We start from the raw sequence: 93,793 nt of genomic DNA on the forward strand, positions 1-93,793 counted from the left end.
TTGTTTCCATTGCATTTATTTGGGCTTACCTCGCTGGTATAGACAAACATGAAAAAATTGTACACAATTAAAAGTCAAAAAACACGGAAGAAGAGCCTTCAGTTTCTTCAAGTATGGGTTAATTCGGATTGCTCATGCATTGTCGAACACACTGGATATAAACGAATTTAACAAATGTGTCAAAGTTTTGTCATGTACTTAGAAAAAGTTGTTAAATTTTTTCCGATTTAAATCCAATACATTAATACCTCGATTTAACACACTAACCCATAAACACCCACTTCGATCAATAAAAATAAAACTTAACTCTCCAGGTGATATACTATTTATATCAAAAGGAATGTTTCGATATTCAATAAATCTATCTTCGCTAAAATTGTACTGCATTAGTCCTAGTGAATTGGAACCAAGTGCACCTGAAAACCAAATATCTCCATCAGGGGACTTCAAGAGTTCACTCAATGTATTTATCGAAGCTTTATTATAATATTTTAAATCAGCAAAGTAATTTTTGATAGCATCTACAGCACCTTCATTCTGCCTCAATCGAGCCAACCCATATGGCGTTGAAACCCAAATACTGTTATCGGCCGTTTCTTCAATACTTCTTATGAACCGGGGCAAATTCCTCAATACAGGGATGTTTTGAATATCAATTGTTTTAAATGAATAGGAGGAAGGATCGCTGTTGATTGATTGCTCTGTTCTGAACAAATAATGGGATGATGCAAACCACAGCTTATCATCTGAATCACAAAAAAATATAGGCTTAATCTCATGATTTGAAAAATACTGAGCCGTTAATGAATCAAAGACCACAGCGTTTAAGTGTCCAAACTCTTTAGTGGCAGGATTGTAATAATCATAACCTGAATGACTCACAATCCAGATGATACCTGTTTTATCCTTATATAAGCCAAACAATCGGTTATCAGAAATAGATTTGCCTTTACCGCATTTCAAATATCGCTTAAAACTCCCATCCTCATTATAAAGATTAAGGCCATATTGCGTAGCAATCCAAATGTTTTGATCGTTATCCTCGATTATATCAAGTACATTCCCATTCGTAAGTCTTTCAGGATTTGATATATCCGGGTAAAAATGAGTGAAAGATTCTCGGGATGGATCGAACACCGTTAATACAGCCAACGACCTGTAAACTATCCAAATTCTATTCTTACTATCGTTATAAATCCGATAGACATTCGGATTTAAAAGAGAATTTTCTATCTGAGGGTTTGCTCTGTATGTCTTAAAAGTTAAACCATCAAATCGGTTAAGCCCATCTTCTGTTCCAAACCAAATAAACCCTTTTTGATCCTGAAGAATTGATGAAACAACGTTATCTGTTAAGCCATTATTGGTGGAATATTTGCTAAACCTTACATTTTGTCCAGACAATTCGGTAATGGAAGTTATTAGGCAAACAAATAAAACAAATCGGATAGATAGATTGAGTGATTGAACCATACATATTAAATTTGTTCTGAACTTGCTACCATTCAACTGTCCGTTTAAGAAAAAGGTTCTATTTTTAAATCTAAAACCGCATAACTGCATCATTATTATGCTTTGAAATTTTCGATATAAACGGCTAGCAAATTTATAATTTTTTAACGATTACACATTGTGCTCTAACAATAAAAGCAGATGATTTGTAATAATTAATATTGAATCAGAATCATCATCCATTTCATTAACTCAAACAGCATGAAAATTAAAACAGTAATTGCGGTTCAGGCTATATGCCTGGTTTGCTTATCTTGTCAACACAAACAAACAACCAGCGAAATGCAAATGAAAGTAGACAATTTTGTGAAGGTGGATCTCACCACCGACATCTCTCACCTATCAGAAAACGAAAGAAAAATGTTGCCTTATCTTGTTGAGGTGGCAAAAATAATGGATGAGATATTCTGGACGCAATCCTACGGGGATAAAATGCCACTTCTGGAGTCAATCAGCGATGAAGCTACGCGCGAATTTGTGCGTATCAATTATGGCCCATGGGAGCGCCTCAATAACAACAAACCTTTTATCGAAGGCTATGGCGAAAAACCTATGGGTGCAGGATTTTACCCATCAGATATGACCACCGAGGAGTTCGACTCTTTTGATGCACCGGATAAAAGAAGTTTATACACCCTCATTCAACGTGATAATAACGGTCAACTGGTTTCGGTGCCATACAGCAAAGCCTACCGCGTACAGCATGAAAAGGCAGCTGAGCTAATGCGCAAAGCGGCTGAACTCGCCGAGTACGAAACACTGAAAAACTATCTGAACCTCCGGGCCGAAGCCTTACTAACAGACGATTATTTGCCCAGTGACCTTGTTTGGATGGATATGCGCGACAATAACATTGATTTTGTTGTAGGCCCTATCGAAAATTATGAAGACAGGTTGTTTAATTATAAAGCAGCCCACGAAGCATATATTCTGATTAAGGATTTGGAATGGAGCAGGCGCCTCGACCGTTTTACGGCATTGCTCCCTGCTCTGCAAGAGAGTCTGCCGGTGGCACTGCAATATAAATCAGAAACACCAGGCAGCGATAGCGATATGGGTGTGTATGATGCCATATTTTATGCAGGCGACTGTAACGCAGGCAGCAAAACCATTGCCATCAATCTGCCCAACGATCCGGAGGTGCACATACAGAAGGGCAGTCGCAAATTGCAACTAAAAAACTCCATGCGATACAAATTCGACCACATACTGGTGCCCATTAGCCAACTACTCATTGACGAGACGCAACGAAACCATATCACATTTGATGCATTTTTTGAGAATACCATGTTTCATGAGGTGGCACACGGGCTTGGCATTAAAAATACCATCAATGGCAAAGGCGATGTACGTGAGGCAATGCGTGAAACATCCACTGCCATTGAAGAGAACAAAGCAGATATTTTAGGTCTTTATATGGTGGCACAACTTGTAAAAATGGGAGAACTGAGTGAGAAAGACCTGATGGATAATTATGTGACTTTTATGGCAGGTATTTTCCGTTCGGTGCGCTTTGGAGCTGCATCGGCACATGGAAAATCCAACATGATTAGCTTTTACTTTTTTCAGGAAAAGGGCGCGTTTACCCGCAATGAACACAACGGCACCTACATGGTAAACTTTGACGCAATGACCAATGCGATAAATGAGCTGTCGGCAAAAATCTTGATGATGCAAGGTGATGGAGACTATCAGGCCGCTCTGAACATATTGGCAAGTCATGGCGTAATACGCGCCGAACTCCAATCTGACCTCTACCGAATAAATGATTCCGGAATACCTGTTGACATCCGATTTGAACAAGGATTACACATGATCGGCCTTAAGTAAAAGAAAAACTCTGTGAATCGAATAATAATCCGGTTCACAGAGTTTCTTTATGTATATTATATCTGCAAGAATCTATGGAAGGCTATTCTTAAAATCCTGATAACGGCTCTCAAACCTGTCACCCTCTTTGCCTCCGTACTTCACGTGATTTTGCATAATCTTTTCGATTCTGTCAAGAGGTGACGGGTGAGTACTCAGATATGTCATTGCTTTGGGAGTCTCATCCGGGTCCATCTTTATAAAGAAATAAGCTACGCCACGAGGATCGTAATCGGTGTCGCTCAAATACCGTACAGCATATTCGTCAGCCTCATACTCATCTTCACGGCTAAATGCCAGGGTACCTAGTCCCATAGCCAACTGACCTGCCACTTGGGCTGCAATGGATGGATTGTTGCCCAGAATAAATGAAAGCAAAACGGAATAGCCATACTGCTTTGTAAGGCGATTGGTCGAATGTCGTCGGTCGGAGTGGGCTATTTCATGGGCCATTACACCAGCCAATGAAGCTTCATCGTCCAAAAACTTAATCAAACCCGTGTAATAAAAAGTTGTACCGCCGGGTAATGCAAAGGCATTAAGAACATCGTCGTTAATTATATACACATCCCAATCAAAGCGGTCGGCATATCTCAATTGCGACGATTTAAGAATATTATCGCGCACCCTTTCGATATGGGCATAAGCTTCAGGAAACTCATTCCTGTCGAGAATTGGATACTGTTCAGGGTTGGCTTTTATCTCTTCCACCACATCACGCCCAAACTGTATGTCCTGGTCAACAGTGAAGAAGTTTACTTTGCCATCGTTACAGGACGAAAGCAAGATGACAAGTAAAAATGCTGAAAGTTTTAATATCGTCTGCATAGAAATAAGTTTTGAAGTTAATGTCAAAAATAATGCCGATTAAATCTGTTCATTGTTTACGTAATAAACAGACTCCTCGGCATTTGGTTTATTTGAACGCTACTGAACTTACTAGGAGTTGAAATGGTATAGGAAAACAATCTCGCCTTCGTAAGCAGGTTTCTTATTCCCTTCAATCTCAAGTTTAACGCCTATATTGGCTTTTGTTACACCGCGCAGATTCACTGCAGCAATTACTTTTGCAGAAAGTCGAACCCTACTGTTTACAAGCACCGGCTGGTTGAATTTAAACTTTTCGATGCCATAGTTTACTTGTAACTTCAGGTTTTTCACCTCCACTATCTGATTCCACAAATGCGGCAGCATTGAAAGCGTGAGATAACCGTGAGCAATGGTATCACCAAAAGGCGACTCGCTTTTAGCGCGTTGGGCATCGGTATGAATCCATTGATGGTCAAGTGTTGCATCGGCAAACAAGTTGATTTGATCCTGTGTAAACTGATGATAATCAGAAATACCCAACTCGTGACCTACTAATTTTTCAAGTTCTTCAAAGCTGCTGATAATTACTTTACTCATGATTGTCAGTTTAATTGAAAATTTCAAAATGAAAAGGTAGTGACATTGCGGTTAAAATTACCGTATGATACCTGTCAATAAAAAGGCAAATTATAGAAATTTATCGGTACCAACCAAACAATGCTCCTGATCTGAACGCAATTCATCCAGATTATTACATACACACCAACTTAAATAATCACCTACTAATGTGCAGACAAAGCGCTACACATCTTTTGGCATATTTCTTCGAGGGCCGTTGGAGCGGTTTATTTTTTTTGAGCCTTCATACATCGAGAATTTCTGGAACCGACACTCGAGGGCGCCGTTATATAATGTATGTTTTTCAGCAGGCTTCAATCCTACCAGCTTTAATGCCTCAGAGTTGGAACTGATAACCCATGCATCCCAGCCGGTAAATTTGTGTTTAAACTGAGAGCCAATCTCCATATAGAGCTTTGCGATTTCGCTGTTTTTTAACCGCTCATCGTAAGGCGGATTCATTATCAACACTCCGTTTTTCCCAATGGGAATTGCCTCAACAAATGGCATTTTTGAGAAATTAATGAACTGCTTTAGCCCAAAATCCAATGCGCTTTGTCTGGCCACATCAATGGAACGTAAGTCAATGTCGCTTCCTGTAATTCGTGCTTCAGGTTGAACAATCTGTTCTTTGGCCTCTTTCACAATTTGAGCCCACAATTCGGGATCATAATTGTTCCATCTTTGAAATCCAAACTCCTCGCGTTTGAGGTTAGGAGCCATTTTAGCAGCAATCATAGCCGCCTCCATTACAATTGTGCCTGAACCACACATGGGATCCATAAATGGCGACTTGCCATCCCAACCAGAGAGCATCACCATACCGGCAGCAAGTGCCTCATTGATTGGTGCGGGATGGTCTTTCGTACGGTAACCCCGCCTGTTAAGCGGTTCACCTGAACTATCCAGCGAAAGCGTGAATTTATCCTCGGCCACATGCACATTAATCATGAGTGTAGGCCGATGTAAGTTAACAGATGGGCGAATGCCAGTGCTATCTCTGAACTGATCACAAATACCATCCTTAACCCTTAGCGCCACATATTTTGAGTGGGTGAAAAAGCGGGAAAACACCACTGCATCGATGGCCAGCGTTTGGTCATTCCGCATGTATGGCGCCCAATTGTAGGCCTTTACCTTATCGTAAAGCTCCGTTTCGGTTCGCGCCGTGAATGTGGTAAGCGGCTGCAGAATACGAAGTGCCGTTCTCAAATAAAGATTACTCTTGTAGAGCGTCTCCTTATTGGAGTCGAAAGAGACTGCCCGTTTTAAAATCTTAATATTTCTGGCGCCGATGGCCTCCAGTTCTTTGGCCAGAACTTCTTCCAGCCCGTGAAAAGTTTTTGCTACTAAATTCAAGGTACTTCCTGTTTATGAACAAAAATTAAGTAACTGTTGGTTGTTCGATTAAAAATCAGATTTTAAATAAACCCGGTTTTAGAAAAACCAAACAACACACCGTTACTAAAACATCTAATTCTCTATATCCAAACTGTTGAATAAAGGCTTCGGGCTATACTCAATATCAGGCGCGTTTCCTGAAGAACGGCTTTTTCTCTTCTCTGGGTCGACGTGCAGGTTGATTGCCTTCGGCCATGGACTTTTTGCGTGGCGGCCTCTGTTGTTTAGGTGCTTTCACCGGGTTGTGATCTATCAACGGATAGTCATGATTCTCAACCACATTAATTTTCAGATTAATGAGTTTCTCTATATCCTTCAAAAAAGCCTTTTCTTCGGCATCACAAAATGATAAAGCAGTACCATCAGCTCCTGCCCTTCCCGTTCGGCCAATACGGTGTACGTAAGACTCTGGCACATTTGGCAGGTCAAAGTTAATAACGTATTGCAAGTTATCCACATCGATACCCCTTGCGGCAATGTCGGTAGCAACCAAAACACGGGTTGTCTGTTCCTTGAAATTTGTCAACGCACGCTGACGGGCATTTTGCGCCTTATTGCCATGAATTGCTTCCGCTTTGATTTTATTTTTATCGAGGAATCGCACCACCTTATCGGCACCATGTTTGGTGCGGGTGAAAACCAAAACCGTTTTAATGTCCTTATTCTTCAGTATATCGAGCAACAGCAAAGGCTTATTCGGTTTATCTACAAAATAGATGGATTGATTAATGGTTTCAGCAGTTGACGATACAGGTGTAACCTCCACTTTGGCTGGATTTTTTAGTATACCAGATGCCAGCTTCACAATTTCGGGCGGCATGGTTGCAGAAAAAAACAGCGACTGCTTTTTAGCGGGCAGAAACGTGAGAAGCTTGCGAATATCATGAATAAAGCCCATGTCGAGCATCCGATCTGCCTCATCCAAGACAAAAATCTCTATTTCTCGAAGGGAAATCACCTTCTGATTGATAAGGTCGAGCAATCTGCCGGGAGTTGCAACCAATATATCTACACCGGCGCGCAAAGCACGAACCTGTGGGTTTTGATTTACACCACCAAAAATCACAGTACTGGTGAGTCCTGTATATTTTCCATAAGTTTTGATGCTCTCATCAATTTGAATGGCAAGCTCTCTGGTTGGTGTAACAATCAAGCTCCGAATATTTCGGCTGCGATGTCTGTTTGTATGGTTTTGAGATAGTAATTGAAGAATTGGAATTGAGAAAGCTGCTGTTTTTCCGGTGCCTGTTTGGGCGCAACCTAACAGGTCTTTGCCTGATAAAACCTCCGGAATGGCCTCGGCCTGAATTGGTGTTGGGGTGGTATATCCCTCTTCCTCAACGGCTTTCAGGATAGAATCAATAAGATTTAAAGAACTAAATAACATAAATAACTATTAAATAACGCCTTTCGATAGGCTCTAAACGAAGCCGCAAAGATACAAATTATAAATGGATAATTTTATCCTGCGGCAAATAGTCGCAAGTAATAATAGACCATTTAAAAGAACGATTCCAAGGGAAACCACTAAGCGCAGTTTTAGTTTTTAAAAATGAAGAAGACCGGAGTCCTGAAATGGACACCGGTCTTGAAGATATATATGGTTTGTATAAAGCTTAAATAAGTTCTATACTGCGCTTCACAAACTTACTAAGCGCCTCACCTTTAAGCATGTTATTGGAAAGCAGGGCAAGATCGATGAGCTGGGATACCAGTTTGTTTCCTGTGGCATAGTCCTTCAGTATGCTATCGCGCTTACTCTTTTGCTCATCAATTTTCTTCTCCACATCATCCAGCTCTTCTTTCTCAGCAACCGGAATCTCCTCCTCTTTTTTCTCTTTTTTGGCTGCTTCGAGTTCGGCTTTACGGGTATCAAGAGAAGATATTCGGCTCGAGATGGTTTTGAGCTTCTCGCCAAGTTGCTCATCTACATCTTCCACAATTCGGGTAACCAACCCATGGTTTCCATTCACCACAAGGTTATAACTATCGGGCATTTCGCCATAGAACATCATACCTCCGCCCTGAAGTGCGCTCATCTCTTTCATCCGGCGCATAAACTCCTGCTGTGTAATCATCACCGGTGTATCGTTTTCACCCATCGCCTCAAAAGTAACCATGAAATGCGATTTGGCTAGTTGAGGTACCTGCGACGAGAATATGGTGGTTAAGTTTTCACGCTGCTCAGATGTAAGCTTTAACTCGTGGGTGTCATTTTTAGGTATAAGTTTATCCGCCACCTCGCTGTCGACGCGCACAAAGCGGCCTTTTTCAAATTTTTGTTCCAGATGATTCACAAAATGACTATCAAAATAGCCATCCATCTGCAACACGTCATAACCTTTGTTTTTGGCAGCCTCAATAAAGCTATACTGATCATCCTTATTTGTGCTGTAGAGATATACAACCTGATCGTCCTTATCAGTCTGGTTGGCCTTGATGATATCTCGGTACTCTTCAAAGGTAAAATATTTACCTTCGGTATTCTTGAGCAGGGCAAACTTGGCAGCACGCTCATAGAACTTCTCCTCGCTAAGCATACCATATTGTATAAACAGCTTCAGGTCGTCCCACTTATCTTCAAAGTTCTTACGGTCACTTTTGAATATCTCCTCTAAACGGTCGGCCACTTTTTTGGTGATGTGGCTGGATATTTTCTTCACGTTAGAGTCACTCTGCAGGTATGAACGGGACACGTTAAGCGGAATATCCGGTGAGTCAAGCACACCATGCAGTAAAGTCAGAAATTCAGGTACAATACCTTCAACAAAATCAGTTACATACACCTGATTACAGTAGAGTTGGATTTTATTCTTCTGAATTTCGATATTACTCTTGATTTTGGGGAAGTAGAGCACCCCGGTAAGGTTGAACGGATAATCCACATTCAAATGAATGTTGAACAATGGCTCATCGGAGAACGGATAGAGATCACGATAGAATTTCTGATAATCCTCCTCTTTTAAATCTGCAGGTTTGCGCGTCCAGAGGGGGCTCGTCTCATTGATGATATTATCCTGATCTGTTTCAACGTCTTTGCCATCTTTCCACTCCGTAACCTTGCCAAAAGCAATCTCCACAGGCAGAAAACGGCAATACTTTTTCAAAAGGCGGCTTATCTCGCCCTTGTCAACAAAGTTTTGATTCTCGTCGTCGATGTATAGGATGATATCGGTACCACGATCATCCTTTTTGGTTTCTTCCAGGGTAAACTCAGTGCTTCCATCGCAGCTCCAGATAACCGCTTGTGTATCATCGCGGAAGGAACGCGTAATGATTTCAACTTTTTTGGCAACCATGAACGAGCTGTAAAAGCCCAATCCAAAGTGACCAATGATGGCATTGGCATCCTTCTTATACTTTTCAAGAAACTCGTTTGCCCCAGAAAATGCAACCTGGTTAATATACTTCTGAATTTCATCGGCCGTCATCCCCACACCGCGGTCGCTGATGGTAATGGTTTTCTTCTTCTCATCCAGTTTAACACGCACGGTGAGTTCACCCAGTTCGCCTTTGAACTCGCCTACGCTGGCCAGAGTTTTAAGTTTCTGAGTAGCATCCACTGCGTTGGAGACCAACTCACGAAGAAATATCTCATGGTCGGAATAAAGGTATTTTTTAATAATCGGAAAAATATTCTCCGTACTTACACCAATTGTTCCTTTTTGCATAACTCGATATTTAAAAATTTTAGATTAACAATAAATTTAGGATAAGGTATAGGCAAACGTCAACAGACAAGATGCCTTACTTTTGCGATGTCTCTAATTCAAAGGGTGTGCCAAAGGAAAGAATATGACAAATGGTCAGGCAAGCAGCTATTCTGTCAGAGACTGCCGTTTTTCTGCCATCTTGAGTTGCTCGAGTAAATCTTCGATGGTTCTGAGTCTGATAGGTACGCCGTCAGGACCTGATAGGATGTATTCTCTCTGGCTGTCACTTCTGATTTCGACCTGTAGTCGGCTAAAAGGATCATCAGATGTAGTAAATCCCTGACGCGAGAGGGCACGGCTCACCCATTTGTATTCAAGCCCTTTACCTATAAGACGGATGGATTTAACATGTGCACCGGCCATGGTAAAATGCCCTGTGGCATTGTCAAATAAAATTCCCTCCCTCTCAAAGAATTTACGGAACTCATTGGTGAGTACCAAATCCTCGGGAACACCAGTTTCCATAGGCAAACCGGCTGCCAAAAGCCAGACTTTATCTGCTGTTTGTAGTGCCAAATCGAGGTCGTGTGTTGATAGCAGCACGCCTATTTGCTTTTTATGGGCGAGATTTTTCAGCAGGTGCATTATCTCAACCCGTGAAGGTAAATCCAGAAAAGCTGTGGGTTCATCGAGAAGAATAAGCGGCGTTTCTTGCACGAGTGCTTTGGCAATGAGCGCCTTCTGCCTTTCGCCATCACTAAGTTCCATGAGGTTACGATTGGCAAAACCCTCGAGACCGGCATCACCGATGGCTTTAATAACCAGTTGCCGGTCCTTACCCGTAAGCCGTCCAAAAAAACCAGTAAACGGACTACGCCCAAGCGCCACCAAATCATAAACAGTCATATTTGGAACCATTAACCGCTCTGTTAAAACCACGCTTATGAGCCTTGCTTTGGTTGCTGCATTGAGTTTATCCGGATTTTTTCCGTTGATGTAAACATCACCAGATATTTTTGGAAGAAAGCCCGCAAAAGTTTTTAGCAAAGTTGATTTTCCTGCACCATTTGGCCCCAATAAACAGGCAAACTCACCCTGCATCAACTTAACGTTGATATTGGAATGAAGCGGAGAGCTGTTGCGCCCCTGTTTATATCCAACCGACAATGCTTTTGTTAAAATCAATTCGCTCATCCGTTTATGCTATCTGTAATCCATATTAAGTTCCAGTAAAACGTACATCCATAATAAGTTATAATGCTCACCCTCCGGCCATTAGCTTTCTGTTGTTTAAAATGACTGAAATCACCACCGGAGCACCAATCATACTGGTAACTGCATTTATGGGTAAAGCGCCATCAAAACCGGGCAGGCGTGCAATTAAGTTGCTGAACAATGCAAGAATAGCTCCAGCTACCATCACCGCCGGCACAAGAACTTGTTGGTTAGATGTTTTAAACAAACCCCGGGTAAGATGAGGCACAGCCAGTCCTAAAAAGGCAATAGGTCCGCAAAAGGCAGTGATAACCGCGGTAAGCAATCCGGTGCATGCCAAAATCAGAAATCGCGACATGCGGATGTTAACACCCAGATTGCTTGCATAATTATCACCTAAGACCATCAGATTGAGAGGTTTTATCAATAAAAGAGAGCCTATAAGCCCGACCATCACCACAGGAAAAAACACCTCCATCCGAGTCCACGATACAGACGAAAAACTACCCAACCCCCAGATTACGAAGGCATGCACATCCTCCTTCATACTATAAAACTTTAGCACACCTACGAGAGCAGATGCCGCATAACCAACCATAATGCCCGCAATGAGCAACATGGCATTGTCGCGCAAACGGTTGGCCAGGAGCAACACCAGAAACAATATAGCCATTGCGCCTGCAAATGCAGCTGTAGTTACCGTCAGGTGACCTATCCATCCCAAGGCACTCAGTGCAAAACCACCAAAACTTCCCATCATAAGCACCATGGCCACACCTAAGCCGGCACCGGAACTCACACCCAAAATGGCAGGGTCGGCCAACGGGTTGCGAAACAGTGCCTGCATCTGTAAGCCCCCAACTGCCAGACCGGCTCCGGCCAGAATTGCTGTTATGGCTTGTGGCAAACGTGACCTTTGGATTATATAACTCCAGCTCTCAAGTTCCGTTTCATAGCCCAGCAGCCCCTTAACAACTTCTTTAAGCGGAATATTAACCGACCCCAGCGCAATGTTCAGCATAAACAATATCAACCCAATAATTAGAAGAATTGTGAGCCGCAAAAGATGCTTTCTTTTTTTAATTATTGCAGTCATTTCAGTAGGTTAAAATACACTGGCTGGTGGTTGTCGAACAAACCGGGATGAAGATAGGCTGAGAGATCCTTCAAAATGATGTGTGGCTCTATCCACGCCTTCTCAAAAAACATGGAGTAAGCTGTGTTTGAATAGATTACTTTTCGATTTTTGTAAGCGCTGAACCCGGCGTAACGCTCGTCCATACGGTGAAGCTGATCATACGTAAAAGTATCAGGATGATTTATCGTCAGAACCCAATAATCACATTCGTGACAATCAAAAAAAACCTTTTCGAAATCATAAGCAAGAGAGCCTCGTCCCGACACATTGGCATAAGGATAAGCGGCACCGGCATCTCTGAATAATTCTGCCAGGAAACTCTCGCCGGCAGGCAAGAACCATACATCCTGAAACAAATAACCTGTGGTTACTGAGGGACGAACCGAAACTGACGACGTCACATTAACTGCCTCGAAATATTGTTGCTCAACAGAAGCAAAATAGCGCAATGCATCAGCTTCACGATTGAAGAACGCACCGAAAAAAACAAGCCACTCCACGCGCCCCAATGGCACATTTTCAAGATAACCGGCATCTGGAATAACAACCAATCCTGCCTCTTTAAGCTGCTCATACTGATTATCCTTGAAAGGAGAAACAAATACAAATTGAGGATTTGATAGCAACAGCACCTCCATGTCTGGCGAAGAGGCCATTCCTACGTTTCGAATAAGCCGTTCGCTCAACCCTTGCTTAACAAATTCGTTGGAGATATACTCAGGTTCGGCAACGCTTTTCAGTGTTTGTAGCACGTCCAAAACATCGGCCATAATTACCTGAGTGGACGAGAATGCTGACCAATTAAGAACCGGGGCTTTGATAGATGGAATACTCTCCAACTTAACTGTACCTGAATTATCGATAAAAAAATAGTCCGAAGCCTGAGTTGAGTCCCATGGATTGGCCACCTCCACAATTTTATCATCACCGAGATAATGTATTACAAAACCACGCGCATATTTGGGTCTATAAACAGAATCGGAAGTGGAAATAAGTTCAGTTACCGAAGTGTGTACCGAACGTGCAGGACCTGAACAGGACCATGAAAGAATTAATGACAGAATTGCAAGGCACAGTATCTTTGCCATAACTTTTTCTCCCGAAAGTTAACTGGTTCATAAGAAGATGGTGCGGTATTGGTCACCTTACCATCCGGTATTGATAAACGAACAAAGCAGGTTTTCTGGCTCTCCCTAATTTGCGACGCCTTCCCATCCTAATACTATCCGGACAGTGGCAATAAGTCGTAAAATTTGCAGGATTACAGCTGCGGGTACAGCTCCGGTTTTACACCGGATTCCCTCTTATGCACAAAGGCACCTTATTCATAATGGCAAAACTACGTTTTTTTTAGGCAATCACATAATATATACAACGCATTAAACTTAATTAGGTCCATCCATGTTTATTCTCGTCATAAATCCTAAACAATTCATGACTTAATAGTCCATATTTCAAACAAAGAATTAATGTATATCGTATAATAAAAAATGACTTTAACGGAAAAACATTAACTAACGAATACAATGATGCTTTCAGAAAATCACATAACCAATCCAATAAGAAGTCATCTATTAATACAATCAAAATTCAAGATTATGACACATTCACTCATTATTGACTTTCTTTTTCGCATTAGAATCCTGTGTTATTGACATTATTACAATATTTAATTAAAGCATACCTATGGAATTTGAATTTTGTGATGCCCCCTTGATTGATGAGCTAAAACAACGTCTTCTCCTGATTAATCAAGATTCTGAAGTATCATCCATATTAATACTCGCTGCCGATGGAAACAATTACGATCCGGTATTAATTGACCCAATTCTGAGAGCAATAGAAAAACCTTTGTTTGGAGGCATATTCCCAGGGTTAATTTTTCAACAGAAGAAATTTGAAAAGGGCTTTATTATAATTAAGTTCAAATTACACACTGACGTTGAGTTGATTGAAAACATAAGTCTTCCGGCAACTGACTTTAACGACCAATTGCTAAATCTGTCGGATAGACTTACAACTAATACAAAAAGTCTTTTTGTATTCATAGATGGTTTCTCTAAAAGGACGAACCATTTCATTGATTCCATATTTATGACTATGGGTCTTGAATATAATTATATCGGTGGCGGTTGCGGGTCTCTTAGCTTGGAACAAAAGCCCTGTATTTTCTCAAATAAAGGATTGCTTCAGGACTCGGCCATTATTGCAGCTTTTGATCTGGAATCAGGAATAGGTGTAAGTCACGGCTGGTCCTCACTTGCCGGACCATTTAAAGTTACTGCCTCCGAAGGAACCTGCGTAAAAGAGCTCGACTATAAGCCGGCTTTTGAGGTGTATAAAAGCGTTCTTAATCGAGAGAAATCAACCGGAATTACCCCCGACAACTTTTTTTCGATAGCGAAATCCTTTCCTTTCGGAATACACAAACTCGATGCCGAAAAAGTGATTCGTGATCCCATAGCGGTTGGATTAAACAACTCCTTATTATGTGTAGGTGAAGTTGAAGTTGGATCATTTCTTCATATTATGAATGGCAACAAAGAAGACCTTATTAAAGCTGCTCGTAACGCAACCATTATGGCAATTGCTAATAAAGGTGAGCCGCCCAAAAACCTCTTGTTTCTTGTCGATTGTGTTTCGCGGGTTCTGTTTCTAGAGGATGATTTTTATCTTGAGTTAGAAGAAGTGAGTTCTGAATGTAATCACCTTCCCCTTTTAGGTGTTTTATCAATTGGTGAAATTGCCGATAATAAAAAGGACTATTTGGAATTTCATAACAAAACATCTGTGGTTGGATGTTTTTAATCGCGAAACTATGAATAATTCAGCACAACAAATTCAGGTGTTCTACGAGCTTGCCATGTCAATTGGTAAAAGCATGGATATTAAAGAGATGCTTCAACATGCCATGCTCACCTATCTTAGAAAGCTCAATTGTGCTGCCGGCGTGGTGTATCAGTTAAAAAAGGAAGAATCGGGCAGATTTAGATCCAACCGTTTTTTTACAATACCGATTAACTTGAGAATAGCCGAAAGATATAGTTCGGAAATAAATATCCCACATATATTTGATTCAGAAGTTGAAATCCAATCATTTAATGACTCACTTCCAGCAACGGGTAAAACATCATTTGGGATTTATTACCATATCATGTCCCTTAATGGTTTTGGATTTCTGGTTTTGTTCAAAAAAACAAACAGGTTGAATAACGAGATTATTCTTAACCTCCAGGAAATAAACGCAAGATTGTCACTAGCTTGTTTGGCCTGTATGAATGTCGAATCAATTAAAGCCAATGAATTTATTCTGAAACAAAACTCGGAGCGTCTGGAAATGGCCCTATTAGGTAGTGAAGCAGGACTATGGGATTGGGAGATCTCTACTGGCAAGGTTTTTTATAGTAAACGCTGGTGTTCGATGTTAGGCTATTCGCCTGATGAAATTGAACCGCATATTTCAACTTGGGAAAAACTTGTACATCCCTATGATAAAGTCTCCGCAGAGGAAAATTTGGAAAAACACCTTAATGGAGAATCAGAAATTTATAAAACTGAACATCGGATAAAAAGCAAAAACGGAAACTGGATATGGGTATTAGACACAGGTAAAGTAATTCAGCGTGATTCAAACGGATTGCCACTTAGGGCTGTTGGAACCCACTTGGACATAACAGACAGAAAACTCGCTGACATTCATAAACATATTGAATATGAACTAAGAAGAAGTTTAGGTCTTACAAAAAGCTTAAGCGAAACATTAAAGATATGTCTGAATACTGCCATTGCACATACTGAAATGGACTGTGGCGGGATCTATCTGGTTAATGAAACCAATGGAAGTTTGAATCTGGTATTTCATACAGGATTATCGGAGCAATTCGTCAACACCATTTCATACTATCCAAAAGAATCAGCCAACACTTCAATTATTAATAACAAAGCCCCACTATATACCAACTATAAATTACTACCAGATCAGCAAGAGACACTGAATGAAAATCTGGAAGCTCTGGCGATTATTCCAATTATATATGGTAATAATGTCGTAGCTGCCTTTAACATGGCCTCCCATCAACATACTAAAGTGCCTGCATGCAGTCGCCAAATACTCGAACTTATTGCAAATATGGCAGGATCGTTTATCATTCAGGCTAAGCACGAGACCAAAATCCGGCAGGACAAACAGGATATGGAAACCCTCTTTCACTCCATTGAGGATTTGCTATTCATTTTAAATACGAAGGGAGACATTATACATACCAATGCCATAGTAAATGCGAGGTTAGGGTACAATCATGATGAACTAAAAAATAAAAGCATACTGCATGTGCATCCTAAAAGCATGTGGGATTCTGCAAAATTGGTATTCGATGAGATTCTGTCAGGCAATGAAAATATATGTACAATTCCGCTGGTTACCAAACGAGGAAATTTGATACCTGTAGAAACCAAAGTCACCAGAGGAATCTGGCAAAACCAGGATGCTATAATAGGGATTAGTCGAGACATTACAGAAAGGGTGAAAGTTGAGTCGAAGCTTCGCGAGCAAAGTGATGCGCTAGAAATGGGATTAAAGCAACAAGCCCTGTTATCTGATATCGCATTAGAATTAAACCAACTCGACACTTTTGGCAGTAAAATTAACAAGGTAATAAAAGCTGTGGGTAAACACATAGATGCCAGCCGGGTATATATCTTCGAAGATTTGCCTGATGGCTCTGCAACTTCTAATGCTTATGAATGGTGTAATACTGGCATTACCCCCCAAATTAATGATTTGCAAAATGTCCCATATGAGAACCTTCCATCATTTAAAGAGCTAATAGACAAAGAAGGTTGTCTTTATTCGGAGAATATACTTGAGTTACCTCATGACATCCAAATGGTTCTTGAGCCTCAGGGAATCAAATCTATAATTATTTACCCTTTGTACGTTCAGACAAGATTTTTCGGGTTTATCGGATACGATGAATGCATGCGTTATAAAAAATGGGTAAAATCGGAGCTGGAACTTCTGCGAACCATTTCCGGGATTATTGCAAATGCTTATGAACGTAAGATATATGAACAATCCTTATCGGAGAGTGAAGCAAAGAACAGTGCGATTCTCCAATCCATACCTGATATCCTGTTTCACTTTAATCAAGATGGCAAAATTTTAAGCTTCAGGTCATCATCGTCTGAGGAACTCATATTGCCTCCGGAAAAATTTATCAATAAAACGATTTCGGAACTATTTCCAGAAGAGTTTGCCAACAAAGCTCAGGATGCAATCAACAACTGTCTGATTACGGGAAATTTCAAGTTTAATTACAGTTATCCCATTGGTGGTAAAACTGATTATTTCGAAGCCAGAATGTCGCGGATGAATGCAACAGAGGTAATTGCCATTGTCCGCAATGTTTCGGAAAGCATCAGGTATGAGCAAAAACTTGAAGAAGAACGCGACCGGGCCAATCAGGCCAATAAAGCCAAAAGTGAATTTCTGGCCAATATGAGCCATGAAATTCGTACTCCCATGAACGCAATTCTAGGTTTCAGCGAAGCTTTATTTCATAAGCTGGAGAAACCACAACATAAAAAAATGGTGAGTTCCATTTTAGGTAGCGGGGGACTTCTGCTATCGTTGCTTAACGACATTTTAGATTTATCGAAAATTGAAGCCGGCATCATTGAAATATCGCCGCAACCTGTAAATCTAATTCATATTTTGGAGGAGATTAAATTGCTCTTCACAGAGAAGGCTGATAAAAAAGGGGTTTCATTATCGGTAAATATTGACAAATCGGTACCGGAAGGATTGTTAATGGATGAAATAAGGACCAAACAGATCATTTTCAATCTTATCGGTAACGCAGTGAAATTCACTCATAATGGATTTATCAGGATCAACCTGACCTTTAAGCCAAAACTGAAAAGCTCCGGAACCGTGATTTTTGAGGTTGTTGACACAGGAATAGGCATACCGGAGAATCAGCAGGAGATTATTTTTGAGGCATTTCGTCAACAGTCCGGACAATCAAATCGCAAATACGAAGGAGTTGGTTTAGGCCTGGCAATTTCACGCCGCTTGGCCGGGAAAATGGGTGGGAGTATTACCTTAAAAAGCAAGGTGAATTTTGGTTCAACTTTTCGATTGGAAATCCCTAATGTCGAGATATGTAATACACTACATATTAAAGAGAACAAATACGAATTCGTCGATCCGGTTATCTTTAAAAACGCATCAATTCTTATTGTTGATGATGTGGTTTCAAATATTGAAACAATAGAAAGTCTGCTCTCAGAATCCGGGTTAGAAATGATTTCAGCTGAAAGTGGCGAAATGGCACTGGATATGCTCAAATTTACCCAACCCTCATTGATACTTCTGGATATCCGAATGCCGGGAATAGACGGATATGAAGTTGCTCGATTCATAAAATCTGAACCACGCCTGAAAAACATTCCGGTTATTGCCCTTACGGCCTCAGTATCAAACAGAGTTCAGTCCGAGGCATTTTCAAATTTTAATGGACTACTGTTTAAACCTGTTAGTAAATCGGATTTAATCCAAGAACTAATGCGATATTTGGATTACGTAATAATTAATACAGAAAAATCAACTGAATCAACTGATCACCTCTCCATAATTAATCTTTCACAAGAATTAATGGCAGAAGTACCTCAAATATACTCCGAGTTAATCTTGAAATTCATGCCTTTATGGGAAGAAATTAACGACACGTTGGTTCTATACAGAATAGAGACATTTGCTCGAGAGCTTAAAACACTTGCTTTGAACTACAACTTCCAGTATATTAACAGTTATACGGACAAATTAATCGAGGATATTGACACGTTCGATATAGAATCCTTACGCGCTAACATCGGGACCTTTCCTGATCTGGTGAAAGAAATCGAAATGCTGACTTATGGAAATAAGCTCAATGAACAATAGAATAAATCGCAGAGAACAATTAATGTAAACCAACAATTTAAACTAAAACAGAATGATAATCCTCATTATTCCATACCTTTAAAAACGGCATGAATACATATCGATTCAGCATTTAAGGATGAATGCAAGATGCTTTGGACAAATTGATGTTTCGTGCAGAAAACTTCTTCTCTCGAAACTAACAACCCATCTAAATCCATTTAACTTATTAAGCAAATGAAAAATGAAATTCAGATTCTGGTTGTTGATGACAATCAAGAAAACCTAAAATTAGTAGGTAACTTTCTAAAAGAAAAAGGCTATAAAATAGCATTGTCAACTGATGGCGAAAACGCTCTTAAAATCCTTAATAACAACCGCATCGATCTGATACTTTTGGATATTATGATGCCTGGCATGGATGGTTTTGAGTTATGTGCAAAAATTAAAGCTGAGAATGACTTGAAAAATATACCGGTTATTTTTCTCACTGCCAGAACCGATACCGATGACATCGTAAAAGGATTTGAATTGGGTGGTGTTGACTATCTTACAAAACCTTTCCGCAAAGAAGAATTATATGTAAGGGTTAATAATCACATTCAATTAAAGCTCCTTCGTGACCTTCATGAGAAATATCTAAAAGAGTACAAAGAATCCAGAAATACAGCATTGTCGATGCTTTTGGAATTCAGCAAAATTATTGATCCAGACTAATAGCTTTGAAATTTTATGGAGTTTAACACTAGGCATATACTCGTGGTTGATGATGTAATCAACAACCTTAAAATCACTGCACATTTTCTCAAAGAGGCTGGCTACAGAATAAGTCTGGCCCAAAATGGAACTGAAGCAATGAGGATTCTGGAAATAGAAATTCCTGATTTAATTCTTTTGGATATTATGATGCCTGGAGAGGATGGTATTGAGTTGTGTAAGAGAATAAAAAAGGTAGATTACCTGCACGAAATTCCAATAATTTTTTTAACCGCAAAAAACCAAACCGAGGATCTGGTGGAGGGATTTAATGCTGGAGGGGTTGATTATATAAGTAAACCATATAAGCATGAAGAATTTCTAATTCGTGTAAAGAATCATTGTGAGTTGGCATTTGCCAAGAAAAAGATTGTTGAGATGAGCAAAACAAGAGATAAACTATACTCAATTATTGCACACGATATCCGCTCCCCTTTTGCCAGCATCATTCAAAGTTTAGATCTTATATCAGCCGATCTTATTGACAAAAACAGTCAAACCTTCATTGACCTTCTCGATGATTTAAAAGGGAGATCAAATGCAACTTACTCGCTACTCAGCAATTTGTTAGAGTGGACTAAGTTTCAGAGTGACAAAATAAACATTAAAGCCCAACAAACAAACATTCACCAAGTTGTTACTGAATGCATTACACTTTTAAAAGGTAATGCAAAAATGAAAAACATAGAAATAAGTCAGTATACTTCAAACATTGATGTTGCATTTTGTGACGAAGTGATGATTCATGCTGTGATAAGAAATCTATTATCAAATGCTATCAAATTCACACCTGAAAACGGAAAAATATCAATTAGGTCAGCTCATCAGAATAGCACTATTGCAATATCAGTTAAAGACACTGGAATCGGTATTGCACAAGAAATAATTGATAAAATCTTCAATAAAGATGAGCACTTCTACTCTTTAGGTACTAATAATGAACAAGGCACCGGTTTAGGTCTCCTTATGGTGAAGGATTTCGTAACTAGAAACCTTGGCAGTCTGAGCGTTAGTAGTACATTAGGAGTTGGCACAGAAATTATTTTAACGCTCCCGGTTAAACACTAGTCTGTTCCATTCAGTATATACATTCAGATTCAACGATACTCAAAGACATTCGAAGTCGTATTAAAATCATCAACATCATGATTGAGTTAAAAAGATAACTTACAAAACGGACTCTATCGTTAATCAATTGGATACGAAATAAATTGAAGTTCTGGATAGATCTTATGAATCCGGAAAAAGATTAGAGATAATTCGAACCTAACTAAAAAAGATGCGCAAACACCCGCTCTACTTCACAACATCTTACCATCTGCCGGTTTCAAGAAATGGCTCTTAGCTGCAAAATAGACTTTAACAAGGGTTAGCAAATTCCGGCGCTATTATCACCGCCCCCCCCCATCGATGGAAAATTCGGAGACCACGATGGAATGGGCTAACATTATTAAAACAATTAATTTCCGGGCTTAACAATTATGACTCTTTTTCCTCATCTATAAAGTCGAGATGATAGGCCAACTTATAAAAATAAGGATAAACATAACAAGCCATGCAAAAGCCAAAAACGGCCTCGAGAAAAGCGAAAAACGTAAAGATTGCAGCTACCACAGTGGCTGTAAGCGGCATCTTTAAAACAATAAACAGCAGTACCAGAACTGAAAAAAACCATCCTATTCGTGCTGCAAAGAATTTTGGGCCGGCATTAATCAGCTTGGGCTTCAATGGAAGCACAACCAGAACCTTACGCGCTACCCATGCAAGCGGACTGTATTCAGAGCGGTCGAATCCACGCAGGGAGAAATCAACAGCTAAGAACAGCATAATAAGGGGGTTATGCGTATAAAAAAACAGCAGCAGTATTAAAAAAGTTAAGCCAGCATTTACGCGCGCTACCCATTTGTTCACGCGTTTATCAGACATGGGGCACAATGTTTCCAGTTTCATCTGTAAAAAATTTATCTAATTTGCCGGAGACAACTCGCATAATGAGTATTCATCCGTATTATATGACAAACGAATCATGCTCGTTTCAAAAAATCATCAATCCTTTATATCCACTCAAATAACAAAAAAATCGCACTAAATGTTTTGATTCTACTAATGCACAAAAAAGCTGTAAAAATTGGGCCGATTGCGCTTTGCGACACATTCTAAATAACATAACAATCTATACACTCAAAACACCAGCACTACTTTAAGCAAACATATACAAAAATATTGAGATATTAAAAATGGTTCATATAACTAATAGAAACACGTCCCCAAGTCTTAATGCATTGACTTATATATACATAATTCAATAATGCACATTTAACATGTATTCACAATAAACGAAACACGAAATGGCATAAAAATTGATATTTTTGCGTCGATTAAAATTATAGTAAATATCCTAACCTTAATCTTAATGAAACACACGCTTCTTGTATTCGTGTTTGTGTGCCTGAATATTCTCTCAGCGTTGGCACAAACAGTTACCATCAATGGTTCTATCACAGATGCCAGAACAGGCGAGGCTCTTATCTCGGCCAACATCTACGAGCCGGTATCGTTTATTGGCACTGCAACCAACCTCTACGGTTTCTATAGTTTGAAGCTCCCCTCGGGTAAGCAAAAACTAACAGCCTCCTACACCGGCTATCAATCAATCAATCTGGAATTAAGCTTAAATCGTGACACCACAATTCACTTCCGTCTCGAACCAATTATTGAACTACAAGAGATTACAGTAAGTGGTCGTAGTCCGCAACAGTCTATTGAAAGTACGCAAATGGGTGTATTACAGCTATCACCTGCCAATGTAGAAAAAATCCCTGTATTATTAGGTGAGAGCGACATCATTAAAACCATGCAGATGATGCCCGGAGTACAAGGAGGGACCGAGGGAATGAGCGGGTTTTATGTACGTGGTGGTGGTCCCGATCAGAATCTGATTCTATTGGATGGTGTGCCAGTGTACAATGTAAGCCACCTATTTGGTTTTATGTCTGTTTTTAATACCGATGCCCTTAGAAATGTATCACTCACCAAAGGCGGTTTTCCAGCCCGGTATGGCGGTCGGCTCTCATCAGTGTTGGATATACGCATGAAAGAAGGCAATGATAAAGAGTTTAAAGGTTCAGCATCCATCGGCCTTTTGTCGTCGCAAGCTACCATTGAAGGCCCCATCGTAAAAGAGCGTACATCATTTATGGTATCCGGCCGCCGTTCATACTTTGATCTCCTCACCTATCCTTTGCAGGCATATTATAATAAAGTGGAAGATGACGATTACTGGATAGGTTACTATTTACAGGATTTCAATGCAAAAGTAAACCACCGCATCAACGATCGCCACAGACTTTATTTGAGCATGTACACCGGAAAAGATAAGTTCTATGCCAAAGACAACTGGGGAAACAGCACAGATAAGGCTGGTTTGCAATGGGGTAATCTCACTGGGGCTCTGCGGTGGAACTACATCATGACCAACAACTTGTTTCTCAATGTGACCGCTACATTAAGTGACTTCACTTTTAAATTCTTCGAGGATTATAATTCTGGTGATGCCAACAGCCGACACTATTACAGTTTTTACGAGAAGTACTATTCACGAATAAGAGATTACGCTGTAAGAGCCGATTTTGACTATACCCCAAATCATAAAAACAATGTGAAATTCGGAATTAGTCAGACTTTCCATCAGTTCTCCCCCGGGGTAACCGTGTCGCGAGACAGGAGTGGTAACAGCTCTGCCCCTATCGATACAACTTATGGCAACATAAATATTCCTGCCAGACAACTGCAAGCCTATCTGGAAAACGAGTTCACCCTAAACCGGCGAATCATGGTCAATGCAGGCCTTCACGTATCCCGCTTCGACATACAGAATAAAGCATGGCACAGCGTGGAGCCGCGCCTTTCGGCACGATACTTAATTCTGCCTCACATGGCATTCAAAACCTCTTATGCCTACACCACGCAATATTTACATCTGATTACCAACACCACAATGGGGCTTCCGACTGACTTGTGGGTGCCTGCAACACCTAAAACCAGACCCCAGGAAGCATGGCAGGTGGCAGCAGGTTTTTCATACGCACTCAACAACGCTTATGAAATCTCGTTGGAAGGCTACTACAAAGAGATGAAACATCTTGTGGAATATGCCGAAGGCGCTAGTTTTTACGAATTAAACAGAGGCGATTGGGAAGATTTGATAACCAGTGGCAGCGGAGAGAGCTACGGCGTTGAGCTTCTGGTACAAAAACCCTCCGGCCGACTGTCAGGTTGGGCGGGATACACGCTTTCATGGGCCAACAGAACATTTCCGGAAATCAGCTTTGGACGTACCTTTCCATATAACTACGATGCACGGCACGATTTTACAGTTGTGGCAACATACAAATTGAGCAACCGAACAGATTTTGGCGCCAACTGGACCTATCGTACCGGATATCCTTTTACACTGGCTGATGAGCAATATGCGGGACTCGAATCATCATTCAGCGAACCGGGACCGTTGAGACCAAATGGCAACAATGACATTATAGAACACTATGATACCCGAAACAACTATCGGATGCCTAATTATCACAGACTCGATGTCGGATTTAACATGCATAAGCAAAGGCAGAAGACTTTTCGCACCTGGAGCTTCGGTGTTTATAACGTGTATGCAAACTCTAACCCATTTATGCTCTACAACCGAACCCGCTACGATGAGCAAACCAACGAGGTTAGCAGAGAAATAAAGCAGGTAAGCGTATTCAATTTTATCCCCTACATTAAATGGGGTATCAAATTTTAACAACAACAACTGCAAACCACTTCCATCAAACAGGAACAAACAACATCATCATCATGAAAAATATGATAAAATACACAATAGGAATTCTCATTACCACATTACTACTTACGGGTTGCGAAAAAACCTTAACCGACTTCGAATTCCAGAAAAAGCCTTTAAAACTTGTGATGAACAGCTTGTTGAATCCGGACAGTATTGTGAAGGTTCACCTAACAAGCAGCATGCCAATATATGAAAAGGGAAGTCAGATAAGAGCCATAGAAAACGCTCAAATTCAAATATTTGAAAACGACAACTACTTAGCAGATGCCCTATATATTGGCAATGGATACTACGCGGCTGTTGGCATCTATCCAAAGCATGGCCACACATACAGGCTGGAAGCAAAAGCCGAAGGGTTTCCTACGGCATGGGGCAGTACCGTTATACCACTTCAACCAACAATAAACGAAGTAAAGGTAGATATACAAGAGATAAACATTGAGGGCTTCGAAGGATATGTTTGGACATCAAAGATTTACAACTACACTTTAAATATTAAAGTTACCGATGCTCAACAGGATCAGTTTCATTCGCTGGCCTTGTACAAGCACTATATCAGGAGGTACACCGATTGTACCTATACTTTTCATGAAACCACACAAGAATGGGAGGTAGATTGTACCGATTATATAGATACAATTCCAAGCATGAGTAACTACATCAACTTCAAGTCCTACGACAGGAAAATTAAATTTCATTACAATGGCTACGATTTAAGGTTGTTTAATAGTACCGATGACATTACATCAATAAGAGCATACTTCAGCAATGAAAAACTCAACATTGACGAAATTGTCATCCCTTTCAACCTCTATTATATTGAATATGATTCCCCTTTTGACATTCATTTGAATACAATTGATCTTAACTATTATAAATACCAATATTCACTGGCACGACACAATGAAGTTGACGAAGGCTTTTTATCTCAAAAGGTATCGATTTACTCAAATATCGAAAATGGCTTGGGTTTACTAGGTTCAGTAACTTCTACAGTTTTGAGCATTAATCCCAATGAATCTTCAACTGATAATTAGTCAAACAAGCAGATAACCAAACATCCGGTTTGGCATACCAATATACCACAGCATCAAGGCTGTCGGACATCGAAACTATGCACAAAAGAAATTCTGGTTACAGGTAAAATCTTTATCTTTGTTAGGTAAAACATGTAAAACATTCGAATATGAGATTATTCTTAGGCCTAATTATTATCGTTATGATGTTCTCAAATTGTGACACACCTCATAAACAGAGCGCTATACAAAAGTCGGTAATCAGTGAATCTGTTATTAACCAAACCATTGGCACCATTAGAAACAATCATCCCAATGCTGATGCCATCCGCATAGAAAAAGGGGTAAAACACGTTGCATCGCTTTGGTGGCCCGAAGATGGTGACGAGGAAACGTTCAAAAACTTCTGCATCGAAAGATTCATTGCTGACGACGCGCAACTGAAAGAGTTTTTTGAAAGAGTAAGTATGCACCTCGAAACGCTTTTCGGGCATCTCAACCTGATGGCACTTCATCTCCAAAAACCCATTCATCTTAAATTTGGAGAAGTGCTCCCCATTGATGTCGCTTTTGGTGGCTACAATGCAGGTGCCCACCTCATGGAGGACTTATACAGCAACAAAATTGCCTTTTACATTGCGCTGAATTTCCCCTATTATTCATTGAACGAGAAGGAACTATCAGGACAAAACTGGAGTAGAGAGCAATGGGCTTACGCACGATTGGGAGATGTATTCACCTCGCGCGTACCGGCAGCTATTTTGCAAAACTACTCACAGATAAGCACAGCTTCGGAACTATACATTAGTCAGTATAACATTAAAGCCGGCAAATTGCTTACCGACGATGGACGCACCATCTTTCCCGATGACATGTCACTTCTGGCACATTGGAACCTGCGCGACGAGCTAAAAGCCAACTATCCGGAAGGTGAGCAAGGCTTGGAGAAACAAAAGATGATTTATGAGGTGATGAAACACATCATTCGTCAAACCATTCCGGCCGATGTCATCAACAATCCCAACTATCAATGGGCGCCATTCACAAACAGCGTATATAAAAATGGTGAAACTGTTAATCTTCAAAGTGAGCCCGACACCCGGTACCAGAAAATTATAGATAACTTCAATGCGCTGCGTCAGATGGATGCTTACACCCCACTTGACACATACATCAGACGAAATTTTGAAGGCAGCATGGAGATTGCTCAGCCAGAGGTTGAAGCCCTTTTTATTGAATACCTGAGTTCATCTCTGCTCAAAGAAGTGGGGAGCCTAATTTCAGAACGTTTGGGCCGTCCGCTTCAACCTTTTGACATTTGGTACGATGGGTTTAAAGCCCGAAGCTCCATCAATGAAGAAGTGCTAAGTGAACAAACTCGACGGTTATACCCCGACGCTGAAGCATACGAAAAGGATATTGCCAATTTACTTGTAAAACTGGGCTACGAGAAAGAGCGTGCCAACTATCTGGCAGAGAGAATAACAGTTGAGCCGGCTCGTGGATCAGGTCATGCCTGGGGTGCCGCCATGCGCGGAATGCAGTCGTACCTGAGAACCCGTGTGCCCGATAATGGCATGGACTACAAAGGATACAACATTGCCATGCACGAATTGGGACACAATGTGGAACAAACCATCTCGTTATATGATTTAGATTATTATATGATGAGCGGTGTTCCAAATACTGCTTTTACCGAGGCACTGGCTTTCATATTCCAAAAAAGAGATTTAAACTTACTGGGCATTGGGGGAACCAATCCACAAGAGGAGGCGCTACGCTCACTTGATTTAATTTGGGCAACCTACGAAGTCATGGGTGTATCGCTTCTGGATATGCGTGTGTGGAAATGGCTGTATGAAAACCCAAAAGCAACAGCCAATCAACTCAAATATAAAACCATCGAGCTTGCAAATGAGATCTGGAACGATTTCTACGCACCGGTTTACGGCATCAATGACGAACCAATTCTTGCCATTTACAGCCACATGATAAGCTACCCACTCTATCTCTCGGCGTATGCCTATGGCAATGTCATTGAGTTTCAGCTCGAGGAATTTCTGCGAAACAGAGCCTTTGCCAATGAAGTGGATAGAGTATTTAGTCTGGGACGCCTCACCCCCAACCACTGGATGCAGCAGGCGGTAGGTTCCAACATCGACATCCAACCGCTGTTAAATGCCGGTGCAAAAGCGCTGCCAGAAGTAAAAAGCAATTAAAGATACATAGCCTTCATTCCAAAACCGGCATCATGCAAGTGATGTCGGTTTTTTTGTATAAAAACAGTCCATTGGCATTAACGCCAAATAACAATTACCCCCATTTATATTGTAATTCACGATAAAATTCCTTTTTTTTGTTTTGAAACACTTAAATCACACAAATATCACATCTAACTAACAATCAAAATGAAAACACAAAACCGTCGAGATTTCTTAAGAGTAGCAGCAATGGGTGTGTTTGGAACAGCCATTCTGAGCCAATATGGGCTTTCAGCCTGTGCAGCGCCAAAATCTGCACCGCTAAAGTCAGGTATTGGAATTCAATTATATACCATCCGTGACAATATGGCGCAGGATGTGGTAGGCACACTTAAAAGAGTAGCAGACATTGGCTACCAATATCTTGAGTTGGCCGGATACAGTGATGGCAAATTCTACGGATATAAGCCTGCAGAATTTAAAAAGATTGTCTCTGACCTGGGAATGGAAATCATCAGTAGTCACACAGGTGTTGAAGTAAGAGGCGTGGACACCAGCAACGTGGACATCATGGCCGAAGCACATGCCGATTTGGGAGTGAAGTACTGCGTGCAGCCTTGGCTGGTTGAGGAACGCCGCGTTTCGGCCGACAGCTACCGTGCGTTTGTAAATGAGCTGAACCTAATAGGAGAAGTGATGAAGCGGTATGGTATCCGGTTTGCTTATCACAACCATGATTTTGAGTTCTTCGAAGTGGATGGACTTATTCCTTTCACCGACATATTTATGCCCGAGAGCGATCCCGATTTACTCACCTTTGAGCTAGATAATTACTGGGTTACCCGTGCCGGATTTGATCCTGTTGATGTTATGAAAGCATTCCCTGGCCGTTTTGAGCTTTGGCATATTAAAGATATGGAAGACAGCGAGGACCAGTTTTTCGCCCCAGTAGGTGAAGGAGTTATCGACTACCAGCGAATCTTCAATGTAAAGGAAACAGCAGGTATGAAGTATTTCTTTGTTGAGCAGGATCGCACACGTGATGGCAACGCCATGCAAGCCATTGAGACAAGTTTCAACAATCTGAAAAATTTGTTGGCATAACAACAACTCATTTCTCATCAAAAAGGGGCTGTCCATTCCTGAGACAGCCCCTTTTTACATCTTGCAAACAGCTATTTAACCACATGATTTACTGCGCAATAACGCTATCATAAAGAGCATTCACATATATTGCAACACATGCCAATTAATGACAGAGGTAAAAAATTTGACCACAGTGGACTCAGATAGCTGCTTATTGCCTATTTGCTCTTTAAGATATCACGAATCTCTGTTAAAAGCACTTCCTCTTTACTTGGTGCAGGCGGTGCAGCAGGTGCAGCCTCTTCTTTCTTCTTGGCGGCATTCATCGCTTTAATCACCATGAAAATGGCAAATGCAATGATGATAAAATCAAAAACCACCTGTAAAAAATTGCCGTAATTGATGGTTACAGCCGGATTTTCGCCTACAGCATCCTTTAAAACGATGCTTAAGTCGGAAAAATTAACGCCACCTACCAATAATCCAATGGGCGGCATGATGATGTCATTCACCACCGATGTCACAATTTTTCCAAAAGCGGCACCAATAACAATACCAACTGCCATGTCAACAACGTTGCCACGCATGGCAAATGCCTTAAACTCATTTATAAGTTTCATAGATTAAGATTACTACAACAGTTTAAATATTGGGGTACATTACTCATAATGAGCATGAAATTTACGCCAATTATCTAAAAGGTCAAATATAAACATCAATCTTATTGAATCGATTATCAGATCTTAATCTATCAAACAATATGTTAACGGCGTGCCCTCTGTTCCATTAATAACAACGAATGGTATATGAACTTGTTTACCGGCACATCAAGGCCTGCTTGATGTGCGAGTTTTACCACCGTTCCATTTTGATATTCCAGCTCCGAAGGCTTCCCTTCCCACACATCTCGGGTCAACGATGACGTGGAACTATGTGGGAACGTATCAATAAAAGCCATGGTTTTATCCACGAAGCCATCTTCGATATACACATTTAAGCGGGATGCAAGTGTGGCAATTTCAGTAAATAGTTGAAACATCATCTCGCGTGTTTCGGGTAATTCCCTTACTTCACCATAGGTTGAACGTGTCACAGCCAACAAAGCACTTACGCAAATAGCAATGAATTTTTTCCAGAGTTCAGATTGTATGTCGTCGGCCACTTTAGATTTGAAACCAGCATCGTTAAAAGTACGGCACAACTCAGCCACCCGGGTAGTTTTTGAATTATCTGTTTCGCCAAAAACAATGGTAGGCTCCACGCCAAAATGGCTAATTACACCTTGAGATTCAATTTTGCTGATGATACGGCAGAGACCTGCCAAAACATTCTTCGCAGGTAGATACTCCTTTAGTTCATCACTTGCCAAAACGCCGTTTTGCAAAGGCAGCACCATTGTATTTTCATCCACAACGGCTTTTAGCTGGGATGCTATGTCTCTAACCTGCCACGCTTTAACTGCAACCAGAACCAAATCGGCTTTCACATCCACTCCAATAGAAGAAATCACATTTACCGGGTTAAGGTTAAAGTCGCCATTGATACTTTTTACCATCAGTCCGTTTGTACGCATGGCTTCTCCGTGCGCCCCACGTGCCACAAAAGTTACATCGTGGCCTGCCAATGCCAATCGACCACCAAAATAGGCGCCAACGCCTCCTGCTCCAATTACCAATATTTTCACAATCAGTTATATTAAAATTAAACCATCAGGATAAATCGCACCATTTCGTTCTAAACTCACCATTCAAATCAAACTTTTCGGCTTGTTTTTTTAGGTTAAAGCGGCGGTTCACTCTGCTATCGGTACCTCTGCCCGACTGATAAGCCCAGTTTCCGTAATTACTGTACACATCATAATCAATTAACAGATGCTCAAACCAGGCAGCTCCCCATTGCCAATTCACTTTTAATTCCTTTGCAAGATAGTAAGAAACCAGCATACGGCCCCGGTTACTCATAAAACCGGTGGCACGTAATTCATTCATAAGCGCATCTACAATGTCCACACCGGTTTTACCCTGACGCCATCTGTCGAAGGAATCCAAATCGTTATACATTGCCGGAGTTGAACTACGCAGCCCACTCAACCAAAAAAGTCGTGCACCATACCGCATTATCAAATATCGGAAATAATCCCGCCAAATAAGTTGCTCCTTTATTGTTTGCACCGATTGAACAGCCAGTTCGTCATTCAGCAGAAGACCATTCAGGCTTTGCATCACCATCCTGGCCGAAAGCGCGCCATTGGCAAGCCATGGCGCCAGATGAGAAGAGAAATGGTCTCCTGAAAGCTGATTGCGTGTTTCAGCATACCTTAAAACTGCGCCACTTTCAATGTAATCCTTCAGATGTTTTAATCCGGCCAGCTCTCCCCCTTTAAACTTTATATCATCAGAAGTTAGCGGAATCTCCGACGACATCTGTAACAATTCATCAGGAATAGGTTGAAAAGGTTTAATACTAAAAATATCAGAACTTGGTCCGGAGAGATTAGCCAACTCCCACACCTTATTCTTAAAAGCAGTGTAGTAAAATGGGGATTTATCAATGGAAAAAGGTGCATATTGTGGTGTTACCAGCATACTTCCATCAATCAATTGCAACTTTGCAAATGATGCCACACGGTTTTGCAGCAGCAACTCTTCATGCGCATACTCATTTTGGGCAAAGATGGATTGGGCGTCTAAAAGTCTGTATAATCGCTGAAGAATGGATGTTGTGTCACCTCTAAAAAAGAGAAGTTGCGAACCGTGCGCCGTTAATCGCCCGGACAGCTCATGCAGTGATTGTAATAAAAACTCATACCGGAACTTACCCATCTTAGAAAATCCCAGTTGATAATTAGTCATCTGGCTATCATCCAAAATGTAAACGGCTACAATTGGGCTCCCACTCGCAATGGCTGCTAAAAGCGCAGGGTTGTCGTGAAGGCGGAGATCGTTTCGGAACCAGTAAACTATCGGTTTATTCATTTGAATAGTATGTTTAAATTTATGTGTGCACAACTTAAACAAATAAAAGTCCAACCGGTTTTCAAAAAAAAAGGGAAGAACCGAAGTCTCCCCTGTACAAAAATAGTTTTACTACAATTACTCCGTTGCAGTGGCTTCGCCCCGCATGGACATAATATCCCGGTCGAAAAGGTAAAGACTTCCCGAACCAGCAAGTTTCAACTTATCAAGCAACGTCTGAGCAGAAGCCTCCTCTTCAATTTGCTCCTGAACAAACCACTGTATCCAGTTGTGGGTGGTAAAATCCTTCTCTTCGAGACACACACCAACAATGTCGTTGATACATTTGCTCACGTACTGTTCATGTTCATACACCTTCTCAAACACAGACTGTACGCTTTCAAAGTCTGTTGGCGGCTTATCAAAACCAGGAATTATAGCGCGTCCTCCGCGCTCATTCACATAGTCCACAAACTTAAGCATGTGCATACGCTCTTCTTCGGCCTGAGCAAACAACCACTGGGCTATCCCTGCCAATCCTTTTGTTTCGGCCCAACTGGCCATAGCAAGATATAGGTTAGAAGAGTAACCTTCCTTTTCGATTTGCTCAACCAAAACTTTTTCAACTTTCTTATTCAACATGGTAATTAGTTTTAGATTAGACATCAAATATAAGGTGAAACCTTGCGAAAGGTTCAATCCAATTAATACCAACTGCGTAATTTGGAATTATTCTATTTAAGAAACCTTTTTACAAACAAATTGTTAATAAAAATGCAATTGCGTTAACAAAAACAACCTCCCAAAAATGCTTTACTCCTGAAAGATGATAAACAGGATAAGATGAGAGTTAAACTGGCCAAAACCAAGTGTAATGATAAAGAAAATTCTGATAGCAAACCGTGGCGAAATAGCCGTACGCATCATCCGTTCCTGCCGGGAAATGGGCATACTGAGCGTAGCCGTTTATTCCGATGCAGACCGTTCAGCAATGCATGTAAGATATGCAGATGAAGCCTACCGCCTCGGCGCGGCACCATCGAGTGAGAGCTACCTGAACATATCTGCAATTTTAAATGCCGCTAAAAAAGCAAAAGCCGATGCCATACACCCGGGGTACGGATTTTTATCAGAAAACGCTGAATTTGCCACCAAAGTAAAAGCGGCCGGGCTCATTTTCATTGGGCCATCGCCATACTCCATTACAGCCATGGGCGATAAAATGCGCGCCCGCGAGCTCATGAAAAAGGCCAATGTACCAATTGTGCCGGGGTCGGGTGCGTTGTCAGATTCAGAGGCGGAAATATACTCGATGGCAGAAGAGATTGGTTACCCTGTAATGATAAAAGCCTCAGCAGGAGGAGGCGGTAAAGGGATGCGACTTGTGCATTCGGCTAAAGAGCTGATAGCCTCGGTGAAGCTGGCAAAATCAGAAGCAATAACAGCATTTGGCAACGATGCCGTATACCTCGAAAAATATCTCCTTGAACCACATCATATTGAATTTCAGATATTGGCAGACAACCACGGAAACGTGGTACATCTATATGAACGGGAATGCAGCGTTCAGCGACGCCACCAAAAGGTAGTGGAAGAAACTCCTTCGCCATTCATAACAGATACTATACGCCAGGAGATGGCTCTACATGCCATTTCAGCAGCCAAATCAGTCAACTACTCGGGCGCAGGAACCATTGAGTTTCTGATGGATAAGAACCACAACTTCTATTTTCTGGAGATGAACACACGCCTACAGGTTGAGCACCCTATTACCGAAAGAGTCACAGGTGTTGACCTTGTAAAAGCACAGATTAAAGTTGCCATGAATGAGCCGCTTGATCTTATCCAGGAAGATATTCAGCAACGGGGCCATTCCATTGAGTGCCGCATCTATGCCGAAGACCCTGGCAACGGATTCAGACCCAGTCCGGGACTGATAAAACAAATCACCGAACCATTGGGATTGGGAGTAAGAACGGATGGCTATGTGTACGAAGGTTACGAAATACCGGTATATTATGATCCCCTTATATCCAAACTCATTATATGGGCACCAACCAGAAAAGAAGCCATCGACCGCATGAAAAGAGCTTTGTTTGAATATAAAATTACCGGAATTAAAACCAACATTTCGTTTGTGCAGCGCATTATGGAGGCTCCTGCATTTGTTGAAGGAAACTATAACACCCATTTTATTGATGAGCACATTGACGAACTGCTTCAGGGCGACCAAAAATGCGAACAACGTGAAGATATTGCCATGATTATAGCTTATCTGGACTATCAAAACAAACAACACAAAAGAATGGACTTTCACAAAGATGCCTCCTCAAAATCATCAAACTGGAAAAACTTTGGAAGACTATTCAGACATAATCCCTATTGAGTTGGCAACAAAATCATCCACACGTGAAATTAAAAGAGTTAAACCATGAAGATGATAGTTAAAAGCGGTGATAAAACAAAAACCGTTAAAGTACTTAAAAAAGAAGGCGATTTATTTACCATTGCGCTGGATGACAAAACATATACACTCGATATTGTAAAAGTTGAACATGCCGTTTACTCCATTCTTCATAACGGACTGAGCATCAATATGGAGATGATTGAGGGTGATACACGAGGAGCATACAAAGTAAACACGCTACACAACTATTTTGAAGTCTCCGTTGAACCAGCAATAACAATTCAGGGTAACGGAAGCAGAAAGAAACAAACCCACCAATTGGTAAAAGCCCCAATGCCTGGCAAAATTGTTAAAGTAAAGGTGGCTCCGGGCGACATAGTAGAAGCCGGAACGCCTTTGGTAGTGCTATCAGCTATGAAGATGGAGAATGAAATTTACAGCACAGCTTCGGGTACAGTGCTTAAAGTGGCAGTGAAAGAAGATGACCTGGTGCGTGATGGTCAAATGCTTGTGGATATCGGATAACACTAATTCGATATCAGTTTGATGAGAAATAAATTAACTGTTTAAGACTAACTTAATAAACAGGACATAGACACGAAGACCATAAGATTTTAGACAGATAAAGTATTTCAGAAAGATGATTAGATTGATCTTATTTTTGTTCTATCTCGTCTATTGGTCTAAATGTCTTATCCCGCATTACGGGACTTCGCTTTGCTCTGCATCTAATAGTCTAGAAATATTCAAAGCAGCCTCAAAATATCTGATAAGCAAAACCTATTTGCTTATTACACCATTCTCATCAAACAGTTTGGGACAAAATTCGCCGCCGTCCCAATGCCAGAGATGACGATAGCCGGCATTCAGTAGCATGCCAGCCACTTCGGAGAATCCACTTAAAAGTGCATCAGGATGATGTGCATCACTATTAATGGTAACTCTTACATTGTTGTCAAACATCCATTTGAAATGTGACACCGATGGAAAAGTCATTTCGGTTTTGGAAAAATATTTGGTATTGATCTCCACCACCACCTCTCTTTGAGCCGCGATCTTAAGGGTTTCATAAACCAAATCGCGATACCACTTCGCATTTTCATCAAAATGTGGTGAGACCACGTTATGCATCCTTATTTTATCCATGTGTCCGAGTATCTCGGGCGGCTGCGTGGTTAACATTTCATTTTGCAAATAAAAATAGCGTGTAACAGCTGCCTGCACATCACCGTTAAAAATCTCATTTACCCCTTTCACAAATTCACTGTTGTTATTGTCGATAGACCAACGTGTGCCATCATCAAATGCATCCACAAAATGCACAGAACCTACCACATAATCTAGCTTTGAATCAAAAATGAGCTGACTCCCGGGACCAATTACACCCGGAATAAAATCAACCTCAAGGGATTTTAGAACAATGAGCCCATTGCCATTGTTTTGCTTTAGTCCTTCAATATCATCGAGATAGACAGGCAACTTACTGGCAGGCATGTTCCATGATGTTGGAAAGGGAACCGGCGCATGACAAGAAAATCCTATCACTCGCATTCTTTTATCCATTGCAGAACGAATGTAGTCTTCCGGTGTTTCTTTTCCATCACAATAATGGCAATGCCCATGATAGTTACTCCAACTCATAGCTATTTTCTTGTCAATTATTCAAACACATTTACAAAAGAGCCCAACAAACCCTACGCTCAAAAATAACCCAATTAATCCAATCCATGAAACCGCTCCTAAATAATATTACCTCTAAAGCGAACCGAATTTTGGATTACGTATTCAACCTTTGACATATAACAATCAAACGAAGAAAAAGATAAAAATGATTGAATGGAATATTAAGTGGTGCACACGCAACAGATAACTAGATGAAAGATTCAATAAGATTGCCTATTTTTGCAAACTCAAAAAAAAGACCATGACATTTAAAGAAGAGATAAAAAGGAGACGTACGTTTGGAATTATAAGTCACCCCGATGCCGGAAAAACCACACTTACAGAAAAGTTGCTTCTGTTTGGTGGTGCAATTCACGTGGCGGGGGCTGTTAAGTCTAACAAAATAAAGAAAACGGCGACCTCCGACTTCATGGAAATTGAGAAGCAGAGAGGAATATCGGTGGCTACCTCGGTCATGGGTTTTGATTATAACGGCTATAAGGTAAATATTCTGGATACCCCGGGTCACCAGGATTTTGCGGAAGATACTTACCGAACACTCACAGCAGTAGACAGTGTGATTATTGTGGTTGATGCGGCCAAAGGCGTAGAAACACAAACGCGCAAACTCATGGAAGTTTGCCGTATGCGTCACACGCCGGTAATTGTATTCATCAATAAGTTAGACCGCCCCGGCAAGGACCCTTTTGAGCTGCTCGATGAAGTGGAGGAGGAGCTAAAAATAAAGGTGCGTCCGCTGGCCTGGCCAATGGGCAGTGGTGACCAGTTCCAAGGGGTGTACAATATATTTGAAGAGAGCCTATACCTGTTTACGCCAAACAAACAAACACTCGAAGATGGTATCGAGATAAAGGACATACATGATCCCCAACTTGAAGAGTTTGTGACACCACGTGCCGCCTCAACCCTTCGAGAAGAGCTGGAGCTCATCGATGGTGTTTATCCCGAATTTGAGCATGAGGCGTACTTAAAAGGCACGCTGGCTCCGGTGTTTTTTGGAAGTGCATTAAACAACTTCGGAGTTCGTGAGTTGCTTCATGCATTCCTGAAACTTGCCCCTTCACCCCGCCCCTCAATCACCGATAAGCGCGTGGTTGAGCCAGAAGAAGAAGCCTTTACGGGATTTGTGTTTAAAATTCACGCCAACATGGATCCCAACCACCGCAACCGTTTGGCGTTTGTAAAAATATGCTCCGGACATTTTCAAAGAAATACAAACTATATGCATGTGGGACTAAAAAAACAGATGAAGTTCAGCAGTCCAACAGCATTTATGGCCGAAAAGAAATCCATTATCGATGAAGCATTTCCAGGAGACATCGTTGGCATACCCGATTCTGGCAACTTTAAAATTGGCGATACACTCACCGAAGGCGAGATATTAAACTTTAAAGGTTTGCCAAGCTTTTCGCCGGAACTGTTCCGCTACATTGAAAATGCAGACCCAATGAAATCCAAACAGTTGGCAAAAGGCATTGATCAGTTGATGGACGAAGGTGTGGCTCAGCTTTTTGTGAGTCAGTTTAACGGACGTAAGATCATTGGTACAGTTGGCGCATTGCAGTTTGAGGTTATTCAGTACCGTTTGCTACATGAATATAGTGCCTCATGCCGTTACGAACCCATCAATCTGTACAAAGCATGTTGGATAAAGTCAAATGACAAAGCCGAGTTGGAGGATTTCAAAAAACGCAAGAATCAATATATGGCTAAAGATAAATATGGCCGTGACGTATTTCTGGCAGATTCATCCTACATGCTGCAAATGGCACAGGAGAGTTTTAAAAAACTTGAGTTTCATTTTACGTCTGAATTCTAAAGCAAGCGCTTATAACTTTTGATTTTCTCCGCTATTAACGGTAAATTTGATTTTCATTAGCAGGCGATTCCGTAAACCACCAATATCTTAGCTTTTAAGGGTTTTCATGAAGAAAATCCGGGGGAATTGCATTTTTAAAAATCAACAGAGAGACACCATGAGCACCAATACAATTGAAGAAGGATTGCGCCTCACCCTTGAAAAGCGGGTGGAAAATGAAGAATTGGCAAAAAACATAGGCACCTCCAGGGTTTCAGTTTTGGCCACCTCATCGTTAATCCTGTTTATGGAGAAGGCTGTATCGATGCTTATAGAGCCGTATCTGGAAGAGGGAACAGAAACTGTCAGTTCCGAAATCAACATCAAACACTTTAAGCCGGTTGGCGAGGGCGTATTGATAAGATGCCTTGTACATCTGAAATTTATCGAGAAGAATAAGTTGTTTTTTGATGTGGTGATTTTGGATGAGAACCATGAAGAGGTTGCCATTGGTGCGCACAGCCGATACATTGTTCAATTGGAGAAATTTAACAAGCTTATTGAGCGTTAACATACGTTTGGGTTATGGATTTTTTGGATACATTCTGGATTACCTGGATATTTATTCCCCTGATGATTTTTTTCGCCAGGGTTTCGGATGTTACAATCGGAACTCTTAGAATCGTTTTTGTATCAAAAGGTTTTAAGTTTCTCGCACCCATACTGGGCTTTTTCGAAGTGTTTATATGGCTTTTAGCCATGAGCAAGATATTCCAGAACCTCGACAACTGGCTCTATTATGTAGCCTACTCGGCAGGCTTTGCAGTTGGAAATTATATTGGATTGCTTATTGAAGAGCGATTGGCACTTGGTTTTGTGAATCTTCGAATCATAACGCTTGCCTCTGGCGATGCACTCATAAAACGGTTGTCGACCGAAGGTTTTGGTGTGACCACTACAGAGGCAATGGGCACACGTGGACGTGTGAATGTGATTTACTGCGTCATCAAGCGCAGTGACTATAAACATGTAGCAAAGATAATTCTTGAATACAACCCAAAAGCATTTTATACCATTGAAGACATCCGGTTTGCCAATCAGGGTGTATTCCCTATCAGATCGATGATGCGTGGCTATGGAAACTTTCCGTGGCGCAAAGGAAAATAGCAATGCACAGGTGGTGATTGCATCCGTTTTTCCCTTGCAGAAACCCTTATAAACGGCTATATTTGTAGTAAGATCATTGACATAAAAGAAACCGCATCAGCTGCTAGTTATTGTTAAACTCAACACTATCAACATACCGAGTAAGCTATTTGTTTCAAGGACAGGCCTCACCTTCGGGTTATCTTCGTGATACGGAGGATCTTCGCGAAGCAGGTGCACTCAAATTCCTGTTCTATAGGAGTTTAATTAGACTCAGTTGATGCGGCTCCCATCATAAAAGCAGCCTTTCTCACGGAGGGCTGCTTTTTATTTGCAGTAAAATTCATCCATCCCAAATTTCACCACCAAACCTGTTTGCCATTTTTGTCTAAAGTAAAGATGCGTTCTTCCCAGCCTTTAGAGTGATTCTTCAACCAATATATTCCACCCATTGGCACATTCTGATAATTCAGGAAGTCGGAATCTGCAATTATTCTGCCCATGCTAACCCAATCCTGTATATCCCAATAAAACAACTCATATTCATCGCCCACCTCCACCATATTGCCATCATTGCGGGATGCAAAACGAATTTTTGAGATACGGGTGGCTTTTGGTAACGCTAAGCCTACCCATGCCCCCGATGGCTCCGGTGCATCAAAATAGGTCAACACATCACCATCAAAAACCATCTCCTTTGTTCTACCTGAATTATTCCTGCTCCCATTGGTTCCAATAATGCTTCCTTTTATTGAATCTCCATTTGTATCGTAAAAAACAATTTCATTTATATTGCATCGTCCCTCATCCGGTCCAAAGTATCTTAAGTACTTGAATTTATCAATCACGTCCACATCGATAATGTGAAATAATGGGTCGGTCATATCCTGAGTGATTATACCAATAGTAACAGCATCAGAAAAATCAGACTTATTGGCACCATGAAATTCGCCGCCTACAATAAGTTTGTGATAGTTTTCATCAACAAGTCTGTTGGGAAATTTTCGATTCAAAGTAATGTCACTAAAATTTGTGTCCGAAACTTTTATATGCTGCACCATACCCAGAGAATCAAAGTAGAAAGCATCATTAAATGCCTTAAACTGCCCATTTACAAAGAATGCAGGCAAATACATTCCTCTTGGTTCAAGATCCTGAAATTTAACACTATTCTTTCTCGTTTTTTCACCCCATGCCGTCACCACCCAACGCTTATTGTTGAAAACCAGCAGGTAACCAAATCTATTTCCGTCCGACACATCATATTGTATGTCCACATCTATGCTCTTTACATCGCAATATTCTGATGTAACATCTTTAAAATATGGATTTCTAAACTGATTTGGAATGCTCTCTTTCCCTTTATTAATTGCAAAAAGGCTGTTCCTGTTGATTGAATATGTTTCCCGATATACTTTCCCTTTGGCAAAGATATCCACCCAGGTTCCAGCTCCAACAGGATTGTGACAGTTATTTTGAATTGTGTTTCCCTTCAGATCAAATATTACACTCCAGCTATGACCGGCATCACGTTCGGGGTAGTTAAAAACAAAATCAGTGGCACATGCTACTCCCATTGACCTCAACACCATTGTTTGAAAAGCGGTCTGTTCCACACACGAACCATATGTATAATCCAATAATTTTATGGGACTAATAGCTCCAAAAGAGGCATAGGATCCGGACCAGTGAAAGCGATTGGTTATCTCACTTATTTTCTGTGCGGCTCTTATGGTATTGTCAATAAAGTCATCATTCATATTTTCAGCTTTTTCTATGTGCCAGATAAAATTGTCGCACATCTGCTGATCCGGCAATTGAACCAATATGCCATCGGCCTCAGAAAATGCCAGTATTCTACCTGTCTCTCTGTTCCTTACCTGATATCCCCCGTTTTTCATTGGAATAAAAGCCCAAAGCTGATTCTGAAAGCCGTGGTCGTTATAGGTTATGAGCCATTCGCTCTCTCCGAAAGGGAATGCATCAATGGCCTTTGTCAGGCCGGAATCATCAAATAGAAGTTGATATAAGTTATCATCTTTTGCAACAATTCGTATGGGCCATTCCTTTTGCGGGTTTGGCTCAATGTTGATATTATTCTCGTTGATAAGGGAATCCGCCGCGATGGTTATTCTGCCATAGGAGTTGCTAAAATAATACTTTCCTTCGGAGATAACCGACTCAGGAAACTTCATAAATATATAATCCGGAATAAAAACGTAATCAAGCAGAATACTTTTATCCAGAGAAACTATTTTTAATATATGCTCGCCTGCATTTAAATTGGCTGTAAATTCGACAGGAGGGTCTTCGTTATTCACTGTATGCCAATTGCCCGTTGAGGGAAATATGAAATCACCAACGACCAGGCTGTCGATCATGATGCGGATATTTGCTGCTGTGGGGTGTCCATTCACATAATGCAAATTAAAAAGCTGGAGTCCATCTTCCCGGGCATTAAATTCCATCTCAAACATGAGCGAACTGTCATTACAGATTCGGCGTGTATAACCTCCTGACGCACCATTTACACTAACCTTAAGAGATTCAATATCGCAATGCAATTCGGACTCAATGTGAGATTCAGCTCCTTTAAAAACAGAGTAATCCAAAAAATCGCCATATTTATTATATGCATAACTTCTCCAATAAACTGTATCAGAGAACCCAATTTTATAAGGAAGAATGTATTCACAAAAAATCTCAAAAGGATATTGGCGACACCATTCGTATTTATAATAAATTAAAAATGCAGACTCAATTTGTTCAATCAAAAATTCAGCGGTAACTCGTTTAATATCATATTCAACGCTAATCAAACCATCAAGATTAAGAGCTGAGTATTGCCTAATATACTCATGATTTCTCTTTTCCAAGTGAGTACCATAAACACTACGATAAATATCATTTATGCTGTCGATTCCGCTACCAAACATTGAATAATGATATGCCATATTAGATATCAGATATTCAGCAGCTTTAAGTTTGAGAGAATCAGGATTCGTTTTATTATAATATACTAAGACTTTCTCCAATTCCACTCTGTTATCTCCGGCCATTTTCAAAGCCTTATTTGTTTCGGAAGAAAAGGGACTACATGCGGATAGAAACAATAGACTCAAGAAGAAGACTAGTCTTCCTCCAGCATTTAAGATTGAAACAGGAATTTTCATTTAGGTTGGTTTTGGGGATTATTAATATATAATTTCAATGATATTAGAATCGGGTTTCGGGCATTCACTTACTTTATTAATATATGTTGAGGCCTTTAATTGAATATAGCTCACCGTTGTAGATTCAACTTTTACGCTTTTTTCGCATATTTCCAAAGCCAATCTTAACGCGTCTCTTGTCTGATATTTTTCTTCGTATATTTCGAACCACTTATAAAGAGGTATAAATCGACATGGTATCATATATGAGGCTTGTTCATAAATTTGGATGGCTTTTTGAAAATCTCCTATTTGGTAATAATTTTCAGCTAATACTAATTGTAAATCATAATCATTAAACTTTCTCTTACATTCTTTCATAATCTCAATACTTCTATCAAATTGTCTGGCGACATAGAGTTCAGCTCCGTAATTGTATAAAAACAAAGGATTCCTTCTTAACATAGTACCATACAACTTCTCATATTCGGGCAACATTTTCTGAGTATTGCCGCGCAAAGAATTAACTGCAATTGTTTTCCACTTCATTTCAATTCGTAACTGCTGATAGAAAAACAGCAGGGTAAAGAGAGACACAATAACTATAGCACCTCTTGAAATAATTGAAATAATGGTATTTCTAATTTTGTACTCTTTATTTGGCATCAAAATAGATACATAAAACGCTAGAAAAACCCAAACTGAAACATATTGCAATGGATAAGAAAAAAAAGCTAATACAACTAATGCTATTAAACCACTCAATACAAGTCTTTTATTTACACTCTCTAATTTTACGGTATTCCAAAAGAGTAACAATAGAAACGAAAAAACAATAATTAAACCAACCAATCCATACTCAACTGCAACTTTAATAAACTCATTGAATGGATGCTTGACATTATCGGCTAGCAGCTCGTATTTAGAATTTGGGTTATTTCTAAAATACTCAGCTTGATAATCCATGTATATTGCCTGAAAAGCTCCATAACCATGGCCAAAAACAGGCTTGTCTCTTATAATTTCAGACGAAACTGTCCAAATTAAAAGGCGACCATTTGCTGAATCCTTTTTTTGATAATAAAGAGTAAAGAATCCAATCGCAAGGCAAATCATAATCAAGCCTAATAATAGCTTGTGATAATGGAGTTGTCTGAATTTAATCAACACATTATGGTTAAATGCGAAGAAAATCCCAGAAGAGATTACTATAGCTATGATACCCGTACGTGAACCGGATAAGATTACGGCAACTGAGATTATCGCCAAAATAGCACCCGCTAAATATTTTTCAATCCCTTTGGCCTTTGAGAATAAATATAAACCAATTGGAAAACCGAGAGACAAAACAGCTGCGAATCCGGCTGGATTATCAAAACTGCCTGTTATTGGAAAACTTAAATTATTAGAAGGTAGCCAGCCTACAAATTGAACTAACCCATAACATGCTTGAAAAAAACAGATGACGTTTATTCCCCAAAACACCAATAGGCTTCTAATTCCTTCAATTCGTATTGTATTTTTAGTTAAAGCAGCGGCTCCAGTAAAAATTATCACAGAAATGACCAAAAAATAAAACTTTGGAGTATTTGTTTCATTTACAAATTTCTCGGAAGTGAGAAATACACTTCCGAGAAAAATGACATTAAAGATAATCAAACCTTTTAGTTGCATTCTTTGCTATAAAAAATGTAATTAATACTTTTATCAATTGAAGTGGAAAAGAAGCCACCTTTCCTTCATACAAATCGAGGGGACAATAAGGATTTTTATTACAGTAAAATTAAAAATCCACCCCTGCATTTAAGCAAAGAAGTTTCCAGAAAATAACAGACAAAATTTTTCTAACTTCGGGTCTTTGTAATTCTTCTTTTGCATTATTTATAATAAAGGCTGATAAAGGATAAAAATATACACCACCTGCATGATCGATATATTCAACCATATATACTGTTGTTTTTGAATCAATCCGCTTTATATCTTGAACAAAACTTATACCTTCGAACAGTTGCATACCTGACAATATAGGCTGTACACCATCATTGTTAATTATAATAATGTGTGGGAATGGGGTATTACCGATATAAGCTTCACTATAATTATCAGGAAAAAAGCTTGCTATTAGATCTGTATTAATAGCCAGTGAATCTTGCGAAACGAGTGGAGCCCTCTGCTTTATTATCACTTCGGGGTAGAAATAATAATAATGCTGCATATCTCTAATTTTCAGCAGCATATTAATCTCTTCTAACCTTTCAATATCTTGTTTCAGATCTACCACATTATGAGCTAACAAAAGGATATCTTCCTTCTGAGATGCAGTAAATAAATCATTTAGAAACAAGTTGAATAATTGCTGTTCATTTTCAATCATATAAGTATTTTCTAATACATCAACAAAATACTTATACTGCTTTTTTGATATTTCGCATGCAGTTTTATCTCTGATTACTAGGCATTTCTTCTGAGCAAAGCAAGAAGACAATAACAAAAGAATGAATATGCAAGAAAGTATTGATTTCATAGGGCATTTCTAAAAATAAAATTATGGATTACTAAGCATAATAAACACTTAATAGATAGCGGTTCTTTAGTAAGATTAGTAAGATTAGTAAAATCGAGTTATAACAAAAATGGTTATTGAATAAAGCTGCAAACAGGATCTTGTTTGTGCTCAATCGTTCCTAAGCCTATTTAAAGAACCGCTATCTAACTAGCTACCTATATTCAGTGATTGTAATTACTGGTTCACCTCGACTATTCCTCATAATTGTCACTTTTTCTACATTTCCATTTGAATAAGAATAACTATCATATCTAGTTAAAGTGTTATTACCACACGAATCATCTCCAGAATTAGTGCAATTATTCAATATCCTATATTTGCATAACTTACCATTTACATAAGCCGTACCCTCCTTATATTGAAACCATCCTCTTGGATCCCAACCGTCAGTCGTATCAAAGGCTTCAGTAAGCTTTACCTCCTTTTTTTCCCTGAATAACTGCAAAATCTTATTTAAAATAGTTTGATCACTACTATTCTTTAAACTAACCTTTTCTCCAGAAGATTCCGTAGTGCCTGATTTCAATCGAACGAGATTTCGTAATAAATCATTTCTCTCAGTAACCTCAAATATTAACATTCCTTTGTCATCCAATGAGATTCTTAGTCTTCCCGACTTTACGTCTTTATTAGTGTTTTTTATATTGTAAGTTATGTAATCGAACAGATTATCATTGATGCTTAACTGATTAGCATTCAAGTTTAAAAAAAGATATCCATCCACGAGTTTTACATGTTCATAGACTCTATCGGTAGCTTTTTTCAAAATAGCAACCTTTTCGATATCGACAAGAACTCTTAAATCATGCAGATCATCATCAATGGACAAAAATTCATTGTTGCTGATATTGTCAAAATAGTCGTCGGAAAATTTGTCTTCGCTACACGAAGCTATAAAAATAATACAGCTCACAAATACTATTAAAAATAAATAATTTTTCATGGTTTTTTTTCTTAAATAAAAGAACATAAATAACTTTTTGCGAATAATAAAATGGAGTTGACGATGGAATAGATATACTCCTCATCGTTTACATATGCGCTTTTTGTATACAAAAAGCGACAATATTATTTTTTAAAAATCGGTATATTTGCCTCAGTACCTCCTTTCTTTTTTAAGTTTGGAGGGAGTCGGAAGAGGAAGCTTGAGCGGCGAAGCTTAGGGGCTTCCTCTTCTTTTTCCCATATATCATACAGTTAGCTCGCACCAACTATATGTTGAAACATTACAGTCATCTTTATACCATTTTCATTCTTCTGCAATTTGAAAATTACCATGGTTAATAAATTGGGTAACAATTTTTGCGTTTATCCATCGTACTAGCCAGACCAACACCATTGTATAAACATTGATTATTCTTAGAAATACTATTAAGGACAGCACCAATTTACTGACGGCTACTATTGCACAAGCACAGCATATAAATCCGTAGGAGCAAATAAAGCTAATTGGCTGTTTGGCTAAAAACCAACCAACACATGCATTAATTAAAAAGAAGATAGATACAGTTTGAGCGAGACTGGTAGTTCGTGCTATTGAGAGAATCGAATTTTGGAGAATTTGGCTATTCGCATTTATCAAATGCAGGATGCTTTCACGGGTGTGAAGTCTGCAATGACTTGCTTTGAAAATGGCATGCAATAAGAACGCAGTATTTATCATCACCAACCGGTAATTGCACCAGTCGGAATTGTTGCGCCATTTTTGGTTAGGGTTTAAGGCAATATACATAATCTACTTGGGTTAAAGTAACTAACGTAAAATTAAACTTTTTACGGCAAATTCCATTTGTGATTTTAGATATTTAAGTTTTAATTTTAGATAATTTCACAAGACTTGAGCCAACTGGGTTTACAACGGCTCGAGTTGCAATTTGAGCCAAGGAAGCAGGCCTCATTTTTTAAAGAATTAGTCGAACTCTACTGATTTATTTCCTTCTACAATATCAAAAAAATAATACATTGGTGTAAATATGCTCATAAACGTGTGATTAAATTGAAGATCACTTGTATTGCCATGACTAATTCCAACTATTTGAAAATCTTTAGCATTACATTGTAAAGAAATCAAAGGCCCCCCACTTGATCCTTGGTATGAACAAGGGCTTACGCTTATTTGGTCACTAATAATATTGGGACTATCAATACGAGGTCGCTCCATTATATAATTAATCGAATAAGCCATAAAAACATATGGTGTGAATACAGAAGCATTTCTGAAAGATAAGTAATCTGCCAATGGATAACTCACATGCAAAAAAGGATCTCCAATATTGACACCGTATTTATTTACAATAAACTTTTCTGAAGAAACAGCGTGTTTAGAATGCATTTCAAAGTCTGCCTCTATTTTTGGTATTTCTAATATTGCCATATCTGCTGTTTCATGCACCAGCCAATTAATTGTTTTATCTTTTACAATATCAATAAGGTTTATTGTTTTTTGACTCAAATCCGAATTGCAAATTTGAATAACCGATTCATCTTTCATTGCCAGAGCCACATGAGCGGCAGTTATCAGAAATAAAGAACCATTGTGTTTCGCAATAAACGCGGTGCCGTAATTCGAATTGTTAATGCAATTTTTAGTGAAAATTGATACAACGAATGGATAAGGATTTTCTCTTGATTCGTCATGTAAATCAGTATAAGAAACAGATATATAGCTGATAATAAAAAGGAAAACACACAATTTCATTGAAGCTTTCATCATATAGATTATTTTTTGATTATATCAAGAGAACCTTTCTCTTCAGCAAAAATTAAGCAAGGGTTAGATTCGCTGTTTATGTTAATATTGTAAGCCAAATTTGTGATAGGAAAATATTGATCCCTCATAAGTCCTGGATGCATAGTACCTCTTCTTTTTCCCATATATCGTACAGTTAGCTGACACCAATTTTATGTTGAAACATTACAGTCATCTTTATATCATTTTCATTTTTCTGCAATTTGAAAATATCATTGGTGAATAAATTGGGTAATTTTGCGTTTATCTATTGAATTAGCCATATCTGCCTACAACGAGAGAGCCATATTGTAAAACACTTAATGCCAGGATTTTAGCCCAACCACTCAGTACGTTATTTTGTTGATATTCAACAATTTAACTGTTTAGTGGCGTACTAAGAACGAAATCAATACCCGATAAAATTTAAATTCATACTCGAAGAACATATTCCTTTTAAGTAATTTTCGGTAATCAGTGGAATCTCTTTTATAAATGTTTGAAATCCATAACACTTAAAACTTTCATCTACTATGAAGAAATAAGAAGTACTCATATCATCAAGGGGAATATTGAATCTTTCTGGGGTATTGAAAATCGGAAAATCTATACTATAGGAATTACAAATTGCGCGTACTTTACGGACAGATTCGTATCGACATAAAATCATTACAGGAAGTTTAGTATTATTACATTCTTCTTTTAACAATCTTATACCATGTTCGATACATGAATTGCAATGCATTTCAGTCAACCTATATACTAAGGTTGGCTCTGTAAATACATCCATTAGAGCTGAAATATTACCACTGACATCTTCAACAACAAGATCAGGTGATAGTCTGAAACCTTCAGATCGAGCCTCCAACTTCATGCAATTAATAACATTCTGTACTGAATTATGCATTAACGCTAACTTCTTGTCATACATAAGAATGCATGCATCAGCACCACTAAGCTGTTTTCGCAGATGAAAACTATAAATTGCACTTGATAATAATACAAGAACAAACAAAATATACCAAACAAGACGTTTCATACTAATTTTTCAAGTTAAAAATAAATACAACCGGGTTGTCTTCAAGTTTACCATTATCCACTATGCTTTTGGTTTTATCATAAAATCCCTCTAATTTGCAGTCATCCTTAATAACAGTTACCAAATGTTGCATATTAAACATAGATTCGGTTAAAACAACTTGATTACCACTAAGGCGACGAGGATGAAACGGAAAGTACCTTGAGATATTTAGGTTATTAAATAATTCGTAAAAGTTACCTCGCTTTCTGTTTTTGTCGTAGATGAAAAAATAAACGTCACGAACCGCTCCTATCTCGGCAAACAAGAATCTATCAGTCTCGCTAATCCATTCAATATTAGTTATTCTATCATCTTCATTTTCTTCAAAAATAAGTTCAATTCGTCCTGAAGGGTACATTGCTCTTCTGCCTTTAAAATCGAAAACATATCTTGGAATCACATTTCCATCGCTTAAAATTGAAAAGACTGTATCGCAACCAGAGTATATTAATGATGAATTTTCATTGCAAACTGAATAAGAAGGTCCTTTATTGCCAATTGCAAGTGGTATTTTGTCAAATGGCAAATAATATCTATAGTTCTGGTTTACTATATCGTCAAGTAAATACAAGCGGCTATTGCCCCACTCTTCCTCACCCCAATGAACATGCAAATACAAGTTATCATTAAAGAAAAAAATATCATTTGCCCAAATATCAGAGCTTAAAGCAGCCTCTCGGATAAGTATGCCATTATAATCAAACTCCATGAGTTTTCGTAACATATTATCAAAGATTATAATAACAGAATCGCTAGCTCCCATAGAACTAATTTCCATATACTCACCAGGCCCGCGACCGGGATTAAATATTCTATTATGTCTAGTACCGTCCATATTGAATAAATAAACTGCACGCGACATACTATCAAAAATTATTATTTTATTGTTCTTTAGTTCAATTTTGTCAACTTCTCCAATTAGAAAATCCTCAGAAGTTTCCAGAGCAATAATCAGATAATTTGTGTCAGTAATTTCAGAAAAATCAAAAGATTTCCCGACGTGGCTCGCATCAAAAACAAAAGTCTGAATTGATTCATTATTGATATTGCAATTGTTACAAGCGGATAAAACCGTCAACATAAGACAATAAAATGGCAAGAATACAAGGTAGATTTTCACGAAGTTAAAATTTAGGTTAGATACAGGGTTTATTTCGAAATATTTCACAAAAGGAATAAATAAATATAGCTGATTAAGCCTTATTATAAGGGTTAAATCCTTTGAGTGTTTAAGATTACCTTAGGAACATGACATCACCTCATGATAACAAAGAACTATGCAGCAAAATAAAGTCAAACAATCTTAAACCATAATTAAGATTATCACTATTCCTAAGGCAAATAACCATTAGTTAGTTTGACGACAGCTATATACAGTACAACCATTTCCCTTTTTAGGGCATTTTTCTTTAACCCCCGTAACGAGGGAAATGGTAAACCCGCCTTGTGCCTCTAATTTAGTTTCACTTGTTTGAACTATTCTCCCACTAGCATCATACTTAGCATATAATGTACAAAACTGTGGACTACCTGCTAAATCAGGGTAATTAAATAATCCACCATAATTTGAGTTGTTAAGTTCGTCGTATCTAATAGCACGAAGTGGATTTCCATCATTCTCATTCTGCGCCTGCGCCATAACCGCAATCGCATCCAATGAAATATCACCACCACCGCCTTGTAAAGCATTCATATTAAACACAGTTGCCACTGCAAAAAAGCCTGTTGCTATTGCAAAGAATATCTTCTTTTTCATAATAATAAAGATTAGTGAATTAAAATTTGGCTGTTAACATAAACAGCCGTTGTTCAGTAAATTGTAACACAAAATGCATCACTGCCTGGCAGGTACATTTTTCGAAACCACGAGTAACTAAGTTACTGTGTGCTCCTAATTGATTATCTTTACGTCATCGTTTGCCGAAGTACTTCGACAGAATACAAACGTATTTTTTCATAAGCGTATAACCTCCTTTCTTTTTTGAGTTTGGAGGGAGTCGGAAGAGGAAGCTTGAGCGGCGAAGCTTAGGGGCTTCCTCTTCTTTTTCCCGGAATACGATTCAGTTAGCTCGCACCAACTATATGTTGAAACATTACAGTCATCTTTACAACATCTTCTTTCTTCTGCATATTGATAATCTCAATGGTTAATAAATCGAGCAACTTTTTTGCGTTTATCCATCGTACTCGCCAGACAAACACCATTGTATAAACATTGATTATTCTTATGAAACGAGCATGATTCGTTAAAAACAAACACGGATTAAAATTCTTCATGCGAGTTCCATCCGACCATTATCAAATAAATTATTTACGGATGAAATATTATTAAGGACAGCACCAATTTGCTGATGGCTGCTGTTGCACAAGCACAGCATATAAATCCGTAGGAGCATATAAAACCGATTGGCTGTTTGGCTAAACACCAACCAACACATGCATTAATTAAAAAGAAGGTAGATACAATTTGAACGAAACTGTTAGTTCGTGTTATTGGGGGAACCAAATATTGGAGGATTTGGCTATTCGCATTTATCAAGTGCAGAATGCCTTCCCGGGTGTATAATCTTCCAGGGCTTGCTGTGAACATGGAGTGCAATGAAAGCGCAGAATAGATATTCAAAAACCGGAAATTGCTCCGATCTGAATTATTGCGCCATTTTTGGTCAGGGTTTAAGGCAATATACATAATCTACTCGGGTTAAAGTATCTAACGTAAAACTAAACTTTCTACGGTAAAATCTATTTGTGATTTTAGATATTTGTGTTTTAATTTTAGATAATCTTACACATCAACAATCACAATCACGCTATATAGCATTGAATATCTGCACCATACACAAACATTACAGAAATTGAATAAAGTAAGATTTGAGGCAATTGACGATTCAATTTAACTCAGCCATCTCTCCCATGTATTGATGCTAATCCACAAATTTGGGGTAGCAGGGTTTATATTAATATGTTTAAGGATTAATAAGGGCACGAGTTGCAAACTCTCGCCAACAGGTGATTTTCATCAAAGTTTTGGACCTATTGAAAAATATTAAAGTGTATAATGACAAATAAATGCATGCGATATAAACTTACGCTAAACAGGATTATATAATCACTACAAAATGGAATGTGCTTTGACAATCTTAAACAAAACAATCACATGATGTGGGTGATTTTTGATTTGATTAACTATTTTAAAAAAGTCCTTTTTAATGCTTTCATGTTCTGGACTCCATGTCATATCAGGTATAGACCGCAACAAATCAAAAGAATTGAAATCCAAATAGCTAACGAATTTGTCCTGATGGATTCCACAATCAAACCCATTAAACAGAAATAACGAAAGGTCATCACTTCGAAAATTTTCAAATCTAACATTTTCAGCAGTGCCATTTTTTACATAACATGTCCATAGAGGGACACCAAGTATCTTATTCCCACTGGAGACCCTAAAGGAATGAAACCCATTTACATGAGCGTAATTATAAATCATTTTTGCATTCTCTATTCTCATAAATTTAGATACTACATTATTTCTGACATTAAATATTTCATTGTTTTGATATACAGAAAACAACACCTCTTCATCCATCCCCTGGAAAAACCTCGGCATAAACAATGAATCATTTGTTCTACTTGTGAGAAAATATTGCTTCAATAGATTTAAGGAATGGTCAAACACATTAATTCTTAAGGTATTATTTCTGCTGCCTGTTTCATGTTTGCTGATAAAATGCAAACCGGCCGTATTGACCATAAAATCTTCAAAATTAAATGTCAATATTTCTTTGGCCAGAAAATCTCCTTGTGCTGAAAATTTGAATAAAAACAATGATCTATTATCAACAATGTAAATAGTATCCTTATACACTGTAAAATCAGTTATCCATGCTCTTTCATCATACCGGGTAATATCTATTTTATTTTGGGCTTTACCCAGTAAGTCATAAATAAATAAGTTCGTATTACTAATATCTGTGACATAGATAAGGGCATCACTCAATCTTACTTTTCTAATCTTGTTTATACGGTAGCCTCTTTTTGATTGTGAAAGCGTAAATGATTGTATTTCAAAAGTTAAATCAGCATCATGAATAACTTTTGTATCATAGAGATTGATTTTATAATAGGCATCTTCTATTTCAGATATGTCAAAATAGTATTGCTTTTGACCAAAAGCTTTAATCAAGACAAAGGATAGAACAAGGGATAGGCAAAGTGCTTTCATAATAATATTAAATAAAAAATTACCTAAAGGAATACCTTAGTAATATAGGGTTATCTGACTCTGAAACTAAATCGCGTAGTTGATATAAAACTGAATCGGAAATTTCAATATTATTCTTCTCTAATAATTCTGCCCTAAAAATAATACGCATAGGTTCCATAATTGAGACGATACCGTTAAATGAACCATCATGAGGGAAAATATCATAAATAGTAACCCCTATATTTGAGTCTTCTATTTGACTAAAAACTTTCGTGTCTTTAGTCTCTTTATTGTATAAAACAAATGAAATTGGCTCGAAACGAAAACTTATATATGTGTCATTTTCCCTAAAGCCATTGATTAATGTTTTATAATTATTTTCAAAACAATATCCTATAATATCGAAATCAATCAATTCATTATTAATACATTGAGGCAAATTACCTTTACCAAAATCAATTAAATACTTGCTCTTGTTTACTACCTCATCAAAGGAAATAATTGTCCGGTCTAATGGTTGATTATAGTAACTCTGGTTACTTTTAACCAGAGTTGGTTTCATTCCTCTAATCATTGGGTAATTGTAACTGTTTCTGCATTTTTCAAAAGTACTTTTTAAGAATAATCCTGTGGATTTATCATATTCGTGGATTACATATTTAAGCTTTTCATTTACCCCAGCTAAAACAATTTTGTGCCCAATAACTGCAATATGCGCCCCATAACAATCATTTACTTTAAAGCTGTTTTTAAAATTACCAGATAAATCATATCTATATACTTCTTTGGGGATCTCCATACTTACAATAATTTCATGATTCTCTTCATCTATTGAGAAATCTCCAATTTGCATATGTTCTCCCGGTCCTCTACCAATATTTCCAATTTTTCTAATAAATCTTCCATCCCAAGCAAACACAAAAATTGTTATTTGTTTTTTCTTAGTACATGACAAAACAGTTAAATAATTGAAAATCAATTAAATAATAATCTAAAGCATTTGGATAAAACCTTGATATTCAGTATATTACAGCTGATTACCACATCTTTTGTACTATACGTGAACACCAAGGTTGATAACAAATATAGCGAATTAATCCAACTGTTTAAAGAAACGACCGGATGGCATAAAGCACGGGTAAAGTGCACGATTTCAATTGTTTGTGCAATGTGCAAGTTACAAACGGTTTCGTTCGTAAAGCTTGCGCAAGGATTTGAGGGACAGGCAACCTACGAATCGAGCCATCGACGGGTGCAACGATTTTTCGCCGAGTTTCTTATAGAGAGGCGTTTACTCGCCCGGCTGATATTTGCTCTTTTGCCCTCTAAACCGCCCTACCGCTTGAGCATGGTGCAAAAAACGGTTCATACCCACCCAGGGAAAACGGCCATATCCGTTCACTTTTTTATAAGTTAGCCATGAAAATACAAAATTAAATTAGTTTTTAGGTTTTCTCATTGTATCCCCTTTTAATTCAAACCTATAAGCCGTATGCACCATTCTGTCGAGTATGGCATCAGCAGCGGTTGTGTTTGAGAGCATCACATCATACCAATCAGCAACAGCTAACTGACTCATAATTATAGAGGCTTTTCTTCCATGCCGGTCCTCTAAAAGCTCCATAAAATCTAATAACTGTTGGCCATCCATCACTTTTACACCAAAGTCGTCAATAATAAGTAAATCCATATTGGCCATTTTATCAAAGAACTTTGATAATGTGGCCTCTACCCGGTGTAAGGTTATTGTTTCAAAGAGTTTTTGGATATTGAAGTAGGCCACTTTATAACCCATTAAGCAGGCATGATAACCCAGTGCGGTACCCAGCCAACTCTTACCCGTTCCGGTGGCTCCGGTAATAAGGATAGGAGCTCCCTGCTTAAGATACTCGCCCGAGGCCATTTGCATTATTTTGCCGCGTTCAAGTCCGCGTGCTGCGTCAAAGTTTAATTCTTCAATGGTAACCTGGTAACGAAAACGGGCAGCTGAGATTAAGCGCGTATTGCGATTCTCTTTGCGTTGGTTTTTCTCTGCCTGTAAAAGCATTTGCAAGCCTTCATAGAAGGACAGTCCATCGATTTTGCGTGTTTCAAGAAGCGACGTCCAACACTGGGCCATCCCAGGCATTCTTAGACTCTTAAATTCATTTGCAATTTCATTCATTACACTTGTTTTTAAATGATTATTACTTGTTTATTTAAAATGGCTTTTACCCCTGACATTCTCATGGGAAGGAAACGCTTGTTGTGATTGGCTCATAGTAATCTCATAAATACCCCTGCATTTAGACTTTATCAAGCGATCAATGAAGGCGTAACGGTATCTTTGGTATAAAAGCGCAGTTTCACATGCCTTTTTAAACAAGTTTGGGTCTGTGGTGCGCTGTAGTTTAAGCAATCCGTCACAACCTCTGTAAAATGTTTCAACCGGAACATTGGCTGTTGCGAACATACATTCGAAGACCTGGCCAAGTTCGGCAAGAACACTGTGCCCCCTGTTAATGTAATACTGAGGCGATCGTTCTCGGAAGGCCAGCGTGTTCGATGCCAGATGGCTCTTCTCAAGGGTGTATCCTCCCTGTTTGTAATCTCGGGGATGCACCGCAATACATTCGCCTTTGATATAAATTTTAACCAGATTCCGGGTGTAGATGACATGTGATTTTTCTCCGATATGAATATGCGGTACCGAGTAGTGGTGCTTGTCGCGCCCCAGATAGATGCAGCCGTTAAGTCCCACCTGCAAATCAGCATAATGACGCACTTCAAACTTATCTTGGGGAAGTGGCTGCAACTGGCTTTTTTCGGTGGCTAAAAAATGCTCTTCGCGCGTGTATGGATGTTGTTGCATACGCTTGCGATTATGGGCCAGCATTTTCTCTGCAATGGCGCAATTGAGCTCCTCCAGAGAAAAGAACGTCCTGTTGCGCAGTTGAGCATATACCCGGTTATAAACAATTTTTACATGATTCTCTACTAATCCTTTATCCTTTGGGCGCCTGGGACGGGCAGGGACTACAACACAACCATAGTGATTAGCCATGTCCTCCATGATGCGATTGATTTGTGGCTCATAGGGATCGGTTTTAGATACAGCTGCTTTTAGGTTATCGCTTACGATAATTTTGGGAACGCCGCCCAGCGCATGAAAGCAAGAGGTAAGTGCATGGATAAAATCCTCACTCTTTTGCGAAGGGACAGCCATGGCAAAACCATAGTCTGTAGCAGGCATACAAGCTACAAACACCTGTACTTTTATCACCTCTGCGGTCTTCCGGTCAATGTATTCCATTGAGTCTCCGGCAAAGTCAATAAAAAGTTTTTCGCCGGGCACATATAAATCCTTTAAGATCGAAGAAGGGTTCTTCCGCTTGGCTTTGGTATGTTGCCGAAAATGGTACCGAAACTGTGTCAGACTATATCCATTGGGATTTTCAACAAGATACTCTTCCCATAGGGTTTTAAGTGTTACGTGCTTCCTTCCTAACTCCCTTTCGTAGTAGGAAAGTTTTTCTTTTAACTCTTCGAAGCGATTATCAACATAGGCTGGATTGCCTCCTGTCATCCGATGCTGTAATACCGGGTCTTCGAGATTTAACAATTCACTAATGGGCAAATGGTCTCCTTTAGCACGTTTAATGTAACGATTGACCGTTTCCTTGTTTATTGAAAGTTCTGTGGCTATTTGGCGGTTAGAAACGCCATTTTGATGTAGCCGGAGCATTTGTTTTACTTTACTCATGTCTTTTATCTTTCCTGCCATGGCTTTAATATTTCTCTATACAATTTGTGCATAGAAAAATAGTGGCAAAAAAGTGAACGGGTATGCTCCGTTTCGGATTTTAAACCAAGTCGTTACAAACTTAAAATGGGTGGCAATGCTCCGTTTTTCTTCCAATTTTCTTTAGCCAGAGAAAGGCTGGGTGGCAATGCTCCGTTTTTTAAACCATTTTTGGCCGTTTTCAGCGTTTTTGAACGGCAATGCTCCGTTTTTTGACGCCTTTTAGACCATTTTTCAGACTTCGACTAAGCCGTTTTTTGGGTGGCTATGCTCCGTTTTATCCAGTCCTTCAACAAAGTATTGACCTGCCATTGAGTAGTTATGTATATTGTTAATATACTTATCAAAACTGCAAAGCACATCAACAGGAATGGTTCTATTGGTAAAATCAAAGAGAAATTCTTCCTTAAACTGATCCTGTTCCATTGTTAGTAAAACCCCTTCAAAAAGATCAAACATTTTCAGATTTCCATTGATTACATATATTGGAGAAGCAATCGATATAGAATGATTAGGATAATTTTCAAACTTCAAATATCCAATATTTTGATTCCCTTCGGAGTCCAGTTGTACCAACGAATACACAGAAGAATAATTGCCACCTCTTCCTGTATATAAATATAATTCATTGTTATAAGACAAAATTCGAGAACTTAATGGGTCACCTTGGTTAATTCTCATTTCACTTAACAAATCGCCATGAAGATCATAAATGATAAGCTTTCTGTTTATATCTAGCACAAAAATTCGGTTAGTTAATTCACAAATGGTGAAATCTACAAGCTTTTGATACTCTCCTGGTCCCTTGCCATAATTACCAATGACTCTTATAAAACTGCCATTCGAATCAAACTGAAATATCCTTTTTGATTGTTCAGCATCCATTACATAAATATATGAATCAGTTAATAGAAACTTATCTATTTTTCCAATAATTGAATTTGAATCACTTTCTAATGTTATATATTCTACATCATCTATTATTTCGGATGACAGTACGCTTTCCAATACATTTTCGAATACTTTTATTTTCGTTATGTCGAAGTAGCTTTTATTGTTTCTGCTATTATTAGAATTACATCCTATAAACAATAAAACGGTCTGAATCACAACAAAAAATACACAAGGTGAAAAATTAAGTTTCATATTTGATTAATTTATTAATTGACTACTTGCCATGTAAAATTGCTTCACTACCTACACCACAAACAACCTGTTTTCTAACAAGTACAGTTTGAGGATTATAGAAGAACATAGCATCGATTAGAGTTCTTTGTTATGTTCTACAAAACACTGCCTAACAATCACACACTATATAGTGCTGTATATCTGACGCTTGTAATAAAAAATCGCTATTTTATTTAGAATGAGCGGCATTACCTGTTATATGAACATTGAGAGACAAACGACTCTTTAGTCTATCGCCATCGGATGAAGAAGAAGCTTCATTTCATTAAGAATCTCTCTGGTAGCTGAAGATTCAACTTTTATTTGCCCGTCAAGTATTTCTTGTGCAACCAGTTTGGCTTTGTCAAATTGTTCGCTTTCAACATATAGCTTTGCCAGCAGATATTTGGGAAAAAGCAAAGATGGAATCATATACACACTTTTTGTATATGCCTCTTCGGCTTCAGAATAATTCCCCAAAGCTTTGTGATTGTCGCCCAGAGTGTTTTGTATTATTTGGCTGCTATAACGTTGTTGTGCCAAAGCCAGTAACTCATTACTTTTAGCATATTGTTGATTCATACTTAATGCTTTGCCATACATTTGAAGAAACAGGCCATTCGATTTTAGTATTGGAAAAGCATCTTCATACGCATCTACAGCAAGACGGTAATTCCGAACATTGTACAAGCTTTCGGCAGAAGCCCAAATTTTCATAGCCTCATAATAAGCCTGTCGCTGAGGAACAAAAATGATAACAGAAACTACTGATAAAATTACTACAGTAAGTTTAAGCAACATAATTTTGAGACCATTAACAACAAGAATAGGTTTACCCGATTTGGCCAAAATTGCTACTAAAACAATGAGTTGAAGCACAAACGAACTGATATCAAATGGATAAGAAAACAAACTAAATACTATGATGGAAATCAAAGCACCATTAAAGCAGACAATCAACTTGTTGTCAGTATTTCGCGTTTTATCATCAGCATCTGGGCATTTAATATCTGGTTCATCATCCTTTTTTCTGAAAAAGATAACATAGAGGATGCCTGCCACCAATATAACAGCAATTAAACCCTTCTCGAGCCATACTTTGAGCAGTTCATTAAATGGGGCATCGGGCGAGCCAGCCACCAATGCCTGGGCGTTATGTCCTTTCCCGGAGGCAAACCAATTGGCCTGTTCTGTCATATATATCGCATTAAATGCACCGGTTCCATGCCCGGTTAACGGTTTTTCTGCTATTACTAGCGATGTGACCTGCCACATGAGCAGTCGGCCATTGGCTGAGCCTCTTTTCATCGCGTAAAGACCAAAACTGACAGCAAAAACAGATAAAAGGATAATAACTGCAATAACAACTCGGAAAGGCTTATTAATAGCAACAAACCTGTTTTTTAATGAACAAACAAGTGTAGAAAAATTTGGATGACCAGCAATTACGTATAAACTACCAGCAGCTGCCGCTACCCAGCCTGCCCTTGACTGCGCCGGAGGGAGAACCGTAATAATAGCTGCAAAGCTTAGCCACGCAAGAGACTGAACTACACGTCTTAAAACAAAATTAAATGACATCTTACTCAGCCATTTACCTGTTGAAATATGATTTTGTGGATTATTGGATACTTGACTTTTCAGATTATCGGAACCACCTAACAGATTCACCTTATAAAGTAGAAATCCTAAGGACAATGGCAACCCACTTGCAATAAAGCCTGAAAAGGGACCCGGATTGTGAAATGTGCCGGTTACACGAAACAATCCGTGATAGGACTTTTCCAAGCCATACAACTGCATTAATCCCAAAACGGACTGCAATAACAACACCACCAGCCATAAAACTGCAATCCCAATTAGCATCTCTCGCCTATGAGTACTTAATCGAATAAACAGATAAATGAGTCCCCAAATAGAGATTATAAATATTGTTTGAAACGTCGAAGTATATGGCGCAGCCAAAATCAATGATTCATTCACGAAATACCATCCGCAGAATATCAATACCAAAACATCAATAGCAGTTACATATATAATTTTGGTCAGCAAAAATAAAATTAGGTAGAACACCAAAAGCAACAAGAGACATTGCTCAAGCCCCCATTGCTTGGCTGTTACCAATGGATTAAAAAAGCCTGAATTTACTTGAAATGAAGAAGCGAACAACAGCGTGACTACAATCAAATTTATATATGTAAAAATGGGGTGTTGAAGAAGTTGCTTCGTCAGGTTTTGATACAAGAAAGAAATCATAAATATCTAAGGATTAAGGCATATAACAATACAAATCTTCTCTTATAACCAATAACACAAACCTATTGATTGAATGATAAAAACCACCGACCAATAAAACTTTTGGAGCTTTTTTCACGATACATAATAAATGATGCTTTTCCAGTGATGGCATTTTCGGGCACAGGTCCAAAATACCTGGAATCGCCGCTATCGTGACGATTATCGCCCATCATAAAAAAATAGTTATTGGTAAAGGTATAATGCGAACTATCAAGCGATTGATTCTCCAATTCGGTGATTACTCTACCGTACAAGATTTTAGCCGAATCGGTAAGTTCAATAGTCATCCCTTTATGCGGCAAAACATAGGGGCCAAAATCGTCAATATTCCAGTTGAAACTATCATGCAAAGGGAAAACAATAAAAGCTGTATCGGGTCGCATTGGATTAATGGATGATGACACTACCCCGGGCAAAGAGGTTAAATAATCCATCTGGCGTTGTGTTAAATGGCCATCGTATGCAAGCGGATTTTTGGTACGATAAATATTGAGATTTAAACTATCGATTAATGATGAAGCGATCAAATTTTCATTAAAAACGGTTTGAGAGTAAAAGATAACCCCACTGGCATCGGCTACCAACTTGCTATTAACAAATGTTTTACCGCTGATTATTTGAAACGTATCACCCGGTGTGGCTAAGCAGCGTTTGATGTATACATCGTTATCGTAAGGATGATTAAAGACCATTACATCATTAACTTTTGGTTTACCGAAGCCTTCAAATCGGTAATTCTCCCATTTAGCTTCGCCAATGCTGGCCGGTTTACCCTTTATGAGCCAATATGCTACCCCCAGCCAGGGAATCTCGTAAACCGATTTTGGCGCCTGAGGGCCGTAAATAAGCTTATTAACCCAAACAACATCGCCCGGAAAAATGGTGCGCTCCATTGATGATGAGGGAATAACATAAATACCGAAAACAAATAGCCTAAGAAATATGGCTAGAAAAACAGCACCAATAATCACCAACGGATAAACCAGATAGGTTAACCTTCTGAATTTAATAAGCAGTTTACTTTTTGATGTGTAAACCCAAAACGATAGCCAGATTAAGCCCACAAAAACAGCCATCCAGTAAATGCCAAAAACAATGTGCGCAATAAACACCAATGGGAATATAAACCTTAATAATTTCATCATAATAATTTTTGCAATTTAAAGGGTTCAGAGCAATCCCAAAACCGGACACAACTCACTATATACCACTGTTATTAAACCAATTACCCCAAGAACATAAAACCATAACTCTCAACTAAAAACCATGAACCCTAAACTAAAAACTAAAAACCATCAACCCTAACTATTTTCTTTCACACAAATAATAATAGCACAAGGGTATAAAATACAAACTCACAATAGTTCCGAGCACCATGCCGCCAATCACTGTTAAGGCCAAAGGCTTTTGGAGTTCATTGCCTATTCCGCTACCCCACATAATGGGAGTAAGAGCCAAAATAGTGGTAATACTTGTCATGATGATGGGTTTTAAGCGTCGCCGTCCTCCTTCTTTTATGGCTTTTTCGATGGGCATGCCCGAGCGGTAAAGGCGATTTATCGTGTCGATTTTTAGTATGGAATCGTTAATTACAATGCCACTCATAACCACAATACCAATCATGGACATAATATTAATTGTACCACCAAAAATCCATAATAAAAAGAGAGCTCCGGCCACATCAATAGGCACTTCGAGCAATAGTATGAGCGGCTGCCGTAACGACTCAAACTGAGCCGCCAGAATAAAATAGAGCAGAATTAACGACACAACAATCACCACCATCATCTCTTTAAGCATTTTACGGGCTGCAAACCAGTTACCCGAAAAATTTACGTTTACATCGAACTTTTGCTTTAGTTGGGATGATATATCAATAAGCCAATCAGACACATTGTTGGTAGGCAGCCGGTTAATATTTAGAGGCACAAAAGCACCTTGAGTACTACCATACAGAACTTTATAATCATCTCTATTGCTAACACTAACCAAAGCACTAACGGGAATTTCGGTATTTTGGCGATTTAACACTTTAAGCTCGTTAAACATTTTATTAACCGGCACCGGAGCGTTACCAATAACCATAGGCACGTATCCAACACCGGTATGTAGCACACCAACCTGATATGCATTAAGAGCCGAAAGCATCCGATTATACAAAACCTGATGATCCACATTATATAGAGCCATCATTTCGCTACGCGCCTTAATCTCGATATGTGAACCCGATGGTGGCGCCATAACATCAGCACCATTAGTTAAGTCTGACAAAAATTGAGCTATCTCGGTAGATTTAGCCAATTCGGGAATGCCTCTTGCACCTTCATCGCTAATCCTAAACACCATAAGCGCGTCGTCTTGATGAAAAAGTTTCTCGAAAACCGTTTCAGGATTGGCAAACGAGAAAATGGCCGTTGGCCATTTAGCTCTCACAACAGAAGAAAGATGGCTTTTAAGCTGTTCAACTTCTTTATCGTTATTACATTTAAAGTATATTTTTGCCTCCGATATTGATTGGTCTAAGTCCTTATGCAGAATATAGTTCTGGGTTCCGGTGTAACTATTACTAAATCTCACCCTATTAACAGCCTCTGACTTTATGATGTTAACACGCATCACGTTTTCATTAAGGGTAATGTTTTCATCCCAATCAATTACCATAAATGTATCGATGTGAGTGAATGCCGGGAAACGCTCCTTTGGCATATAGTAAGCCAACAGAAAAGCCGGAATTAAAAGGGCTAAAAACAGTATCATAACAACCACACGATGACGAAATACTTTTTCGAACCCTCTTTCGTAAAGCGTCTCTGTTTTAAAAAGATTAATCTTATCAAGAAAATGGGAAACCCTTCCTTTAGTAACAAGTTTTTTACTTGCCGATTTTTTATTGAAAAGGTGAAACAATACAGGAATCAACGTGATTGAAACAATAAGCGATGCCACCAACCCTATACCCACCGCCATTGCCTGATCGTAAAACAAGGCACCGGACACGCCACTTAGGAAGATAAGCGGCACAAACACGGCACAAGTTGTTAGAACCGACGAAATCAACGGTCTTATAACTTCGTTGGTTCCTTTAATACAGGCATTTCCAAGTGTTTCGCCACGTTCGGTATATTGCGTGATGTTATCGATAACAATAATTGAGTTATCGATAATCATCCCTATTCCGAGGATTAATCCCGACAATGAAATGATGTTGATTGACAATCCGGCGATATGAAAAAATAAAAGACTTATTACCAACGAGGTGGGAACAGATATACCTATTAACCATGGCGAACGGGCATCCTTCAGAAAAAAGAAGAGTATAAAAAATGCCAGTAATCCACCAAAAATAAGATTGGTTTGAAGATTGCTTATGGAATGGTCGAGTATAGCTGTCTGGTCACGCACAATCTCGAAGTTTATGCCTTTATAATTGTATCGGAAATGCCCAATAAGCTCCTCCACCCGTGCTTTTAACACATCCATGCGTGCGTCGGATTGCTTAATAACAGCCAGCGATAGTGCCGCCATTCCATCTCGCATAAAAACCCCTTCCTGTTGTTTTGGGCGCAAACCAATACTTGCCAATTCATCCAAACGCATCAGGCGCGTCCCAACTTTTAACCGGATGTTTTTAACATCGTCGACTGTGCGCAGACGATTGGCAAAACGTATGTTAAAACGATATTGTCCATCGGCAACTTCGATAGAACCCATTGAAAGGTTGTTTTGCTCCAGCGCATTGGTAATAACATGATGCGAAACACCTAGTGAGCGCAACAACTGCTCGTTTGGCTCAATATACACCTCGGGCTGCATGTGCCCTGTAACATCAACCATTGCCACTTCGGGCTGTTGCTCCAAACGTTTTATAATAACCGAGCGAATTAGTTCGCTAAGCTCCAGAAATTTAACCTCATCCGAATCCTCCATCCAAATATTGATATAGAACACAGGCAAATCGGAAGCAGTGGCTTTAATTATTGCCGGACGCTCCATATCGGCAGGCAGATGCCGCATGGCCTCGTCGGTTTTTTCATTCACATCCACAAAGGCATAATTAATGTCAGCGCCAAAACTAAAACGCATCCGAATGGTAGCTCTGCCATCGAAACTCTCGGAGGTGATTTCCTCTAAATGCGGCACCTGCATTAAACTATACCGCATGGGTGAAACTATCCCCTCCTCTATCTGACGTGCCGACTCCCCCGGTCGATTCAACTGAATGGTAATCTCCGGAATATCAATCTCAGGCATTAACGAAACAGGTAATAAACCACTCGATACTATGCCTAGCGTTAAAATTGCCATAAATGTCATTATTACGGCTATGGGGCGATGAATTAAAAATTTTATCATTAGTTTTTAATTTTATTACACGGAGGTTTTTCTCTGTGTTACTTTCTTATTACACGGAGGGCACTGAGGTGGCACAGAATTTCACGGAGGTTTTAACTTTTTCTCTGTGTAGCTCTGTGGTTCTCTGTGTGACTCTGTGTTACTTTTCTATTACACGGAGGGAACGGGGGTGGCACGGAGATACACGGAGTTTTTTCTCTGTGTAGCTCTGTGGTTCTCTGTGTTACCATGTGTTTCTCTGGTACTTTTTTATCAAAATCAAAGGTAACCACACCACCACTGCCAAAAGCGAAAAAACCAATCCACCTATTGCACCGGCTGATAATGAGAACCAGAAGCCCTCGTTTTTGCCGGCCAATAAAAATGGCAGCAATCCTACTATGGTAGAGATGGTTGTTAGCACTATGGGTATAATTTTATGGTTAAAGGCTTTTAGAAACAGCTTAAGATTATTGTGATTAGGCTTTTTGATTTTCATATTATTATAATCGTTTATGATGTAGAGAACTGCGTTAACAGTTAATCCGCACAATAATATCATGGCAGCATAACCGCCCTGGTCGAAGTTTATTTTAAATAGTGAGAATGTAAGAAACAAACCAATAAACGAGACCGGGATAGCTGCAATAACAGCCAGTGGTTGCAGTAACGACTCAAACAGTATGGCACATAACACAAACACCACCAATACCACAATAAGCAGTAACCAGTATTGGCTTTTCTCTTCCCTGTTCCATCCCCACCATGAACTTTGGTCGATGGCAGCAAACCCCACGGGCAACTGGTCGTTTATCATTTCAAGATACCTGTCGCGCACCCTTCTATTAAGCTCCCAGGGGCCAATAAAATCATACTCTACCATTAATCTATATTCCTGATTCTCTTTGCGTATCATATCACCCGTACGTTCACGGTTCAGGAAACCCACATCTTTTAGGCGGAATGCCGCCGTGCCGGAACGTAACATATTGTTGTTCATATCCCAAACCGATGTTGTGCCTGCATTTGCTTCTCTCAGATATACGGCTGTTGATGTTTTATTGCCTGGTATATTACCTGCGAATAATTCGCGTGGCGATTGAAACAATAGCTCGTAGTATATGTTTCTCAGAGAACTGCCAACTTCTTCAAGCTTATCAGGATTGAGTCCCATAACAAAGCCGTAACGCGGTTTCCCTCGCCACGAACTGCCCGTTTGCAGGATAACCTCCTGGATACGACTATTCTTCATCAATGAATCCCTGAAAACAGCGGCTTGCTCAAGTAATAACTCATAGTTATAACCACTAAATTCTATGCGGTTATTGCGCATCCCATCATGAAAAGCATTGCTAAAACCTTGTCCTACACCGTAAATAGAAAAATCGGCGCTACCAATCTGTATGGCTTGACGTATCAACTCATTTTTGAGCACGTGCGGAAATGAGCCGTTTTCAAATTCTGGTTTAAATGATATATCTAGAGTTGCGTTATCGATATTGTTAATATGGGTTGTAAACAAGTCAATTTCATCGAATTGCGCCAAATAATTCTCCAAACCAATAAACACATCGTTCATCTGGTGAATGGTTGAACCATCGGGCATTGACCCACGGGCATATAACCGTGTTCGTGCAGCATCCCAATTAAAGCCCGACGAAGAATAATAATTCGTAAACCAATACCAGCTACCTCCCAATATTTTATTTACCCACGGTTTGACCTCCGAAATAAAGGTTGGGTTGCCCAATGTTTGGTTATAGGATTTATGATACCATCGTGTGTCGTCACCCTCCTTAACGACCAATTTATCGGGGATAAAAAACACCGGAAACCCGAATCCCCAAACTATAACAAGAATAAATGCCCAACGCCATCGGAAACCAAAACGCAAAAAACGTTCGTACCAACGCGAAAACTTAACCACACGTCGTCGTCGGCGAATAAAGCTTCGCTTATTGGAGCTATTTATTGGCAACTGATGAAGCAATGAGGGGACGAAAAAGAGAGCCACAAAAAGCGAAACGCCAAGATTAACCATCATAACAATGGCAAAATCAATGAGGTTAAGACGTTGTTCCTCTTTCAGAAAAAAGATTACAACCATTGAACCCATGGTTGTGAGTGTAGCTGCCAGTATCGCCAAAAAAGCGTTTCTATTACCCGAATGCCGAATGTGATCAGCCATAACAATGGTGTTGTCGATTATCATTCCCAAAGAAACGGTAATGCCGGCTAAGCTGTAAAGGTGAATCTCTATACCTAAAAAGTAATAGAATATTACTGCTATGCTTAAGTTTGCCAACAGACTTAAAGCTATAATAAACAGGTAACGCCATTTGCGACTTATCAGCAAAACAAACAAAAGGAGAATAACAAGTGCCAGCAAAGCTCTTGAACTAATCTTTTGAACCTCGGCATTTATCTCTTCGGAAGCATCATAATTAACCAGCATGGAAAAATTTGGCGGAAACCCCGGCTTTAGCTCTCCAATCACGTTCTTTACTTTAGCAGCCAGCTCAACCTGGTTCGCTTCCCGAGTTGAGTGTACTACCAAATAAATAGAACTTAACCCGTTAACGCGATAATATGAGCGGGGCTCACTCTCTTTTAATCGTGGTGTTGCCACATCGGTTAGCCTGATAACACGGTTATTGTAGTTGCCGACAATAAACTCGCTCCATTGAACCGAATCAGACGGCATTCCATTTAAAGTAAGGTTTATGGTTTGGGTGTTTGAACCCTTCTCTAATATGGCAGCACCTAACTCACGCCTTACTAGCTGGTTTCGCACGGCTTCACGCAGATGATTTTCATTTAGTCCTACCGAGTTAAGCATGTTCTTATCGTACTCTAACTCCCACTCTGTGGCCGCTGCTCCATAAGAATAAACACTGCTAATATCGGGCATGCTGCTTATTCGTGGAACTATATACCTGTCAACATACTGTTTAATGGCAAAACTGCTACCTTCACCATTAACGGTGTAAACCAATAGCTGAGGACTATCTTCGTAGCCCCCCCAGCCATAACTCACGCGCGGCAACGCCACTCCCTCGGGTAAGCGGTTATGTAAACTACGCATTATGCCGGCAGCCTCAAATCGCGCGGCATCCATATCAACTCCCTTCTTAAACGACAGCCGTATCGACCCCCGCCCTTCGTAAGACTCTGAAGTGATTCGGCTTACACCTCGCATCGCCGACAGCGCTCCCTCAATAGGCGAGGTTACTTCCTTCTCTATTACTTCAGCACCCATCCCATGCCAACTATACCCCACATGAATGGTGTTACCCTTTTGCTGCGGCTTCAACTGAACCGTTAAACGAGGTATTAACACCAACCCGATGATGGTTAGCAGTATGAAGATGATGTTTATGGAAAAGGAGTTTTTCATTTTTTTTATTACACGAAAGTTTGTTCACTGTGTTACTTTCTTATTTCACGGAGGGCACTGAGGTGGCACGGAGATTCACGGAGGTTTTTTCTCTGTGTAGCTCTGTGAATCTCTGTGTGACTCTGTGAATCTCTATGTAATTCTTTTTTTTTGTTACACGATGTCTTGTTTTTATGTGTTACCGTTTTTGTTACACGGAGGGCACTGAGGTGGCACGGAGATTCACGGAGGTTTTTTCTCTGTGTAGCTCTGTGAATCTCTGTGTGACTCTGTGAAACTTTCATATTACACGGAGGTTTTTCTCTGTGTTACTTTATTGTTGCACGGAGGGCACTGAGGTGGCACGGAGATTCACGGAGGTTTTAATTTTTTCTCTGTGTAGCTCTGTAAAACTCTGTGTGGCTCTGTGTTACCGATTTTGTCAAATCAATTTTTATAAAACATACCTCTTTATTCCATGTTTTAATAGTTTAACATTAAAATTTATCAATAACCCTACCTCTTTTCGGGCAAATTTCATATAAGTTAGAATCTGAGCTTCATGTACTTCGTGTAGATCTTCAACTGCTTTCAATTCGACCACTACTTTATCTTCAACCAATAGATCAAGCCTATACCCATAATCGAGTTGAATGTCCTTGTATATGATTGGAACAGGAACTTGGCGAGTAGCTTTTAATCCTGCATTTTGCAATTCATAATACAAACACTCTTCATATGCGGACTCGAGTAATCCAGGACCCAGTGTTCTATGAACCTCTAAGGCACAACCAATTATTTTTTCAGTTAGGTGGGTATGTTTCATATCATTATAAGGTTTTAAAGGGGTCTATCAGAAATAGATATTACACTTCGTTGAGCGGAGTATACAAAGTGTAAATAATAATAACTCCGTGCATCTCCGTGCTACCTCAGTGAACTCCGTGTACCAAAATCACCTCTGTGTCGCTAAAATTCATCGCCGTGTAACATTACTTTCGTGCGCCAAATTCAAATTATTCTCCACTATAACCTCCATACCTTCTTCCAGTCCTTCGGTGATGGTGACGTGGGTTGAGTTTTCGTGGCCGGTTTTTACATATTTCCAGATGGCTTTGCCGTTCTCGTAGATGAATACTACCTGACGATTTTGGCGGTATAGTACTGCTTCTTTAGGGATGACAAGGCTGTTTGGCACTGCATTTTTTAACAACACGCGAGCGTTCATTCCATCCATTAGGCGATGGCCGGGATTGGGAACGGTGGCGGTGATACGCACCATTCCTTTATCGTCAACTGCCGGGTTTATGCTGGTTACTTTGCCTGTAAATGACTCTGTGGGCATGGCAAAGGGGGTGAGTTCGACCTGCTGGCCGGTTTGCACACCCAACATCTCGGTTTCTAACAGATGAAAAACCAGGTGCATGGTGCTTAAATCCAATATTTCGCAAAACTCTTGAAAGGCATTTGAGGGGTTATGAATGCGTGCTTCGAGGTTGGTTACAACACCACTAACGGGAGCCAATATCGATGTATGGCCCAGGTTGCGCCTGGCTTCTTCAACGGCAATGGCAGAAGCGTTATATCCACTTCTTATGCGTGCCATGCTCATAATATTTTCAGGAATCTTTGTGCTATCTTTCAGCTGATAACCAAAGCCTAAGAGCCGGTCTTCCAAATCGATCACCGACTGCAAGTAACGGTTATTGGCTTCATCTAAACGCTTTTGATAGGTGAAAGCATCTACGCTACCCAACACTTGCCCGGCAACAACACGCTCACCTTCGGTTACATGAACGGCATTAATTTGTTCCTGCACCCGAAAAGGTACCACAGCCTTGCGTTGAGCCTCTAATCGGCCATTGCTGACCAACTCCAACTGAAAACCAGTTTTTAGGGCTTTTACTGTTCCAACCTCAACAGATGTGGGTTCAACGTAAGATAAACGGGCGCTTTCTGACACATCACCTTCCGATGCATCGCCGGCTTTGGAGGTGGTACAGGCATAGAAAATAGCTGCTATGAATATGGCTACGAGGTGTTTCATGGGATTATGGATTAGAGTTTTTGAGTTTAGGGTTTAAGGTTTATAGTTGGGGGTTTATCACAATTGACTACTTACTGTTAACAGTTTTGTGAAACAACTTTTGCATATCTTCATTTATCCATGGGGCACCAACCATTTTTATTTTGTTCTCCGAGTCGATTAATACAGAAGCATCAATTATCCATCGGGGAATATTATTATTTTTATCAATAAAATAGAAATTCGGATCAATTGCTATATAAAAATCGTTATTTACTTCTTCGATTTTATTTATCTTCCTTATAAAATCATCATAATTATAACTAGCAATGATGAACAATACTGTATGTCTATCCGTTTCTAACTCTGGATTACTCATTTGTCTAGACCATTCAAGATAATTATAATAACATGGTGTACAATCGTCCTGTAAGTAAACCACATAAATGTAATTATACTCCTTCCTAAATTCCAAATATGGAACTAATTTTTGATTATGATATACGGAATCAATGTTTTCAATATAAAGCTCATTGTTTAGGCAATTTCGTATATCTTTTTCTCTAGAATTCACACAACCCAATAAAGACATAATCAAAGATAATAGACAGACTTTATTGACAATTGAAGAGTTTGTAAAAACCTTTATATGAAAATCATCTAACTTAACTAACATAAATAAAATTTTACATTGTGAGGATTTAATAATGAGAAATAGAATTGACAACAAGCCCATTACTGCCTTATTATCAATATAATTGGATTGTCATCAATACAGACTTTTTTATTAATATTCGCAATTTCTATGGTTTTAGTACTACCAGGAGTTAATTCATCAAAAAAATCAGAAACATCACATCCAAAGAGAATCATGTCTTCCTGAAACCCAACAGGAGGGAATTTTAAAGAAGGTATTTCTGGTAGCCCGAAGTAGCTAGACAAGGATTTATTCTCATATACTTCATTAAAATTACTACTATTAATAGCATAGCAAGAGGAACTATCGTCATCAATTCCTATTAAATAATATCCTCCATAATAAAACGCATAAGTTAAAACAGGAACATACTTTCTCCTCTTGGCTTCATCTCTGAATGCGGATCTATTATGGTCATAAAATCTCTTTGCAAAATCTTCTGGAACTTTTCTATTTCCCAAATCAAGACTAATAATCTTCACAAACGATTCATTCTTATATTGAAATAAGCTAAATATATTAGGATTAAAGAACATCACACTATTACCTTTATAAAAAAAACTATTCTGAACCATTAGATTAGTAGAAATAGCATAAGGACTATTACTGATTGAAACAAATCGTTCTCTAATCATATTTACAGGAACTTCATATCTACCAACGAAGAACATTTCACCTTTACCCACAAAATTGCAAATTAGAAAAAGATTATTACTGTCTAATGAGAATATATCAGAACTATAAAATTCATCTAACTGGGTTCTTTTAATGAAGTTTCCAGAATAATCATAAACATTAATAAATCTAGCCATGTCTAACACGTAAATTATTTCGCTTATTGGATCAACTGCAAATGAGGACACCTGTAATACTTCCCCTGGTCCATTGCCAATAGATAATTTAGATATATACATTCCATTGCCATCATATATATAAAGATTACAATCAGCCAATATAAATAATCTATCATTATTTGAGTCAAGGTATGCTTTCTGTACATATGGAATTGTAGAATCAATAGTTCTTTCTAACTGAATTAACTCAATAGATGAAAGCGAAAATTTAAGGGTTTCATGTTTAGTTGCATCTAACCTGACCTTTGGAACATGATCTCTATGATTCCTTTCTCTCATGCAACTATACATAAGAAAAGCGATTAAAACTACTCGTAAAGTTATATGTTTCATTATTAGAAAATTTGCATTTGAATTATTATGACGATGGTTGAGAAAGTCTTTTCTCAACCATCAAAAATTAATTTAACCAATACTAACTGCAAGCACTGTGATTTGGCTCGGATACATGTTGACAATATTTATTACCTCGTGCATCTGTAACACAGTCAGAATTAGCAGCACTAGGACAGCCATTACCTGCACTTCCACCTCCAGACTCACCCTGCGCCTGTGCCATAACCGTAATGGCATCCAACGAAATATCGCCAACACCGCCACTTTGTAAAGCATTCATATTAAACACAGTTGCTACTGCGAAAAAACCTGTTGCTATTGCAAAGAATATCTTCTTTTTCATAATAACAAAGATTAATAATTTAAAGTTTGGCTGTTAACATAAACAGCCGTTGTTCAGAAAATTGTAATACAAAATGCATCACTGCCTGGCAGGTACATTTATCGAAACCACGAGTAACTAAGTTACTGTGTGCTCCTAATTCATTATCTTTACGTCATCATTTACCGAACTACTTCGGCATAATACAGACCTATTTTTTCATAAGCGTATTACCTCCTTTCTTTTTTGAGTTTGGAGGGAGTCGGAAGAGGAAGCGGGTGCGGGCTAGCACTGTGGGCTTCCTCTTCTTTTTCCCATAATTCAATACAGTTAGCTGACACCAACTATATATTGAAACCTTACAGTCATCTTTATATCATTTTCATTCTTCTGCATATTGAAAATTTCAATGGTTAATAAATTGAGCAACAATTTTTGCGTTTATCCATGGTACTAGCCAGACAAAGACCTTTGTGATAAACATTGATTATTCTTTAGAAAGACTATTATGGACAGCACCAATTTACTGATGGCTGCTATTATACAAGCACAGCATATAAATCCGTAGGAGCAAATAAAGTCGATTGGCTGTTTGGCTAAACACCAACCAACACATGCATTAATTAAAAAGAAGATAGATACAATTTGAGCGAAATTGGTATTTCGTGCTATTGGGGGAACCAAATATTGGAGGATTTGGCTATTTGCATTTATCAAATGCAGGATGCTTTCAAGGATGTGAAGTTTGCAATGACTTGCTTTGAAAATGGAGTGTAATAAAAGCACAACGGTTATCATCATCAACCGGTAATTGCACCGGTCGGAATTATTGCGCCATTTTTGGTCTGGGTTTAAGGCAATATACATAATCTACTTGGGTTATAGGAACTAACGTAAACCTAAACTTTTTACGGCAAAATCCATTTGTGGTTTTAGATATTTATGTTTTAATTTTAGATAATTTCACAAAAAGCACGCTCGGAAAAAGGGAGTGTTGATAGTTCTTTTAAAACACATTCTGCTATGGTAGAGTATAAATAATCAAAACTGGATTGTCCGTGTCATTTAATTCGTTAGCCGTTTCCCGATACATACCCAAAACGTCGTCAATATCATATTCGTTTAGATATCTCGTTATATTTTTTTTAAACAATTCTGCTGGCACTATAAAAACCAAATCGCTACCAACTCCATCATGAGCTATGTGCATGCTACTGTTCAAATATAACCCAATTTCAGGGTCATGAAATTTGGAGTATAAACTGGCTTGTCTCTCTTGCTTATCATAAATAACAAGTCTTGAGAATGGATAAGTAGAAAAAGTTAAATACTTGTCACTTTCCCGAAAGTTACTTATCCTATAAATCAAGTCTTGTTCAAAACTTAAACGCTGTATATCTCTTAGGTTACTACGTTTAATAAGATTCAATTTAATTGATTTGCTTCCCAAAAATATAGTATATTTCGGCGTGACATTATCCTCTGTTATACCATAAACATTACTATCAAACACTTTGGTAAAGTAAATATTATCGCTACGGATAATATCCGGATGAGGCGAATATACCATCCTCTCCCGAATGTAATCCTCTATAGGTAAAAACTCTTTGAATCCTCCATTTGCATAAATGCCAATAAAATTAGCATTCACTTCGGTTAAATACCTGATAAAATACATTGAATGATGTCCAATTGAAAAACTTCGATTAAATTCAGGCATCGCCTCATGTTTAATATATTGCCCATTTAAGTCATAATAGATTAAAATCTGTGGAATTGCGCAAAGAAGAACAAGTTGTTTTGATTGTGGATCAATCGAGATATCAGACAATTGGATATATTCACCGGGCCCTCTTCCTGTAGGTTTAATTTTTGATATAAGTGAACCCATTTCATCAAATATTAATACCGACTCCGTATCTAGGTCGAATATAAAATGTTTATCCTCAAATATTATAAGTCTATTGATATTTGAAAAAACTGATTCCTCTGTTGTTTCTAGTTTAATCAATTTACGATTTTGAAATAACTGAGTCGTTAACGATTCAGAAATGTCTTTATCCTGATTGTAATCTAATTCAATTATTTCATTAGGCTCCGACAATTTAGAATCAGTGCACCCAAAGAAACTAAATGTGAACAACGTAAAAACCACTAATCTGGTTGTACTTTTCATAGTTTTAGCATTTTATAGGGAACTCTTCGACAAATTCATTGTTAAGGTTATAGATTCTGAATTTAAACCCTCTGTTATCATAAATTTCTATCAACTCACCATTCTTGGAAACTGAAAAGCTGGAAATGTCAAAATATCCACCCGATCCATTATGTTTATTAGATATTTTGCCAAGATATTTTCCGTCAATGCTAAAAATCTTCATTTCATGAAGCGACCTGTCATGTATAAAAATTTTTTCTCCCTTGATTTCAATTTTCCCTATCTCCCCTAGTAAACTTTCTGTTGTTGTTTCTAGTTGAATAAGAGAAACATCTTCAAATATATCACTGAACTGGCCATCATAAAATGATTTTGGGTCAATTCGTAATGTAATAACATTTCTATCATCAAACTCCACAATGTGCTTACTTTAAGTATTACATGCCGTTAAGACGAAAATCAAACAGCAAACGCCTAATAAATTGTATTTCATCTGACTATAATTTAATTAATATATAAATCTCGCTAATAATCATACTCCTGCGTGTCGAAGCATTCGACATGGCTCGTTTCATGCTTCTATAATCTTATTCTAATAAACATCTTGGCTTGTCGATTATGAAGCAGTGATACCTATTTCTATTCATCCTTATAGCAATAGAAAAATAAAACTGGATTTGAATAGTCCTTCAGCTTTTCTGCAACCATTTGTTCTCGTGCATTAAGAAAATCTTTTACATCTAATCCATGTTTCTTATACGATTCCATCGTTTCCTTAATTCTATATGCGTGCTCATATGTTATTAAATAATCTGACCCAGCAAAAATTGGTTTGCCAGGTCCTCCAACTAAACGGCTTAAATCATTTACTACCAGATCTCCTGCAATACACTTTTGTAGTTCACTATGAAAAAACACAAATTGAACTCTTCTATTAAACGATATTTCATAAAGCACTTTTTTATTACTTATATAGGGAATGCCGGTAAATAACATGTAATTATTAGGAGTTTCGTAACTCATTTTAGACAACTTCTCTCCATTCTTTCTCAGCAACAATTCTGCAGGAAGAGGCGTATGCATTTCTAATAGGTAAGCTAACTTTATTACTCCGTTTTCTTCAACTTGATATACTGAATCACTATATGGTGGATGAAAATACACCTTATCCAGCCCAAGAGTCAGTCCGGAGTTGATCATAGTATTGTATTTATCTTTTTCTTTATACAAACTTTTATGTTGTATATTGAACATCGAGTCACACCAAATAAGTGAATAGCCTAAAATCTCATTAATGTGATCGTTATCATTATCATACATCTGGAAAATAAAGCTATTATTATCAAAGACATAAAAGGAATTAAACGTAAATGGAACTTTCTTTTCTTTAAGAAACTCTCCTCTATTTCCATAAAAAATAATTTTTTGTTGAAACTGGTCATATACAAGTATGGTATCCTTATATACGACACAATCTGTAGGTTCATAGTACTGTCCCGGACCTCTTCCATTACTTCCGATTACTCCTACAAAACCACCTCGTTTTGTAAATTGCTTGATAGACTTTGTCTTATACTTATCTATTACCAATATAGTAGTATCACAAGATACAAGTTTATCTATCCCTCCAATAAGTGAACTTTCTAAACTTTCCAAAGGAACTACCTCAATCATGGAAAATACGTCAGACAGCATCAACTTTGTATCATACTCTATGCAGTTTGTTGGCAATACAACACTCCCCTCTTCCTCAACTATTGCCAACTTTACATCAGTTGCAATTTCAGAATAGTCAAACCCATAAAAATCAACAGACCCTCCTACTTTTCCGATGCAGGAGTTCGATAGAACTGTTATGGCACACCAAAGCAAGATTATTACCTTTTTCATAAAACTTTATAATTAAATAGTTGCGGGCAAATGCCCGCGACCCAATTAAATAATCATAATATTAACACCCTACAGAAGGTAAACACAAACCAGTGCCGAATCCGCAGCCTTCGGCAGTATAGTGAGTGGTTTTCGTTCTTTCGATCTTAAGAATGAAATCAAATCCAATAACTACAGTTTTTGAACATTCAAAAGTTGTCCTCCTCCAATTAGAACCAACAGGGCCGATTTGCCCTGTTTAATTCTGCGCCTGCGCCATAACCGCAATGGCATCCAACGACACATTGCCCACACTATTCCCTTGTAAAAGATTTATATTAAACTTGGTTGCCACGACTAAGAGACCTGTTATTATTGCGAAAATTATTATATCTCAATCTAAATTTGTTTTTAGCGGAAATTTATTTAAGCCATCGCTCTTTGTGTCAAACGCCCATAAATTATTTGCTGTAACGCATATACTACTGTACCAACCATCCCCTAAATCGTAAAGGCGTATAACTTTCATTTTATCATCTATCTCTATTTCCAATACCTTATTAGAAGAAACATTTTCTTCGTCATTGCTTACAATTATCAAATACAACTTATTTGAATAAACATAAGCATCAGAAACAACTGAAAAGACACTATTAACTTCACTTTTTTGACGGTTAACAAACTCTAATCTTTTTTGAACAGGATAAATGTTCTCATAGCTTAATTGGGCTATTAATTCTCCATTCAGATTGTATTTCTCAATAACAGGTTTAACATGAGAGACAGCAATTAAGTATTTTTCATTCATTGCCAGAAGATGTCTTTCATTTCTAAACCGAGTATGATCTTCAGTTTGAAACCTGTCGAGTAATCCAAAATTTCTTGTTGATTTGTGGAGCAGGTTATACTCAACAATACTATTTTCATTTGTTACATAAGGAAAGTAAAATTTATTGTGTAGTAATACGAACCTACCTGTATTACGTAATCGGAAATCTGCTTCATATAGCGGTATTGTTTTTATGTAACCTTCAATATTATAAACTTCAATACATCTTTTGCCTTCATTAAGCGCATAAACGGTATCATTAGAAACATATATATGGGAGACCCCAACAAATTCCCCCGGCCCTCGCCCGTCTGATCCTAATGTGCAAATAAGATGACCCGTTTCATCCAAAACTAATATTTGGTTCATTCTATAATTAGACATATATAAATATTTGTCAAAAAATATTGAACGAATACCGGAGAAGAAGATTGAGTCTCCTGATTGACTGATACCATAGTCTTTCCTCAATTCAATATTCTCTAGGTCATCACTGTGTCTGTTGCACGAAAAAAGGATAAGACAAATACCAATAAGGAAATACATTTTTTTCATATCAAATTATGTTGAACTTATTAAATTACTGAATCAGGGGAGTTTCCTCCCCTAATTTTTAATCAAGCACAATATGATGTTTTTCCATCACAAGTTACATACCCATATCCGGCAACACAAGTGTCGGTTCCTGAGCAAGAAACCGAGCCACTTTCTTTTCCTTGAACACTATAGCAAGTTGCTGATGCGGAGCAAGTATATCCACCTCCACCACCACTTTCCCTCTGCGCCTGCGCCATAACCGCAATGGCATCCAACGAAATATCACCAACACTGCCACCTTGTAAGGCATTCATATTAAATACAGTTGCCACTGCAAAAAAAGCTGTTGCTATTGCAAAGAATATCTTCTTTTTCATAATAATAATGATAAATGATTTAAAGTTTGGCTGTTAACATAAACAGCCGTTGTTCAGAAAATTGTAATACAAAATGCATCACTGCCTGGCAGGTACATTTATCGAAACCACGAGTAACTAAGTTACTGTGTGCTCCTAATTCATTATCTTTACGCCGTCATTTGCCGAACTACTTCGGCATAATACAGACCTATTTTTTCACAAGCGTATTACCTCCTTTCTTTTTTGAGTTTGGAGGGAGTCGGAAGAGGAAGCATGGGCTGCGGAGCACAGGGGCTTCCTCTTCTTTTTCCCATAATTCAATACAGTTAGCTGACACCAACTATATATTGAAACCTTACAGTCATCTTTATTTCATTTTCATTCTTCTGCATATTGATAATTTCAATGGTTAATAAATTGGGCAACTTTTTTGCGTTTATCCATCGTACTATCCAGACAAACACCATTGTATAAGCATTGATTATTCTTAAGAAATACTATTAAGAACAGCACCAATTTGCTGATGGCTGCTGCTGCACAAGCACAGCATATAAATCCGTAGGAGCATATAAAACCAATTGGCTGTTTGGCGAAACACCAACCAACACATGCATTAATTAAAAAGAAGATAGATACAGTTTGAGCGAGACTGGTAGTTCGTGCTATTGAGAGAATCGAATTTTGGAGAATTTGGCTATTCGCATTTATCAAATGCAGGATGCTTTCACGGGTGTGAAGTCTGCAATGACTTGCTTTGAAAATGGCATGCAATAAGAACGCAGTATTTATCATCACCAACCGGTAATTGCACCGGTCGGAATTGTTGCGCCATTTTTGGTCTGGGTTTAAGGCAATATACATAATCTACTTGGGTTAAAGTAACTAACGTAATACTAAACTTTTTACGGCAAATTCCATTTGTGATTTTAGATATTTAAGTTTTAATTTTAGATAATTTTGCAAACAAATAAATGCAACCACGCTATTTCATACAAAGGGCTATAACAAACGATTCAGGATGTAAGCTAAATGTTAAATCAACAGGATTAGCAAATTCACTTAAACACTGAAAATAAGCAATACAATACATTCAGCTGTTCAGAAATATGGGAGTAGTTACATTGCAAATCATAGCTCAAAAATTCAACCAAATAACTGTTAAATGCTAAGAAAATGCCAGAAGAGAATATTATTGCTATAATACCCTTATGTGAACCAGGAAAGATTACGATAACTGAAATTGACGCTAAAATAGCACTCGCTAAATATTTATATCTCCCTCAAAAGGACGTTCTCAGGTATTTTTGAGTGTTGCTCTTCAAACTTTTCGAGGATTTGCTTAAGTTTAATGTAATCCTTGGTCTCTTCAAAATGGAAGTCGGAGGTACCGTGACTATCGAGCCGTTCGATGATGCAATTAACAGTCATTTTATCAATGTCGAAAGCTGGGCCATAGGCAATTTCCCGATCGCTGTTCATAGGTATAATTTCAACTAATACGCCAGCTTCTTCCAACTTTCTGAGAATCTCAGAAACAAGCCTTATTGGCAGCTTTAAGGTCACTGAAAGCTCGCTCATGGTAGGTGCAGGCTTTTCGTCTTTAAACATATCTACAATACGTTTTACCACTAATAAACTTACCAATCTGCGATAATAATTACTCATCTGTTTTGTGTCTGCCTCAAATTCAAAACTCACATCATTTTGGTGGGCATAGGAGAGTTCAGCGCCAAGTAACACAATAAGCCATGAGGAGTGAAGCCAAATAAGAAACAATGGAAGTGCAGCAAAACTCCCATAAATTGCATTGTACTTCGACATTCCTATTTGGAAATAGATATATCCGAATTGAAGTGCAAGAAAGAGTGTACCTGCAATAGCTCCCCCAAAAATAGCCGAGGCGGGTTTTACCTTGGTATTCGGCATAATCATAAACATAAGGGAAAAAACTGCCCAAATAAGTATATATGGCGATGCCCAAGTGATGATTGGCGTGGCAATAGCTCCTAAATGAAGAATTTCTACACTGTTAGTGATAAAAACCAAAATACTGGATGACAACATGAGAAAAACAGTAGCCACAATTACAAATGAGATGTAATCACTGAATTTTCGAACGAGTGACCGTGAGCTGGTTACATCCCATACATCATTAAATGAGGCTTCTATATTGCCTAGAATTTTCATCACACTCCACAGGAGAATAACAACCCCAACCCCGGCAATCATTCCACCTTTGGTATTTTCCAGATAACTGATGGCAAACTCTTGTATCCATTGCACCACTTCGTCGTGACCAACAATACGTCGTTGAATTTCAGCCTCAAGCGTTTCCATAAAGCCAAAACCCTTGGCAATAGCAAATGCAAGCGCCACAACCGGCACAACAGACAAAAGCGAATAATAAGTTAAAGCAGAGGCCTTTACAAGGCAATCATCAGCTACAAAACGACGTATGGCAAGAATGAAAACACGAAAAGTGCGTAAAATCCAAAACTGCCTTCGCGAAGTATTATCTCTGCGAATACGCCAGATATCCTCCATCACAAATTTATGTGCAGCTTTGATTTTTTTTTGTATCACGAGACTCTTGTTTTATGAAAAAATAATAGGCAGCAAGCCTGTAAGCCGGATCCTGTTCCGCATAAAGCGGTGCCTGTCATTAATCTTAAATGTTGGTCACCCAACACTTTTAGCGACCTACCCTTCCCGGTTGTAAACATCAGAGCGAGCAACCCTGTACCAAAAGGAACCGGGATATACATGGTCTTGCAACCCGTGTGGCGTACGGCTGCTACAGTTACCTGCAGCACCGGTGAGCTCTTACCTCACCTTTTCACCCTTACCTACCAAAGGCAGGCGGTTATTTTCTGTTACGCTTAAATACCCTCACGAATATCTTCCCGTTAGGAAGCACGGTGCTCTTTGTTGTCCGGACTTTCCTCCCCCGGGGTTACCGGGAGCGACAGACCGGCCTGCTGCAAATTATTTATCTACAAATGTAGTTTTATTCTATCTTATATGGCAAATATTGACTCAATGGCACGAGAAATGCATCAGGATAGCCGGACTGTTTAACCCTGCTCAGCTCATTCAAGGCAGCTTCTCCCTGAAATGAACCTACGCAATAACGGTAAATCCGATCCTTCATAAAATACTCCTGAACATTATCAAAACCCTCAAAATGGGATACATACACCGGAAACCTAAAAGCTGCCAACTGAATGGTATAACTTACTCCGGGAACCGGAACAAAATCTCCGGCAGGTTTACTATAATCATTTGTACGTAACGTAATTTTTCTGGTATTTAAAACAAATGCATCGGCATAACCCATTTGTCTGATTCGATCTAATTCGTGTGCTGCCTCACCGAAAGTAGTATATTCGCCCACAGTGTATCGTACAAAACCATCTGTACAGGCAAATTCCCTGATGGTATCCACATTTTTAAAAAAATCAGGATTGCCGGGAGGGAGTTGCAATGCTACTATCTGTATGGTATAATACGGTGCTTTAATTTCATTCACAGTAATTATTTTCCTGGCAGTACGCAAATGCGCCAGTTTATCCCCGAAAACGGAAATGTTTGCCAATAACAAAATTGCTAATATCAGGATTCGGCTCAGCTTCATCACTCAGAGATTAATTAATTTTATAACCCTACTCTATATCCGGATTTTCATCCTAAAATTAATATCAAAAAAACAAATTACGAATTATCTTAAAAATCGCCAAACAACAACTTCTACTCGACGGTTAGTTAGATGCTCCTGGTCGGTACACAACTTGCCACGGCGACAATTATTTACAATATACCTTTCACCATATCCACGAGGGATCAGATTATCCGGAGATACGCCTTTTGAAGTAAGATAAGCTTCGGCCTTCTCAGCAATTGACTGTGAAGTATTCAGGTTGGCGAATCTGTCGCCTCGGGCGTCGGTATGTCCATTCAGTTTAATAACCACATGTCTGTTATTGAGCAAATACGCCGCTACGCGATCTAGAATTCGGTAACCATCCGCTGTAATCTCATTTCCTACATAAGGTATAACTAAACCACTAATTTCATTTAAATCTGCTTCCTTAAAGATAGGCGTCATTGAGATACCGGCTTTTCCTATTTCGTCGAGATCCATGATGCCCGCAGTCACATTCTTGGGGTTAAATTCGTTCTTACTAAACACAACTTCGAATTCTTGCCCTTCGCGGCGGTATCTGTCCGGTATGTCCACAGAGAAGCGACCGTTTGCACTGGTGGTTGATCGTCCTATTTCGGCACCGGTGAAAGCATCTTTGAGTGTCACGGTAGCACCTTCAAGGTTTCCACCATTAAATGAACTTGTAACTATACCAGCAAAAGATGAAGGGAAAATACTTAAATCCACACGTGGCTCTTCAATCACTGGTTGAGGTCTGACAGGTTCAGGCGTTACAGGTTCCTGTCTCACTGGTTCAGGCACACCGGCGATTGGAATTACTGGCTCAGGCGCCGTCTCCTCTTCGTCGTCATCAAACCTCCAGATAACAGTAAAAATATCATCCACACTACCATCACCTCTCCTACCTGTAGAAATAAAGCCTCGTGATGGGTCGTTGGGGTCGATTACATATCCAAAATCATCCTTTGTGGAGTTGAATGGAAACATCATATTTTCAACGTTGCGCCATTCGCCATTTACATTTCGTGCTTTAAACAAATCGAGTCCGCCAAATCCAACGTGACCATCACTACTGAAATAGAGCACATTGTCCTTACTTACAAATGGGAATACCTCATTACCATAAGTATTTACATTAGGACCTAAATTACGCGCCGGGCCATAAGAGCGGTTTGGACGTCGTTCAACAACCCAAATATCCTGACCACCATATCCTCCGGCACGATCAGAAACGAAATAAAGAAACCGATCATCAGGAGAAACAGCAGGGTGTGCTGTATTGAAAGTATTGCTGTTGATGCTTATTTCAAGCTCATTAACCCAATCTTTACCATCAAAAACCACAGAGTAAACTTTGAGCACACTTCCACCTCTAACCCTAACAGAGCGGGTGTAATACATCGTTTTGTAATCAGAGGTAAACGAAATAGCACCTACGTGATAAGGAAACACCAAATTCTCGGAGAATATTCGGGTATTTTTAATCTCGCCATCTACAAGGTCAGAATAATAAAGGTTCATAAATACACGTCCCTGTCGGTCACGACGCGCATTTTCAGCATCGGATGAGGCAGATGAATAAACCACACCTCTATCGTAATACTGGATACCGAAAGACTGACCAAAAGTTAAAACCGTTGATGGGTTAACAGTTACGTTTGGATTATAAGCTTGATTGCGTTCTGCCCATTCACACGATCTGATGAGCTCATCAATCTGACCTTGAATTCTTGGGTTTTGGGGTCGAGCCTTTCGATATAAATCGATGGCCATAGAGTAGAAACCGATTTTGTGATAGGTAGATGCATAAACGAACAGATCATATCCGCTTAGATGATCCTCCAGGTTGAGAAAGACATCAAAGGCCTGATCGATGTTATTTAGGTGATAATAACAGTGACCAACTTTAATCTGATGTTCGATATCCAATTCATTTCCATTGGCCTGAATTTGACGGTAAACCTGTAAGGCTTCATAGAACTCTTCTCTGTCATATAGCGCATTGGCACGACGAAGCAAGGCTCCCTGTCCATAAGCGGCAACGGAACTCATCAGAAAAAGTAGAACCAAGATAGAGTTTAGGGCTCGTTTCATGTGTCTCGATTTTATAGTCAAAAGTTACATTTAAGTAGTGAAAACCCTATGATAAGGCTTACTAATACAATGCAACAATATGTTTAATTCAAAAAAAAAAACATCTGTTTTCCAAAGATACACTTTCATACCTTTAAACCTAGGCGTTAAGGTTATTTCTTACAAACATGTGATAACAATTATTAACCAAAATCACATCGTTACATTCACCAAATATGTTTTAAAAACCATTGCGTAATATGAAATGGTTTAAAAGTATCTAATGGATCGCATACCAGGCCGTTTGTTAAAAGAGAAGTCGAACTGAAGGCTGACTTCATGTGAACCGGCTTTGGCATAATTGTTTATGGGCGAAAAGGGGTAATCAAATGCATAACGCACAGTAAACTGGCGATTGATAATGTATTCAAAAAGGAAGACCATCTCAGAAATTGTACGATATGAGAGACCAACCCAAAACTGTTCAGCAAACAATACATTTGCAGAGACATCAAACTGCAATGGAGCTCCATAAACCTCCTTCATTAAAATTGTTGGCTTTACTTTCACCGGATACCAGTCAAAAATATACCCTCCATACAAATACATGTGGATATTCTTGAAATCGATGGTATTCTTGAACCCGGAGCTGTTCTGATCAAATTGATCTGAAAAGAATTTTGGTATCGAGAATCCAATAAAATAGTCGTCCGTATAGTAGTAAGAACCAAATCCAAAGTTAAAATTAAGCTTACTCTCCTTCCCTGCCCAAACGGGATCGTTCATATCCCCTACTATTGCTTTTGTGCCATCATATACCAAAGAGCTAAGACCAAACTGAAGACCAAACGACATAAATTTCGCATCACGGTCTAACTGGATTTTATAAGAAGCGGCACCAAACAGATCGAAGGTATTTGTGAAGCCAATTCGGTCATTCACGAGGGCTAGACCAACACCTACGTTTGTATCTTCAATGGGGCCATGCACATTAAGCGCTTGATTCATAGGTGCACCATCCAACCCAATCCATTGACTGCGATGAATCATAAGACCGCTGATGATGTCCCGCGTTCCATTATAGGCAGGGTTTAACAAACCCTGGTTGGCTATATAGTGGTTAAACTGGTACTGATTTTGGGCATCAATCCGAACCAATGTTACCATTAGGAGCGCAACAATTAATATGAAATATTTTTTAACCATACCTGAGGGTCTTAATTGCTTAAGTTTTCTAAATTAACATGTTAGCAATTGGGTTCTTCAAAAACATTTACACTTACTAAAAATATCTACACAGCAGCAGCTTAACTACCGCCGAAGTTCTACATAACCACTGTAACGTTTCGTTACCAGTTTTCCTTCCACATTCTTCTTCACTTCAAAAATGTAGAAATATACACCATTGGGTAACTCCTTTCCAATGGATACCATTGCTCCCACATTTGAGGTTCCATCCCAGTCATTGTTATATCTGCGACCTTCGCTACGGTAAACAATGGTACCCCAACGGTTAAATATTTCGAGTGAAGATTCTTCAGTTGCACCCAATCCGGTAATTTCAAACCGGTCGTTTATTCCATCACCGTTTGGCGAAAATGCATTGGGCAACAGGAACGACTGGCTACCGCCGATGTCTTTGTTACCAACCATAATCATCACTTTGGCCCAGTTAGATTCTCTGGATGTAGCTTCGGTATTGATAACACGGTACATCAAAGAATCCTGACCATAGAATGTAGGTAGCTTTTGGTAGGTTAACAAGCCTGTTAGAGGATCAATCATAGCTTCTCCGGATGTATTTAGGGTGCTAATCTGGAACTCCAGATTTTCGCCTAAAATATCCATAGATGGCAGGAATGAAAGTCTGGTATCATTTTCACTTAGATTGATGAAACCAATTAAATCGCCTGGTCGCAAATAGAGGGTGTCAGGCACAGCAACCAGATTTGTCTGGTACATAGTGGCAAAGCCATCCATTACTTTCCAGCATCCACCTTCGCCAACTCCAAGCACGTGATAATGACCTGGTTCAGAAACAGAACCGAAGTTCAAAACACTACCCGTACCAAATTGAGCCACCTTGTCATATACAATCTCACCATTTTGGAGCAAATAATACCAAACAGCGACTTCTGAACCAGTTAATTCAATAACAGAAGCACCAATGGCACCGTCGCCCCGTACTTTGTGGAATCCATCAGGCGTTTTGTTTTCAGTGATGGTGAAAGTCAATGTTAGACTTACATCACAGCTACTTCCTGAATCCACACGAATTTCATAGTTCTCATCTCCATTTCCACTGTTGCGCATATTGGCAAATACAACGTCGGTTCCGGTACTTCTCAGAATTTGAATGGTACCACGAGATTCGCTATAAAGTTCATAATATACGCCTGAAACAGTATTTTCAACAACGATATTCACCCCTTCGTCCTCGGAACAATAGTCGAGTTCGTAGATATTATCTTTCAAATTAATTGCACTTAAACCAGAGTGCAGATTTACCGATATAGCTGAAGATATGTTATTCTGACAATCATTTTCAAAATTTTGAATTTCAGCTTTCACATGATATGTACCTGAATGCGTCACAAGCCACTCCAGTCTATTCAAAGTTTCATTAAGCTCACCTGCAACATCTGTTAATGCTTCACCATTGCGATAAAGAATGTAATCCACATTTGCAATGGGATTGAACACATATACCACATCAAACGATAGGCAATCACCACCCACGTTGGAAAGTTGTAATCCGGGATGCGCTTCGGGCAACAGACTAACAGAGAATTCAAATGGCAGACTGCTACAACCGGAAACAATGGAAGTTGCCACAATCTGATAATCACCATCAGTTAATTGCACAGGAAACTCAATGTTAGAACCGTCACCTTCGATGGTGGCAATGCGTGTTCCGTTGCGCAACAAGCGATAGATAATGTTATTCTGAGCATTTTGTATAGACACAGAAGTATTGCAATATCTTAATTCATCCTGAGCCAATACAATAGTACCAGTATGATCTGTCACCGTGAATGAAGCTGGTGCCGGCTTTAGCTGCACAAAAAACATTTCGCTGACACGCGGACAAATAAACAAGCTATTATTGATTCCACGAATTTGTATCAGCTCACCATTTAACCATGGATGATCAAGGAAAAACTCATTGTCCCAACGAAATGTCGTTTCATTTGGCATTACATCTGAACGCGATTCATCAAATCTTACCCAATCAGTGCCATCAAAAGTATATATGTAATAATCCACACCACTCTGAACACCATCAATTTGAATAAAAGCATCTGAACCGCACACATCATCCTCGCTATAGCTCACAGTGAAAGCCGCAGGTGCATCATTCACATTTAAATTGACAAAGCCTGAAATATCAACACGACACTCTCCATTACGAGACGCAGCTACAGTATAATCACCGTTCAAGTTGATACCTGTAAACGTAAGCGAGGTGCCAACAGCTGTGAGCCATTGAATTTCTATACCCTCGTGATACAAATGATAATCAACTCCAGGCTCAGTACTTTCCAGTGTAATTACTGTGTTATCATCCGGACAGATATCCGAATCGGCAATAGTAATGGTTACATTGGTATCGGGTTCATTCAATCTTTCTACTGTTACCAAACCATTCATACTGGAAGTACACCCGGTAATAATGTTTCGGGCATACACAGTATAATCACCTTCTGTAAATTGACCATTAAACAGAATTGGGAATCCATTTCCAATTTGAATATCTCTGAGCACTTTAATATCATCTTCATGATACATCAATCGGTACTCCACATTATTTTCAGAACCGTCAAGACCAATCTCAGCACCTAAAGTAACATCACAATAATTACCCGAACCAGTTAACCTGAATGCTACAGGAAGTGGGTAATATCTAAATACTATCTTACCATGCATAGGGATGTCGGTACAGTCAACATTGCTTGCTAGCACAATGTAATCACCTTCCTGCATAAGTTCATCAAATATGACTGCATCTCCATCATTCGCTACAACTATAGATTGCACAGGGTTACCGTAGTTAACAATGTCTCCGGCTGCATTCACACGATACAATTGATATGTCACATCAGCTTGTGAATTGGAAAGAGAGATTACTATTCCGCCAATATCACCCTGACAGAAATTACCATCGCCTAAGATGGCATACTTACGTATTACATTTGGCACGTTCACAGTGAAGGCCTCATCGAGAAAGTCGCCACAACCATCTAACTCTGCATAAACTCGATAAACGCCATTGTTATCTATAATTCCTTCGGGGAATGTTAAATCAGTACCGTCACCTGTAATAGTAATTCCTGTTGAACCCTGAGTTCCCGATGAGGCATCGGTCCACCAAATGGTGTAAACCACGCCTGGCTCTGAAGCAAGCAGAATTATACCTGCACCATTCTCACAATCCGCTCCGGCTAAATCAACAACCACATTTTTTGTAAGGTCAGGAAGTGGTTTTTCAGTAACCTGTCCGTAGGGCATAGTAACAGAACATGCCACATTACTGTGTGTTTTAGTAGCAACCACAGAATAGTTTCCTTCCTGATTTACAGAGAATACATGATGTCCGCCGTTGCCAGTAAAGTTGGCACCATAAGGAGTACCATCAATGTACAATTCATACAATACCCCAACTTCTGATTCGGGAAGCAGTATAGATGCAAAACCACCACCTTCGCAAAAACCATCATCACCTGTTAACACATAGGTCATAGGTAACTCTTCCGCAGTCAGGTTAATGGTACCAATGACCACTTCGCAATCCAGATTTATAAATGTACCTTTCACTGTATATAAACCGGCTTGATTATATGTGCCAGGGAATAGTAATGGTAAGGCAAGATCCGTAATACTACCTGAGGTTACAGATATAAGATCCGTACCTTCATACGAAAGCGTGTAACGCACATTGGCTTCCTGTCCGGCCAACCAAATCTCAACACCACCCTCATTCGGGCAGAATGAACCATCGTTGTCGGCTTCTACAGATATTGCCACTGGGGGGTTTACACTCTGAAGGTGAATGATATTGTTCATTGGATAGAGACAACCACCGGTAGCAGCTACCATCACGTTGTAATAGCCTTCTACGTTAAAAGTTCCAAACTCCAGTTGTCCGCCATCACCAATTTCGACTACAGAAGGGGTGAGTGGTTCACCATTGCGATACAATTCATATCCGGCAAAATTATCTGAACCATCGAGATACAAAGTAACACCCACACTACCGTCGCAGAAACGACCATCAGCTGGATCTGAGAAGAGGTTGTATATCGTTGAATTTGGAGTGGCATTAATTCGTGTTGAGCCATTCATGATGCTGGAGCAACCAGTAAGCGGATTAACAGCCAAAACAGAATATTCGCCGGCGATGCTACGTGTACCGAAACTTATAGAACTTCCAGTGCCTGGTGTAGGTCCAACCAAAACATTGCCATTGAGTCGGAGATAATAATTGATGCCTACGGTAGAATTGCTCAAAATCAATTCAGGTGAAGGACAAGTAAAAAATTCACCATCTGTGAAATCAAAAACTTCCGGAGCCGGCAGCATCTGAACATTAGCTGTTCCTATCATCCATGCTTCTGAAATACCTGGTGTACGAACAGCTTTGGCCTGGTATGTACCACTTGTTACATTGTTCCAAACAATAAAGCCACCATCTAAAACACCTGTGGCAATAGGTGTAGTTAAATCACTTGTACTAAACAGAAGATATGTCACATCGGTTTCATATCCGGTTAGGTACAGTTGTACACCGGGCTCACCTTCGCAATAGAAAGATTCTTCCGGACGAAGCTCATACTGAAGCGGAATAGGATCAACAGAAACTACACGTTCAATAGTGGCAGTACAGTTGAAAACATTACGCGCAATCACACCCATCCGATCGCCATCATTTAACCCTGAGTAATCATAAACATTATTGGTAGCCCAGTCATCCCAACCGCCAGCAACCGGATTTCCATTAAGCAGAAATATATATTCCACACCCCCACCGGCTGTTGCAATAAGAGTGCTTTCATTGCTAATATGTGGAGGTTCAACATTAAATGTTAGCGTTACAACAGGATTTGGATTTACTGTAACAGCGATGGATGCAGAGGTTCCAAGACAAGAATTATTGTCACGAGCCACAACAAATACCTGATCACCATCCTGAAGTGTGGAGGTAGAATAAGTATCAAGTGCACTTTCGGCCTGAACAAGAGAAGTGACTCCTCCCCTGATGATATAGAAAGCAAAACTGTCTCCACCCGTGCCCTGGAATGTAACCAAGGTACCATCACAAATCACATCGTTACCTTCGATTATGTCAATCTGAACAACAGGCAGATCATATACTGTTAATGTAAGTGTTGAGCTGATGTCTTCACAACCAAACGCATCAATAACACGTACATACACCTCGTCTCCATCTACAGGATTGTTAACTACAAACTGCGCGTTTGCTGATACACCCTGTGAAACATTGTTATAGAAAAATTCATACGAAGTACCTCCGGTTGCGGTAAACTCAACCTCGTCGTTAACACATATACTATTAATATTTTTAGATACATCGGTTGTAACAACAGAGGAGATACCTGCAACAGGCTTACTGATAACCACATTAACCGATGGTGTTTGCATGCTACATTCAAATTCACTATATCCAATTACAGATACAGAGAAGTTATCTGCCGATGCGTATGTAAACGTATTAACCGCAGAGCGTGTTCCTACAGGAACGCCATTTACAATAAACTGATATTCATCGGCACCAGAAGCAACAAACTCCACATCCTCATTGATACATACGGTTGCCTGCGTAGCATCAACCAATAGCAAGACAACGGATGGAATTGGATTTACTTCAAAACTAACAGCATCAGAGATTCCCTGGCAACTTCCATCACCAACCGTCACAGTAGCTGTATAAGCATCTGCCACAAGCGTGCTTAACTGCAACACATTATTAGCACCATTGTTATAAATGATACCATTAATTGTGAATATATAGGTGGCATAACCGGCAGGCAAAGCAGTAAACGTATAGATTTGACCTACGCAAGGTGTATCATAAGTTACATTCAGAACTGGTTCCGGAATGGGAAGAACAGTGAAATTGAGATTGGTCTCTCCAACACAACCTGTTGCCACTGAACCAACTACACGAAGACTATAACTACCTGCAGGAAGATTCAATGTAATTGAGGCATCTGTTGAAGGTCCTTGTACAGGAACAGCAGAACCATCTAAATAGAAGGCATAATCATCTGCACCTGTGGCAGTAAATGACACATCAGTGTCAGCACAAATAGATGCGGAAGGATCTGCCAATTGTAAAGTTAAAACCGGATTGGCATTTACAGTAATGGGTAAAGTTTCGATGCTGCTCCAGCAGCCCTTCTCGTCACGCACCTGTACCCCATAAGTTCCACTATTGGCTAGTGTGGCACTGGCAATTTCGTAAAAGGCGTTGGGCCCTTCATAAACCGGTGTCACCAGATTGTCAAAATACCATCGGTAAACATAATTACTGCCAAATCCTGTGGCTGTAGCATCCAAACGAATGGTGCTGCCTACGCATAAAGGAGTGGAAGAGTTGTTAACCAGATTATCTATTGTAGGTAAAGGATTTACATCCACACTCACCGATGAACTTATGCTATTATTGACGCAACCATTGCCATCGGTAATAGACACGATGCTATAAGTAGTATTTGCCAATGGACTCACTACAAACGAATATGGTGAGGTTGCGATTGGTGGTAGTGTGACATCGCCGCCTGGGTTGGTATTGTAAACTACAGTCCAGTTGGCACTTCCGGTTAATCCACGAATTTCCAATGTTGCTGACTCTCCAATACACACTTCGGCATCGGAGGCAGTGGCATGGTGAATGGTACCAAGTGGCAGAGCATTTACAGTGAATGTCATCGATGTCTCGGCAGAGCAGCCAATTCCATCATACACTACTACACGTACAGTGTGAATGCCTGCACCAAACACATGCGAAAAATTCGGAGAAGAATCATCCTGTAACTCAACGTTATCTACAAAGAATACATATCTGTTGCCACCACCTGCTACAAACGAAACCGATGAACCGGCGCAAAGCAACTGCGCACCATCAAAGGCAAGTGTAGGAATGGGATTGGCATTTACAGTAATGGGTAAAGTCTCGATGCTGCTCCAGCAGCCCTTCTCGTCACGCACCTGTACCCCATAAGTTCCACTATTGGCTAGTGTGGCACTGGCAATTTCGTAAAAGGCGTTGGGCCCTTCATAAACCGGTGTCACCAGATTGTCAAAATACCATCGGTAAACATAATTACTGCCAAATCCTGTGGCTGTAGCATCCAAACGAATGGTGCTGCCTACGCATAAAGGAGTGGAAGAGTTGTTAACCAGATTATCTATTGTAGGTAAAGGATTTACATCCACACTCACCGATGAACTTATGCTATTATTGACGCAACCATTGCCATCGGTAATAGACACGATGCTATAAGTAGTATTTGCCAATGGACTCACTACAAACGAATAAGGTGAGGTTGCGATTGGTGGTAGTGTGACATAGCCGCCTGGGTTGGTATTGTAAACTACAGTCCAGTTGGCACTTCCGGTTAATCCACGAATTTCCAATGTTGCTGACTCTCCAATACACACTTCGGCATCGGAGGCAGTGGCATGGTGAATGGTACCAAGTGGCAGAGCATTTACAGTGAATGTCATCGATGTCTCGGCAGAGCAACCAATTCCATCAAACACTACTACACGTACAGTGTGAGTGCCTGCTCCAAACACATGCGAAAAATTTGGAGAGGAATCATCCTGCAACTCAACGTTATCTACAAAGAATACATATCTGTCGCCACCACCTGCTACAAACGAAACCGATGAACCGGCGCATAACAACTGCGCACCATCAAAGGCAAGTGTAGGAATGGGATTGGCATTTACAGTGATGGGTAAAGTCTCGATGCTGCTCCAGCAGCCCTTCTCGTCACGCACCTGTACACCATAAGTACCACTGTTGGCAAGCGTGACATTGGCGATTTCATAAAATGCGTTGGGACCTTCATAAACCGGTGTCACCAGATTGTCAAAATACCATCGGTAAACATAATTACTGCCAAATCCTGTGGCTGTAGCATCCAAACGAATGGTGCTGCCTACGCATAAAGGAGTGGAAGAGTTGTTAACCAGGTTATCTATTGTAGGTAAAGGATTTACATCCACACTCACCGATGAACTTATGCTATTATTGACGCAGCCATTGCCATCGGTAATAGACACGATGCTATAAGTAGTATTTGCCAATGGACTCACTACAAACGAATAAGGTGAGGTTGCGATTGGTGGTAGTGTGACATAGCCGCCTGGGTTGGTATTGTAAACTACAGTCCAGTTGGCACTTCCGGTTAATCCACGAATTTCCAATGTTGCCGACTCTCCAATACACACTTCGGCATCGGAGGCAGTGGCATGGTGAATGGTACCAAGTGGCAGAGCATTTACAGTGAATGTCATCGATGTCTCGGCAGAGCAACCAATTCCATCATACACTACTACACGTACAGTGTGAGTGCCTGCTCCAAATACATGCGAAAAATTCGGAGAGGAATCATCCTGCAACTCAACGTTATCTACAAAGAAAACATATCTGTCGCCACCACCTGCTACAAACGAAACCGATGAACCGGCGCATAACAATTGCGCACCATCAAAGGCAAGTGTAGGAATGGGATTGGCATTTACAGTAATGGGTAAAGTCTCGATGCTGCTCCAGCAACCCTTCTCGTCACGCACCTGTACCCCATAAGTACCACTATTGGCTAGTGTGGCACTGGCAATTTCGTAAAAGGCGTTGGGCCCTTCATAAACCGGTGTCACCAGATTATTGAAATACCATCGGTAAACATAATTACTGCCAAATCCTGTGGCTGTAGCATCCAAACGAATGGTGCTGCCTACGCATAAAGGAGTGGAAGAGTTGTTAACCAGGTTATCGATTGTAGGTAAAGGATTTACCGTTAACGTAAGAGGGATATTTAAAACACTTTGACACCCATTTCCATCAGTTACAGAAACCAAGGTATAGGTTGTAGTAGTTAAAGGTGAAACAGTTATACTAGAACTATTGACACCTGTAACAGAGACAGGAGGTAAATCTCCGGAACCATCATTATAAATGAAACTCCATGAAGGAGATATAGATCCGGTTGTTAGGGTAACAAGTAAATTCTTATCTTCATTGATACATACCTCAGCAGGTAAAGTGGTTGTGAAAGTAGCTGCTGGTGAATCATAAACAGGAATTATAATCTCTGTTTCATCAGTACA

The 93,793-nt window shown here is 39.3% G+C and carries 63 protein-coding genes, 1 other RNA gene and 1 riboswitch; of the genes, 15 read left to right on the forward strand and 49 right to left on the reverse strand.

Annotation, left to right across the window (positions count from 1 at the left end; genetic code table 11):
- Window positions 1-198: 198 nt before the first annotated feature.
- Entirely contained in the window at window positions 199-1,473 is a 1,275-nt protein-coding gene (locus ALKIM_RS0100200) for a ligand-binding sensor domain-containing protein (RefSeq protein WP_162148771.1), read from the reverse strand.
- 321 nt (window positions 1,474-1,794) lie between these two features.
- On the opposite strand from ALKIM_RS0100200, the gene ALKIM_RS0100205 reads away from it, so the two are divergent.
- Window positions 1,795-3,342 (forward strand): dipeptidyl-peptidase 3 family protein, encoded by a 1,548-nt coding sequence (locus ALKIM_RS0100205; RefSeq protein WP_235714345.1) that lies wholly within the window; start codon window positions 1,795-1,797, stop codon window positions 3,340-3,342.
- Between the two features lie 72 nt (window positions 3,343-3,414).
- On the opposite strand, the gene ALKIM_RS0100210 is transcribed toward ALKIM_RS0100205, so the two are convergent.
- The 8 genes from ALKIM_RS0100210 to ALKIM_RS0100245 form a co-directional block, all read right to left on the reverse strand.
- Window positions 3,415-4,209 (reverse strand): M48 family metalloprotease, encoded by a 795-nt coding sequence (locus tag ALKIM_RS0100210; RefSeq protein ID WP_026472905.1) that lies wholly within the window; start codon window positions 4,207-4,209, stop codon window positions 3,415-3,417.
- 111 nt (window positions 4,210-4,320) lie between these two features.
- Entirely contained in the window at window positions 4,321-4,788 is a 468-nt protein-coding gene (locus ALKIM_RS0100215; RefSeq protein WP_026472906.1) for a MaoC family dehydratase, read from the reverse strand.
- 204 nt (window positions 4,789-4,992) lie between these two features.
- A complete protein-coding gene (locus ALKIM_RS17065; RefSeq protein ID WP_044117641.1) occupies window positions 4,993-6,168 on the reverse strand; it encodes a THUMP domain-containing class I SAM-dependent RNA methyltransferase in 1,176 nt (391 codons plus the stop codon).
- A 166-nt stretch (window positions 6,169-6,334) separates the two neighbouring features.
- Window positions 6,335-7,597: a DEAD/DEAH box helicase gene (locus ALKIM_RS17070; protein ID WP_044117642.1), complete on the reverse strand. Its 1,263-nt coding sequence runs from the start codon at window positions 7,595-7,597 to the stop codon at window positions 6,335-6,337.
- Window positions 7,598-7,826: 229 nt separating this feature from the next.
- The gene (gene htpG, locus ALKIM_RS0100230) at window positions 7,827-9,881 is read right to left on the reverse strand and encodes a molecular chaperone HtpG (protein ID WP_026472907.1); all 2,055 of its coding nucleotides are present in this window, start codon (window positions 9,879-9,881) and stop codon (window positions 7,827-7,829) included.
- A gap of 147 nt (window positions 9,882-10,028) precedes the next feature.
- Window positions 10,029-11,057: an ABC transporter ATP-binding protein gene (locus ALKIM_RS0100235; protein ID WP_026472908.1), complete on the reverse strand. Its 1,029-nt coding sequence runs from the start codon at window positions 11,055-11,057 to the stop codon at window positions 10,029-10,031.
- A 67-nt stretch (window positions 11,058-11,124) separates the two neighbouring features.
- Window positions 11,125-12,174: an iron ABC transporter permease gene (locus tag ALKIM_RS0100240; protein ID WP_044117643.1), complete on the reverse strand. Its 1,050-nt coding sequence runs from the start codon at window positions 12,172-12,174 to the stop codon at window positions 11,125-11,127.
- Window positions 12,171-13,304, reverse strand: coding sequence for an ABC transporter substrate-binding protein (locus ALKIM_RS0100245; protein ID WP_026472910.1), 1,134 nt, complete (start codon window positions 13,302-13,304; stop codon window positions 12,171-12,173). The genes ALKIM_RS0100240 and ALKIM_RS0100245 overlap by 4 nt, the downstream gene beginning before the upstream one ends.
- Before the next feature lie 68 nt (window positions 13,305-13,372).
- Window positions 13,373-13,555: riboswitch (cobalamin riboswitch) on the reverse strand.
- A gap of 347 nt (window positions 13,556-13,902) precedes the next feature.
- On the opposite strand from ALKIM_RS0100245, the gene ALKIM_RS17075 reads away from it, so the two are divergent.
- The 4 genes from ALKIM_RS17075 to ALKIM_RS0100265 all read left to right on the forward strand — a co-directional run bounded on the left by ALKIM_RS17075 (window position 13,903) and on the right by ALKIM_RS0100265 (window position 20,962).
- A complete protein-coding gene (locus tag ALKIM_RS17075; RefSeq protein ID WP_044117644.1) occupies window positions 13,903-15,024 on the forward strand; it encodes an FIST signal transduction protein in 1,122 nt (373 codons plus the stop codon).
- A gap of 10 nt (window positions 15,025-15,034) precedes the next feature.
- Entirely contained in the window at window positions 15,035-19,159 is a 4,125-nt protein-coding gene (locus ALKIM_RS0100255; RefSeq protein WP_026472911.1) for a PAS domain S-box protein, read from the forward strand.
- A 216-nt stretch (window positions 19,160-19,375) separates the two neighbouring features.
- Window positions 19,376-19,855, forward strand: coding sequence for a response regulator (locus tag ALKIM_RS17080; protein ID WP_052345155.1), 480 nt, complete (start codon window positions 19,376-19,378; stop codon window positions 19,853-19,855).
- Window positions 19,856-19,870: 15 nt separating this feature from the next.
- Window positions 19,871-20,962: a hybrid sensor histidine kinase/response regulator gene (locus ALKIM_RS0100265; RefSeq protein WP_026472912.1), complete on the forward strand. Its 1,092-nt coding sequence runs from the start codon at window positions 19,871-19,873 to the stop codon at window positions 20,960-20,962.
- A gap of 411 nt (window positions 20,963-21,373) precedes the next feature.
- On the opposite strand, the gene ALKIM_RS0100270 is transcribed toward ALKIM_RS0100265, so the two are convergent.
- On the reverse strand, window positions 21,374-21,844 hold the full coding sequence (locus tag ALKIM_RS0100270) for a DUF4395 domain-containing protein (RefSeq protein ID WP_026472913.1): 471 nt from the start codon (window positions 21,842-21,844) through the stop codon (window positions 21,374-21,376).
- A 463-nt stretch (window positions 21,845-22,307) separates the two neighbouring features.
- Here ALKIM_RS0100270 and ALKIM_RS0100275 point away from each other — a divergent pair, with 463 nt between their 5' ends.
- The 4 genes from ALKIM_RS0100275 to ALKIM_RS0100290 all read left to right on the forward strand — a co-directional run bounded on the left by ALKIM_RS0100275 (window position 22,308) and on the right by ALKIM_RS0100290 (window position 29,052).
- Window positions 22,308-24,689: a TonB-dependent receptor gene (locus ALKIM_RS0100275; RefSeq protein ID WP_026472914.1), complete on the forward strand. Its 2,382-nt coding sequence runs from the start codon at window positions 22,308-22,310 to the stop codon at window positions 24,687-24,689.
- Window positions 24,690-24,742: 53 nt separating this feature from the next.
- The gene (locus tag ALKIM_RS0100280; protein WP_162148772.1) at window positions 24,743-25,768 is read left to right on the forward strand and encodes a DUF4249 domain-containing protein; all 1,026 of its coding nucleotides are present in this window, start codon (window positions 24,743-24,745) and stop codon (window positions 25,766-25,768) included.
- Between the two features lie 149 nt (window positions 25,769-25,917).
- Entirely contained in the window at window positions 25,918-27,966 is a 2,049-nt protein-coding gene (locus tag ALKIM_RS0100285; protein ID WP_218916644.1) for a hypothetical protein, read from the forward strand.
- Between the two features lie 189 nt (window positions 27,967-28,155).
- Window positions 28,156-29,052 carry a sugar phosphate isomerase/epimerase family protein gene (locus tag ALKIM_RS0100290; protein WP_044117645.1) on the forward strand — a complete coding sequence of 299 codons (897 nt, stop codon included), beginning with the start codon at window positions 28,156-28,158 and terminating at the stop codon, window positions 29,050-29,052.
- A gap of 200 nt (window positions 29,053-29,252) precedes the next feature.
- Here the strand turns inward: ALKIM_RS0100290 and mscL are convergent, their stop codons facing one another.
- The 4 genes from mscL to ALKIM_RS0100310 form a co-directional block, all read right to left on the reverse strand.
- Window positions 29,253-29,654: a large-conductance mechanosensitive channel protein MscL gene (mscL, locus tag ALKIM_RS0100295; RefSeq protein ID WP_026472918.1), complete on the reverse strand. Its 402-nt coding sequence runs from the start codon at window positions 29,652-29,654 to the stop codon at window positions 29,253-29,255.
- 143 nt (window positions 29,655-29,797) lie between these two features.
- Window positions 29,798-30,718: a ketopantoate reductase family protein gene (locus tag ALKIM_RS0100300; protein WP_026472919.1), complete on the reverse strand. Its 921-nt coding sequence runs from the start codon at window positions 30,716-30,718 to the stop codon at window positions 29,798-29,800.
- A 25-nt stretch (window positions 30,719-30,743) separates the two neighbouring features.
- Window positions 30,744-32,009 carry a DASH family cryptochrome gene (locus tag ALKIM_RS0100305; protein ID WP_044117646.1) on the reverse strand — a complete coding sequence of 422 codons (1,266 nt, stop codon included), beginning with the start codon at window positions 32,007-32,009 and terminating at the stop codon, window positions 30,744-30,746.
- Window positions 32,010-32,126: 117 nt separating this feature from the next.
- On the reverse strand, window positions 32,127-32,630 hold the full coding sequence (locus ALKIM_RS0100310) for a ferritin (RefSeq protein WP_026472921.1): 504 nt from the start codon (window positions 32,628-32,630) through the stop codon (window positions 32,127-32,129).
- Between the two features lie 232 nt (window positions 32,631-32,862).
- On the opposite strand from ALKIM_RS0100310, the gene accC reads away from it, so the two are divergent.
- Together accC and ALKIM_RS0100320 are read left to right on the forward strand one after the other, a co-directional pair.
- Window positions 32,863-34,374, forward strand: coding sequence for an acetyl-CoA carboxylase biotin carboxylase subunit (gene accC / locus ALKIM_RS0100315; RefSeq protein WP_026472922.1), 1,512 nt, complete (start codon window positions 32,863-32,865; stop codon window positions 34,372-34,374).
- A 45-nt stretch (window positions 34,375-34,419) separates the two neighbouring features.
- Window positions 34,420-34,920 (forward strand): acetyl-CoA carboxylase biotin carboxyl carrier protein subunit, encoded by a 501-nt coding sequence (locus ALKIM_RS0100320; protein WP_026472923.1) that lies wholly within the window; start codon window positions 34,420-34,422, stop codon window positions 34,918-34,920.
- A gap of 255 nt (window positions 34,921-35,175) precedes the next feature.
- Here the strand turns inward: ALKIM_RS0100320 and ALKIM_RS17085 are convergent, their stop codons facing one another.
- Window positions 35,176-36,036, reverse strand: coding sequence for a histidinol-phosphatase (locus ALKIM_RS17085; RefSeq protein WP_044117647.1), 861 nt, complete (start codon window positions 36,034-36,036; stop codon window positions 35,176-35,178).
- Window positions 36,037-36,319: 283 nt separating this feature from the next.
- Here ALKIM_RS17085 and ALKIM_RS0100330 point away from each other — a divergent pair, with 283 nt between their 5' ends.
- From ALKIM_RS0100330 to ALKIM_RS0100340, 3 genes are all read left to right on the forward strand, one after another.
- Window positions 36,320-37,897 (forward strand): peptide chain release factor 3, encoded by a 1,578-nt coding sequence (locus ALKIM_RS0100330; RefSeq protein WP_026472924.1) that lies wholly within the window; start codon window positions 36,320-36,322, stop codon window positions 37,895-37,897.
- Between the two features lie 157 nt (window positions 37,898-38,054).
- Window positions 38,055-38,447, forward strand: a complete 393-nt coding sequence (locus ALKIM_RS0100335; RefSeq protein WP_052345162.1) for a thioesterase family protein — start codon at window positions 38,055-38,057, stop codon at window positions 38,445-38,447.
- A 14-nt stretch (window positions 38,448-38,461) separates the two neighbouring features.
- The gene (locus ALKIM_RS0100340; RefSeq protein WP_026472926.1) at window positions 38,462-39,043 is read left to right on the forward strand and encodes a DUF2179 domain-containing protein; all 582 of its coding nucleotides are present in this window, start codon (window positions 38,462-38,464) and stop codon (window positions 39,041-39,043) included.
- 338 nt (window positions 39,044-39,381) lie between these two features.
- Here the strand turns inward: ALKIM_RS0100340 and ALKIM_RS0100345 are convergent, their stop codons facing one another.
- The 11 genes from ALKIM_RS0100345 to ALKIM_RS0100405 all read right to left on the reverse strand — a co-directional run bounded on the left by ALKIM_RS0100345 (window position 39,382) and on the right by ALKIM_RS0100405 (window position 53,711).
- Window positions 39,382-42,081 (reverse strand): hypothetical protein, encoded by a 2,700-nt coding sequence (locus ALKIM_RS0100345; protein ID WP_026472927.1) that lies wholly within the window; start codon window positions 42,079-42,081, stop codon window positions 39,382-39,384.
- A 135-nt stretch (window positions 42,082-42,216) separates the two neighbouring features.
- The gene (locus tag ALKIM_RS0100350) at window positions 42,217-43,848 is read right to left on the reverse strand and encodes an O-antigen ligase family protein (protein ID WP_026472928.1); all 1,632 of its coding nucleotides are present in this window, start codon (window positions 43,846-43,848) and stop codon (window positions 42,217-42,219) included.
- A gap of 109 nt (window positions 43,849-43,957) precedes the next feature.
- Window positions 43,958-44,698 carry a hypothetical protein gene (locus ALKIM_RS0100355; RefSeq protein ID WP_026472929.1) on the reverse strand — a complete coding sequence of 247 codons (741 nt, stop codon included), beginning with the start codon at window positions 44,696-44,698 and terminating at the stop codon, window positions 43,958-43,960.
- A 193-nt stretch (window positions 44,699-44,891) separates the two neighbouring features.
- Complete coding sequence (locus ALKIM_RS0100360; RefSeq protein WP_157363661.1) at window positions 44,892-45,683, reverse strand: hypothetical protein; 792 nt, start codon at window positions 45,681-45,683, stop codon at window positions 44,892-44,894.
- A gap of 966 nt (window positions 45,684-46,649) precedes the next feature.
- Window positions 46,650-47,453: a serine protease family protein gene (locus ALKIM_RS0100370; RefSeq protein ID WP_026472932.1), complete on the reverse strand. Its 804-nt coding sequence runs from the start codon at window positions 47,451-47,453 to the stop codon at window positions 46,650-46,652.
- A gap of 5 nt (window positions 47,454-47,458) precedes the next feature.
- Window positions 47,459-47,614 (reverse strand): hypothetical protein, encoded by a 156-nt coding sequence (locus ALKIM_RS20115; RefSeq protein WP_157363663.1) that lies wholly within the window; start codon window positions 47,612-47,614, stop codon window positions 47,459-47,461.
- 263 nt (window positions 47,615-47,877) lie between these two features.
- Entirely contained in the window at window positions 47,878-48,507 is a 630-nt protein-coding gene (locus ALKIM_RS0100380; RefSeq protein WP_026472933.1) for a hypothetical protein, read from the reverse strand.
- Window position 48,508: 1 nt separating this feature from the next.
- The gene (locus tag ALKIM_RS0100385; RefSeq protein ID WP_157363666.1) at window positions 48,509-49,669 is read right to left on the reverse strand and encodes a 6-bladed beta-propeller; all 1,161 of its coding nucleotides are present in this window, start codon (window positions 49,667-49,669) and stop codon (window positions 48,509-48,511) included.
- A gap of 228 nt (window positions 49,670-49,897) precedes the next feature.
- Window positions 49,898-50,305: a hypothetical protein gene (locus tag ALKIM_RS0100390; protein WP_026472935.1), complete on the reverse strand. Its 408-nt coding sequence runs from the start codon at window positions 50,303-50,305 to the stop codon at window positions 49,898-49,900.
- A gap of 1,356 nt (window positions 50,306-51,661) precedes the next feature.
- Window positions 51,662-52,774, reverse strand: a complete 1,113-nt coding sequence (locus ALKIM_RS0100400) for a 6-bladed beta-propeller (RefSeq protein ID WP_026472937.1) — start codon at window positions 52,772-52,774, stop codon at window positions 51,662-51,664.
- 19 nt (window positions 52,775-52,793) lie between these two features.
- Complete coding sequence (locus ALKIM_RS0100405; protein WP_026472938.1) at window positions 52,794-53,711, reverse strand: 6-bladed beta-propeller; 918 nt, start codon at window positions 53,709-53,711, stop codon at window positions 52,794-52,796.
- Between the two features lie 213 nt (window positions 53,712-53,924).
- On the opposite strand from ALKIM_RS0100405, the gene ALKIM_RS19710 reads away from it, so the two are divergent.
- Window positions 53,925-54,173 (forward strand): hypothetical protein, encoded by a 249-nt coding sequence (locus tag ALKIM_RS19710; protein ID WP_157363668.1) that lies wholly within the window; start codon window positions 53,925-53,927, stop codon window positions 54,171-54,173.
- 21 nt (window positions 54,174-54,194) lie between these two features.
- Here ALKIM_RS19710 and istB read toward each other — a convergent pair whose 3' ends face one another.
- The 23 genes from istB to ALKIM_RS0100530 all read right to left on the reverse strand — a co-directional run bounded on the left by istB (window position 54,195) and on the right by ALKIM_RS0100530 (window position 93,544).
- Window positions 54,195-54,920, reverse strand: a complete 726-nt coding sequence (istB, locus tag ALKIM_RS0100415; protein ID WP_026472940.1) for an IS21-like element helper ATPase IstB — start codon at window positions 54,918-54,920, stop codon at window positions 54,195-54,197.
- A 30-nt stretch (window positions 54,921-54,950) separates the two neighbouring features.
- A complete protein-coding gene (istA, locus tag ALKIM_RS0100420) occupies window positions 54,951-56,519 on the reverse strand; it encodes an IS21 family transposase (protein ID WP_026472941.1) in 1,569 nt (522 codons plus the stop codon).
- A gap of 252 nt (window positions 56,520-56,771) precedes the next feature.
- Window positions 56,772-57,683, reverse strand: a complete 912-nt coding sequence (locus ALKIM_RS0100430; RefSeq protein ID WP_026472942.1) for a 6-bladed beta-propeller — start codon at window positions 57,681-57,683, stop codon at window positions 56,772-56,774.
- Window positions 57,684-57,950: 267 nt separating this feature from the next.
- Entirely contained in the window at window positions 57,951-59,570 is a 1,620-nt protein-coding gene (locus ALKIM_RS0100435; protein WP_162148774.1) for an O-antigen ligase family protein, read from the reverse strand.
- A gap of 452 nt (window positions 59,571-60,022) precedes the next feature.
- Window positions 60,023-61,147, reverse strand: coding sequence for a signal peptidase I (gene lepB, locus ALKIM_RS0100440; protein ID WP_026472944.1), 1,125 nt, complete (start codon window positions 61,145-61,147; stop codon window positions 60,023-60,025).
- A gap of 160 nt (window positions 61,148-61,307) precedes the next feature.
- The gene (locus ALKIM_RS0100445; RefSeq protein ID WP_026472945.1) at window positions 61,308-64,355 is read right to left on the reverse strand and encodes an efflux RND transporter permease subunit; all 3,048 of its coding nucleotides are present in this window, start codon (window positions 64,353-64,355) and stop codon (window positions 61,308-61,310) included.
- Window positions 64,356-64,578: 223 nt separating this feature from the next.
- The gene (locus tag ALKIM_RS0100450; protein WP_026472946.1) at window positions 64,579-67,731 is read right to left on the reverse strand and encodes an efflux RND transporter permease subunit; all 3,153 of its coding nucleotides are present in this window, start codon (window positions 67,729-67,731) and stop codon (window positions 64,579-64,581) included.
- Between the two features lie 433 nt (window positions 67,732-68,164).
- Window positions 68,165-68,536, reverse strand: a complete 372-nt coding sequence (locus ALKIM_RS0100455) for a GxxExxY protein (protein WP_026472947.1) — start codon at window positions 68,534-68,536, stop codon at window positions 68,165-68,167.
- A 150-nt stretch (window positions 68,537-68,686) separates the two neighbouring features.
- Entirely contained in the window at window positions 68,687-69,757 is a 1,071-nt protein-coding gene (locus ALKIM_RS0100460; protein ID WP_044117649.1) for an efflux RND transporter periplasmic adaptor subunit, read from the reverse strand.
- Window positions 69,758-69,824: 67 nt separating this feature from the next.
- A complete protein-coding gene (locus ALKIM_RS20120; protein ID WP_157363670.1) occupies window positions 69,825-70,412 on the reverse strand; it encodes a hypothetical protein in 588 nt (195 codons plus the stop codon).
- A 59-nt stretch (window positions 70,413-70,471) separates the two neighbouring features.
- Window positions 70,472-71,566, reverse strand: a complete 1,095-nt coding sequence (locus tag ALKIM_RS0100470; RefSeq protein WP_044117650.1) for a 6-bladed beta-propeller — start codon at window positions 71,564-71,566, stop codon at window positions 70,472-70,474.
- A 136-nt stretch (window positions 71,567-71,702) separates the two neighbouring features.
- On the reverse strand, window positions 71,703-71,966 hold the full coding sequence (locus tag ALKIM_RS0100475) for a hypothetical protein (RefSeq protein ID WP_026472951.1): 264 nt from the start codon (window positions 71,964-71,966) through the stop codon (window positions 71,703-71,705).
- Window positions 71,967-72,966: 1,000 nt separating this feature from the next.
- Window positions 72,967-74,121, reverse strand: a complete 1,155-nt coding sequence (locus tag ALKIM_RS0100480; protein ID WP_026472952.1) for a 6-bladed beta-propeller — start codon at window positions 74,119-74,121, stop codon at window positions 72,967-72,969.
- A 4-nt stretch (window positions 74,122-74,125) separates the two neighbouring features.
- Window positions 74,126-74,521: a 6-bladed beta-propeller gene (locus ALKIM_RS0100485; protein WP_026472953.1), complete on the reverse strand. Its 396-nt coding sequence runs from the start codon at window positions 74,519-74,521 to the stop codon at window positions 74,126-74,128.
- A gap of 221 nt (window positions 74,522-74,742) precedes the next feature.
- A complete protein-coding gene (locus ALKIM_RS0100490) occupies window positions 74,743-75,993 on the reverse strand; it encodes a 6-bladed beta-propeller (RefSeq protein ID WP_026472954.1) in 1,251 nt (416 codons plus the stop codon).
- A 373-nt stretch (window positions 75,994-76,366) separates the two neighbouring features.
- Window positions 76,367-77,356 (reverse strand): 6-bladed beta-propeller, encoded by a 990-nt coding sequence (locus ALKIM_RS0100495; RefSeq protein ID WP_026472955.1) that lies wholly within the window; start codon window positions 77,354-77,356, stop codon window positions 76,367-76,369.
- A gap of 62 nt (window positions 77,357-77,418) precedes the next feature.
- Window positions 77,419-77,715: a hypothetical protein gene (locus ALKIM_RS0100500; protein ID WP_026472956.1), complete on the reverse strand. Its 297-nt coding sequence runs from the start codon at window positions 77,713-77,715 to the stop codon at window positions 77,419-77,421.
- A gap of 1,251 nt (window positions 77,716-78,966) precedes the next feature.
- A complete protein-coding gene (locus tag ALKIM_RS0100510) occupies window positions 78,967-80,280 on the reverse strand; it encodes a YihY/virulence factor BrkB family protein (RefSeq protein WP_235714346.1) in 1,314 nt (437 codons plus the stop codon).
- A 25-nt stretch (window positions 80,281-80,305) separates the two neighbouring features.
- Window positions 80,306-80,679: RNase P RNA component class A (rnpB, locus tag ALKIM_RS19465), an RNA gene on the reverse strand.
- A 25-nt stretch (window positions 80,680-80,704) separates the two neighbouring features.
- The gene (locus ALKIM_RS0100515) at window positions 80,705-81,331 is read right to left on the reverse strand and encodes an SPOR domain-containing protein (RefSeq protein WP_235714347.1); all 627 of its coding nucleotides are present in this window, start codon (window positions 81,329-81,331) and stop codon (window positions 80,705-80,707) included.
- A gap of 84 nt (window positions 81,332-81,415) precedes the next feature.
- Window positions 81,416-83,455, reverse strand: coding sequence for an OmpA family protein (locus ALKIM_RS0100520; protein WP_026472959.1), 2,040 nt, complete (start codon window positions 83,453-83,455; stop codon window positions 81,416-81,418).
- A 249-nt stretch (window positions 83,456-83,704) separates the two neighbouring features.
- Window positions 83,705-84,640 (reverse strand): PorP/SprF family type IX secretion system membrane protein, encoded by a 936-nt coding sequence (locus ALKIM_RS0100525; protein ID WP_026472960.1) that lies wholly within the window; start codon window positions 84,638-84,640, stop codon window positions 83,705-83,707.
- Window positions 84,641-84,745: 105 nt separating this feature from the next.
- Complete coding sequence (locus tag ALKIM_RS0100530) at window positions 84,746-93,544, reverse strand: T9SS type B sorting domain-containing protein (RefSeq protein WP_157363672.1); 8,799 nt, start codon at window positions 93,542-93,544, stop codon at window positions 84,746-84,748.
- Window positions 93,545-93,793 lie beyond the last annotated feature (249 nt).

The organism is Alkaliflexus imshenetskii DSM 15055 (genome assembly GCF_000517065.1).
Classification (GTDB): Bacteria; Bacteroidota; Bacteroidia; order Bacteroidales; family Marinilabiliaceae; genus Alkaliflexus; species Alkaliflexus imshenetskii.

Bases quoted from the DNA above. Each gene is read 5' to 3' on its own strand.
- ALKIM_RS0100200 (WP_162148771.1), bottom strand. From the start codon at position 1,473: ATGGTTCAATCACTCAATCTATCTATCCGATTTGTTTTATTTGTTTGC.
- ALKIM_RS0100205 (WP_235714345.1), top strand. From the start codon at position 1,795: ATGCAAATGAAAGTAGACAATTTTGTGAAGGTGGATCTCACCACCGAC.
- ALKIM_RS0100210 (WP_026472905.1), bottom strand. From the start codon at position 4,209: ATGCAGACGATATTAAAACTTTCAGCATTTTTACTTGTCATCTTGCTT.
- ALKIM_RS0100215 (WP_026472906.1), bottom strand. From the start codon at position 4,788: ATGAGTAAAGTAATTATCAGCAGCTTTGAAGAACTTGAAAAATTAGTA.
- ALKIM_RS17070 (WP_044117642.1), bottom strand. From the start codon at position 7,597: ATGTTATTTAGTTCTTTAAATCTTATTGATTCTATCCTGAAAGCCGTT.
- htpG (WP_026472907.1), bottom strand. From the start codon at position 9,881: ATGCAAAAAGGAACAATTGGTGTAAGTACGGAGAATATTTTTCCGATT.
- ALKIM_RS0100235 (WP_026472908.1), bottom strand. From the start codon at position 11,057: ATGAGCGAATTGATTTTAACAAAAGCATTGTCGGTTGGATATAAACAG.
- ALKIM_RS0100240 (WP_044117643.1), bottom strand. From the start codon at position 12,174: ATGACTGCAATAATTAAAAAAAGAAAGCATCTTTTGCGGCTCACAATT.
- ALKIM_RS0100245 (WP_026472910.1), bottom strand. From the start codon at position 13,304: ATGGCAAAGATACTGTGCCTTGCAATTCTGTCATTAATTCTTTCATGG.
- ALKIM_RS17075 (WP_044117644.1), top strand. From the start codon at position 13,903: ATGGAATTTGAATTTTGTGATGCCCCCTTGATTGATGAGCTAAAACAA.
- ALKIM_RS0100255 (WP_026472911.1), top strand. From the start codon at position 15,035: ATGAATAATTCAGCACAACAAATTCAGGTGTTCTACGAGCTTGCCATG.
- ALKIM_RS17080 (WP_052345155.1), top strand. From the start codon at position 19,376: ATGAAAAATGAAATTCAGATTCTGGTTGTTGATGACAATCAAGAAAAC.
- ALKIM_RS0100265 (WP_026472912.1), top strand. From the start codon at position 19,871: ATGGAGTTTAACACTAGGCATATACTCGTGGTTGATGATGTAATCAAC.
- ALKIM_RS0100270 (WP_026472913.1), bottom strand. From the start codon at position 21,844: ATGAAACTGGAAACATTGTGCCCCATGTCTGATAAACGCGTGAACAAA.
- ALKIM_RS0100275 (WP_026472914.1), top strand. From the start codon at position 22,308: ATGAAACACACGCTTCTTGTATTCGTGTTTGTGTGCCTGAATATTCTC.
- ALKIM_RS0100280 (WP_162148772.1), top strand. From the start codon at position 24,743: ATGAAAAATATGATAAAATACACAATAGGAATTCTCATTACCACATTA.
- ALKIM_RS0100285 (WP_218916644.1), top strand. From the start codon at position 25,918: ATGAGATTATTCTTAGGCCTAATTATTATCGTTATGATGTTCTCAAAT.
- ALKIM_RS0100290 (WP_044117645.1), top strand. From the start codon at position 28,156: ATGAAAACACAAAACCGTCGAGATTTCTTAAGAGTAGCAGCAATGGGT.
- mscL (WP_026472918.1), bottom strand. From the start codon at position 29,654: ATGAAACTTATAAATGAGTTTAAGGCATTTGCCATGCGTGGCAACGTT.
- ALKIM_RS0100305 (WP_044117646.1), bottom strand. From the start codon at position 32,009: ATGAATAAACCGATAGTTTACTGGTTCCGAAACGATCTCCGCCTTCAC.
- ALKIM_RS0100310 (WP_026472921.1), bottom strand. From the start codon at position 32,630: ATGTTGAATAAGAAAGTTGAAAAAGTTTTGGTTGAGCAAATCGAAAAG.
- accC (WP_026472922.1), top strand. From the start codon at position 32,863: ATGATAAAGAAAATTCTGATAGCAAACCGTGGCGAAATAGCCGTACGC.
- ALKIM_RS0100320 (WP_026472923.1), top strand. From the start codon at position 34,420: ATGAAGATGATAGTTAAAAGCGGTGATAAAACAAAAACCGTTAAAGTA.
- ALKIM_RS17085 (WP_044117647.1), bottom strand. From the start codon at position 36,036: ATGAGTTGGAGTAACTATCATGGGCATTGCCATTATTGTGATGGAAAA.
- ALKIM_RS0100330 (WP_026472924.1), top strand. From the start codon at position 36,320: ATGACATTTAAAGAAGAGATAAAAAGGAGACGTACGTTTGGAATTATA.
- ALKIM_RS0100335 (WP_052345162.1), top strand. From the start codon at position 38,055: ATGAGCACCAATACAATTGAAGAAGGATTGCGCCTCACCCTTGAAAAG.
- ALKIM_RS0100340 (WP_026472926.1), top strand. From the start codon at position 38,462: ATGGATTTTTTGGATACATTCTGGATTACCTGGATATTTATTCCCCTG.
- ALKIM_RS0100345 (WP_026472927.1), bottom strand. From the start codon at position 42,081: ATGGCCGGAGATAACAGAGTGGAATTGGAGAAAGTCTTAGTATATTAT.
- ALKIM_RS0100350 (WP_026472928.1), bottom strand. From the start codon at position 43,848: ATGCAACTAAAAGGTTTGATTATCTTTAATGTCATTTTTCTCGGAAGT.
- ALKIM_RS0100355 (WP_026472929.1), bottom strand. From the start codon at position 44,698: ATGAAATCAATACTTTCTTGCATATTCATTCTTTTGTTATTGTCTTCT.
- ALKIM_RS0100360 (WP_157363661.1), bottom strand. From the start codon at position 45,683: ATGAAAAATTATTTATTTTTAATAGTATTTGTGAGCTGTATTATTTTT.
- ALKIM_RS0100370 (WP_026472932.1), bottom strand. From the start codon at position 47,453: ATGATGAAAGCTTCAATGAAATTGTGTGTTTTCCTTTTTATTATCAGC.
- ALKIM_RS20115 (WP_157363663.1), bottom strand. From the start codon at position 47,614: ATGGGAAAAAGAAGAGGTACTATGCATCCAGGACTTATGAGGGATCAA.
- ALKIM_RS0100380 (WP_026472933.1), bottom strand. From the start codon at position 48,507: ATGAAACGTCTTGTTTGGTATATTTTGTTTGTTCTTGTATTATTATCA.
- ALKIM_RS0100390 (WP_026472935.1), bottom strand. From the start codon at position 50,305: ATGAAAAAGAAGATATTCTTTGCAATAGCAACAGGCTTTTTTGCAGTG.
- ALKIM_RS0100400 (WP_026472937.1), bottom strand. From the start codon at position 52,774: ATGAAAGCACTTTGCCTATCCCTTGTTCTATCCTTTGTCTTGATTAAA.
- ALKIM_RS19710 (WP_157363668.1), top strand. From the start codon at position 53,925: ATGTGCAAGTTACAAACGGTTTCGTTCGTAAAGCTTGCGCAAGGATTT.
- istB (WP_026472940.1), bottom strand. From the start codon at position 54,920: ATGAATGAAATTGCAAATGAATTTAAGAGTCTAAGAATGCCTGGGATG.
- istA (WP_026472941.1), bottom strand. From the start codon at position 56,519: ATGGCAGGAAAGATAAAAGACATGAGTAAAGTAAAACAAATGCTCCGG.
- ALKIM_RS0100430 (WP_026472942.1), bottom strand. From the start codon at position 57,683: ATGAAACTTAATTTTTCACCTTGTGTATTTTTTGTTGTGATTCAGACC.
- ALKIM_RS0100435 (WP_162148774.1), bottom strand. From the start codon at position 59,570: ATGCTAATTGGGATTGCAGTTTTATGGCTGGTGGTGTTGTTATTGCAG.
- lepB (WP_026472944.1), bottom strand. From the start codon at position 61,147: ATGATGAAATTATTAAGGTTTATATTCCCATTGGTGTTTATTGCGCAC.
- ALKIM_RS0100445 (WP_026472945.1), bottom strand. From the start codon at position 64,355: ATGATAAAATTTTTAATTCATCGCCCCATAGCCGTAATAATGACATTT.
- ALKIM_RS0100450 (WP_026472946.1), bottom strand. From the start codon at position 67,731: ATGAAAAACTCCTTTTCCATAAACATCATCTTCATACTGCTAACCATC.
- ALKIM_RS0100455 (WP_026472947.1), bottom strand. From the start codon at position 68,536: ATGAAACATACCCACCTAACTGAAAAAATAATTGGTTGTGCCTTAGAG.
- ALKIM_RS0100460 (WP_044117649.1), bottom strand. From the start codon at position 69,757: ATGAAACACCTCGTAGCCATATTCATAGCAGCTATTTTCTATGCCTGT.
- ALKIM_RS20120 (WP_157363670.1), bottom strand. From the start codon at position 70,412: ATGTTAGTTAAGTTAGATGATTTTCATATAAAGGTTTTTACAAACTCT.
- ALKIM_RS0100470 (WP_044117650.1), bottom strand. From the start codon at position 71,566: ATGAGAGAAAGGAATCATAGAGATCATGTTCCAAAGGTCAGGTTAGAT.
- ALKIM_RS0100475 (WP_026472951.1), bottom strand. From the start codon at position 71,966: ATGAAAAAGAAGATATTCTTTGCAATAGCAACAGGTTTTTTCGCAGTA.
- ALKIM_RS0100480 (WP_026472952.1), bottom strand. From the start codon at position 74,121: ATGAAAAGTACAACCAGATTAGTGGTTTTTACGTTGTTCACATTTAGT.
- ALKIM_RS0100490 (WP_026472954.1), bottom strand. From the start codon at position 75,993: ATGAAAAAGGTAATAATCTTGCTTTGGTGTGCCATAACAGTTCTATCG.
- ALKIM_RS0100495 (WP_026472955.1), bottom strand. From the start codon at position 77,356: ATGAAAAAAATGTATTTCCTTATTGGTATTTGTCTTATCCTTTTTTCG.
- ALKIM_RS0100500 (WP_026472956.1), bottom strand. From the start codon at position 77,715: ATGAAAAAGAAGATATTCTTTGCAATAGCAACAGCTTTTTTTGCAGTG.
- ALKIM_RS0100515 (WP_235714347.1), bottom strand. From the start codon at position 81,331: ATGAAGCTGAGCCGAATCCTGATATTAGCAATTTTGTTATTGGCAAAC.
- ALKIM_RS0100520 (WP_026472959.1), bottom strand. From the start codon at position 83,455: ATGAAACGAGCCCTAAACTCTATCTTGGTTCTACTTTTTCTGATGAGT.
- ALKIM_RS0100525 (WP_026472960.1), bottom strand. From the start codon at position 84,640: ATGGTTAAAAAATATTTCATATTAATTGTTGCGCTCCTAATGGTAACA.